The sequence below is a fragment of the Bacillus cereus group sp. BfR-BA-01380 genome (assembly GCF_022663535.1).
Lineage (GTDB): Bacteria > Bacillota > Bacilli > Bacillales > Bacillaceae_G > Bacillus_A > Bacillus_A cereus_BB.
Map to the genome: position 1 here is coordinate 57672 of NZ_JAKUFS010000006.1, position 115343 is coordinate 173014.

Sequence of the window (115343 nt, forward strand, 5' to 3'; positions counted from 1 at the left end):
GTAACCATTCCTAGTGTAAATAATTTTTTACTCATCTTTAAAAGTACTCCTTTCAAACATATTAATTTATCCCGCTATTTGTGGGCGGTAATACTCCCACCTCAAAATTCGGCGAAAGCAAAGAAGTTAGGTGGGAGATAAACTGCCCGTAAAAGCCCGATTGGTGAGGGCTAATAATCAGTGGGGGATGAAGAAAACCCCCACTGATTAAAGTTTCACTTTATCACCTGTCTACCTAACGAAATATTACTTTTATCTATGTATTGCAATGCAATTAGTCAATCTTGAAACTCACATTCTTCACTTCCTCTATTAAACATATTATCTTTTGCCTCCCAATAAATGATAACGATTATCATTATCGATTATATGGTTAGATTCAAATTATTTCAATAATAATTTGAAAACTTTTAACAAAAAATAGAAAATAATAGGTAGAGAGCCCTCTTCATCGAAAATTTTTTCTTTTGCACCTACTGGTTTGGGAACAATGAACCTTACAAAAGAGAGATGAGAACACGGAAGTCTCACTTTATGTTGAGTTCTTTATTCATTACACTCTAAAAAATTTATAAAAAGAATTTTTTATTGAAACTATATAAATCCGTTTTAATTTTTCGACATATAAATCGCTGCTATGCAAAATACAACATGACCTGTACTTGATAAAGGCACTGAAAAAGTGCTTACTTTTAAAAAATAAAAAGGAGTCCATTACCTGTATATAGTAGGTGATGGACTCCTTTTTCTTATGAAGTGGACTCGTACTTGCTTGCTCCCTTTGTTTTAAACCTCGCATGTAGCAGGAAAAGGCCCTGACCGCTTCTATGCACAGCCAGATGCTCTTGTCCTCCCCTAAAAAGAACGGGGTTTTTATATCGTTTTTCAACTTATATATAGTTCTATATAATTCAAACCCCGAATAGGACATCTCTATTTGGGGTCATGTCTTTTATGCTTTTTCTTCAAATAACCGTGCAACTTCAATAATAACTTGAACGGCTTTTTCCATATTATCTACAGATACATATTCAAATTTACCGTGGTAGTTTTCTCCGCCCGTAAAAATATTAGGTGTCGGTAGACCCATATACGATAACTGCGAACCGTCAGTTCCTCCGCGAATTGGTTGAATATTCGGTTCGATATCAAGATTTTTCATTGCTTCATATGCAATATCAACAATTTCTTTCACCGGTTCAATTTTTTCAAGCATATTGTAATACTGATCATTCATCTCAAGAATAATATTTTCAGTACCATACTTCTCTTGCATCTGTTTTGTAATGGCTGCTATGTTCTCTTTTCGAACATTAAAATGTTCGCGGTCAAAATCACGAATAATGTAAGTAGATTGACTTCGTTCCACATCACCATTTATAGAAATAAGGTGATAGAATCCTTCGTATCCCTCGGTATATTCCGGTGCTTCTTCTACTGGTAGTTGTCCATGGAATTCCATTGCGAGTTTACTGGCATTTACCATTTTATTTTTAGCTGTTCCAGGATGAGTACTATTCCCTTTAAAAGTGAGCTTGGCACCAGCAGCGTTAAAACTTTCATATTCTAATCCACCTAGCGGACCTCCATCCATTGTATACGCAAATGAAGCTCCAAAAGCTTCTACATCAAAATGAGATGGACCGCGGCCAATTTCTTCATCAGGTGTAAATGCTACTCTAATTTTCCCATGTTTTATTTGTGGGTTATGTAATAAATAATTCATTGCTGTCATAATTTCTGTAATGCCCGCTTTATCATCTGCACCAAGTAGTGTTGTTCCATCAGTTGTAATTAATGTATGACCTTGATAAGATGGAAGCTCTGGAAATAATTCTGGTGTTAATACAACACCTAGCTCCTTATTTAACGTAATTGCCTTCCCATCAAAATTTTCATGGATTTGCGGCTTAACATTCTTCCCTGTAAAATCTGTAGCTGTATCCAAGTGAGCTAAAAAACCAATTACAGGAACATGCTTGTCCGTATTTGCAGGAAGCGTCGCCATCACGTAGCCATTCTCATCCATCGTTACTTCTGCTAATCCAATCGCTTTCAGCTCTTCTACTAGTTGCTTCGCAAACTCAATTTGGCCAGGCGTCGATGGTACAGTATGACTTTCTGCATCAGATTGTGTATCCACCTTAACATATCTTGTAAAGCGTTCGATAATTTCTTTTTTCATACTACCTCACTCCTTTTTATCTATCTTTATTTATTATAAGCTTTTGTTCCACGTTTTTTTATCTATTTTGATTTTATCTTTTAAATTTCGATGAACAATCAAAAAAAGCAGACCTTTGTTCCAAAACAAAGGTCTGCTTTTCTACTATTATTCGCCTAAATCCACGTTATGGTACACTTGCTGAACATCTTCTAAATCTTCTAATGCATCAATCATTTTTTCAAATTTCACTTGTGCATCTTCTGGAAGTGTTACTTCGCTTTGTGCAAGCATTGTTAGTTCTGCAACTGTAAATTCAGTTATACCAACATTTTTAAATGCCTCTTGCACTGCATGGAATTGATCCGGTTCCGCATAAACGATAACTACTTCCTCTTCTTCCAAGATGTCACGCACGTCTACATCTGCTTCCATTAAGATTTCAAGAGCTTCATCTGCTGTTTTACCTTCAAGACCAATAACAGCAGTTGCATCAAACATATACGCTACTGATCCGTTTACACCCATGTTACCAGCATTTTTGCTAAATGCTGCACGTACATCTGCTGCAGTACGGTTCACGTTATTTGTTAATGTATCTACGATTACCATTGATCCATTTGGTCCGAAGCCTTCATAACGAAGTTCGTCATAGCTTTCTTCTGAACCGCCTTTTGCTTTTTCAATCGCACGGTCAATGATTGTTTTTGGTACGCTGTACGTTTTTGCACGTTCAAGTACAACTCTTAAAGTCTGGTTAGATTCTGGATCTGGTTCCCCTTGTTTTGCTGCTACATAAATTTCTCGTCCAAACTTTGCATAGACACGACTCGTATTTGCATCTTTTGATGCTTTTTTGTCTTTAATATTATTCCACTTACGTCCCATTCTTGTTCCACTCTCTTTCAACTTTGACTCTACATAAAAATAGTAATATAAAATATGCTGTTTCTTCAACAGTTTTTCATTATATTTCATATTGTTAACAAAAAAGACAAATTGAAGATGTCACATTTATTCACTACATTGTATTATACCTTATTACAAGTTTAATAATCAAAGAAAGATAGGACAATATTAAAATTATTATGACATATTCTCGTATAGTAAACTTTACTATGAAATAGTTTACAAACTGCATTCTTTCAAAATAATAATATATACAAACTATCAATTCTAGATGAAATAACATGCAATGATACAAAAAATTCTTCTTTTCAACCTATTCCTTTACATTTATTTTCTGAAATATTCTCTTTGCTCAAATGGCTATGTTTTTTTGAATAAACGAAGTAAACAACCGCTCCAATCACTAACCAAATTCCAAAATACAACCACGTTGTTAAAGGCAGGTTAACCATTAAGAATAAACAACATACAATTGAAATAATCGGTACAAGCGGTACAAGTGGTACCATAAATCCACGCTGCAAGTCTGGGTGCCTTTTACGAAGAATGATAACAGATACCCCAACCATCGCAAACGTTAAGAGCGCTCCAATATTCGCTAGATTCGATAATTCTTTTAAATCAATAAACCCAGCAATTAAAGCACTACCTATTCCAGTTAACCAAGTTGAAAACGACGGCGCTTCTGTTTTTTTATTGATTTTCGCGAAAGCTTCTGGTAATAAACCATCACGACTCATCGCAAAGAATACGCGTGTTGTTGCATAAATATAAGCGAAGATTACCGCCATAATTCCAATTACAGCTCCGAATGCAATTACACCTGCCACTTTATCTTGTCCTACAACTTCTAATACATAAGCCATTGCTTCTGGTACATTTAATTCTTTATAAGATACCATTCCAGTCATTACAAGGCACACCGCGACATAAATAATTGTACAAATTACTAATGATGCAATTATACCGATTGGTAGATCGCGCTGCGGATTTTTTACTTCTTCTGCTGAAGTTGCTAACGCATCAAATCCTAAAAAAGCAAAGAATACAGCGGATCCCCCTGCAAAAATACCGCTTAAACCATACGGTGCAAATGGAATCCAGTTTGCTGGTTTTACATAAAACACACCAACAGCAATAAATAATACAACAATACAAATTTTAATTAACACCATTGCATTATTCACACGTTTACTTTCTTTCGTCCCACGGGATAATAACCATGTTAGTACAAGTGTAATCATTACTGCTGGCAAATTCACAATACCGCCCTGTGATGGGATTGTTAACAATGCTTTCGGTATCTCTACTCCAAATCCACTTATTAAGTTGTGAAAATACCCTGTCCATCCACCAGCTACTGCTGCTGTTGTTACGACGTATACGGATAATAATGTCCATCCCATTAAATGTGCTACAAACTCTCCAATTGTTGCATATGAATATGTGTATACACTACCTGATACTGGAAGTGTAGAAGCAACTTCAGCATAGCATAAAGCGGCAAATCCACAAACAATTGCTGCAATCATAAATGAAAAAATCACTGCAGGCCCAGCATCTCTTGCCGCAACTAATCCAGTGAGCACAAGAACTCCTGTACCAATTATCGCACCAATACCTAACATTGTTAGATCAAACGCTCCCAATGTTTTCGTTAAAGTTTTACTTTTACTTTCCCTTAACAACTGGGTAACAGATTTCTTTTTAAATAAATTAACTATAATACTTACCCCCTTTTATTAAGAAAAGCTAAGAGAATTTCTCTTAGCTCTTCTTGTGTTATATAATAAACCTATCTCTCGGTTTCATTTTTATTTAACAATTTCCAAATTATTACTTTACTTCATTCGCAAAGAAATGCTCACATACGCTAGAGATACGAGTTAAATCAACATTTCCGCCAGAAATAATCGCTACTACTTTTTTCCCTTTAATATAGGAATCAACTTTACCTGCAAGAAGAGCAGCTGTCGCTAATGCTCCTGCGCCTTCTACAACAGCTTTTCCGCGTTGTAATAAATCTTTCATTGCTACTTCTAACTCATCTTCTGATACAGTTACAATATCATCTACTAATTCTTCTACGATTTCAAAAGTTAAGTTTCCTGGAATTTTTACTGCGCAACCATCAGCAATAGTTGGTGCTTCATAATGCTCTACAATTTCACCTTTGTCATACGAAGCTTTCATTCCATGAACATTATCAGCTTGAACACCGATTATATTAATTGAAGGATTAAAAGTTTTAAGTGCTACCGCGATTCCAGAAATAATTCCGCCGCCGCCAATAGGTACAATTACAGTATCAACATCCCACATATCATCAAGAATGTCGAGGCCAATTGTTCCCTGACCTGCCATAACTTGTACATCATCATATGGATGTAAATATGTTTCTCCAGTTTCTTTTATAATTTCTTCACATTTTGCTTTTGCATCATCAAACGTATCGCCATATAAAATGACTTCTGAGCCGTATCCTCTCGTTGCTTCAACTTTCGCTTTTGGAGCAGAAGTTGGCATTACAATTTTACTTTTAATACCAAGTAAATGTGAAGATAATGCAACACCTTGGGCATGGTTACCAGCCGAACAAGCAATAACTCCACGAGCTTTTTCTTCATCTGTTAAAGTAGAAATTTTATTGAATGCCCCGCGAAATTTAAATGATCCTGTTAATTGCATATTTTCTAATTTTAAATATATTTCCCCGCCTGTTTTACTTGTTAAATAAAAGGATTTAACAAGCGGTGTTTTACGAGCGTTTCTATCAAGAATTTGTTTGGCATTTTTAATATCATCAATATTTAGTGGCAAAGTTTTAGTAATCATATTATAACACTTCTTTCAATTGTTTATAATCTAACCCTAACGTTGTTCCTAGATTTTCATAAGTGATGGTTCCTTTATAAATATTGATACCATGTACTAATGAAGGTTTGTTTTGAATCGTCGCTTCTAAACCATCGTTAGCAATTGCTAATAAATAATCGATATTTCCATTCGCTAATGCCATAGTAGAAGTACGTGGAGTTGCCCCTGGCATATTTGGTACAGCATAATGAATGACACCGTGCTTAATAAATACAGGATCATTATGTGTTGTATAGTGATCAATTGTTTCAATCGTTCCACCTTGATCGATTGAAATATCAACAACAACACTGCCCGGCTTCATGGACTGAATCATGTACTCTTTCACAATTTTTGGTGGTCTAGCACCCGGAATTAAAATTGTTGAAACAAATAAATCTGCAGTTTTAATAGCTTTTTCTAAGTTTTCAGTAGTAGATTCGATAACTTCAACTTGATCATTTGCGTATTTTTCTTTTAAATAAGCAATTTGTTTTTGATTTAACTCTAAAATCGTTACGTGGCAACCGATTCCAACAGCCATATCACAAGCATTAATTGCAGCGTTACCTCCGCCTAAAATTACAACATTACCAGCTGGAATACCTTCTATTCCTGATAATAAAATACCTTCTCCTTCATGTTGTTTTTCTAAATAATAAGCTCCCATAAACACTGCACGACGCCCAGCAATTGCACTCATCGGTTTTAATAATGTTAAAACTCCATTTTCACTAATTGTTTCTCCAGCAATAGCTGTTGTTCCCGCTTTTCTCATCGCTTCAACACACTCTTTTGAAGCTGCTAAATGTAAAAATCCCCAAACAATTAAATCCTTCTTAAAATATTTATATTCTTCTACTAAAGGTTCTTTTACCTTTACTAGCATATCAACATCCCAGGCTTGCTCTTGCGTAACTAAAGTAGCACCTGCATTTGTATACTCTTCATTTGTATAACCTGATCCTAGACCAGCATCTTTTTCTATTAAGACTTCATGTCCAGTCTCAACTAATTTTCGAGCATTTTCTGGTGTCATCCCAACACGTGCTTCACCTTTTTTAATTTCTTTCACTACGCCAATTTTCATGCTGCCACATCCTTTTACTTTTAAAATGTAATATACACTATTACATTATTTTTATACGACCCAAATAAATTCGCGGAATATGTCAAACATTCTTACATTTCCTTGTTTGTCTGGATCGTTGTTCACACCTACAAGATACACTTAGAAAAATGATGAGTCAACAATCTGTGAAATAGTTCACAAAATGTTTTTTTTTATTTTAAAATAAATTTTTTCTTAACAAGAAGGATTGAAACCGCTTTTTAACTATGATAGACTTTGTCACGAATAACATCTCTTATGAATTCAAATGAAATGCAATTTTATTTTTTTATTTACATTTGTGAACATTTTCACATTGAACAACATAGAAATACCATTATAAGGATTGTATATATTTCTATAAAATTGTGAATTATATCACAAATGAGATTTAATTTTTAATGCACTAATTAATAAAATGAAGGGATATACTATGAAAGCTGAAGCAAAAATGAATTCATCAGAGGTTGTATGTATTTTTTCAAACAGGAGTGATTATTATGTCCCAAGCACAACTTAAAAAAGAAATTGGCTTCTTTGCAGCATTAACAACAGTTATTGGTACCGTTATTGGTGCAGGTGTATTCTTTAAGCCTACTGCACTATACGGCGTAACTGGATCAGCAAGTTTAGGATTACTTGCATGGGTAATTGGAGGAATCTTAACTGTTTGCTCAGGTTTAACCGCAGCTGAACTTTCAGCAGCTATTCCTGAAACAGGTGGAATGATGGCATATTTAAAGCGTACTTATGGAAACTTAACTGCTTTCCTACTAGGGTGGGCACAAACTGTTATTTACTTCCCTGCCAATATTGCAGCGCTTGCAATTATTTTCGGAACACAAGCAGTTAGTTTATTTGGATTAAATGCGAATGAACATAAATTGATGATTATTGGAGTTGCTGTTATTACCGCAGCATTCGTAACCTTTATGAACTCCTTAGGGGCGAAAGCAGCTGGTGGAATTCAAATGGCATCGACTATTTGTAAATTAGTTCCTTTAGCATTACTTATTATTTTTGGATTATTGCATAAAGGCGACGTAACTCTACAACTGTTTCCAGTAGAAGCAGGACCAGGTAAATCCTTTATCTCTGCACTTGGATCTGGTTTACTTGCAACAATGTTTGCTTATGATGGATGGATTCATGTAGGAAATATCGCTGGAGAAATGAAAAATCCTAAAAAAGACTTACCTAGAGCAATTGTAATTGGATTGTCTACTGTTATGGTTGTATACTTACTCATTAATGTTGCTTTCCTTATGGTTATGTCTGCATCAGCACTTGCAGGAACTGATACACCTGCATCTCAAGTAGCGACAATTTTATTTGGAGCAATGGGAGGAAAATTAGTTACAATCGGTATTTTAATTTCCGTATTTGGAACAATCAATGGATACATTATGACAGGAATGCGTATCCCTTATGCAATGGCATTAGAAAATAAACTACCGTTTAGTAAATGGTTTGCAACATTATCTAAAAATGGCCACGTTCCTTATAATTCTGGAATCTTTATGTTATGCGTTTCGGTTATCATGATGGTTATCGGTGGATTCAACACATTAACAGATATGTTAGTGTTTGTTATCTGGATATTCTATACAATGACTTTCGTAGCAGTATTCATTTTACGTAAAAGAGAACCAGATCTTGTACGTCCTTACAAAGTACCACTTTATCCTATTATACCGTTAATTTCCATTGTAGGTGGATCATTTATCGTTATTAATACTCTTTTCACACAAACACTGCTTGCACTATGCGGTATCGGCTTAACAGCTTTAGGTCTTCCGATTTACTATGCAATGCGAAACAAGCATGTAGAGCCTGATAAAGATACAGTTCAATAAAAATTTGTTAGACGTGTATAAAATCCTTATGCGAAATAGATAATGGATTTTATACACGTTTATTTTTTATAACCTCTAATGATATCCGTAAACTAAAAAATGCAATTCAAATACCACTTTGTACATCTTTGTTTCCTTTAGAAGGTGTTTTTTCCCCCTCATTTCTCAATGTTTTTTTTACTGCAACTGTCATTACAATCATCGCCATACTTACAAACAGTGTAGGAAGATATACCTTTATACTAAATACTTCAAATATGACACCATATATGACCTGACCCATAGGTGCCATGCATTGTGCAACCGCCATAATAATCGCCATAACTTTCCCTAAATTTTCATTTGGTGTTTTCTTTTGCACGGCGGTAATGACAAAAATAGAGATTATAGTCATCGCCATTGCAATAAGAATTGCACATAAGATAAAGAGTATAAATGACGGATAGGATCCTAGCCCAAGCATAAGGGGCGTGATTGATAAAGCCATCGGTACAATCAATAAGGCAATTACGAGAAACCATTGATACAGTTTTTTCATTTGCATCTTTTTTGAAAAGAAACCGATGGACAATGCCCCTAAAATTGTAGCAAATTCTATGAGTCCCATTCCAATGCCATACATTGTGTCACTACTTTGCATGACTACCCGTAAAATGATGGGAGCACCAACAACAAACAACGGTGTGAGAATTAAGTTGAGGAAAGCTGCAAGGATTATGCATTTCAAAATAAAAGGCTGCTTAACCACATAGATAAATCCAACTTTTAAGTCTTTTACAATTGTCGATATGATATGTCCATCCTGTTCCCTTTTAACGAACGGGATGTTAATAAAAATCGCTAATACTGCGGCTAATAAAAAGGCGATACAACTCATCACAACAAGCACTTTTAACCCTACAATACCATACAACACTCCGCCTAAAACGGGAGCTGCTACGCTGGATAGTGCTTGAACACCGTTCACAATACCATTTGCCTGCTCCAGTTTATTTTCCGCAACTAACAAAGGAACACTTGCCATAACAGCTGGTGAATACATAGCGCTAATCATCGCTAGCAAAACCATGACAACACCGATAAGTATCACGGAAGTATTACTAGCTGCTAAAAACAAAATAAAACAAAATACAATGGCACTGCTTGCAAAATCAAAAATCACCATTAAGTTGCGGCGGTTGAGTCTGTCAGCTATAGCCCCGCCAAGAGGTGATAACAAAAGTGGTACATTTGATACGGCATACAAAGTTGCATATATGTCTGCCCGTCCTGTTATGTCCAACACGTAAAGAGATAAGGCAAAACGTAAAAGAGAAGAACCTAATATTGATACAATCTGCCCAATTACCATTAAGTTAAATGCTTTAGGAAAAGGTTTTATAATGCTATTATTTTGCATAATATATACACCTTTCATCAAGGGATTAGACCGACTGCCGGTCTGTATTTTTGTATAAAATACTATATTTTTTAATTCTCAGACATATAAATCACTGCTATGCAGAACACAACGTACCCGTTACTTACTTTCTTCCTTTGTTTTAAACCTCGCATGTGGCAGGAAAAGGCCCTGACCGCTTCTATGTACGGCCAGATGCTCTCGTCTCCCCCCAAAAAAGAAAGCGATTTTTATGCCGTTAATCTTATTCGTCATTTTCAGGCTGTCTCATTAAAATATCTAAAATGTAATCAAAGCTGCCTTTTTTAGCTCCAAGAGTAATCTCCATCATGTTCATAAACGCCTTTGCTCTTTGCATCGCTTCATGAGGCTGCCACTGAAACAATCCTTCATCGAATATTACTTGTGCAGAAGCAAGCAAAAATTCTATTGTTTCTTGTGGATAATCTGTCACAAAAACATGTTCATTAATTCCTTGCTTAATCACCTCCGTCAAAACAGGTGTAAGATGTAAAATAGACTGAACTAAGCTTCTCTGATGCATTTCAGCATTACTTGGCTGATGAAATTGTTCAATCATTTTTTCTTTGCTTCCCCCAGCTTTTGGTGCTTGCGCCATTAAAATTTGAAATAATTTATCAAGCACAGGGATGTTAGGATTTGAGGCAATCTTTTTTGCTGCCGCTACATCTGCATTTACAATCCGCATAATAATTGCATCCATTACTTCCTCTTTTGATTTGAAATAATGATAAAACGTTCCTTTTGCGATACCGATTTCCTGCAGAATATCATTTACGGTCGCTTTCATATATCCTTTAGAAGCAAACAGTTTTTCTGCAGTATCTAAAATTTCATTTCTGCGCTCTTCATATTCTTTTACGATTCTCATCCATAAACTCCTTCCAATTAGACCGACTACCGGTCTAATAAAATTATATGTTTAATCTATAAAAAATGCAAATTTTTTACATCGATATTTGTTTTACATAAAAAGCACATGATTCAAAAACCAAAAATTCTTTATAAAATAACCTTCTACCTACACCAAAAAGATTTGGGATATATTTTCTATGCTCTAAATAAGAATATGAAACAGCTCCATTGTTAATCTATAAAATGAGAGTTACCTTCGTAAATTTGGACAGACTGGTTCCATTGATATAATCCATGTCACTAACTTATGTAAAATTTATAACTACCGACTAAAATATTTAAAAGGGGAAATTCGTGGTTAAATTATAGCCTTTTTTTCATTTTTGAACTAAGTATACTGAACATGGAGATGATTTGACATACACTCTAAAAAGAACAAGAGATAACACCTTCAAGATGAAAGCTAGATAAGAGAATTTAAATTCCGAAAAATTTTTTTGAAATTGTAGAGTTGGAAATACATATAAAAAGGAGATGGCTTATGATGGGAGATTTACAGAAATGGATTGAAGTTGATGCATATATTACTAATCAGTTATTATCTGCAGATGAAACTCTTAAGAATGTATTAGAAGCAAATTCTAAGGCAGGATTACCTGCAATAGATGTTGCTCCGAATCAAGCAAAATTTCTTCACTTACTAGCTCTAATACAAGGAGCTAAAAGAATATTAGAAATTGGAACATTAGGAGGATATAGTACGATTTGGCTAGCACGGGCGTTACCAGCAGATGGTCATTTAATTACTCTTGAATTAGATGACCATCATGCTGAGGTTGCAAAATCAAATATAGCAAGTGCGGGGCTATCTGATTTAGTAGAAGTAAGAATTGGACCTGCTCTCGAAACATTGCCGAAGTTAAATGATGAAGGAGTTGGTCCATTTGATTTCATTTTTATTGATGCAGATAAACAAAACAATTCGGAATATGTAAAATGGGCGCTCAAATTATCGCGAAAAGGTACAGTGATTATAGGAGACAATGTTGTTCGCAAAGGAGAAGTAGTGAACGCTTCTAGTACTGACCCCAATGTCCGAGGAACACGAAATTTCTTTGACGTACTTGCATCTGAGTCGAAGCTTACTTCAACTGCAATACAAACGGTTGGAAGTAAAGGATATGATGGCTTTGCAATAGGGGTGGTTTTGCAATAATAACAAATATTTTTTTAAGGATGGATGAAAAAGGAGCATACTAAATTGCTCCTTTTTATTGTAGAAATTGTGCTAAAAGAAGCTTTATACCTCGCTGTTGGTATTTGTGAAGATGGATCAGAAGAAGTACTCGCGTATGCGATTGCGATTTCCTACTCAAGTGTTCTGTAAAAACTTAGCCAATTCTTTTAGTTTTAAAATTTATTTATCTTATTTCACTAGTTTATTTTATGATGATTTGTTTAGGAATCTTCACAGTTATCTTTCTTGGTTATCATAATATGTTTTATCTGCGTATTTTTTATCATTTCCTTTTAGATAGGATAAAATTATTTTTGGATTTTTAAGTAAAGCCCAGTCTCCATATTTATCAAATCTTCTGGTTGAAGTTATCATTCCATTTTTAATTGTACCGAATTTCTTATTATTTTGCTTTCCCCATTCTTTTAACCGTTTAGCGAAATCTGCATCTTCTGCCATAAGCATGTTTTCATTAAATCCGTTGATTGCCATAAAGTCTTTTCTATAGCACCAAAAAATCCCTACAGATATAGCTCCATACTTAAAAAGTAAGGGGATCATTATTAACATTGCGGAAACGAATATTCCTAAAGATATTCTTTCAAACTTCCCAGTTACCCCACCACCAATGTATTTACCTGAAGCTAAATATTTATCTACATTAGACAACATAGACTCTGTCATTTGGGTATCAGCGTCTATAGTAATGATTATTTCTCCACTAGCTATTTTGGCCCCTGCATTTCGGATTTTGGATAAGTTTTTATCGTTATTTTTTAATGTAATACAGTTATAAGACTTTACTATTTCCTCTGTTTTATCTGTGCAACGATTTAAAACAACTATGACTTCAGTTTGATCTTTATATGCCTCGGATGCTTTTGCAATTGAATCCAAACATTTTCTAATGTACTTTTCTTCATTGTGTGCAGGGATTATAATAGAAAACTTCACATCTTTTTTAAAATCGACTCCTGAAGATTCGTTTGTTTTAGTCATAATATTCCCCCTTTTTCATAAAGCAAAAAATTGCTATATATAACATATATTAACATTTGTGAGGTTGTATTATAATTAAAAGTAAACTATTATTCAAAAGTTTACTTTCGTTTTTATAAAAAATAAACAAGAACTTGTAGGAATACTACAGGTTCTTGTTTATATAAAGGACAAAAATATCTATTCCCTTTCTAGCCAAGCAATAGGAATTTCTTTTTCACCAGTTACTTCAAACTGAATTTCTCCATTTACTTCAAAGACACTTTCAATAATTGGTATTGTAATCATTTTATTTTCCCTTATTTTTCGCTTTCGTACTAGTTCTAAGTCGATAATATTCATGATGAAATCCCCTTTTGTATATGTAAAACAGAGAAAAAAGCACCCAAATGAGTACTTTTTCAACTTGAATCACCATTTTACTTTTTGAGCTGTTGCTCTATGTGTATTCTACCATATTTATCTATAACATTTGTTGATAAAGTTATTTCATTCCAATTTATTATGATTCACAAATGGACGTATCAGGGACATAGTTTTTGAGATGAATTTTTGGAAAGCATTCCGACAAAAAACGTTTCTAATCTTAGAAACGTTTTACTTGTTAGGTATTCTATATTTCAGTTAAAAAGAATTTTTAAAAATCAGTACGTCTATAAATTCTCACCGTTAAGAAGTAAGAACCGATAAATATAAGTATGGTAACGATTGAAGCAAGTATAATTAGTTGATTAGTAGTAAATTGTGTAGTGATGCTATGAATAAGGCTGATAATATTTAAATACCCCTCAATCATTTTCCAAAAAGCAACAGCTATAATGAAAATAAAGCTGATTGCAGCTAACAAATATTTATTGGTAAAGCGATAGCAAAATGGTAAATAGATAGATGTAAACAACATGACAGTAAGAACACTAACCACAATTGTCCGTGGAGTTTCAATTTCAACTCCATAAGTCGGGAATGCAACTTGAATTACTGCTTGAATCAATAATGAGAATAGAACTACTAGAAGTGTACACAACACCGTACCGACATATTTTGACATAATAATTGTCTTTCTACTATAAGGCAGGCTATTAATAAATTTGTGACTATTATTCTTTTCGTCGTAATAATGTAGATTTATCATATAAGAACCAGCCACCAAAACGACTGTGAACCCAAATCTTCCAAACGTCCCAATAAAAAAGCATATGCCAAGTAGATAGAGTAACATCATTAATTTTTGCAATCGAAAATCCTTTAATATTAAATTATACATATTGAACATTCCCCTTTTTTGTATAGTACATAATATCTTCTAATGTCGCTTCTTCAATTAATGCATCATTCCCTAATTGCGTACGTGAACGGCTGGCATTACTTGTGAGTGCTTCAAATCCCACGTTTGTTTCACGAATTCCGATTAATTGTTCTCTGATTTTCGGCGTAAGCAAGACTGTATCCCCTTTTACAATTGCATATTCTTCAGAAATACTATGTATATCTTTTTCAAACACAATCTCTCCATTATGAATAAATACAATATAATCAGCAATACGATCTAAATCAGTTGTAATATGTGTGGAGAAAAAAATTGTTTTATCTTGATCGACCATTAAATCATAAAGGATGTCTAAAAGTTCTCTTCGAAATACAGGATCGAGTCCAGATGTTGGTTCATCCATAATAATAAATTCAGCATGGTGTGAAAGTGCAAACGCTAGGGAAGTCTTCATTTTCATCCCTGTAGACATCTTTTTCATTTCTATGTTAGTCGGTAACTCAAAGTGCTGTATGTAGAATTTGAACTGATTTTCATCCCATTTTTTATAGGCTGGAGCAATGAACTTTTTCAGCTGATGAATTGTCATATCTTCATAAAAGATATTGTTATCGTATACGAATCCAATACGCTCTTTAATAGAAACTTGATCCTTTTGATGATCTTTACCAAAAACTTTGATATCCCCACTATCCTTGCTAATAAGGTCCATAATAAGTTTAATTGTCGTACTTTTTCCTGCGCCATTTGCGCCAATAAATCCCGTTACAAACCCCTTTTTGATATTAAACGATACATTTTTCAAAGAAAATCCTTTGTATGCTTTTGAAATATTTTTCAGTTCTACAATATTTCCCATCCCTACTCCTCCTCATAGATACGATTAATAATCTGTATTAATTCATCCCTTAATAAATGATTAGCCTTACTTTCTCGAACGACTACACTAAACTTTTCGCGTATTGGATCACTTGATTCATCCACTCGTTGTTTTTTGTTTTGTTTTGCAACAAATGAGCCTTTCCCTACTATCGAGTAGATGTAACCTGCTTTTTCAAGTTCTTCGTATGCTCTTTTTGAAGTAATAACACTTATCTTCAAATCTCTCGCAAGTATTCGCATGGAAGGTAATGCATCATCTTCTTTCAATGTCCCATTTGATACTTGTAATATAATTTGGTCAATGATTTGCTGATAAATGGGTAACTTAGAACTATTAGATAGTAAGATTTTCATGTTTTAACTCCTTATTAGCTTATATACACATTATATACAATATACACAATATATACACTTGAATTTTTTAAAATTTTTTATATTAGGGGTATCATCCCATGCCCATCAAGCTAAGAAATTCTTTGTTCCCCAAAACGAAAAAAATGAGCTAAGTTCTCATAACTCACCGTAGAGATATCAATTTTTCGTTTTGGGGTTATTTCAAAATCTTGACTTGATGTATATATGGTACCGCCAGCATTTCGGAAAAAAACCACGCTAAGCAAATTTCGACAGAAAAAGAGCCGATTTTACCCTATCAAGAGTAAAATTGGCTCTTTTATTAATACACGTATTCCACCTAGAAATTTTATCTGTTCTGTCCCCTAATATTTCAATAATTTTGTTGTACTTCTATTCATATAATATCTTTTATTGTAAATCTTCGAACTCCAACAAAAGTAAATATAATAACAAATAAGCAACTTAAGACATAAAAACTACTAAACTGAAAGAAAGTCTGCAAGCCTTCTAGATGAATAGGGTCCATTGCTAATCCTGGTTGCGCAAATGGCCATATATACCCGATATTTAAGTAATGAAATATCATTCCTATACATGTAAAACCAAAACTCATTCCAACTGGAACAGCAAAACTTTTTATAGAAGATGAGAGAAATAATTGTAGCGCAGCAATTGAAAATGTACCAATCCATCCATTGAATGACCAATTTAATAATGAAATCCAAGGAATAGGACTTGTAATACCTAGTAGCTTACCAATTAAGATATAAGCAATTAAAAAAAATACTTGTGTCAATAAAGTTAACATAAAGATTACTAATAACTTTGCCATGTACACATATCGAAATGGAATTGGTAAAGAGATGATTTTTTTCCAATTTCCCTCGCTATGTTCAAAGCGGCATACAAATGCACAATAAATACTTACTACAACAGGAAATAAAAATAATCCATAAATTAATCCAACTTGTGTCCAAGCTTTCTCCCACTCATTTGTTGAGACTTTCATTAAGACATCGTAGTTTACTTGAAAATTTATGAGTCCAAGCGCAATACAAATAAGCGGAATGAATGTCATTACAATCCATATTTTTGAACGTTTTAATTTTAATAATTCGCATCGAAATGAGCTTAATAACATATCTGCATCCTCCTAATGAATATCTTTTTGCGAAAAATGAGCAGTGCTAAGAATGATAAATAATAAACTAACACCTAAACTTAACAAAAGATTCATCATGACTCCTTGGTTTTGGAAAAACACTATTTTCCCATTGGAAAATGCCCAAGAAATTGGATTTGTCAGAGATGAATAGCTCCAAATTATCCATGTATTCCAAGGAACCATCTGCCCGAAATACCCAAGAAATGAGCCGATTACACCTGCCGTTAAAGCAAATACTTGATTTTTCACTACCAATGATATCCAAAGTTGCAAAATAACCATTGGAATACATCCTATAATGGTAAAACAACCGTATTTCAGTAATAATATCACCGGAATTCCACTTTCAAAATTAAAAATTTTTCCTATTAATATAATTACAGAAATAGTAATTATCCCTGCGTATACAAGAAAAAAGATACTAAAGATTATTTTGGTTATATATACTAGCTGCCTAGATGTGGGAATTGCACACAATAACTTCCAGGTGTTCCCCTTATTTTCAAAATCAATTATTCGAGATGTAATTGTCGCAATCATTATAGGTAAAAATAATGCATTTATCATACTTACTCTTGAGAGAAGCGACTCCCAATTTAGAAATTCCTTTTTTTCTTGTGACACAATAGCAAATAACCAAAGTAATGCTAAAGACTGTATCAAAAATACTACTAAAAATAATTTCTTTCTTTTTAATTTCAATAATTCACTTCTTAAGGCAGCAATCATTATAAAACACCGCCTTTTTCTGTTAAGCTTAGAAATATTTCTTCCAATGTATGCTTCTCTTCTTCAATTCGATACACTGATAAATGCTGCTGTACTAATAAATGATTTATGTGAGAAATAAGGTGATCTTCTTGTTGATGCGTAACTAGACAATTACCTTCAATTCTAAGATGAATTTGATGCTGTTCTAAAATTTGATGAGCCTTTACTACATCATTTACGCGTATTTTCATTGATGCCTGGCTTTTTTTGCGTAACACTTCAATTTTATCTTGAAAAATAAGCTGTCCACTATTAATAATGCCCACTTGCGTTGCAATTTGATCCATCTCATTTAACAAATGACTAGAAATAACAACTGTCATATCATATTGCTTTGGCAGTTGTTTGATGAGTTCACGAATTTCTTGAATCCCAGCAGGGTCTAATCCGTTTGTGGGTTCATCTAAAATTAACAATCTTGGATTTCCAAGTAGTGCCATTGCTATGCCAAGGCGTTGCTTCATTCCAAGTGAGTATTGTTTAACTAGTTTATCTTTTTGTTTCTCTAATCGAACAATACGCAATACCTCATCAATATTCTTTTTTGGTACTTGTAGCATTTGTCGAATTACTTCTAGGTTTTCATGACCTGTTAAATGTCCATAATAAGATGGCGATTCAACAAGAGAGCCAACCTCTCTTAAAATATCTATTCGATTTGTTTTTAAATCTCGATTGAATACCTTAATATTACCTGTCGTCGGTTTTATTAATCCCAGTAACATTCTAATTGTCGTCGTTTTTCCAGCTCCATTTGGGCCTAGAAATCCATAAATTTCACCTTTACCAACTTGCATTTGTAATTGATTCACACTATTTACAGCTCCATATGTCTTTGTCAAATCTTCTGTTTCAACAATATATGTTCCCATTATTGGCACCTCTTTTTCTTGATTAAGCTATCATTTATTATGAAAGTTCTTGCTTAATCTTGAATTGAGCTGACCTTAAGTTTAGCTTAATTTTCTAACGGAAGCTGAAATGTAATTTTAGTACCGTTTCCTTTTGTGCTTTCTACTGCGATTTCTCCACCGTGAGCTACGATGATTTCCTTTACAATTGCCATTCCTAAACCTGAACCACTTTTTGGATCTGTATTTGTACCACGAAAGTATCGATCAAAAATATGTGGTAAATCACTTTTATTTATTCCGTCACCATTGTCCTCAATCGTAACTATGGTGTATCCGGATGTTTGTTTTATACGAACTTGTACTAATGTTTTAACATCAGTATGAATGAGCGCATTATTCAATAAGTTTACTGTGGCACGTTGAATTAATCCCTGATCTGCTTTTATAATTAGTTCTTCCTGAGGGCATTCAAATTCAATTAATCGATTCTCATAATGAGGCATATTCATAAATTCAATAATTGTTTCTCGAGTGAGATTCACAATATCTACTATAGTTTTATGGATAGGTAACAACGCATTCTTCAATTGATATGTAAGTTTTAAATCATCAATCAATTTTTCAATATAAATTGATTTATTTTGAATTACTTCTGCATATTGATACATTTCTTGTGCAGTAATTTTATACTCCCGATTCCCTATAACTTCACTATAGCCTTTAATAGAAGAAAGCGGTGTCTTTAAATCATGAGAGATGTTTATAATCCATTCTGCTCGCATCGTATCTAATCTTTTTCTTTGAACGTTAATATCCTTTAGTTGATGTGATAACTGATTCAGATTTGTATACACCTCTGCATATATTCCCTTTTCTTCCGGTATTTGTTTATATTGTCCTTGTTTTAATTTATTAATATGTTCAATTATCATGACAACAGGTTTTGACATATACCTTGCCACAATGTAAGCAAATAATAAAATACAAACCACTGTTACTCCTATTAACATTAAAATCCCATATGGATAGAAGCTAGATAAATTATTGAAGTTCAAATAGACAGATTTTCGCAATGCTTGGTTTGACGGGAAAGCGACAATGTAACTTTCTACTTGTGTACTTTTATCTAACTTACCCACAAACGTTGTATAACCCCCAATATCGTACTTATAGCGTAAAATCAAATCACTAGGAGTATAGTGAGTTGGTGTATTTTTAGGCTTATACATTTGAAATACTTCATCACTATTATGATTTAATACTTGTAACCATGCTCCATGTTCTTGTAAAAATTTTTTCCCTTTATTTGTTATAGAAACACTCCCATTTTCTACTGTGATTTCTTTTTGAAAGGCTAATACTGAGCCCTCTGGATCGTCCATTCCCTCACGGTTATAAGTAAATACTAAATAACTAAAGGCAAAAAATTGAACGATTAGGATAAACATAATTAATCCTATTAATGAGGTAATATATAGTCTCGTGACCTTCCACTTCATCTTGCATCACCTTTTGTGTTAAGTTTATATCCGAGTCCCCTTACTGTTACAAGGTAATGAGGTTTGGAAGGATTATCCTCTATTTTTTCTCTTAAATGTCTCATATGTACCATCATAATATTGTCATTACCCAAATATGTTTCGCCCCAGACAGCTTCATATAAGCGGGCCTTACTAAAAATTTGATTTGGGTGTTTTATTAAAAATAGTAATATATTAAATTCTTTTGCTGTTAAAAATAGTAATGTATTACCCTTTAACACTGTTCCTTGTGCCTCATCTATCATAATGTCTCCAAACTGATACATAATACGAGCCTTTTCTTGATATTGATTGCGCCGAAAAAATGCTTTCATCTTATATGCTACTTCTTTCGGACTAAAAGGCTTTGTAATGTAATCATCACCACCTATACTTAATCCAAGTATTTTATCTAAATCTTCATTTTTCGCCGATAAGAAAAATATTGGAACGAATGTAAACTGTCGAATTTGCTGACAAACATTATATCCATCTAAATCTGGAAGCATAATATCTAATATGATAAGATCTGGCTGTAATTGCTTACACATGCGTATTCCTTCTTCTCCTGTTGTATACGTATAAATATGTTGAAACCCCTCTTTCATTAAAACTGCTTCCAATAAATTTAAAATCTCCTTTTCATCATCTACTATAAGAATTTTTTTCGTATAAACATCTGGAATATTATGTATCATCTATTGCACCTCAATATCTTTCTATATAATTTAAAATTAAATAGTGAACAGTATTACCTTAATTATTAATGTATCATTTTCATTCTACAGTAGAATAGCAATTTGAAAGTTTTCCCACTTATTTTAGGGAGAGATTATTATTTTTTCGATATGGGTACGTTTATTTTTTAACTTTAAGTATATGTTTAATTTTCCTTTTATGAAAATTAATATTGGAGTATTTTACACTGTCTAAGTTAAAAAAATAATTTATTAGTATTTTTAATAATTTTAAGTATTGGATTTGAGTCAATACTTAAAATTAACAGGCGCTGCTCATTTACAATTGGATTATATAAAATAAATACAAATCATCAATTTATTGACAGAAAAATGGATATTTAATATAATAATTTTAATATTATGTTTACTTAATTTAAAGAGGTGTTATATGTTTAAAAATAAAAAAATGATCCGATTGGGTTTATGGTTATTTGTTTCTTTATCTGTAATTCAGTTTACTATTGGTTATATACAAGGATATTATAAAGCTTCTACAGGTAAAGAATTATTAATTTCAGAAACATGGAAAACAGTATTATTAGATGTTCCCGAAGGAGTACTAGTTATTTTAGGTGCAATTGCTTTATATCAATTTACAAAAAAAACACCAGAAAAAAAGGCCGCTGTATAGAGGCCTTTTTTTGATTGCTATTTACACTTTAAATTATGTTAATTAAATTCTGATACTGCACACTTTTTGATATCCATGAGATTCACCCTTTCCGAAAAGCGAACGAAAGAAAACGCAAGTTACATACTAGCGGTAATTCTATTGATTAACTTATAAGTAACATTAATTGTTCATTTCTTTTTTCCCGCTCTTCTTTAGATGCTAGGTCGTACTTTTTTAAAAGGTGAAATAGTTCATTTAATATTTGCTGTGAATGCTTTCTCTTTAAAAATTCATGTAAGTCTTTAACCAAACATTCGGATAAAAAGCATTGTTGAGTTTCAAGTTTATTGATTACATCTTCAGAAGAATGATCTACATTACACATTCCCATTAAAATTCCTCCTTATATTTCTGTTTTCATTTTATCTTCCTAAGAAACAATTGTCGATTCCATTCATAAGAGACGAAGAGTTATTTTAGCTAACTAGAAGATTTGCATAAAAAAATTTCTTTCTATTTTTATGCCAGCCTTTTCGTTTTCTGATAAAGTGACACTTCCATCAGTGGGGTTTTCTTCATCTCCCACCTAACTTCTTTGCTTCTCTCTAAATTTTGAGGTGGGATCTTACTGCCCGCGAATAGCGGGATAAATTACCCTTTGTAGATAAGATCTTGAGCTAAAGATGTAAACATCTCTCCAACAAGCGAATCTTCGTCATATACGGACGAACCTTCATTTTCTTCAGGCTTTGCAAAAGGTATTTGTGCGATCACTTCTGTTTGCAGTTGTTCTGCTAACATTTCACCGCCACCTTTCCCAAAGAGATAGTTCCTTGAACCATCTTGTTCCTCATAATATGCCATATTCTCAACGATACCTAAAATATCGTGTTTTGTATGCTTTGCCATCACCCCTACTCTGGAAGCAACAAACGAAGCCACATTATGAGGAGTAGTAACTATAATTTCCTTCGCATGAGGAATCATCGCAGCCACATCAATCGCAACATCTCCTGTACCAGGAGGTAAATCAAGAAGAAGATAATCTAATTCTCCCCAGTGAGTGTTGGCAAGGAAATTTTGAATCCATTTGTTGAGCATTGGTCCTCGCCACATAACTGGGTTATTACCCTCTATAAAAAATCCCATAGACATAATTTTAACACCGTGACTAACGACCGGAATCGCTGTCTGATCTATCATTGTTGGCTTTTGATTAGCTTCCATCATAGCTGGGATACTGAATCCATATATATCTGCATCTAAAATCCCAACCTTTTCCCCCATACGGGCTAAAGCAGTAGCAAGGTTAATTGTCACAGTTGATTTTCCGACTCCTCCTTTTCCGCTTGTCACAGTGATAAAACGTACAGCTGAATCAGGACGGAGCATACTAGGCATACCGGTTTCTGTTCTAGCATTTTTCTTTAAAGTTTCTATTAATACCGCTCGTTCTTCCGATGTCATAGAACCGAATGTTAAAGATACATTAGAAGCTCCAATGTTTCGGAGAGAGTCTTCAATATCTTGTTGAATTTTTGCCTTTAAAGGACAACCTTGAATCGTTAAAATGACTTCAATGTGAACCTGTGTACCATCCATTTGAATATTTCTTACCATGTTTAATTCTACGATACTTTTGTGCAATTCTGGATCTTGAACATGGTTTAGAGCATTCATAATTTGTTCATGAGTAAGCATAAAACTCAGTCCTTTCCGGCTTCTTAATTTGTATACAAAAAACACCATGAGTACTGAAACCTCATACAATAGGCTTTAGTACTCATAGTGGAATAGATTACTAGCAATACTTACTAATATACCAATCCAACCATTTTGGCTCTTCCCTCTTCGTTCCAGTGCGAGAAATCGCTCATAGTTATCCTCCTTAATGTGTGAAAGATGCTGTATTCGAGATGAAAATAGAATAGAAAGAATTACCCTCCGCTTACAGGTGGGATAAACGCAACAGTATCTCCTGCTTTTACAATATCTTCGTCGATTGCGAATTCTTCGTTAATAGCTATCATAACTTTATCCAACGATTGTAAATGATAATTATCTTTCAGCCATTCTTTTAATTGATGAACATTAATCTCTTGTTTTTCTATTATTACTAATTGATCTGAGCCGACTTCTTCTCGCAAATTTGCGAACAGTAAAATTGTAATCATCTTCTCATTCTTCCTTCTTTGGTTTTCCTTCTGGATACGGAGTATTTTCAAGCTGATCTCCAATCCACATCGTTCCATCTTCCCAAAATTCTTTTTTCCAAATTGGGACGATTTGCTTAATGCGTTCAATTGCGTATTCATTCGCTTCATAGGCTACTTTACGATGCGGCGACGATACTGCAATTACAACTGCAATATCCATTATTTCTAGTCGTCCCACCCGGTGTGTAATTGCTATTTTTGCATCCGGCCACTTTTTCTTAATTTCTTCACCAATTTGAGTAAGCATTTTTACTGCCATCGGTTTATATGCTTCATACTCTAAATGCAAAGTTCGTTTTCCTTTTGTCAATTCTCTTATTGTTCCAATAAAGATTGTAATGGCACCTACTTCTCTTCTTGCTACCTTATTCGTTACTTCTTCGACTAATATTGGAGTATCTACGATTTCAAATAGTACTTGTCTCATCAGAACCCCTCACTTTATAAGATGGAATAATATCGCTCCAAGGCCATTCACTTCCTTGATTATCTTCTAATAAGAGAATATCTACAAACATCCCTTTTTTATATCCTCTTGTACCGCCTGGGAGTACGATCAAAGCGTCTGATTCTGCTAATGAAGAAACCGCACTAGACTTATCAAATCCTGATGGATAGACAATTAATTGTCCCTTGTTATATATGAGCTTTGCTCGTACAAATCTCGTAAATGGATTAGGTTTTAAAAAATTTTCTCCCAGTAATGCTTTTTCTCTTTTTAAATGTGGCTTTTCACTCAACATATAGGTACGAATGCTAGGTCTTACGAATAACTCAAAACCTACATAACAAGCAGAGGGATTACCTGATAATCCAAATAATAATTTTTTATTTAATTGTGCTACGGTCGTCACGCTGCCCGGCCGCATTGCAACTTTGTTAAAAAGAACCGATGCCCCTAGCTTTTCGTAGATAGCTGGCAAATAATCATAATCCCCTACCGAAACACCACCGGTTGTAATTAACATATCCACTTGACTTAACGCTTCTTTTACGGCTGCGTGGCACGTCTCAAAATCGTCACTAAACTTCCCAAAGTATTTCACTCTTCCCCCCGCTCTTCGAATTTGGGATAAGATCATGTACGTATTACTATTTCGAATTTTCCCGGGTTTTAGCGATTCATTTACATCAAGAAGCTCACTTCCAGTCGCTAATACTCCAATCATAGGTTTTTTTGCAACTGGCACTTCGCTGTAACCAAATGTAGCAAGGAGAGCTGAAATACCTGGATTAATGTAAACTCCTCTCTTCGCAAGAATCGTCCCTTTACGTGTATCTTCACCTTGAAAGGAAATATTTTCTCCTTTTTTGAATGAGCGTTTCACTTCCATATAGATTTTACCGACATCCTTATATTGACGGATCAGTTCCAACATCACAACCGCGTTACATCCTTCCGGAATTTGTGCCCCCGTCATGATTCGAACTGCTTGAAATGGCCCTACCTCTTGAGGAAATATGGAACCTGCCCCAATTTCGCCGATTACTTCGAATATAGTTGGATTCTCATAACTTGCCCAGGCAATATCTTCTGCCCTAATAGCAAATCCATCATAGGGTGAACGATCGAAAGAGGGAATATCATGATCAGCTACTAAATCCTCGGCTAATATACGTCCGTAAGCTAATTCAAGTGGTACCAGTTCTTTTAAACCATGTTTGGCAAATTCCATTACTTTATGGACGGCCTCTCCAACTGCAATCGGTATTCGTTTTTTAATCATTTTCCTCACTCCTTCTGTTACCCTAATAAACGATAGTATATTTTTTTCGCTTTTTGAATTTCATTTGTCCCGTGAATAAATACACGACCATCCTGAAACATGACCAAACGATAATCATCTAGTTGGCAACATAGCAAATACGGGTTTCGATCTACTTTCCCATGTTTTTTTAGTTGTTTTTCTAAATGGTCAAAATTGTAACGACTATTATGCGGCGGTCTAATTTGAACCGTATTTCTCCCACATAAAACAGCTGTCTTTGTTTGATTTTCATAAGATAAATAAGGATAAGTTCTATGCGTTCCGCACGAAGGACAATTGTCCGTTTTAATCTTTTCTAGTTTGATAGAATGGTGTTGATTACTCCATATATCAAACATTAAAAAAGTGTTTCTAATTGCTGAAAAATCTTCTACTAGAATTTTGAATGCTTCCACCACTTGATACGCTGCCACCATTTGGATAGCTGGACTAATGATTCCAACCGTGTCACATGTCACTCCTGTAACCGGAACACTTTTAAGTACACAATGTAAGCACGGTGTTTTCCTTGGAATAATGGTATAGCTCATGCCATATCCCCCCACACAAGAACCATAAATCCAGGGAGTATCATATTTTTGTGATAGATCATTTATTACAAATCGAATATCAAAATTATCTGTTGCGTCAATGATAATATCGACATCGTCTAACAAAACTTCCATATTCTCTATTCTTGCATCCATCACGAAAGCATCAATCTGTACCTCTGAATTGATTTGTTTTAAACGATTCTGAGCAGCAATTGCTTTTGGCAATTTTTCCATTGCATCTTGTTCAACGTAAAGTTGTTGTCGCTGTAAATTACTCCATTCTACGTAATCACGATCAATGATCGTTAACTTTCCAATACCTGCACGAACCAACAATTCTGCGCTTACACTTCCTAATGCACCTGCCCCCACAATCAACACATGCTTATTTCTAATCTTCTCTTGTCCTTTACTCCCAATAGGAGTGAACAACTGTTGACGTGAATACCGCTCTATCATTAGATAGCCTCCCTTTCTTTTAAATAATTCTTGTTCTAAAACATCCCATTCATTAAAAAATCTGCTTCATATGAGGTTATTTTTTTTTAACTCTTTCTCTATATGACTTTGTTTCTGATAACAAGAAAAGTAAGCAAATCCAACAAATCCAGCTCCACCAATTACATTTCCTGTAAAAACAGGAACAAAATTCTCTGCAAGATCTATCCATGAAAGGTGACCCGAAAAAATAACTGCTGAGATTACAAACATATTTGCTACCACTTGCTGAAATCCAATTACTACAAATGCCATAATAGGAATCCAAATTCCGATAATTTTCCCAACAAAATCGTTAGTTCCATGAGCCAACCAAATCGCAAGACAAACAAGCCAGTTACAACCGATTGCTGAAATTAATGTTTTCCCAAACGATTCATGTAATTTCTCTTGGGCTATTGCTACTGTTTTATTTAAATATGTCCCCTCCGTCAACCCGCCAAGGTGACCGAAAAAATAAGCTACGAAAAGTGCACCAACAAAATTAGTTAACGTGATCCAAACCCAATTATTTAACACACTTTTCAATGAGATTTTCCGTGCATACAGGGCCATGGACACTGACATCATGTTTCCCGTAATTAATTCTCCTCCTGCCAGGACAACAAGCATAAGCCCTATAGGAAAAACTGCTCCTCCCAAAAAATTTACTAGACTTCCCCATTGCTCCGGTAAATTACCAAGAACTCGAATATTAAGCAAAAACCCTAACGAAATGAATGCTCCTCCTAAAAAACCAAGAATAAGCATGGCAGATAGCGATTGCCTTACCTTTTGAACACCGGCTTCAATCACAAGCTCAGCGATTTTTTCCGGTTTATAAAATGCCATAACCAATTCCTCCATTTTTCCAATTAAAAAAGCAGCTTCAAAAAACCCTTAACATCGTAAGGATTTTTGAATGCTGCTTAATCTCCCTGCATTTCTCTTACAAAGATATCAATCATCACTTTTACTATAAAATAGAAAATCTGCAAAACTTGCAAACTTTCCACTTCGCGCTATTTGCTGTAACAAAAAGAAGCTACGAACAGCCTTCCTTCATAATGTTTTGAATGTCATCCTAACATATTCTTTATTTCTCAACCACCAATATGCGACATTTCAATTTTTGGCAATGTTTTTTTATTTGTATTGCTTAGCCGTTCATCTGAATAGCGATCTGAACGATTATTCCAAATATCACGAATAACATCGGTAATCTCCTCATCGGTATACCCAGAACGAAGTAATTCTCTAAGATCATTTCCTTTAGAAGCAAACAAACAAGTATATAATTTTCCTTCTGCGGAAATACGAGCTCTTGTACATGATGAACAAAAAGAATCTGTTACAGATGAAATAATTCCTATTTCCTCATCACTACCAATATAACGATAGCGAGCGGCAACTTCGCCAGGATAGTTTGCTTCCATTCGTTCCAGCGGCATAACTTTATGAATCGTCTCTAATATCTCTTGTTTAGAGATTACTTCATCTAATTCCCAGCCGTTAAAATTCCCGACATCCATATATTCAATAAATCGAAGAATATGCGTATTCTCTTTAAAGTATTGCGCCATCTGAATGATGTCCTGTTCATTTTTTCCTTTTTGGACAACCATGTTCATTTTAATTTTCATCCCGACTTCCGCTGCAGCCTGTATTCCTCCAAGAACCGTTTTCACTTTACTTCTATTCCCATTTAAATAAGCAAAACGCTCTTCTTCTAAAGAATCCAAACTAACTGTCACACGTGATAAACCCGCCTTATACAAATCAGGAGCAAATTTCTTAAGTAAAGATCCATTTGTAGTCAAACCGATATCCTCTACTCCATCAATTTTGTTAAGTCGCTCGATTAATTCAGGAAGATTTTTCCGAAGTAAAGGCTCTCCCCCAGTAATACGCAACTTTCTTACACCTAAAGAAACGAAAATACGCGCTACTCTTTCAATTTCATCAAAAGATAAAATTTTATCATTAGACAAAAAAGAATAATCTGGACCAAATATTTCTTCCGGCATACAATATCGACAGCGAAAATTACAGCGATCGGTAACGGAAATACGTAAATCCTTTAAAGGACGGTGCAATTTGTCTAATGTGACAGATTTCATGTTTATTGCCTCGCTTTTACATCTTTTATAATTCCGTACAAGTTTTATTCTCTAGCCAGTTTGCATTTATCCCGCTATTCGCGGGCAGTAAGACCCCCACCTCAAAATTCGGCGAAAGCATTGTCCAGCTCTAGCGGCTAGAATCTCCGGTCGTTTCGCCCCCTCGGACGAGGCAAAAAACGCCTCTCTGTCAGGTGCGTGGGCGTCCTGCGATTCTGAGCGAGCCGCTTCCGCCTTTCTTAAGAAGTTAGGTGGGAGATAAACTGCCCGTAAAAGCCCGATTGGTGAGGGCTGATAATCAGTGGGGGATGAAGAAACCCCCCACTGATTATAGTTTCACTTTATTTCATATTTACAATCCGCTCTGGATGAGTATATACATTTAAAGATTGATTACGAATAAAACCTATCGTAGTAATTCCTAACTGTTCTGCTAGCTCTAGTGCTAACTCAGTTGGAGCGGATTTTGACAATATTACTTCACAGCCAATTTTCGCAACTTTTAACAAGATTTCAGAAGATATCCGGCCACTAAAAACAATAATTTTATCACCAATAGAAATATTATTTTTTAAGCAATGGCCGTAAATTTTATCTAAAGCATTATGTCTTCCTATATCCATTCGGCTTAAAACAAGCCCATTCACATCGCATAAAGCTGCATTATGAACCCCGCCTGTATGCTGAAAAGTAGCCGCAGATTGCTGCATATCATTCATTAACCGAAAACAATCCTGAGCAGAGATCTTTACGCGAATATCATTCATCTTCTTCGCAGTCAGCGCATCGTTTACGAAAACAAATCCTTGTCTACTCATTCCACAGCATGAAGTAATATAACGCTTATTTTGGATGTTAAGATAATAAGGATTGATTTTTGTCGTTGTTACATGTACATATCCTTCTTTATCCTGTACCCATATTTCATCGATGTCTTCATACTTTCGGATAATACCTTCAGATGCTAAAAAGCCTATTACCATATCTTCAATATACTCTGGAGTACTAACCATTGTAACAAATTCCTGTCCGTTAATTTTAACCGTAACTGGAAACTCTGTTACAATGCTATCCTCTATATGCTTAAATTCCCTTTGCTCATACCGGAAAATTTCCCGTTCCACCTGTATCGATTTCACGATCAATATCCTTCTCTCACATTATATTTTTATCAAAGACAAATACTGAAACTGCAATATCTTCGTCCACTTTCATATCTGAAAACAGATGAACTAATTTCGCTCCAACAAGTTCCTCCAAATGCTCACAAGAATTGACAGCATAAACTTCCTGAATCATTTTCGTTCTAGCCATATGAACCATTTCTGCGCCATCCAAAGTTCCCGAAATGAACTTCTCAGTAGGTGTCAAATTTCCATAAAGTGTGGCAATAGCCATATTTTCAGCAAATACAGTATGAATTCGTTCCGGTCCTTTTCCGAACAAATCTTTTCGAAGCTTTCGTATCATATCATTAAACTCATGTACCATTTTTGACATACTTGCATTCCTCCTCGATTAATCAATAATAGATTTCAGATACTACTTCATTATAAATATTTTAACAAAATGACCTTTTCGTCTGAATTATTCACTCAATTAATTAGAAGAAAAGGGTCATCTTTTGGAATTATTTCAAGCGTATATAAAGTGAAACTTCCATCAGTGGGGGTTTTTTTCATCCCCCACTGATGGTTAGTTGAACCAATCGGGCTTTTACGGGCAGTTATCCCCCACCTATCTTCTTCGATTCTCTCTCAATCTTGAGGTGGGGGGTCTTACTGCCCGTTAATGCGGGATAAAACTTATGAAATAATATTATTGTTGCTTGCCTACTCGTCTTTTAACCCCTTACCCATACCTTTTAGGAAGTGAAGGCCGAATCCAATAGCACGATTAATATCTGGATCCTTAAGCACTTTCATAAGGTCCAGTATTCCTACTTTTTTATTACTTTGCAGATGCTGGTTTCCTTCATCCATACCCGTTAATACACTACTTACAAGTTTTTTAGTAAGTTCCGGATCAAGTTCTGTTAAAGCTCCTGCAGCGCCCATCATATTATTAATTAAATTTGTAACTGGTTCACGAGTGACTTGTCCTAGAACAATTTTTGCGATTGGTTCTTTCGCTTGAAGCATCGAATTTGCGGCTTCTAGCATTCCAATGTCATTCAATTCACCTACAATATTAAACATTTGATTTAAAGCTTCTTCATGATCCGCTAGAAGTGTTTTTAAATCTTCTAGCTTTTGTTGTTTTTGTTCTCCCTCAGTTAGCTCCTGCTTTTGGATCGCTCTAATAGGTGCTGCCATATTCTTTTCTCCTCCCTAGTTATCCGTTAAGTGCACATATCCTGGACGAGCCCACTTGCGATTTACCTCAATCCCATTTTGAGGGTGACGCTTTTTGTTACGTGGATTCGTTTTTGGCATCGGATTTTCACCTTCTACTTGTAACACTTCCATACGAACTTTCGTTTGTTTGTATGCAGGTGTATCGGTACGTTGATCGACCGCAGGACCCGTTAGGAAATTAATCGCGGATTCTTTATCTGTCGAGTTCATCGGTAGATAAAGCTCATTTGCTTTTACACGATCCGTTACAAGTGCAAGTAATTTAAGTGCCCCAAAAGGAGAAACAAGGCGCACTAACGAACCAGTTTTAACTCCACGTTCTTGTGCAAGTTCTGGAGAAACTTCAACGAAAACACTAGGCACTTTCGCTTGAATACCATTTGATTTATTTGTCATGTTACCTTCATGAAAATGTTCAAGCATACGACCATTATTAATGTGAAGATCGTATTCCTCTGGGAATTCAGCAGGACGTACCCAATCAGCAATGGCGAAACGAGCTTTTTTGTCCGGAAAGTTAAATCCATCTAGGAAAAGGAGCGGCGTATTCGTTCCTTCAAAACTTCCCCAATGGAAACTGTTCCAGCCTTCAAGCACTTCATAGTTTGCTTTTGCGAAAAGTGGAGATAAACTTGCCATTTCAGCAAAGATTTCACTTGGATGGCTATAGTTCCAGTTTGCGCCTAATTTATTTGCAATCGCTTGTACAATCCACCAGTCTGGTTTCGCATCTTCCAGTGTAGGAAGTACTTGATATAATCTTTGTACACGACGCTCTGTATTTGTAAAAGTTCCTTCTTTTTCAAGAGATGGCGTTGCAGGTAACACTACATCTGCATATTGAGCAGTTTTAGAAAGGAAAACATCCTGAACGACAAAGAAATCAAGGCTTGATAGAACTTCATGTACATGATTTGCGTTAGAGTCTACAAGAGCCATATCTTCTCCGACTAGATACATGGCTTTCATTTTCCCTTTTTCAATTGCGTGAAGCATTTGAATGTTGTTAAGACCTGGTTTGTTATCAATCTTCACCCCGTAAGCTATTTCAAACTTTGCACGGGCTACATCATCGGTAATGTGCTGATATCCCGGAAGCCATCCTGGGAGAGTTCCCATATCACAAGCACCTTGTACGTTGTTATGACCACGAAGCGGATATGCACCAGCACCTGGGCGACGATAATTTCCTGTTGCAAGAAGTAAGTTTGAAATTGCAGCGGAAGTATCTGAACCACCCGTATTTTGCGTTACCCCCATTCCCCAAAGAATACAAGTACCGTCTGCATCACAAATCATTTCGGCCATTTGAATGAGCACTTCTTTTGAAATGCCTGTAATCTTTTCTGCATATTCAAGCGTATATTCTGCAAGACTACCTTTGAAATCTTCAAAGAAGTTTACATTCTCGTCGATAAATTGTTGATCATGCCAGCCTTGATCAATCATATATTTGGTAACAGCCATTAACCATACTTGGTCTGTTCCTTGCTTTGGACTTATAAAGATATCTGAACGCTCTGCCATTTCGGTTTTACGAAGATCTGCAACAATTAGTTTTTGACCGTGAAGTTTATGCGTCCGTTTCACACGAGTAGCTAATACCGGGTGGCCTTCTGTTGGATTACAACCAACGATAATAACAAGACCTGATTGTGCAATATCTTTAATTGTTCCTGCATCTCCGCCCATACCAATTGTGCGGAACAATCCATCTGTTGCTGGCGATTGACAATAACGAGAGCAATTATCAATGTTGTTCGTTTCGAATACTTGTCGAGCTAATTTTTGAATCACATAGTTGTCTTCATTCGTAATTTTAGAAGAAGAAATAAAACCTACAGAACCGTTACCGTACTCTTGTTTAATAGCGCCTAATTTATTGGCAACTAAATCAAGTGCTTCTTCCCAAGTTGATTCAACAAATGTTCCATTTTTACGAATTAAAGGCTTAGTGAGCCGCTCTTCAGAATTTACGAAATCCCAACCAAATTTTCCTTTAACGCAAGTAGAAATTGCATTAACTGGTGCCTCAGAAGTTGGTTGGACTTTCAAAATTTCACGTCCCTTCGTCCACACTTCAAATGAGCACCCTACACCACAGAACGTACATACCGTTTTCGTCTTCTTCGTACGAGTTTCGCGCATCGCAGCTTCTACTTCTGACACAGCGAAAATACCGCTGTATCCAGGTTCAACTTCTTTTATAAGATCAACCATAGGCTCAAGAATGTCCGGCTTCAGCCCAGTCATAAATCCAGCTTCTCCAAGCATCGATTTCTCCATCAAAGCATTACAAGGACAAATGGTTACACATTGACCGCAGCTTACACATGAAGAATCGTTAATAGCCGCTCCGTCGTCCCAAATAACACGAGGACGCTCTGCCTCCCAATCAATAGATAACGTTTCATTTACTTGCAAGTTCTGACAAACCTCTACACATTGACCACACGCAATACATTGATTAGGGTCATAACGATAAAATGGATGAGACATATCAACTTCACTTACATCTACTTTTGGCGTGTAAGGATATTTTTGATGCTCAATCTCCATTAACTCTGCCGTATTATGCAATTTACAGTTCCCATTATTGTTATCACAGACCGTACAGTAAAGTAAATGATTTTCCAATAAGCGGTCCATCGCCTCGGTTTGCGCTGCCTTTGCACGAATAGAAGACAATTCAACATTCATACCACTCGTCGCTACTGCTGAGCAGGATCGCACAAGTTTTCCATCGACTTCTACAATACAAGTATCACATGTTTGGATAGAATCCACTTCAGGCACGTGACAGATTTGTGGATGCTCAATCCCATTTTGATTAATGATGCCCAATATAGTTGAACCAGGCTCAGCTGTATACCTTTTCCCGTCAATTGTAATATGAACCATGCTGTCGTTCATGGTCTTTCCCCCTTTTTGAGAATAAAAAAACTCCACCACGAAAATATACGCACCGAATTAATAGGTACGCTATCATCATGGTGGAGTAGTTTATTAGCACATCTTGCTAAAATACCAATCCATTTATTCATAAATAAAATGATAGATTCATAACAGGTCATATCACGATTCCATCTTTAACACTATAATTATAGCGTTTAATTCAATAATACACAATATAAAAATCATAAAAAAGAAAAGGAGCAAGTTTTACAAAAGTAACAGATATCGCAGGAACAATGACACCAAGGTTACAACCTGCTTGGGCAGGTGGGTTTGCAGATGAAGCTGTCGAGACAGGAGTTGCCTCTACTGTAGCCTCATCAGGTCATTGAGGACATTTTACTTGGGTGGACTTGGTACTTATCTACTGTTTGCAAGACGCCACCTTTAACAATTACATTACTAATAATGCTATCTTGTATGTTTTCTATGTTCATAAATCGGGTTTCATTTTGTATATTTGAACTTTAAAATGATTAGACTTTCAATATCACTTATCTTTCATTAATGTGTTTCGCTAAATATCCAACGATTCATCCACTTCCTCGGCTGTGCGAACACAATATAACAAAAACAGTCCATATGCGAGGATTAACATTAACAAGATCATATGCTCACTCCTTATCACTTACTATCTTTTAGTCGACTCATATATTGTTAGTTTAGCTATTATGCTTCAATGTATACATTGATTTCCCTTACATCCACCTTACATTGTTGTAAGGCGCTCTTCCCTTAACAACAAATAAGACGCTTTTGCCTCTTACTTTCTTTAAAAAAGAAAAAACGATTCATCCCCCACCTTTACTTCGTTTAGAAGAAGGGGTCTTCTCGGTTAAAATGATAAAATAACTGGTCAATGGCACAAAATTATATAATAAAATACCGCAGCTAATAAACTACGGTATTCCAAAAAGCCATTTAATTTTATCACTTAATCTACCTATAAATTCAAAGTGATATTAGCCAAGAAAATATATACATTATTACATAATAACGGCCCTTTTTCTTTTATAATAGGCAAATCATTATTTTCCTTCTGGCAACTGAATTGGATCAAATTTTTCATAAGAAGTAACCTTTACATCTACACTACCTTGAAATGCTTCTTTATCCGCACTCGCCTTTATATCTACTTTAAAAGCCTCCACTTTATAATCTTTTGTAAAAATATATTGGACATTTAGAAAGTCTACATTTATCCCTTCGGACAGTTCTTTTAAGTTTCCGTTCCTGTCAATTTTCTGTAAAGTATCTGCTGCTTCTTTTCCTTTTAAACGGAATATAAGCTTATACTTCTCTCCATCTTTCTCCACTTTCATTTTATTTTCCGGCAGATTCGGTCGTAATAAATCATTCAATATAGCTTCAACCACCTTAAAATCCTCTGCGTTAAATTGGTCGGCAGGAATCGTAATAAGCTCCCCTGTATTGGGATTTTTCACCTGATTAACAATCTTTCCATCTACCTCATATGATATAACAATCGTCCCTGAGACATTCATTTCACTTCGGGATCTCTTTGTTTTCGGCTCCATCTGTATTTTCAATTTCATATCTTCTGACTTATTGTTCCCCTTCGTAACCAAGCCATATGTCATTGTGACATATTCTTCTTTTTTAAACTCCTCAGCTGCTTTGTTAAAAATATCCTTTACTACTAGCTCTTTTTCTTTTTGTACTGCCGCTGCTTTCGTTTCACTCGTTTTTTCACTGTTACACCCCGTTGTTAAACCTACCATAAGTGCTAAACTAGATACTGCAATCATTCTTTTCATAAAGCTTCCTCCCCATTATCCCTTTAGAAACAATTACCATTCCAAAACAAGCTACTTTTGATACAGTCGACTTTGTATGGTATCTGGCAACAAGAACACAAACTTGCTCGTAACTAATCCCTCTGTGTTTAGACTTTCCACCACATTTGCGAGGTTTACGATCAAAAATGCCACGTTTACCTTCCCCACTCGTTTCTATCATGTATTGTTCCTATCTATACTAATCTAATATTTCATATAATCTAGAATAGAAGTACTTATAAAAATTGTCAAACTTTCCCTCTCCAGTCTCTTCATTAATTGGATCCAACTTACAACTGGACACTCATTATTTCGAAATATTGACGTATCGATACAGTATGCCAACTCACCTAATTCTTCTATCATTACATATTCTTTTGATAGATTGTCATCTTGACGTGATTTCTCCGTAAATTTTCCACAAGGAGGAATATTTGTTTCTTTTGCTCCTACACCATAAATTTCAATTCCAAGTACAATTCCTTCTCCTAATTGTTCTAAAGTGAATTCATCTCTATGATTTGCACCATGATATCCAATCCCTAACGTAAAATATACTGTTGTATTTGGATCCATCTCTCATTCCCTCTTTTCCATATGATAACTATTTTGTTTAAATTACTTTCTAATAACCGTCCATCTCTTCAAATCAATACACTCTTGAGCTTCTTCAAGTATTTCTACTTTCATATAGATTTGGATTAGTAATATACTGTTTGTGTATCTATAAAGTTGTTTAAGGCGTATCGCCAGCATTTTGGAAAATAACCACGCTAAGAGTTTTTGAGTCGTTTTAATTCTATTTTAAATTATGTTGCATTCAAAAGTGGCTTATCTTTAGTAAACACGATAAACTATATTCTCTTGTCGTAATATTTTAGAGCAAAATACTCTACTATATTCCGTGACATTATAAATAAAGCTATAATAAGGAAAATATTAATAAAAACTTTTAAAAATAAAAATCTATAAAGCATGTGTTGCTTTAGTTAAAGGAGAATTAACTTCCTTTTTTTGGGCTGTGGCATTAACTGGTGCAGCTTTAGGTTTTCTAAAACATAACTTTTTTCCAGCACGTATAATTATGGGAGATGCAGGATCAACATTGATTGGTTTTCTATTAGGATCTATATCTTTGATTGGCACAATGAAATCAGCTACCGTATTCTCTATATTTATACCTGTATTTGCTTTGGGAGTTCCTATTATTGATGGATTACGTGTAATAATACAGCGTACGTTAAAAGGACAAGCCCCTTATAATCCGGATAAAACTCATGGACATCATAAGTTACTTCAAGCAGGTTTTTCCCAATCTCATGCAGTCATGGTTTTGTATTTAATAGGAACTTGTTGTTCTTTAATTTCTATTGTAATTCTATTATTGGATGTATAGATGAATTATTTATCCCGCTATTCGTGGGCAGTAATACTCCCTAAAATGAAAAAATACGCTATTCTTTCTGTAAAATTATAGGAAAGGATGGCGTTTTTATTTTGAAATGTTTAAGTAGGTGATACACGGTAAGCATCACCCTCCCTTCTTCAACTAAACGGCAGGTTAGTATATTTTATCATTTAACCAAAGTGATAGATGATAAAACAAACAGCAGTAATAAAGAAGTGCCATTCCAAATGTGGACTGGCACTTTGTAAGATACAAAATTCATTGTTTAATTTCGGCTGAGGAATTTGATTCATCTATTTTGTGTTTACTTTTAGTCTTGCAGTTGTTCCCATTCTTCCAGGAATTGTTCTAGTTGCATTTGTTTTGTTTCCTTGTTCGTTGTAATCTCACTAGCACGTTCGTAGTCAGCATACACTTCTGGTAAGCAAAGCTCGGCTTCTAATGCATTAATACTTTCCTCAAGTTCAGCAATTCCTCAATTTTATGTAAACGCTGACGCTCTAGTTTTTTCGTCCTTTTTCCTCAAGGTAGTTTAATTTCTCTTGTGCAACCTGCTTATGAATGGGTTCATCCACTTCTGTAGATTCAAGTTTAGCGTGTTCTAACATTTCATTTTTCTTTTCCTTTGAAGGTAAGATGTATCGTTCTCCCTTTTCATATAGGGCGAGTAATTTTGGTAAAAAAGATACTTTTGATGCAAATCGATAAACCAATAATGCTGAAGCGATTCCTATTAAGGCACCTACTGCCACATCGACAGGATAATGAACCCCTACCCAAATACGAGAGATGCCTACACATGTTGCAAGCACGGGCCATAGCCACCATTCTTTTTTACGAACAAGCCAAAATGAAAAGCAAATTGAGAAAAATAAAATCGTATGGTCACTTGGGAATGAATTATCTATCTCATGATTAATAAGCTTATTGACATCAGGAAGTACTGCAAATGGCTGATAATGCGAATGAAAGTGCCCCACTATTTTCCCAATCACTTCAGCAAGAACGAAAGCAGGCATGGCATGAATAACCATCATTCTATTTTTATCAGATCGAGTAAACCAATAAAAAACAATAATTAGCGCTAACAAATACACTGTATATTCCGCCACAAATGCCATAGTTGGATTTAAGAACGGATACTGTTTACCTAAATCATTGATTGTTCGAAAAGCATCAATGTTTAATTGCGAAAAAGACATTTTTTAAAATCCTCCAAACTTCACTGAATCTCTAATTGTTAAAGTAAATAATTGCTGCTATTAATCCGATGACAGGTGTCACAAAATATTTGTTCCTAGCATATTCACCTATATACATCATCATTTTTCATGATAAGCACATTATCCTAATCCGTTATATTTATTAGATCTACCCTTAACTATCTAAATACCTTACACTTACTTATGGTTCATGAATATCCACTCCTTTTTTAATTGTATGGTTGGTTTCAGTTTACATGGAACGGTATGTTGAAAACATCGAATTGTCTAACAGTTAACTTACATTTTTGTAAGTTAAGAAGGAAGCGTGATTTAGCTTCCTTTCTCTATGAATGGGATGAATCAAACATGTACGTTCCCGTTCACGAATGTACATGTAACATGAGGACGATTCCTACCATATTAAATATATTTTTAGGGTTTTATAAAGAAATATATATGGTTCTGGTGCAAAAAGTTCAACACACTTGCAAGTGATCTCTAAATCTTGAACATACTGATACTATTATTCTAAAAAAGGGACGTGATCAGTATGGAAAACCAACATTTATTCAAATGAAAACATTATCAGCCTGACATTATTTTGCTAACTGTAAGAGAAAAAAGAAGCAACCTCTACTATGATTGACGTTGTATGAGCTTAACTTGATAGCAATGGAGTAACGCCACATCGCTATCAAGCTAAGAAATTGGGTATTCCCGCAAATGAAAGAATGAGCTAAATTGTTATAAATAATTGTGGAAAAATAAAATTTTCGTTTTGGGGGTAATTCAAAATATTAGCTTGATGGCTATGGAGCCCCTCCATATTTCTACATTCAATGAACGCTCTTCTTTCAAACCTTTCATTAGAAATGACAAATAATACTCTACACGTTACCACAAAACATTGAACCTATAAATTATGGATAATTAACAAAAAGCATGACATAAAATTGTCATGCTTTTTGCCTATTAAAAAATTCTTTTCGTACATTATTATTTTTTCAGTATATTAACGTAAAAACTCATTAATTCAGTGGTATTTTTCATTTTTCATTCTTTATACTAACTTTAAACAGTACAAACAATTTTCATTACCCAGTAGCGAACTTTTTTCTCTTTGGACAACGGTTTACATCACTCGCTTAAACATCTTCTCCAATTCATAAGTCGAATGATGCACAATAATCGGTCTACCGTGCGGACAAGTATATGGGTTTGTTGTTGTTCGCAGTTCTTCTAATAAGGCAAAGATTTGATCGTTCGTTAAATATTGATTTGCTTTAATCGATGCTTTGCAGCTCATCATAATGGCTGCTTCTTCGCGCAGTTTTTTAATATCGACTTTTTTCAATTTCAATACTTGCTGCATCATTTCATCGATAATTTCCATCTCTTGTCCTTTTGGGAACCATGTTGGATGTGAGCGGACAATAAACGATTGGTGGCCGAATTGCTCTAGAAAAATTCCTACTTTTTTCAGTTCTTCTAGTTGTTCTTCGATGCGCAAAAATTCATTAAGCGATAGATCAATTCGGTACGGAACGAGTAATTCTTGTACCTCCGGCGTTACTTGTCCTACTTTATCACGGAAATATTCATAGTTAATGCGCTCCTGAGCTGCATGCTGGTCAATCATATATAATCCTTTATCATTTTGAGCGAAAATATATGTTCCGTGCATTTGCCCAATTGGATACAACGGCGGTAAATCGTTTCCGTTCATTTCGATTTCTTGCACTTCTTCAAGTTCTTCTAATTCAAAATCTTCCTCATGGTCTTCCCAAGCATTCTCCCCTGAAAGTGGTTCTTCTACAATTGGTTTAGATGGTTGCCAATTGTTTTCTTCTTTTACAAGAGACTCTGGCGGCTGCCATTCTTGTTTTGGTGGATTCCAAAGCGGTGGTTGTGACTTTGGTTTTTCTTCTTGCTCATCCATTCCACTTGGTAAAACGATAGTTGGCAACTCTTTCGGCTTTGCGTGCTCAAACTGAAATTGTTCTTGAACACTTTCATCTTTTTCTTTCTTCTTTGTTGCAGAGCCGGCATCAGGAATGAGTTGAATCTTTTTAAATGCATCTTGTAATGCTTTTTCAATAAGCTGCAATAATTCCTGTTCTTTACTGAAGCGAACCTCTAGTTTTGCTGGATGAACGTTCACATCAACAAGCATCGGGTCCATTTCAATAGATAAGAAGCCAATTGGATAACGGCCAACAGGTAACAACGTATGATAGCCTTGTTGCACCGCCTTCATTAAGACATAATTTCGAACGTAACGACCATTTACAATCGTTGACATATAGTTACGAGATGCACGTGTTACTTCTGGCAACGTCACATACCCACGAATCGTAAAGTCTAGCGATTCTGCTTCAATTAGAATTAATTTTTTCGCAACTTGAATGCCGTAAATTGCCGCAAGGACTTGTCTTACATCACCATTTCCTGATGTATGAAGCAATTTCTTCTCATTGTGAAACAAACGCAATGAGACTTCCGGATGTGACAATGCAATGCGGTATACAATGTCAGTAATATTCCCGAGCTCTGTATGAATTGTTTTCATATATTTTAAGCGTGCTGGTGTATTAAAAAACAGATTTTGAACCGTAATGTCCGTCCCTTTACGGCTCGCTGTTTTTTCTTGTTTTAAAATCTCGCCGCCTTTAATCACAAGGTGGGTTCCTGGTGCATCCCCTGTACTTGTGATTAAGTCTAATTCACTAACAGATGCGATACTCGGTAATGCTTCGCCGCGAAAGCCAAGCGTTCGAATACGAAACAAATCATTTTCATCTTTAATTTTACTTGTTGCATGTCGTTCAAAGGCAACGATACAATCTTCTTCCGCAATGCCATCTCCATTATCAATGATGCGAATTTTCGATAATCCAGCTTCTTCTAAGTGGATTTCAATAGATGTACTATTCGCATCGATGGAATTTTCGACAAGTTCTTTTACAACCGAGGCAGGGCGCTCCACCACTTCCCCAGCCGCAATTAAGTTAGAAAGCTGATCATCGAGTTTGCGAATTTTCCCCATCTACTGACTCATCCTTTCTTTAACTTTTTCTGTAAACGGTACAGTTCATTTAACGCTTCTAACGGTGTCATATCAAGTAAATCGATTTTTTTAATTTGCGTTAATACTGCTGTTTCTTTTGAATCAAGCACAGGTTTGTCTTCTTTGTTTACTGGTTGTTCCGCTGCAAAGAAGGATAGCTGTGATTCTTCTTCCACTTCTTCTTGCGGCAATGCATCTTGTTCTTCTTTTACGACTACAGGTTCTTGCACTATTTCTTCTGAAACTTTCATTTCCGTTCGTTTCGGAATGATTACTTCCTCTTGTCCTTCAAGCTGCGCTAATACTTCTTTAGCACGAGCAATTAAGCTATCTGGTAGCTCTGCAAGCTGAGCTACGTGAATACCGTAACTCTTATCTGCTGCTCCTTCTTGAATTTTATGCAAGAAGACCACTTTTCCGTTTTCTTCAATTGCGGAAACATGTACATTTTTTAGCTGACCTAAACTTTCTTCTAGAACTGTTAATTCATGATAATGGGTTGAAAATAATGTTTTCGCACCAATTTGATCATGAATATGCTCGATAATTGCTTGCGCTAATGCCATACCGTCATACGTAGATGTACCACGGCCAATTTCATCAAATAAAATTAAACTTCTTTCCGTTGCATTCGCAATTGCATTTTTCGCTTCTAACATTTCGACCATAAACGTACTTTGACCTGATATTAAATCATCTGCTGCCCCAATTCTCGTAAAGATTTGGTCAAACACAGGGAGTACAGCCTCTGCTGCTGGTACAAAACAACCGATTTGCGACATAACGGTAATCAATGCTAATTGACGCATATACGTACTTTTACCGGACATATTTGGACCAGTAATCAAAAAGACATCCATAGTTTCAGGCATGATACAGTCATTTGGAACATACAATTTGCCGTTTAATACTTTTTCAACGACCGGATGACGGCCATCTTTAATAAAAATTTCTCGTTTACTCGTTAATGTTGGTTTTACAAATTGTTCTTCCTCACTTACAGTTGCAAAACTTTGAAGAACATCTAGTTCACTAATAATTTTTGCTAATTGCTGCAATTTCGGAATAAATACTTTCACTTCTTCGCGAAGAGCTGTGAATAAATCATATTCTAACTGAACGATTTTTTCTTCTGCTTCTAAAATTAACGTTTCTTTTTCTTTTAATTCATCTGTAATAAAACGTTCTGCATTCGCAAGCGTTTGTTTCCGCTCATAACGTCCTTCTGGAAGTGCAGATAGATTTGCTTTTGTAACTTCAATATAGTAGCCAAAAATACGGTTATAACCAATCTTTAATGACTTAATTCCAGTTATATCGCGCTCACGTTTTTCAAGCTCGGCAATCCACGTTTTCCCGTTTTTGCTTACATAACGATACTGATCTAACTTCTCACTGTAACCATCTTTCATAATGTCACCATCTTTTATCGAAAGCGGCGGGTTTTCTTGGATACTTCTCTCTAGTAATGCCGCTAGACTTTCACACGGATCAGCGCCTTGAATTAACGTTGTAGCATAAGCATTATCTAAAAGACTAACAGCTTCTAGAATCGCTGGTACTTGCAGTAAGGAACGCTTTAATTGCAGTAAATCGCGCGCATTGACACTACCATATGAAACTTTTCCTGCTAATCGCTCTAAGTCGTATACTTCTTTTAGTTTTTCTTTTAAATCTTCACGGAAGAAATAATCGTTCACAAACGTTTCAACCATTTCTAAACGTTCTTCAATTTTTTCTTTTTGGATGAGCGGACGTTCCATCCACTGCTTTAACATCCGTCCTCCCATCGCTGTTTTCGTTTTATCAAGCAGCCATAATAACGAACCTGTTTTTTCTTTTGTTCGAATGGTTTCCGTTAACTCCAAATTACGTTTAGAGTGAACGTCAATCTTCATAAATTGATTTGTATAATAAATTTCAACAGGTTGCAGGTGATCTAGGGAACGTTTTTGTGTTCGTAAGACATAGTTAAATAAACGCCCAACTGCTGCAAGGAGTTTTGTTTGCGTCACATTTTGAACGAGGCGCATAAGACTCTCTGGAATTCTGGTTTCTTCCTCATATGAAACTGTCATTTTTAATGTCGCTAACAGCTTGTCTAGTTCTTCCTCAGAGAATGTGGAAGATACGACAATTTCTTTCGCGCCTGTTGCGTATACTTCTAGCAATACATCTTCAAGTGTTCCGGTTAACAATGTTACTGTATTTTGACCTGTCGTTAAGTCATTGCAAGCTAATGCATAGGAACCATCTTCAAAATGTACTAGTGCTGCGAGAAAATTATTTTCCTTTTCATCTATTGTACGGCCTTCCATCATCGTTCCTGGTGTAATTAATTGAACAACTTCACGGCGCACAACACCTTTTGCTGTTTTTGGATCTTCAACCTGTTCACAAATTGCTACTTTGTATCCTTTTTCAATTAATTGTTCAATGTAATTTTTTGCAGCGTGATATGGTACGCCACACATTGGAATTCGATCGCTTCCGCCCCCATCACGACTCGTCAATGTAATTTCAAGTTCATGTGCTGCTTTTACAGCATCCTCAAAGAACATTTCATAAAAATCGCCTAATCGAAAAAATAAAAAGGCATCCTGATAATCTGCCTTGATCTTTAAATATTGCTGCATCATCGGCGTGTACTGTGCCATTTTGCTCCTCCATACATCTTTCTTTTTCACTTTAAAAATATATTATAACACAATTATACACGAATGATTTTGATCCATCATCTGAAACATATACAAAAAGCTAGGAAGAGGGTCTCCCTAGCTTCAACTTACTCTTCTTCAGCTTCAACTTCTACAATAAAGTTCGGATCAAGTTCTTCAAACTCATCATCATCCACTTCAAATTGCCCATCATCCAATTCAAATTGCTCATCACCTTCTTGACAACCTTCTGGATTCACACTTACACAAATCTTTGTTTCCCCAATAACCTCTATGACAAATTCACGTTCTACTGTAACCACTATTTTATTTCTATTTGGTGAAGTCACTGCTTCTAAACAATTTGGATGTTGAACGACACGTGCAATAATTTCGAAATCTTCCCCAGAAAAATTCTTATCACGATAGCCAATTTTCACGTCATCTGTGTAATTTACACGCTCTGTTACCACTTCAGTTTTCGTATTTTCATCATGCGAATACCATATATTAATATCATAGTATCCTTCGATTTCTACAAACTTTCCATTCTTTATTGCTTCATATGCATGGTTAATAACCCAGCAACCCAGAATACTAGTCGGTGGATGGTTCGGCTCAACAGTGTGAGTTGTTTTCATATACTTACGCCCTTTTCCCACAACTGCTTTCGTAATAATCTCTCTAAATTCAGACATACGAAACCCTCCTCAATGAATGTTCATTTCATTATATGCGGGACAAATGCGGAATGTGTTATTCTTTTTTGAAAAAACCATGCACCTTTCATTTTGTAATAGAAAAGCTCTGATTTTCAGAAGTCGAAAACAATTATTGAAACTTCAAGAAGTGCGGGATAGAATATCATCTATTAGAAACGAATTGAACTACCCCCACCTACCGTTGCACTTCTTGCACGCTTGAGGTGGGGGTCTTCTCGCCAGATAGGATAAAAAAAAGATGTCGAACTCGACATCTTTTAGCAACCACACGTGCCTTTTTTATTTGCTACTTCAGCACCTGTCTCTCCTTTTAACACATCACCGCCAGTTGAAATTAAAATTTCATCTGTGACCGTGTTTGAAATTGTACTTGCGACAAGCTGCAATAAATCATTTACATATGTTTGAGAAGATTTGAACTGTTGTACAACTGGAATTTCATCCAGTTTATCTTGCAGCACATCAATTTCAGATTCTACTTTTTTTAACGCTTCCCATTTCCCATAATGTTGTAAATTCACTGCTTGTTTTTGCAAAGCCTTAATTTCATCAATCGTACATCTTACATTTTCATTTTTATGAATTTGCGCTTCTGCACGTTTAAAGAAATCCACTTCTTCTGTTTCAGAAATCATTTTTGCTAATTCTTTCGCCTGTTCTACAATTTCATCTTTTGTAAAGATTTTCATCTCTTATTTCACCTCGATTGGCTCCTCAACCAATTCCCCGTTTAGAGACCAAGTTTTCGCTTCTGTTATTTTCACTTTTACAAGCTGACCGATTACAGATTTTTGAGCTATGAAGTTTACAAGTTTATTAGCACGTGTATAACCTGCAAGTACATCAGGATTATTTTTACTTTCTCCATCAACAAGCACTTCAACGATTTGTCCTTCATACGCCTTATTCTTCTTCGCAGAAAATTCATTTACTAACGCATTTAAGCGTTGCAAACGCTCTTTTTTCACTTCCATTGGTACATTATCTTGCATTTTTGCAGCTGGTGTACCTTCACGTGGTGAATAAATAAATGTATATGCACTATCAAAGCCTACTTCACGATATAACGACATCGTTTCTTCAAATTGTTCTTCTGTTTCATTTGGGAAACCAACGATAATATCAGTCGTTAGTACTACATTTGGAATTGCTTCTTTCATTTTACGTACAAGTTCTAAATAGTGCTCACGTGAGTATTTACGTGCCATAATTTTCAGCATATCTGTACTTCCAGATTGCACCGGTAAGTGAATGTGTTCAACTAAATTGCCGCCTTTTGCAAGCACTTCAATTAAACGATCATCAAAGTCGCGCGGATGGCTTGTAGTAAAACGAATACGTGCTACGTCAATCTTACGAAGTTCATCCATAAGATCCCCTAAACCATATTTCAGATCTTCAAGGTCTTTTCCATACGCGTTTACGTTTTGACCAAGTAGCGTAATTTCTTTATAACCATTTGCAGCTAAATGACGAACTTCTTTAATAATATCTTCAGGACGTCGACTACGCTCTTTACCACGTGTATACGGTACGATGCAGTACGTACAGAATTTGTCACATCCGTACATAATGTTTACCCACGCTTTAATATCTCCGCGACGTACTTTCGGAAGGTTCTCAATTACATCACCTTCTTTTGACCATACTTCAACAACTGTCGCTTTCGAGAACATAGCATCTTTTAAAATGTATGGAAGGCGGTGAATATTATGGGTACCAAATACCATATCTACCTGCTGGTATGTTTTCATAATTTTGTTTACGACAGATTCCTCTTGTGACATACAACCACATACACCAATTAAAAGATCAGGATTTCTTTGTTTTAAGGATTTTAAATGACCAAGTTCCCCGAATACTTTATTTTCAGCATTTTCACGAATGGCACATGTATTTAATAGAACCACATCTGCATCTTCTGTAGAGAATGTTGGTTCGTATCCAAGAGTTGTAAAAATACCAGCCATTACTTCTGTATCATGCTCATTCATTTGACATCCATACGTACGGATATAAAACTTTCTTCCAGCACCAAAATTACGAAACTCTTCTGGTAAGCCAAAGTCACGTTCAATTTTAACTTCTTCTTTCCCACGTTTTTTCGCATCTTTTAAAGACGGTGGCTGATATACACTTTCAAAATATTTACTGTAATCTTTTTCTGCTTTTTTAGTAGTTGAAGTTGCTTGTTGACCTGCTAATCGTTGCTCTTCGTTCATGATTAATCTCCTTTCAACCTTACATATACAAAGTTTTAACTGTTAGTTGTTGTTTAAGTTGTTCTTATAAAAAAGCATATCGCTTCATTCCTATACACATTATTATAGTATAAAGCGTTCAGTCAAATTAAACAATAGAGATAGCTTGGATTCATGAACGATTTCACTTGATACTAAGGGGATAAGAGGAGCTCATATAATATGACTCTTATTTATTATTTTATCATTCTGAATTTTCTTAGTAAACAAAATGCATTTTATTATGAAAAGACTTAATCATAATTTTATATCAGAAAAGGCTACCGAATTTTCGATAGCCTTTCATCAATTACATGAACTCTGCTACAAGCTCATCAAACATTTTTTGGTCCATTTGCAGATCAGCATGAACTAATGGTTTTTCACTATAACCTTTTACAAGCTCTTGGTAAGAAGGTTGTTCCTTATTTTGATAAATTAAACCTGTTACTAGACCTTTGTTTTCCATTAATGTTTGCATAGCAAGCATACGATTAGATGGATCATATCCTTCTACTTCGCTAAGTCTTGTTAAGTTCTCTTTGAACCAATCGTACGTGTTTACCTTGTTATATGTTACACATGGACTAAATACGTTGATGAGAGAGAACCCTTTATGTTGAATACCAGCCTCAATTAGCTGTGTTAATTCTTTTAAATCACTAGAGAAACTTTGTGCTACGAACGTTGCTCCAGCAGTTAATGCCATTTCCATTACAGATAACGCTGGCTCAATCGATCCTTGCGGCGTACTTTTCGTTTTAAAGCCTGCTTCACTACGTGGTGAAGTTTGGCCTTTCGTTAAACCGTAAATTTGGTTATCCATAACGATGTACGTAATATCAATATTACGACGAATAGAATGAATTGTATGTCCCATCCCGATCGCAAAGCCGTCACCGTCACCACCAGATGCGATAACTGTTAAATCACGATTTGCCATTTTTACACCTTGTGCAATTGGAAGGGCACGTCCATGAATACTATGAACACCGTAAGAGTTAATATAACCAGAGATACGACCTGAGCAACCGATACCAGAAATAACCGCTAATTCATCAGGATTCAAACCTACATTTGCAGCAGCACGCTGAATTGCTGCTTGTACTGAGAAGTCACCGCAACCTGGACACCAGTTTGGTTTTACACTATTACGAAAGTCCTTAAATGTTGCCATTTAAAACAACCCCTTTTTTGCATTCGTTGTAAATTTCTTTTGGCAAGAATGGGTTTCCGTCATATTTCAGCAGACTAGAAATTTTCTCCCCATAGCCAAGATTCATCTTCATAATATTAGCAAGCTGTCCAGTTGCATTGTTTTCTACAACGACAACACGTTTTGCATCCTTCACAAGCGGCAGCATTTCAGCTGTTGGGAACGGATGAACTAAACGAACATGAGCATGATTTACTTTTAATCCGTCTTGCTCTAAGCGTTCCATCGCTTCTTCAATTGCACCACGAGTTGAGTTAAAGCCTACTAATAATACATCAGCGTCATCATATTTTGCATTTTTGTATACAGGGGTATTAAACTTAATATTCTCCATTTTGCGGAAACGTTTGTCCATTTGTGCACTGCGGTTAAGTGCTGACTCAGATGGTTTACCTGTTTCATCGTGCTCTACACCTGTTACATGGTGAATACCATTTTTCATACCAGGTACAACACGTGGTGAAATACCATCTTCTGTTACTTCATAACGTTTGAAGTATGCTTTATTTTCACGCTCTGGTAACTCAGCATGTAAATCCAGTTTACCGCGGCGAATTTCAACTTTTTCTAATTGAAGCGGTTCTACTGTTTGTTTTCCTAAAGAAAGTTGTAAATCTGTTAAGAAGATAACAGGAACTTGATATTCTTCAGATAAGTTAAATGCTTCGGCAATATCATAAAATGCCTCTTCAGCAGTACTTGGTGCCATAACAATTTTCGGAATCTCACCATGCGTTCCGTAAATCATTGCCATTAAATCAGATTGTTCTTGTTTTGTTGGTAACCCCGTACTTGGTCCACCACGTTGTGTATCAACGATTACAAGAGGTGTTTCTGTAATTCCAGATAATCCAATTGCTTCCATCATGAGAGATAAACCAGGACCTGCTGAAGCCGTTAATGTACGTACACCAGCATAGTTTGCACCGATCGCCATCGTACAAGCAGCGATTTCATCCTCAGTTTGAATAACCGTTCCTCCTACTTTCGGAAGCTTCTTAATTAAGTATTCCATAATCTCAGAAGCAGGTGTAATTGGATAAGCAGACATAAAACGAGCACCGCCAGCTACCGCACCAAATGCGATTGCATCATTCCCAATCATAAACATACGTTTTTTTCCATCTGCTTTTTCAAGTTGCATCATATTTACTTTTTGGCCGAGCAATTCTTTCATATATTGAGAGCCGCGTTGAATTGCTTCCATGTTCTTCTGAACAACTTGCTCTCCTTTACGACCGAAAATTTCATCTACAACTTCTAAATACACTTTTTCATCTAGTCCTAATACCGCACTAGATGCTCCAACCGCAACCATGTTTTTCATTAAAGATGTACCAAGCTCAGAAGCAATATCCGTAAATGGAATTGCATATAAAGTTACATCTGTTCCCTCTGGAATGCTCGGATTGAACTTTGCATCTGCAACAACAATTCCACCAGGACGTAGTTCGTGGAAGTTAAAATCAATTGTTTCTTGATCAAATGCGATTAAAATATCTAAATCATCTGATATCGCGCGTACTTCTGTTGTACTTACGCGAATTTTATTGTTTGTATGACCACCTTTAATTCGTGATGAGAAATGGCGATAACCATATAAATAATAACCTAGTCGGTTTAATGCAATACAGAAGATTTCTCCTGTACTTTCAATTCCTTCACCTTGTTGGCCTCCAACTTTCCATGAAAGTTGACTAATCATTTCCTACACCCCTTTAACTGCATACATTGTAGTGTATTTTTTTACAGTACTAGTTTAGCACTTTTTAGAACAAGAAACTACAATGGACACAAATTATACCTCTTCTGATTTCAACGAATGCTTTGCATAATCTTAATTCGTTTACAATTCTAGCTCTACCACAGTAAAAATGCAACAATTTGATACAATTTTATTACTTATTTTTTCAAATTTCATAATTTTCTAATTTATCATTCCTCTTTTATAACAATACCTTAGAATGGAATATGGTGTATAAAATTACGATATATGAAATTATTGACTTGCTCTTCTTTATATCGCTTTAACAGTTCATTTATGACATATTCATAATGCTCATACCTTTCCACATGTACGACTGTTTCCGTGATTCCATCAAAATCTGATCCGAATCCAACATTCCTCTCACCGCCAAGCATACATACATGCTCTAGGTGCCTTAATATATCATCTATACAAACAGACTTGTTTGCAGCTAAAAACATTGGGACGAATGTTATCCCAATCATTCCGTCTTTTTGAATTAATGCTCTTATTTGTTCATTCGTTACATTTCTGGGATGCGCACATAACTCATAGCTATTTGAATGCGACGCAATAGGATAATCAGCAAGTTCCATCACATCCCAAAACCCTTTCTCGGACAGATGAGAAACATCTGTCCATATCTTGTAACGATTTAAATCTTCCACTACTTTTTCTCCAAACAGTGTTAAACCGCCACCTCGAGATTCTAACGCTCCATCAGCAACTAAATTCGCGTAGTTCCAGGTAAGTCCAACAGAGCGAACACCAAGATTATACAACGTTTGTAGCTTCATTAATTCTTTCCCAATTGCATCGCACCCTTCTAAAGTTAAAAGGGCTCCTATATCATTTTTTCCTAATTGTTGAATATCCTCTCTTGTCCGAATCCATTTTATATTCGGCAGTGCCAAAATTTGTTCATGAAATATATTCGCCATCTCTAATGCAACTGCAAATCGCTGCCCATATGGAATTTCTTCTGGTACATAAATTGCAAAACATTGAATACTACCACCCTTTTGTTTTAACTGATCGTATGTAATATGTAAAAAAGAATCATTTTGAAAAGTTCGCTTTCCTTTCCCGAGCCATAACTGCCACAATACATCACAATGCGCATCAAAAATTTTCATTGTTCTTCATCCTTTCTTCTTAAAATATCCTTATTTACTATTGTATTGTTACAGTGGAAGCGAAGATCTTCTTGCAGAAGATGATAATTCCATCAGCGGTAAAATTCATCTCTCCTCTGAATCTTAAATTGAGGGATAAAAATGACCTGTTTGCAAATGCAAACAGGTCATCCAATTTAACGAGGCTCTACAATTAATTTAATTGCTGTACGTTCTTCACCATCAATCATAATATCTGTGAAAGCTGGGATACATATCAAATCCACACCACTCGGCGCCACAAATCCTCTCGCAATTGCTACTGCCTTTACGGCTTGATTCAATGCACCTGCACCAATTGCTTGCATTTCTGCTGAGCCACGCTCACGAATGACTCCAGCAAGTGCACCAGCTACAGAGTTAGGTACCGAAGTTGCTTTAACTTTTAATATTTCCATTGCTCGTTTCCTCCTCGTTTCTTTAAAAAATATTAGCGATTGAATTCACTTTTAACTTATATTCACGAGCAATGATTCATATTCCTGCTAAAAATTCGTAATTTTTCTAAAAAATTAAAATATATTTTCTTTTCTAATTTTTTTGTGTTTTATTCAAAAAATGGTTGATCATCATTAATTAAAATACGATCAATTTTTTTAGCTTTTCCTGTATTAGGATCTACATCAATTAGCACGGCACTTAACTGCGTTCTTCCATTCGTTACTTCAAATCGTACTGGAAGGTTTGTTAAAAATTTCTTCAGCACTGCTTCACGATCCATTCCTAAAATTCCATCATATGGACCTGTCATACCAACATCTGTAATATAAGCTGTTCCATCTGGTAAAATACGGTTATCTGCTGTTGGAACGTGCGTGTGCGTTCCAACAACTGCTGTAGCACGTCCATCTACATACCATCCAAGCGCTTGCTTTTCACTCGTTGTTTCCGCATGAAAGTCAATAAAAATAATGTTCGTACGTTTTTTTGCGATTTTAATCAATTCGTCCACTTTTCGGAATGGACAATCAATTGGCGGAAGGAATGTGCGGCCTTGTAAATTAATGATCGCTACTTCTTTACCATTACAGTTCACAAAAATAAGTCCTTTTCCTGGCGTTCCTTCTGGGAAATTTGCTGGTCTTGCAAGATACTTTGCATCATCAATAAATTCAAAAATTTCACGGTTATCCCACGCATGGTTTCCAAGTGTAACTGCTTGTGCACCGCATTCTAAAAAGTTTCGATAAATTTTCTCTGTAATTCCACGTCCACCTGCAGCATTTTCTCCATTAATAATCGTAACTGTAGGTGTATATTTTTTCTTTAACGCAGGCACGTAATCTTGAATCATCTTTCTTCCTGGCGAGCCTACTACATCCCCAACAAATAAAATTCTCATTGTTTTTACCCTTTCCATCTATACATTCTTCGCAGTTTATTCTCATAAACTACAACCTTCACTTATAAAAAATACGGATTTTCTCACATTTTCCGATTTCGTGAATCATTTCCGATTCTACAAGCTTTTCTATATTGTGTCCATTCTCAGCACAAAAAAATAAAGTGGTGCAACACCACCACTTTATTTTGCATATTCAACTGCACGAGTTTCACGAATAACGGTAACTTTAATATGTCCCGGATAATCCAGTTCATTTTCAATGCGTTTTCGAATATCACGTGCTAAACGATGAGCCTCTAAGTCATCAATTGTATCTGGTTTCACTAAGATACGAACTTCACGTCCAGCTTGGATTGCATAAGATTTCTCAACACCTTCATAAGACTCAGAAATCTCTTCAAGCTTTTCAAGACGACGAATGTAATTTTCAAGTGTCTCACTTCGCGCTCCAGGTCTTGCTGCTGACAGCGCATCTGCTGCTGCCACAAGAACTGCGATAATTGAAGTCGGTTCTGTATCTCCATGGTGAGATGCAATACTATTGATAACAACTGGATGCTCTTTATATTTTGTCGCAAGCTCGACACCAATCTCAACGTGGCTACCTTCAACCTCATGGTCAATTGCCTTTCCGATGTCATGCAATAAACCAGCACGACGAGCCAGTTTTTCGTCTTCACCAAGTTCAGCTGCCATTAGACCAGCTAAGTAAGCAACCTCCATAGAGTGTTTTAAGACGTTTTGACCGTAGCTTGTTCTAAATTTCAAACGACCTAAAATCTTAATTAAGTCTGGGTGTAAGCCATGTACACCTACTTCAAAAGTCGTTTGTTCTCCAACTTCACGAATATACTCATCCACTTCTCGTCTTGATTTTTCAACCATTTCTTCAATACGAGCCGGGTGAATACGTCCATCTTGTACAAGTTTATCCAAAGCAATACGAGCAGTTTCACGACGAATCGGGTCAAAACCTGATAGAATTACCGCTTCTGGCGTATCATCAATAATTAAATCAATACCCGTTAATGTTTCTAGCGTACGAATATTACGTCCTTCACGTCCGATAATACGACCCTTCATTTCGTCATTTGGAAGATTTACAACTGAAACCGTTGTTTCGGCAACGTGATCAGCAGCACATCTTTGCATAGCTAAAGATAAGATCTCTTTCGCTTTCTTATCCGCTTCTTCTTTTGCACGTACTTCAGTTTCTTTTACCATAACAGCGATTTCATGCGAAATTTCATTTTCTACTTTTTCTAAGATAATAGCTCTTGCTTGCTCACGTGTTAGGTTAGAAATACGCTCTAATTCATCTTGCTGTTTTTGTACTAACTCTCCCACTTTGCTTTCCAAATCTTCAATCTGCTGTTGTCTTGCTACAAGAGAGTCCTCTTTCTTTTCTAATAACTGCTGACTTTTCTCAAGCGATTCATCTTTTCGATCAAGGTTCTCTTCTTTTTGCATTAAACGATTTTCTTGTTTTTGTAACTCGCTTCTTCGGTCACGAATTTCTAATTCCGCTTCTGTACGAAGTGTATGAATTTCATCCTTTGCTTCTAATAGCGCTTCTTTTTTCAGTGCTTCTGCTTGACGATTTGCATCTTCTACAATGCGCTTCGCTTCATTGGTCGCACCGTTAATCTTCGCTTCTGCAATGGACTTTCGAACAAAAAACCCAACAACTGCACTGACGATGGCCAGCAAAATGGAGATGAGTATCCAAAATTCATTACTCATTATTTCACCTCCTCTTGCTATGAATGAAAAAAGACTGCATGGATGTACATTGTTTGCACCTGCAACGTACAGCGATGACCGTCGTCCCGCCTTTTCAAGGGACTTTCTTCATTTCACAATTAAACTAGACATATGCTTATTTCGGAAAGTATACGTCCTCTCCGAATGTTACTTCTCTTCTTGAGAAGAGTGTGTCGTATATAATATAAGAAAAAATATACATTATCATTGTATCTACCGCTATTTTCATTGTCAAGCATTGTCTACCTTTACTTTCTTTACCTACAATCAAGTGAAACTTCCATTAGTGAGGTTTCTTTATCTCCTCCACCGATTATTATATATATACAAGTTAAAAAAACGACATAAAAACCCTTTCTTTTTACCACGCATAGAAACGGTCAGGGCCTTTTCCTACCACATGCAATGTTTAAAACAAATGGAGAAAGCAAGTAGCAATCATGTTGTATTTTGCATAACAGCGACTTATAAAGAAAAGCGGAAGCGGCTCGCTCAGAACAAGAGGGGGATGGAGCTTCTGACATAGAGGCGCTTTTTGCCTCGGTGGAAGACGCGAAGCCACCGACTGTTCTAGCCGCTGGAGCTGGATCAAAAAGAAAAGCGGAGACGACTGTTTAGGAGGCAGAGCTAGACAAAGATATCGAAAAATTAAAATAGATTTATATAGTTGAACCAACCAGATCCATTTAAAATAGGATACTACTTTTCATAATTAGTGAGATAAAAAATAAAAGACACGAAACCGTGTCTTTTAATCATCAAGAAGAGTCTTATCTTCTCCGCTTCCAAGTGCTCCATCTTCACCAATACCATGATGTTCACGAATAAAGAATGCTATTTCATCTGTAATTTCTGGATTTTCTTTTAAAAATTGCTTCGCATTTTCACGCCCTTGTCCTAAGCGTTCCTCATTATAAGAATACCAAGCTCCGCTCTTTTGAACGATATCAAGTTCAGATGCCATATCTAAAATTTCGCCTTCTCTTGAAATTCCTTCTCCGTACATAATATCAACTTCTGCAACGCGGAAAGGAGGCGCTACTTTATTTTTTACTACTTTCACTTTTGTTTTATTACCAACAATATCGTTACCTTGCTTTAATTGCTCAGCACGACGTACTTCAAGACGCACTGTTGAATAGAATTTTAATGCACGTCCACCTGGAGTTGTTTCTGGCATAATTCTATAGATTTTCCATCTCTATAGCGCGGACTATCTCTTCATCTCTTTACAGAGAGCCTTGCACTTCCAGCAGGAGCCTATCTTCTGCCGTACCCTACTCAGTTAACTTTAAAAGCCCTTTTCGGTAGTCTCTACACCTTCTTCATATGAGTCTGAAGCTTGGCACGGTATTACCCTATTATTTGGAGGGCTTCACCGTTAGCAGCTATATAGCTACACCCTTAGGCAATAAGGTTCACAAGGTTTTTTGAACATGCTATCACTAGCAAGGGAAACCCATAGTAAACTCCTTAATCTATAAAGATTAAGCAACCATTTGTTGATTTCCAAACATTACCCCAACTTTTTCACGAATTTGGTTAATGAAAATTGCGATTGTTTTTGACTTGTTAATCGCACCAGATAATTTACGAAGAGCTTGTGACATTAAACGCGCTTGTAAGCCGACATGAGAGTCACCCATTTCTCCTTCAATCTCTGCTTTTGGAACAAGTGCCGCTACAGAGTCAATAACGATAATATCAATTGCACCGCTTCGTACTAATGCTTCCGCAATTTCTAGTCCCTGTTCTCCTGTATCTGGTTGAGATAATAATAATTCATCAATGTTAACACCTAGTTTTTGTGCATATACAGGATCCATTGCATGTTCTGCATCAATAAATGCCGCTTGTCCGCCTTGACGCTGTACCTCTGCAATCGCATGTAAGGAAACTGTTGTTTTACCTGAACTTTCAGGTCCATAAATTTCAATAATACGGCCTCGTGGATAGCCACCAACTCCAAGGGCAACATCAAGTGCCAATGAACCACTTGGTACAGTAGAAATCCTACGTTCCGCTTGCTCTCCTAGTTTCATAATAGAGCCTTTACCGAATTGTTTTTCTATTTGTTTTAACGCCATATCTAATGCCGCTTGACGATCACTCATTCAAAAATTCCTCCTTAACTTAAATGCTAATTTTATTATACATATTTTCTTCCCATTATGCCAACAAAAATCGAACGTTTATTCGTTTTTTTATTTCCAGTAGATGAAAACCTCTATTTTTCTATAGAAAATAACAGAAGCTAGAAGAGATTTATATCTCTTCTAGCTTCTTATACAGATGATAAAACCCATATTTTACAGTTCGTTCACGAATTTGCTGACGACTTCCACTTAATGTAAGGGGAATAACTACCGTCGGCTGTTCATCTATTGCTAAGCCGATAAACACTGTTCCTGGCTCTTTTCCTTCAGACATATCCGGCCCTGCTACTCCAGTAAAACTAATTCCGATATTGGCTTGCATCAGTTTTTTCACATTTTCAGCAAGATAACGGGCACAAGTTTCACTAACAGCTCCATCTGTTTGTAAAGTCTTTTCCGGAACATGTAAAACATGTTGTTTTACATCATTGCTATAACAAATTACGCCGCCTGTAAACAGAGAAGACACACCGGCAACCTCAGTAATACGATCACCAAATAAGCCACCTGTTAAACTTTCAGCACATGCAATCTTCAAACATTTTTGTTTGAGCAAAGCAATTGCTTTTTTATGAAGAAGATCTTGATTATATCCATAAAAAAATTGCCCTACTCTTTGTAAAATCAATTCTTCTACATGATTTATTAAAGATTCAGCTTCTTTTGCATCATGATGCTTTGCTGTCAAGCGAAGCGTTACTTCTCCTTCAGAAGCAAGGGGAGCAATGGTCGGATTCGTTTGAGCATCTATTAAATCTTGAATCGTTGCCTCTAATTGCGATTCTCCAATTCCAAAAAATCGAAGAGTGCGAGAATATAGATTCTCACCAGATGTAAAAGGAAGAAGCCAATTCTCTACATAACTTGTATACATTGGATTCATTTCTTTAGGTGGTCCTGGAAGTAAAATATACACCTTGTTATCTTTACATAATCCCATACCCGGAGCCATACCATGATCATTTGCAAACACAGTCGCCCCCCTTAAAACAAGAGCTTGTTTTTTATTATTTTCTGTAAACTCTCTTCCCGTTCTTTTATAATAATCAGCAATGGAATCGAGTGCTACTTCATCATATACAAGCTCTTCCTGCAAGGAAGAAGCAATTGTTTCTTTCGTTAAATCGTCTTTTGTCGGTCCTAAACCACCTGTAAAAATCAATATATCTGCACGTTTTTGAGCGATTTCAATTGCCTGGCGTAAGCGATTATTGTTATCCCCAACGACAGTGTGATAATATACATCGATTCCGATAGATGCCAGCTTTTCTGATAAAAATTTGGCATTCGTATTCGCAATTTGCCCAAGCAATAGCTCTGTACCAACCGCGATAATCTCTGCATTCATCTTCCATTCCCCCATAAGCCGTTATTTCGAATCCACAAAAACTCCTCTATTTTTCCAGAAATAATCCCATCCTGAAATAATCGTGAAAATAAGTGCAACCCATATTGAAATATCTGCAATTGGAATATGAATTAAATTAAATGGCACATCGTGAAGTAAGTAGGCAGAAATCGCAATAACTTGCATCCACATTTTAATTTTCCCAGGCATCTTCGCAGCAGCCACTTCCCCTGTACCAGCTAATACAAGACGCAAGCCTGTAACAGCAAATTCTCGGCTAATAATAACAACCGCCATCCAAGTCGCTACATAATGTAAATCTACAAGCGTAATTAATGCCGCAGATACCAATAATTTATCAGCCAAAGGATCTAAAAATTTCCCTAGATTCGTTACAAGATTATGTTTTCTTGCATAATGGCCATCAATCCAATCTGTCGCAGAAGCAATGATAAAAACAAGAGCTCCAGCTAAGTGCTGAATTGGTAATTCTACATCTCCAATTGTGCATACTCCCCAATCAAACGGAGCGAGCATAATAATTAAAAATATAGGAATTAAGCAAATTCTTGATACAGTAATTTTATTTGGTAAATTCACAGCTATTCCTCCATCATGTCAAAAAACGGTTTATGCATTGAAAAAAGTCATCGGAACGATGACTATTATTGTGCAGGTTGTTCTCCTAAGTTTTTAATCACTAAAATTTGATGACGCATTTCTTCTGCATTTTGTGGAAATTCAACAGGTTGACCGTTAATTTTAATTTCAACATTTGGCGCACTACCAATGTTTAAACGCACAACATGTTCTGGCGATAAATCTTGTTGTTGTGTTTGATCCTTATTTAAAGTACCTGTATAAAATTCTTTACCATCTTCGTTTTTAATATCTACATAGCTTGTACCTTTTGCAGTTATTTCTACTTTCAATTCTTTATTATGACGAAGTTCCAATGTAGATTCTTTCCCGTTCTTTTCAACAACTTTAATCTCTTGTTGAGCTGGATTTTGTTGTTGCCCAGCTTGTTGAGGTACTTCTTGTTTTTTCTCTTCTTTTTTCTCTTCTTTCTTTTCTTTCTTTTGATCAAGAGGAGAATTTTCCGCTTTTTCTACTTCTGTTTGTGCATTTTTCGCTTGTTTTACTTGACCATCGTCATTTTTACCTAATATAAATTGAAATACAAACCAAATTGCAACACCTACCGCAATAACAAGCAATGTAATTAAAATTTTAGGCATATGATCTGCAATTGATGCTGACGCTGCTCTTTGCACAGTTTCCTGCGCTTTTTGTCCCGTTGCAATTTGCGGAACACTCTGAGAAACCGACTGTGGTATCTCGTGCCTATATTCTTCTACTATTGCCTCTCCATTTAACCCAACTGCTTCTGCATATTGCTTTATAAAGGCACGCGCGTAAAAATCCCCAGGCAATATACCAAAGTTTCCTTCTTCAATACTAATCAAATAACGTTTTTGAATTTTTGTAATTTCCTGTAGCTGATCGATGGAAAGACCTTTCAATTCTCGTGCTTCTTTCAGCTTTTGTCCTAATTCTGTCAATGCTAACACCTCAATATTTCTTTAAAAGTCGAACATAGAAAAATTATTTTGATTTCCTTGTTCAATTTCATCTACTAGACTGTATTGAATTTCTTCATCGTAATCATTTCGCAATTCAATAATGTAATCAAAATCATCAAGTGTATATTCTGACTGACTCACAAATACATCTGGATGCTCTACAACCTTTGTTGCTGGCAATCTCATAATTTCGCGAACAAGCTGCCAGTGTCGTTCATTTGCGCGCTTCGTTGAAACGATTCCATCTAAAATAAAGATATTATCATCATTATATTCATCTTCAATTAATTGACTGCGTACCGTCTGTTTAATAAGAGTAGACGACACAAAAAGCCAACGTTTGTTTGCACACACACTTGCAGCAACGATAGACTCTGTTTTTCCAACGCGCGGCATCCCGCGAATCCCAATTAATTTATGGCCTTCTTTTTTCATAAGTTCTGCCATAAAATCAACAAGCAAACCTAATTCATCACGAACGAAACGAAATGTTTTCTTATCATCCGCATCCCGTTGTATATATCTTCCATGCCGAACTGCTAATCGATCACGAAGCTTCGGTGGACGATATTTCGTTACAGTTATATTATCCATCGTATTTAGAATTGATTCAAGTCTAGAAATTTGTTCTTGATTATCGCACATTAATAAAAGTCCGCGCCTAGCATTGTCTACCCCATTAATTGTTACAATGTTAATACCAAGCATTCCGATTAACGAAGAAACATCACCAAGCAAGCCAGGTCGGTTTTTATGTATTTCATACTCAAAATACCATTCAATCATTTGATGACACTCCCCTTGCTTACTTTACACCTACGTACTATATTATATGATTTTCCCTTAATAGGAAAGTGAAATGTATAATCGAAATCTCGATTTCATGTAGAGGTTCTCAAAATCGACAAAAAAGAGAGGATTATTCCTCTCTTTTCACTACTTATGGTTAACCATTTTCACCATTAAGTTTGCAATTGTATGTTGCTCCTGTTCATCTGCAACCTTCCAAAGCTCCACCAATAATTTTTCTTGGTCATTGCGTGCTTCTACTTCATTTGCTAAATAATCCCCAACGCGATAAGCCATATCAGAAATTGCACCGCCGTCTAAGCCTTTTCCTTGCGCCTGCTCTAAACGCTCTCCTAAAAAGCCTTTCCATTGTTCAAAGTTATCTAATACTGACATTGTTTAGCACCTCACTATAAAGTAATGGAGTCATGTTTACTATTTGCCATTATGTCCTTTTTTATGTACGAGAACAAAAAGCAAAATACCATACTCCTTACTTTAAGCAATTAACAATGCCAGCCCCCATTAACCCCAATGATTTGACCTGTTATATAAGATGCTTGAGAAGAAACTACAAATGCAACTGTATTGGCCACTTCCTCTGGCAACCCTAATCGACCAAGCGGAATTTCTTCTGCAATTTCTTGCTTTTCTTCATTCGAAAATATATGCAGCATCTCTGTTTCAATTGCGCCTGGAGCAATTGCATTTACTCGTACACCGCTTAATGAAACTTCTTTTGCCAATGCTTTTACATATGAATTTTGCGCCCCTTTTACCATAGAATACAACACTTCACAGGAGGCACCTATTTGTCCCCAAATGGAAGAGATAACGACGATATTCCCACTTCGATTTCGAATCATTGAGGGAAGTGCAAATGAAACAAGTTTATATACATTTTTCACTTGCAGCTCCACCATCTCATTTAATTGTTCATCTGTAACATCTGTTGTTAACCCAAAGATACTTTTTCCAGCTGCATATACAACCGTATCAATTGGATGATGAATTTGCGACCATAATTGCGAAGCACCATCTATTTCTGATAAGTTAGCCTGAACGGGAATAATATCTTTCAGTTCTTGTTCTAATTGCTGAACTCTCTTTTCACCTTGGTTATAATGAACATACACCGCGTAGCCATCTTTTACTAATCGTCTTACAATGGCAGAACCGATTCCCCCACTTCCCCCGGTAACTAATGCAAACTTCTTCATCTTTTTCCTCTCTCTACTACATTATTTCTTTGGAAGTACCTGGCAAATACTTACTCGTTCTTCTTTTAAAAAGCTCTTCGAAGCTGTTTGTAAATCTTCAATTGATAAACTTTCCAACACAGATAATGCGTCGAACAAACTAGAACCATTAAATGCATATCTTGTGAATTGATTTGCAATATATTCTGGTGAATTTAGCGAACGTAAAAAACCACCTATTTTCTTCTTTTTCACACGCTCTAACGTTTCCTCACATAACTCATCATAATTTGTTTGTAATAAAATATCAGTTACTCGCTTTGCTAGTTTATCCGGTTGCTTCGTATCTCCGCCAATCATCGCAAAACCGAAACTGTTTTCTTCTGTATAATCATACGAAAACGTATCATCAATTAACCCTTCATTATACAATGTTTCATAATGGGTAGAACCTTTTCCAAATAAATAATCTAACAGAAGCGTTAAAGTAATTTCTTGTTTCAATAAGTCGCTTCCTTCTTGCTTCAAGTCATTCGTTTTCACACCAACTAGACATTTCGGCGTTTGTACCGGCATTGTAATGACCATTTTTTTCTCATTCACTTGTTCTGGTTCTTCATCAAAAGACCGTGCAATTTCAGATTGAGCAGTATAATTCTTCTTCGCTTGATTTTCACGCACTAAATCCATCGTCTTCTCTGGATCAATAGAACCAACAACAAATAATAACATGTTACTTGGGTGATAAAATGTATGATAGCATTCATACAGCAAATCTTTCGTAATTTCGCTAATCGAATCAATTGTTCCAGCGATGTCAATCTTTACAGGATGTTTCCTATATAAACTATCAATTAACCCAAAGTATAAGCGCCAATCTGCATTATCTTGATACATTTGAATTTCTTGCCCAATAATTCCTTTCTCTTTCTCAACTGTTTGTTCCGAAAAGTATGGATCTTGCACGAAATCTAACAATGTTTCTAGATTCGTGTCAACGTTTGATGTACAAGAAAATAAATATGCAGTTCTTGTAAACGATGTAAAGGCGTTTGAAGAAGCTCCTTGCTTACTAAATAATTGAAACGCATCGTGATCCTCTTTTTCAAACAATTTATGTTCTAAAAAGTGCGCAATTCCATCTGGTACACGAAGCATCTCGTCTTTCTCAAGCGGCACAAACGTATTATCAATAGAACCATACTTTGTCGTAAATGTTGCATACGTTTTATTAAACCCTTGCTTTGGGAGAATATATACTTCTAGGCCATTGGACAGTTTTTCGTAATACAGCGTTTCTTTTAATTGTTCATACACAATTTTTTCCATCTTAAACACCCTCCGTCCCATGTAAGAAGTAAATTGTATCTAGCTGAATATTATTTGCTACTTTAACGATTTCATCTTTCGTCACTCGTTCAAGCTCTGTTAGCCATCCTTCTACAGGGCGGTCATAATTTGCAATTACCCCATGATACAGAAGTTCTACAAGGCCGCGCGGCGTATCCATTGTCTCTAAAATTTGATTTTTAATTACACTCTTTGTTTGTACGATTTCCTCATCAGTAAAATCGCCATTTTGCATCGCGATCATTTGTTCTTTAATAATCGTAACAGCTTTTTCATAATTTTTTCCCTCAATTCCAGACATTACGAACAGAAGTCCTTTATGACTTTCATAACGAGAGGCAGCATAATATGCCAAGCTGTTTTTCTCACGTACATTCACAAATAATTTCGAATGCGAGAAACCACCAAACAAGCCATTAAATAACTGCAAGGCAAAATAGTCTTCGTCGCGATACGTAATATATGTGCGGTATCCAATATTTAATTTACTTTGTTTTAGTTCCTGTTTTTCTACAACCTCTTGCTCTTCTTCATTTTTCTTATGAAGCAATACATTTCTTTCTTTCGGTTCACGTTTAGAAACAGAAAAGTATCGTTTCACAAGATCAAGAGCTCCTTCTTCAATATCACCTATAATGTATAAATCCATTTCATCTTCATCTAGTACTTTTTTATAACATTGATACAACGTTTCGTTTGTAATCTTAGAAACACGCTCTTTTTGACCATTTGCACTTAAGCGATACGGTTCTACTTTACACATTTCTTCGATGAGGCGTTCATTTGCATAGCGCATTTTATCATCAAACGTAGATTCAATACGCTGCACGAGTGCACGTTTTTCACTTTCTACCACCGTTTGTAAGAAACCCTTTCCTTCTATTGCTGGTCTTAGTAAAATATCAGCAAGCATAGCAAGCGCTTTTTCAAAGAGCGGCGGCGCTTCTTGTAAATAGGTTTCATTGGCAATGTCTATATAAATAGAAATAATATGATCCTCACCTTTTTTACTTACATCAACAGCTAATGACGAACCATATAACTCCTCTAAATATTGACGAATCTGAATGACGGACGGGTGTGTTTCTGTAGCACTTTGTAATACATAAGGAAGCAAAGCCCGTTCTGTTACTGTTTCTTCACATAACGGTGACTTTAACCGTAATACAAATGTATTCGTTTTATATTTTTCTGTTGGAATCATATGTAAACGTAATCCACCTAATTCATGTGTTTCTTGTTTTATAAGATCCATTCGTAAACCTCCTCTAAAAAGGAATTTTCTTCTTCAATATACAGTTTTCACAAAAGAAAATGCAAATTTTCTCATGTATTAACGTTATCCCGCTATTTGTGGGCAGTAATACTCCCACCTCAAAATTCGGTGAAAGCATTGTCCAGTTCCAGTGGCTAGAATGTTCGGTGGGAGATAAACTGCCCGTAAAAGCCCGATTGGTGAGGGCTGATAATCAGTGGGGGATGAAGAAAACCCCCACTGATTAAAGTTTCACTTTATTGTATGTAAAAAAACTCGCACTAATGTGCGAGCTTTTTAGCTTTTAGCGTTTTCCTTTTTCATATGGCGTTCCAAGCGCTTTCGGTGCTTCAGAACGCCCAACAAAACCGACAAGTGCAAAAATTGTTAATACATATGGTAATATCGTTAAAAAGATACTTGGAATTTGATTTAAAACAGGAATTGTACCACCTGTAACGCCAAGTGACTGTGCAAATCCAAAAAATAACGCTGCACCTAGAGCTCCAATTGGATGCCATTTCCCAAAAATCATTGCTGCTAACGCTAAAAATCCTTGTCCTGTAATTGTAGCGCCTGAAAAGTTATTTGAGATAGATGTTGAAAATACAGCACCACCGACACCTGCAAACATACCTGATAGACAAACTGCAATATAGCGCATTTTATAAACATTAATACCCATTGTATCAGCTGCCATCGGATGTTCCCCAACAGCACGTAATCGTAAACCAAATGGTGTTTTATAAATCACATACCAAACTACAAATGCTAAAATGATTGCAATATAAGAGGTTAATGGTACATCAGAAAAAAATATTTTCCCAATAACAGGAATATCAGAAAGGCCAGGAATATCAATTTTTTCAATACGATATTGGATAAAATCAGTTTGACCTTTTCCAAAAATCTTTTTAATCGCAAACACTGTTAATCCTAACGATAAAAAGTTAATCGCTACTCCGCTGACAACTTGATCAGCACGGAATGTAATTGATGCAACCGCATGAAGAAGTGCAAATAACCCCCCGCCAATCGCCGCAAAAACAAGCGCAATCCACGGCGTCATTGCTCCCCATGTATCCCCCATTAATAGAGTTGTAACAATACCAATAAACGCACCAAACAACATTAAACCTTCTAATGCAATATTAACAACACCAGAACGTTCACTAAATACACCTCCAAGTGCTGTAAAAATAAGCGGTGCTGCCGTATATAACGTACCTGTGACAAGAATGGCTACAATATCTAGGAAACTCATTTATTTCCCCTCCTTGCTAAAACGAGAAAATGCCCATCGTAAAATGTAGCTACATGCTACAAAGAAAATAATACATGCAATAATAACATTAATGAGTTCAGACGGAACGTTCGCTTCAAAGTTCATTTGCGGTGCAGCACTTTTCAATCCACCAAATAAAAGTGCTGATAACAAAATACCAAATGCATTATTTGCACCAAGAAGAGCCACGGCAATACCATCAAATCCTATTCCTGTAAAAGAAGACATCGCTGTCATACTTTGGAATGTTCCAAGCCCCTCCATTGCACCTCCAATTCCAGCAAATGCACCAGCAATTGTCATTGATAATACAACATTACGTGACACTTTCATTCCGGCATATTTAGAAGCGTGCTGATTAAATCCAACTGATTTGAGCTCGTAACCTAATGTTGTACGATCTAATAAAAACCACATTATAAGTGCTACAACAATCGCTACAACGATCCCCCAGTGCAGACGAGAACCATCTGTTAAAGATGCTAACCAAGAAGAAGCTAAAGACGCACTCGCTTTTATATCATACGATTTTTCATTTGCTTCATGTAAAAAATTCCTTATGATGTAATACGTTACATAAAGCGCAATATAGTTCATCATAATTGTGACAATAACTTCATTTACTTTAAACTTTCCTTTTAAATATCCAGGAATAAATCCCCACAGTCCACCAACAAGTGCTGCAAATAATATCGATAACGGAACATGGAGGAAAGCCGGTAAAGAAACAGCATAACCGAACCAAACCGCAGCAAGCCATCCCACTAACAATTGTCCTTCTACCCCGATATTAAACAAACCTGTACGGAAGGCAAACGCTACTGATAAACCAGCAAGAACAAGTGGAATCATCGTACGGAGTGTTTCACCTATTGCACGTGGGTTTCCGACCATGCCATCCCATAATGCGGCATAGCCGACGATTGGATCGTATCCGCTCGTAATCATTACAATGGCTCCAACAAGCAAACCAAAAATAACGGATAATACAGGTACTAAAATATTAATTGTTCGCTCCGTTAAAAATTTTTTAGCCATTTGTGTTCACCTTCTCTTTCTTCTTTCCCCCAGCCATTAACAGACCTAACTGTTGTTCATTTGTTTCTTTTGGATTTACAATATCAACAATTTTCCCTTCATAAATCACAGCGACGCGGTCGCTTACATTTAAAATTTCATCAAGCTCTAACGAAAGCAACAGCACTGCCTTTCCTTTATCACGCTGTTCAATTAACTTTTTATGAATAAATTCAATTGCCCCAACATCTAAACCACGTGTTGGCTGTGCAGCAATTAATAAATCCGGATCACGATCTACTTCACGAGCAATAATTGCCTTTTGCTGATTTCCTCCAGATAATGCTCGTGCTGGCGTATTCTCACTCGGTGTACGAACATCGAACTGCCCAATTAATGATTTTGCTTTTTCGTGAATCTTTGTAAAATTTAAAATGCCTTTTTTAGAATATGGATTTTTATAGTACGTTTGCAGCACCATGTTATCTCCGATAGAAAAATCAAGAACAAGCCCATGCTTATGACGATCTTCAGGAATGTGTCCAATACCTTCCTCTGTAATACGTCTAACTGGCCAATTTGTTACGTCCTTCTCTCTTAACGTAATAGAGCCTGACTCAACTTTTCGTAAACCAGTAATCGCTTCTATTAATTCACTTTGTCCATTTCCATCGATTCCTGCAATACCAACAATTTCTCCTGCACGAACAGTTAAGTCAAGTCCTTTTACGGAAGGTAAATGACGTGCATCGTGCACAACAAGATTGGAAATTTTAAGTACATTTTCACATGGTTTGGCATCTGACTTTTCTGTTTTAAAATTCACTTGACGTCCGACCATTAATTCTGCAAGCTTGTTTTCATCTGTATTTGCAACGTCTACCGTTCCAATTCCCTTTCCTTTACGAATAATTGTACAACGATCACATACTTCCATAATTTCTTTCAACTTATGTGTGATAAGAATAATAGATTTCCCTTCTTGCACAAGCTTTTTCATAATATGAATAAGTTCTTGAATCTCCTGCGGCGTTAATACAGCTGTCGGTTCGTCAAAAATTAAAATTTCTGCTCCGCGATAGAGCGTTTTCAAAATTTCCACACGCTGCTGCATTCCAACAGAAATATCCTCTATTTTCGCATATGGATCTACCGACAATCCGTATTGCTCAGATAATGCTTTAATTTCTTTAGCAGCTTCGTCTATAGCAATTTTCCCGCTTTTCTTCGGTTCATTTCCGAGAATAATATTTTCTGTAACTGTAAAATTATGTACTAGCATAAAGTGCTGATGTACCATACCAATTCCAAAACCATTTGCTACATTTGGATTTGTAATATTTACAGGCTTCCCCTTAATTTTAATTTCACCTTGCTCTGGTTGATACAAGCCAAACAAAACATTCATAAGTGTGGATTTCCCAGCACCATTCTCTCCAAGCAAAGCATGAATTTCTCCCTGTTTCACTTGCAGCGTAATATTATCATTCGCCACAATTCCTGGGAATACTTTTGTAATATTATTCATCTCAATTACGTATTCCATATTAATCCTCCTAACAGGATAAAGTTCTTTATATATGCAAAGGTTAGTTCCGAGAACTAACCTTTGCTATTGATCTACCATTATTTTTTAAGAGAAGCCTCATATGTTTTGTACTCATCTGGAGTAGAAGGTACTTTAATTTCACCACTTACAATTTTCTTTTTCAATTCTTCTACTTTTGTTAAAATTTCTGGATTTACTTTTTTCACGTTGTCAGTTGTTTTTGCAATTCCAACACCTTCATCTTGTAAACCAAATGCTTCTGTTTTACCGCCTTCAAGTTTACCGTCTTTTGCTTTTTGTGAAACTTTTTCTACCGCAACATCAACACGTTTTACCATTGAAGTTAATGTTACATTTTCTGGCATACCTTCTTGGTTTTGGTCACGGTCAACACCGATTACCCAGACATTTTCACCTTTTTTCTTACGGTTTTTCGCTTCTGTAAATACACCGTTACCAGTAGCACCAGATGCATGATAAATTACGTCAACACCTTTACCGTACATAGCTGCAGCTAATACAGAACCTTTTTCCGGCTTATCAAATGCTTCAGCGTATTGAGATTCAACTTCAATTTTCGGATTGATAGCTTTCGCGCCAGCCATGAAACCAGATTCAAACTTTTGGATTAGAGGACTTTTAATTCCCCCAATAAATCCTACTTTATTTGATTTTGTTGTCATTGCTGCAACTGCACCCACTAGGAAAGAACCTTCATGGTCTTTAAATGTAATACTCGTTACATTTGGTTTATCAACTACTGCATCAACAATTGCAAATTGTTTTTTCGGATTTTTTACTGCTGTTTCTTGGATAGCCTCTTGCATTTTATAACCGATTCCAAATGTTAAATTGTAGTTCGTGTCTACAAATTTTGCTAAGTTTGGAATATAGTCTGCATCCTTAGTCGATTCAAGATAGCGATATCCTTCTTTTTCTTTTAGGTTGTTATCTTTACCAAACTTTTTTAACCCTTCCCAAGCAGATTGGTTAAATGATTTATCATCTACACCACCAAGGTCTGTAACCATACCAACTTTAAAGTTTTTACTGTCTTTTCCCTCTTTTTTCTCACTTGACTTATCAGTGTTTCCACAAGCTCCTAAAATTGTGCTTGCTGCTAACGTTAATGATAATAAAATTCCAGCTTTTTTCTTCATAGTAAAATCCCCTTCCAAAATATGTATCTCGTTACTTATACAACCATGTCCCCGTTTTCTCGCTGTCACCTCCCTAAAATGGGTACAATTTACATACGTTTTCTTAACACATGGAAGCTAAATTTGTCTGCTCGAAAATAATTAATAGAATATAAAATCGGTTCATCATTTTGATCATAGTGCATTTGCTTTAACACAAGTAATGCTGTTTCTGGTCCACATTCTAAAATTGGTGATATTTTAGAGTGATAACCGAGTGGTTCAATATGAGCAACAGCGTATGTAATGCGTTTATGTGTATTTCTATGAATGACCGTAAGTAATGATTCCTCTTTGTATTCTGACAAATCAGGAAGAACTTCTTTCGGTAACTTATCAACGCAATAAACAACAGGTTCCCCATCTGCTGTACGAACGCGTTCAATCATAAGTGTTTCAAAACCATCTTCACTATTAAATTTTTCTTTTTCTTCTTCCGTTAAATTCCCTACTGCTGATGATAGAAATACTGTGCCTGGCTTTTTGCCTGCACTAGTAATCATATCTGTAATACTAGATAATTGTTCAATTCCTGAAGAAAACAAAGGCTTTGCATTTACAAACGTCCCTACACCATGTCGCCTAATGATAACGCTTTCTTCCTCTAAAATTCGAAGTGCTTCTCGCAAGGTTGCTCTACTAACTCCTAATTCTTTTGCTAGATCAAATTCGGACGGTAGCTTTTGCTTCTCTTTATATACCCCGCTTTTAATCTTTTCTTTAATGTGGTCAATTACTCGTAAATACAAATGTCGACTATCTGACTTTACTGACATAAGACTCCCCTCGCACTCCACTTATTCGACCTCTGATGTAAGACCTCTTTCCTGTTTTTTCCACAATTAATATATCATGAATTCCCTTAAATAAAAATAAGAAAGTTGCGATTTGTCGAATAAGTGCTAATAATTTCGTTAAATGAAATTTTCTTTCTTTAACCTATAAAAAAAACTTTGCACCTTACATTTCTCATATGATGAAAAAGTTAGGAACAAAGTTGCTATACACCTTGTATTGACACTTTTTCCTCATAGTCTAGCAAATTTATGGTTGCTAGGTAGAAACTTATGGACCTTATTACCAAGATTATATGAGGTTTATTTTGATTTCGAAGTAATCGTACCACTTGATATGATTACTGTCAATACAATCCAAGAAAAAAATCGAACGTTGAAATAAAAAAAAACACAACCATTCGTATTCTCAATAAAACGCGCCAATGGTAAGCGCTCTCATTTTTTGTCCAATAAAGAAACCGACTAGAATCACTTCCAATCGGCTTTCTTATCCCGCTATTCGCGGGCAGTAATACTCCCACCTCAAAATCAGCGAAAGCAAAGAAGTTAGACGGGAGGTAAACTGCCCGTAAAAGCCCGATTGGTGAGGACTGATAATCAGCGGGGGATGAAAAAACCCCCACTAATTAAAGTTTCACTTTATCACGAACTTTTCTCTTGAATATCTTTTATCAGCACTTCACGAGGCTTGCTTCCTTCATATGGACCAACAACACCATTCATTTCCATTGCATCAATTAACCTGGCTGCGCGCGTATATCCAATACGAAACCTACGCTGCAACATAGAGACTGATGCGGTTTGCATATCTACAACGAGCTGCACTGCTTCATCATATAAATTATCCGCTACCTCTTGCATCGTTTCTGGTACATCTTGCGGAATCATATCCTCTTGATATTGTGCTTTTTGCTGCGCAACAACATATTCTACTACTTTCTCTACTTCATCATCTGATAAAAATGCACCTTGTACACGTACTGGCTTAGAAGCACCAATCGGTACGAACAACATATCACCGCGTCCTAATAATTTCTCCGCTCCCCCTGTATCGAGAATTGTTCTTGAATCAGTTTGAGAAGAAACTGCAAAAGCTATTCGCGATGGAATATTCGCTTTAATAACACCGGTAATAACATCTACAGATGGACGCTGCGTTGCAATAATTAAATGAATACCAGCTGCACGTGCCATTTGTGCCAGACGCATAATCGCATCCTCTACATCAGAAGAAGCAACCATCATTAAATCTGCCAGCTCGTCCACGATAACAACAATATAAGGCAGTTCTGGTTGCTTCGCTTCAGAGTGTTCGTTATGTTGTTTAATGTGTTCGTTATATCCTTCAATATTACGTGTTCCACTATGGGCAAACAACTCATAACGCCGTTCCATTTCGTTGACAACCTTTTTTAGTGCCTGTGACGCTTTCTTCGGGTCTGTCACAACAGGCGTTAATAAATGTGGAACACCGTTGTATACATTTAATTCTACCATTTTAGGGTCAATCATCATGAGTTTCACTTCATGCGGTTTAGCGCGCATTAAAATACTTGTAATAATCCCGTTAATACATACACTCTTTCCACTACCAGTTGCCCCTGCTACGAGTAAATGGGGCATTTTATTTAGACGGGCCAATACAGCTTCACCTGTAATATCGCGCCCAAGTCCAATTAATAACTTTTCTTCTGGATGATTATTTGCTTTCGAATCTAATACTTCTCTTAACGTAACCACTGCAACTTCTGAATTTGGCACTTCAATACCAACAGCTGATTTCCCTGGGATTGGTGCTTCAATTCGAATATCTTTCGCCGCTAAAGCTAGTGCTAAATCATCACTTAAACTAACAATTTTACTAACTTTAACCCCCATATCAGGATACACTTCATATTTTGTAACTGCTGGTCCTCTATGAACCTTCGTTACTTTCGCTTTCACACCGAAGCTTTGGAATGTTCGTTCCAACTTACGAGCATTTTCATAAATTGTTTCATTCTCATTTGTCACTTGCTTATTGTTCGGAAACTTTAATAGCTCTAAAGACGGCAACTTATAATCTTTATTTTCAATATCAGAGAAATGCATTGGCGGCGCTGTCGTCTCTCCGGCAAGTGATTCAACAATTTTTTCACCTTTTTTCCGCTTTTGCTTTTCTTCTTGCATAGGCAAAGCTTCTTCTTGAATCGCTTCAGGAATAAGGGATTCTTCACTTATTGGATCCGGCGTTGTATAGTTTTCAGTAAAATTCGATATAATCGGCGGCGCTATATCAACCTCTTCTGTACATTCTACTAATTCTGGTGCCTCTGACACATGACGCTCACTCCGTGTACGAGCAGTCTTTTTCTTTTCAGTTTTTCCAGCAGCCCGTCTCGTTTGCCATTCTTTATAATCACCTTGCATCACTTGAAATTGTCGTCTAAGTATTCTTCCTATCGGCGCAAGAACTTCTCCTATATGTTTATTTGTAATACATAATACACCAAGTAAAATGAGAATCATTCCAATTATGTATGCGCCAACCTCATCAAATAAAAAGTAGCATGTCGCAAACATAATAGCTCCAAACATTCCTCCGCCTAGATGTACCGTGTCGACTCCTTTTTTCATTTCATGAAAAAACAAATCTTTTGTCGTTACAATAACAGATGAACTTTGCACTGCCCCATCTTTTGTTAAAAGGTTGACTAATGTAATGTGACTAAACATCAGTATAGCTAATATGATTAAATATAGACCAATCAATCGTTTGTTTAATAAATTTGGCCACTCTCGTTTTATAACAAATGCTATAGAAAGAGCAATAACCCCAAGCACTCCAAGTATGTACCATTCTCCAAGAAAAAAGCGAAAAAATAGCACGAATGCTTTTCCGACAACACCTAGTTGCATAATTGTAATGATGGAGAGCGCAAAAAGAGTCAAACCGACGATTTCGTAGTACAAAGTTGGCTTTATGGTACGTCTTGCTTTTGTTTTCACCCCTATTTGCTTTTGTTTTGCCATTTCTTCACCTCAAATTCTCATTCAAAAATATAACTTTCGCAGAACAAGTGCCATTTCCATCTCACTATTTTACCCACGGATTATTAAAAATCAAAGAAAGTGAAACTTCCATACATGCTGAATTTTCATCCGACTCAAACAAGATTTTATAGGATAAATTGAAGAAAGCAGCCTACACACGGCTGCTTCACCCTCTTGTTTTTTATATTATACCATAGCTCATAAACAAAATCCTGCTTTTACAAAAAGGATATTTTCTGCCCAGGTTCATACTGTAGAAAATGTTGAGGATCTGTACTTAACACACGTATAACAGAATAATTATCTTCATTCCCCATTTCCACAACCATATCAATACCATCTACATGTATAATTTTCTGCTTCGCAAATTCTGTATGATCTATCGGATACACGAGTTGTTCTGGCATAATCGTATATAAAATCATTGCAACAACGCCCCGCCTTGTTCAGTTGCTGTTTTTGCATCAATTAATTCATTTAATTTTTTAATCGCTTGGCCAATTCCTCCAACATCATCCATTAAACCATATTTCACCGCATCCACGCCTACAACATTTGTACCAATATCTCGTGTTAAATTCCCTTTTGCAAACATTAGCTCCTTAAAACGATCTTCTGTTACTTTGGAATGCTTTGTTACAAAACGAATGACACGCTCTTGCATCTTATCTAAATACTCAAATGTTTGCGGAACACCTATTACAAGACCTGTAAGACGAATAGGGTGAATTGTCATTGTTGCTGTTTCTGCAATGAATGAATAATCTGTTGATACCGCAATTGGCACACCAATGGAATGACCTCCGCCAAGAACAATTGATACAGTTGGTTTCGAAAGCGAAGCAATCATTTCAGAAATCGCAAGCCCAGCTTCTACATCCCCTCCAACTGTATTTAACAAAATTAACAACCCTTCGATTTTAGGGTTTTGTTCAATTGCTACAATTTGCGGAATAACATGCTCATATTTCGTTGTTTTGTTTTGCGGTGGCAATTGCACATGCCCTTCAATTTGCCCTACAATTGTTAAACAATGAATACGCGATTCATTTAATTGTGGGACATTCGTTTGTCCAAGTTGCTGAATTTTCTCTAGCACAGAAGCTTCTTTCGTTTCTTCTTTTGTATCGGCCTCTTTTTCTTCATTTTTCATTTCATCACGCTCTACCATATCGTATCCCCTTTCTGACGTATACAACTATTATTTGTTAAGTTATAAATTTCATTCGAAAGAGGATAAAGTGAAACTTTAATCAGTGGGGGTTTTCTTCATTCCCCACTGATTATTAGCCCTCACCAATCGGGCTTTTACGGGCAGTTTATCTCCCGCCTAACTTCTTTGCTTCCGCTGAATTTTGAGGCGGGAGTATTACTGCCCACGAATAGCGGGATAAAAGAAAAAGCCACCTATAAATAGGCAGCCACTTCTTATACTTCCATAATAATTGGTAAAATCATCGGTTTTCGCTTCGTTTTTTCAAATAAAAATTGTCCAAGTAACTCACGAATATTTTGTTTTAACGTGGACCATTCAATAGAATATTCTTTAATAGATTGTTCTACAATTGTACGTACAATATCAGTTGATTTTTCGATTAACGCTTCAGATTCACGAACATAAACAAAGCCTCGCGAAATTATTTCTGGTCCAGAAATAATTTTTTTCTCATCTTTTCCAAGCGTCACAACAACGACTAAAATACCATCTTGTGATAACATCTTTCGATCACGCAACACGATATTCCCAACATCACCTACGCCTAATCCATCAATCAATACATTTCCAGCTGGAACTTTACCTGCTGGTTTCGCTTCACCATCTGTAAAGGAGATTACCTCACCTTTTTCCGTGATAAAAATACGACCTGAGTGAATACCAACATCTTGAGCTAAACGAGCATGCGCTTTTTGCATACGAAATTCACCATGTACAGGCAAGAAGTATTTCGGTTTCATTAAATTCAACATTAATTTTAGTTCTTCTTGACTACCATGTCCGGAAACGTGTACTTTCTTTTCTCCATAATATACTACATCCGCACCTGCTCTAAATAGTAAATCAATTGTTCTTGAAACAGATGTTTCATTCCCTGGAATTGGGGATGCTGCAATAATGACTGTATCACCTTTACGAATTGAAATTTGTTTATGCGCTTGTCTTGCCATTCTAGAAAGAGCAGCCATTGGCTCACCTTGGCTGCCAGTCGTTAAAATTGTCACCTTTTTCTCAGGATAATTATCAACATCCTGTAGCGAAATTAACATACCATCTGGAATATTTAAATACCCTAGATTATATGCAATATCAACAACCTTTACCATACTTCTTCCAACTACCGCTACCTTACGCCCAGTTTCATATGCTGCATCAAAAACTTGCTGAATACGATGAACATTAGAAGCAAATGAAGCTACAATAATGCGGCCATCTGAATTATAAAATACTTTAGAAATCTCTACCCCAACTTCTCTTTCAGATCCTGTATAGCCAGGGCGCTCTGCATTTGTACTATCAGATAGTAAGCAAAGTACACCTTCATTTCCGATTTGTGCCATTTTCCCAATATCTGCACCATTATTTCCGATAGGAGTTTGATCAAATTTAAAATCACCAGTATATACAATTGCACCTTGTGAAGTATGGAAGCAAACACCCACTGCATCTGGAATACTATGTGTTGTTTTAAAGAAAGAAACCGTTGTTGTATCAAACTCTACAGTAGAATTAGAATCAATCGTTTTTAAATCAACGCGGCCTAACATGCCCGCTTCTCCTAATTTTTCTTTCACAAGACCGTTTGTTAATTTCGTTCCATAAACTGGAATATCCAATTTTCTTAACACATAAACAATCCCACCAATATGGTCTTCATGACCATGTGTTAAAAATAGCCCTTTTACTCGCTCTTTATTTTCCACTAAATATGTGATATCAGGAATAACAATATCTATCCCAAACATCTCTTCTTCCGGAAACATAAGTCCTGCATCTACAATAAAAATTTCAGAATCAATTTCCACGCAGTACATATTCTTTCCAATTTCGCCCACTCCGCCGAGAGCGAATACTTTTACAGTATCTATCTCTTTCTTCTTCATGTTGTTTCCTGGTTTAAAACTATTGTAAAAACTGATCCCACTAACATTGTAGAGAAACCAGGGGAAACTCCACCATCATTTTTCAACATCTAAAACGAAGGTCTTATCACGTTTTTTGTTTTTAAACCAGGTTCCACCTCTCTTTCATTATATAAATCAAATATTTTATGTAATTTCATATAAAATCCGATAATCCGTAAAGTTTTTCCATTTTTGCTAAGCATACCCGTACTAAGCTACTTAGCCATATTATAACTGATATAAGAAATAGAACACAAGTTAAATTATAAGAAAGAAAAGAGAAGAATATATATAAGATAATAAACTGGGTTTATTTTACTACTACATGTAAGAAGAAAAGTGAAACATCAGCAGGGGGATTTTCTTCATCCCCCACCTATATATACAAGTTAAAAAAACGACATAAAACCACTTTCCTTTTAGGTGGGAAGAGAGCATCTGGCCGTGCATAGAAGCGATCAGGGCCTTTTCCTGCCACATGCGAGGTTTAAAACAAAAGGAGCAAACGAGTACCGGTCATGTTGTATTCTGCATAGCAGCAACTTACAAAGAAAAGCGGAAGCGGCTCGCTCAGAACAAGAGGGGGATGGAGCTTCTGACATAGAGGCGCTTTTTACCTCGGTGGAAGACGCGAAGCCACCGACTGTTCTAGCCGCTGGAGCTGGATCATAAAGAAAAGCGGAGACGACTGTTTAGGCATGAGGGTCTAGGAGGCAGAGCTAGACAAAGATGCCGGAAAATTAAAATGGATTTATATAGATTCTTCACTTCTCTCCCAATCTTGATGTGTGGGGCTTACTGCCTGCGAATAGCGGGATAAAATACAAAAAGTGACTTAGCACATATCACTAAGCCACTTTCTTATTAGCGAGGAATAGATTGTATAACTTCAAGTAATTGCGTTCTTTCTGCTTCAGTTAATGGTAGAAGAGGTAAACGAACAGATCCAACATCTAACCCTACGATTTGCAGTGCCGTTTTAACAGGAGTTGGACTTGGTGCCATAAACAATGCATTTGTCACCCTTACTAACAATTGATGAAGTGTTTGCGCTGTTTTCATATCACCAGTTTGAAATGCAACAATCATGTCTTGCATTTCGTTACCAATAATATGAGAAGCAACAGATACAATACCTTTTGCTCCAATTGCCATCGCTGGCAATGTTAACCCATCATCTCCACTGTATACAGCAAAATCATCATCTGTTTTTTCTATGATTTCTGTCATTGTTAATACATCGCCGCCTGCATCCTTGATTGCAACAATGTTTGGAATTTGTGATAAACGAACAACTGTATCAACAGAAATTTGTACGATAGATCGACCCGGAACGTTATATAACATAATCGGCAGTTTTGTACTTTCAGCAATTGTTTTAAAGTGCTGATACATACCTTCCTGGCTTGGTTTATTATAATACGGTGCAACTAACATAATAGCATCTACGCCTACTTCTTCCGCTTTTTTCGTAAGCTCCACAGAAGCATGTGTATTATTGCTACCAGTTCCAGCGATTACAGGCACCCTTTTATCGACAACAGATACAACATGACGATATAGCGCTACCTTTTCTTCAGATGTTAACGTAGGAGATTCACCTGTTGTTCCTCCTACAACGATTGATGTTGTACCATTATCAATCAAATAGTTTACCAATTTTGTTGTCTTTGCAAAATCGATGTTCCCATTTTTATCAAACGGTGTGACCATCGCAGTTGCAATTGTCCCAAAATCTCTCATGGTCTCACTCCTTATCATTCCAGTTACTTTTCTTTTGAAAGCTCAAATGAACAATGAAGAGCATTTACAGCATCTACTAGTTCTTCTTCTTTCACAAGTACCCATATTGTCGTATGGCTATCTGCAGACTGTAATATTTGAACACCTTTTTCAGCTAACGCTGTCACAATTTTCGCAGTCACGCCCGGAACACCTGCGATACCAGCCCCAACAATAGATACTTTTGCACAGTGCTCAGTTACAATTGGATCATATCCAAGGTTATGAAGTACTTCAACAGCCCGGCCCGTAACATCATCACTAACTGTGTATGCTACACCTGTAGGAGAAATGTTGATCAAATCTACGCTAATCTTTTCATTTGCCATTTCTTTGAATACTTCTGTTTGTAGGTCGTATGCTCCGTCCTTAGCCAACACTTTAATTTGCGTTACACTTGAAGAATGAGCAATACCAGTTACAGGACGCTCTTGTACGTCGCGTGCACCATCATACGCTGCAATCAAAGTTCCTTCGCTATCAGAATATGTCGAACGCACACGTAATGGTACTTTTGCATGCATCGCAATTTCAACTGCACGCGGATGAACAACTTTTGCACCTTGATATGCCATATTACAAATTTCATTATATGTTACATTTTCAAGGTGACGCGCATCTTTTACAATACGTGGATCAGCAGTCATCACACCTTCTACATCTGTAAAAATATCAACGTATTCAGCATGAAGTGCAACACCTAACGCTGACGCTGATGTATCACTACCTCCGCGTCCAAGTGTTGTCGTATCGCCTTCTATCGTTTGGCCTTGGAAACCTGTTACAACGATTACATCTACTTCTTCTAACTCTTTTAATATACGGTCACAATTCATTTCAATAATCTTAGCGTTTGTAAAATCATCATTTGTGATAAAACCAGCTTGTGCACCATTGAATGCTGCTGCTTTAATTTCATTTTCATTTAACATATTTGAAAACACAATTGCCGAAATTAACTCACCACAAGATAACAATAAATCTTGTTCACGTTTTGAAATGAACGACTGTTTTTCATTTACAAGACTTAATAATGTATCCGTTGCATAAGGCTCACCTTTACGGCCCATTGCAGATACAACAACTACAATTTTATAGCCTTCTTTTAATGATTTTTTGATGTGATGAAGAGCATGTTCTCGACCATTTTCATCACGTACAGATGTACCACCAAATTTTTGGACAATAATTTTCATTTTCGCACCTTCTTTTAGCCGTTTACACTAATTGTAATTTCACTAATCGTTCTGCAATTTGAACAGAGTTCCATGCAGCACCTTTTAATAAGTTATCAGATACGACCCAAAGATGGAATCCTTTATCATTGTTTAAATCTTTACGGATACGCCCAACGAATACTTCGTTTTTACCAACTGCAGTTGATGGCATTGGGTATACTTGTTCTGCTGGGTTGTCTTGCAGTACAATTCCTTCTGCATCCGCTAGCAGATTACGCACATCTTCTACTGTTACACCTTCTTTTTCCACTTCAATGTAAACAGATTCAGAGTGACCAGATACAACTGGTAAGCGTACGCATGTAGCGGCTACTTCAAGATCTGGCATATGCATAATTTTCTTCGTTTCATTAATCATTTTCATTTCTTCAAATGTAAAGCCATTATCTTCAAACTTATCAATTTGCGGAATCGCATTGAATGCAATTTGATAATGTTTTTCATCACCTTTTACTGGTAAAACATTTGCTTTTACTTCTTCACCATTTAAAATGGCTTGTGATTGTTCGTGAAGCTCTTCAATTGCAGCGGCTCCTGCTCCTGATACAGCTTGATATGTGGAAACGATTACTCGTTTTAAACCAAAGTGCTGACGAACTGGTTCAAGAGCAACTACCATTTGAATTGTAGAGCAGTTTGGATTTGCAATAATTCCATTATGCTCTAATAAATCTTTTTCGTTTACTTCTGGTACAACAAGCGGAACATTTTCCGTCATGCGAAACGCACTCGTATTATCGACAACGATTGCACCGCGTTTTGCTGCTTCTGGTGCTAATTGTTTTGATACAGATCCACCCGCACTGAAGAGTGCAATATCCACTCCTTCAAAACTTTCAGGAGTAGCCTCTTGTACCGTTACTTCTTCTCCTTTAAATAAAAGCGTTTTACCTGCAGAACGTTTAGATGAAAGTAACGTTAACTTTCCAATTGGGAAATTACGTTTCTCTAAAGTATTTAACATTTGTTCACCAACTGCGCCGGTTGCTCCAACTACAGCGACATGAAAAGATTTTTTCTTTTCCATCACTATGCCCCTTTCTAGGTACCAATCCTTCTATACTTAGAATAAAAAGGAGTAACAAATACTCCTTCTCATTCTTAATAGAATTAATTTTATCATATTCTGCGATAAGAATGATGGTTTCATGAAAAAAATTGTCTGTTTTTTGCTTGTTAATTCATATACCTGAATTTTTCTACAACTACAGGTTGCAATTGTTTTCCTTCCATTGATTCTACAATTGTATCTTGTAGTAATTCCATACGCGCTACCATAGAGTTCGGCTTATTATGCGGTGCATCTTGCCCAAACGGCACAAAATAAATATTTTTTGTAGCCATAAGGCGCATCATATTCACACCATTTAATCCAAGAGCATCGTTCGTTGAAACTGCTAATACAACAGGTTTACCATTTCGTAGTGTAGCTTTGGCAGCCATTAATACGGGTGAATCTGTCATTGCATTCGCAAATTTGCTCATCGTATTTCCAGTTAACGGCGCTATAACCATACAATCCAATGGAATTTTAGGCCCAAGCGGTTCTGCCCTCACAATAGAATCAATTACTTTATGACCTGTAATGGCTTCTATCTTCTCAATCCACTCTGCACCTTCACCAAATCTTGTGTTTGTCGTTTGTAAGGTATACGATACGACAGGGAGTACTTCCGCTCCATCCGCAATAAGTTTTTCTAAGTGCGGCATGACTTCTGCATACGTACAATGTGAGCCTGTTAATCCAAAACCAATTCGTTTACCTTTTACACTCATTTTTTATTCTCCTTTCTTACGTCTACATCTGCAATTAATAAATTAGAAAGGACATTTGCAAGAATTTGTCCTGCTGTTTTTGGTGCCACAATCCCTGGAAGTCCAGGAGCTAACAAGGCTTTAATCCCTCGCTTTTCTGCATAGCGGAAGTCTGTCCCTCCCGGTTTAGAGGCTAAATCAATAATTAATGTATGGGCAGGCATTTTTGAAATTGCACTTGCCGTTACAACAAGATGGGGAATTGTATTGATAACAATGTCAACATCTGGTACTTCTCGCTCTATATCTCGCATTTGAAATGGCGTAAATGTCATCTCTGTAATACGAGCAATATGCTCAGAACGACGAGCACCTACTTTCACTTTCGCTCCTAGTGACTGAAACGCTCTTGCTACACTCATTCCAGTTCGCCCAAAACCTAATACCATTACTGTAGATCCATGAATTGTATAATCGGTATGTTGAATAACCATCATAATGGTCCCTTCAACAGTTGGAATTGAATTATAAATTGCTACATCATCACGATCAAACAATTTGACAAGTTTTCGATTCGTTGAAGAAGCAATTGTATCTAAGTAAGTGTTACTAATACCTGAATATATCGTAAAATGTGCTGGTGTATTTTCGATTTGTTCTTTTGTAATCCTAACTTTCGCATTAGAAAAAATTGTATCAATCTGTCCGTTTGCATCTGTTCCAGCTACCGGTAAAATGATAGCGTCTAAAGAAGTAAAATCGAGATTTTGCATACTCTCTTTTGCTGATCCTGTAAATCCATGATCAAGTTGATCAAAGCCTACTAATGAGAGTCTTGCATCAAGCTCAACTAGCTTACGAATGACTTCAAGCTGCCTGGCATCTCCTCCTATGACAGCAATATGAATATCAGTCAACATTCTTTTCTTCACCTTCTTTTTCTCTCATTATAAGAAAAGTGCCTACTTTTTCGTTTTCCTCCACATCATATGTAATATACGAGTTTAAGGTGATTGAAAACAACAAAGTAACGATGATTTACATCTATGGATTCCCACAATAAAAAAGATGACCGTAACGGTCATCTTTTAATTAGAATCTGAATAATTAGCAAGATCAAAAATAATCATATCTTGCCCCACTTTTTTAATTCTACTCCACTCCACGCGCACTTCTTGTTGTCCTCGTTTAAATCCTCCCCATTTTCCAACTGGAATAATGAGCGCTTGAATCTTACCATCTTTTTCATCAATCTCTAGGTCGGCATGCCCTAGTACTCCCATTCTTTCCGCACGCTGTAAATCAACAATTTCTTTCCCGCTTAGCTCACTTAATCGCATTCCATCCTCTCCTTACATAACACTCTAATGAAAAGATTGCTTTATATTAAGTACCTATTCTAAACTTCAAAAAAAATACCCATATATAAGTAAAAAAATGATATAAAAACTTCTTTTCTTTTCAAGAGAGCGAGCGCAGATCATATTGTATGCTGCATAGTAGCAACTTTTATGCTAAAACAATTAAATGAATAGATATGCAAATACAAATTAAAAAACCGTTTCTGCTTAATAAGAAACGGTTTTTTTACTTGTTTATTTTTGACTTATCCCTTTTGGAAGTTCTCCGTTTGGACTAATCAGCGCTGCAGAAAACTCATCTGTGAACATGTTGCGAATCAATGTATCTACATCTGCTTTTGTAACACTGTTTACACTTTCAATGATTTCATCTAAAGAACGATGTTTTTTTAGAAGTAATTCATTTTTACCATTGCGGCTCATCCGACTATTTGTACTTTCTAAACTTAACATAAGATTTCCTTTTAGTTGCTCTTTACTGTTAAGTAATTCTTTTTCTGTGATACCTGTATTTTTTAATGTATCAAGTGTTTGTTGAATTGTTTCGTACAACATATCGAGTTGCTGACTGCCCGTTCCTCCGTAAATTGTTAACATACCTGTATCTTCATAAGAAGAATGATAGGAAAATACAGAATAGGCTAACCCGCGTTGCTCACGTACTTCTTGGAACAAACGACTACTCATACTGCCACCTAGAATATTATTTAATACAGTCAGATTATAAATACTTTTATCGCCCATCTGTAATCCTTTAAATCCTAAACATAAATGAGCTTGTTCTGTTTCTTTTTTGCGCGCTACTTTATTTGGATGAAAACTAGGGTTATGTACTTGTTCGCGATTTGTCGTTCCTTCATAATTCCCAAAATATTGTTCGACGATTTGAACAAAGGATTCATCGATGTTACCAGCAATGGAAACAACGACATTTTCTGGCGTATAATGATTTTTCATATATTCACGAAGCGTATCACCTGTAAACGTTTCAAGCGTTTGTTCTGTTCCTAAAATAGGATATGCCAGCGGGTGCTTCTCATACGTTGCTTTCGTTAACATATCATGGACAATATCATCTGGTGTATCTTCATACATTTTAATTTCTTCAAACACAACATTTTTTTCTTTTTTCAATTCTTCTTCAACAAACGTTGAATGAAAGAACATGTCCGCTAAAATATCAAGTGCGTATTTCGCATGCTCATCTAACACTTTCGCATAGTAACATGTATATTCCTTTGATGTAAATGCATTTACTTGGCCGCCAATACTGTCGAAGGACTCTGCAATTTCTCTAGCACTACGTGTTTTCGTTCCCTTAAAAAACATGTGTTCTAAAAAATGCGAAATTCCATTATTCTTTTCATTCTCATTTCGCGATCCCGCATGAATCCATACTCCAATTGCAACAGAACGTACTGTTGGAATATGCTCCATTACGATTCTTACTCCATTTTTACATGTATATTTTTTTATCAAAAGCCTTCCTCCTATTGACAAATTCTCTGTAAAAAGATTCTATTATATAATCATAACAAGTTTAAGGGCGAATGTCATGCAAATGTGTTTAATCAATACGCTTTTCGTCTACTAAAGCAGATACGTTCCCTACAGTATACCCTTTCTCTTTTAGCTTTAAAATCAATGTATCAAGCGATTCTGCTGAAGAAGAAGTTGGATGCATTAAAATAATGGCACCGGGATGTACTTTACTTAACACTCTCTGTAGTAATACGTGCGGTTCTGGATGCTTCCAATCAATTGTATCCACTGTCCACATAATTGTCCCCATATGCAATTTTGCAGCAGTATGAACAACATCGTCACGAAAACTACCACTTGGAGGTGCAAACCAACGCACTTTTTGATTTGTTGCTGCTTCAATAACTTGATTCGTTTTTTGTAATTGTTCATGAATTGCAGATACCGACAAAGTTTTCATATCAGGATGCGTATACGAGTGATTTCCCACTTCCTGGTCAGCATCTGCGATCATTTTTGCAAAACGTAAATTTTCTTTAACCCATCTTCCCTCTAGAAAAAAAGTTGCTTTAACATTATGCTTTTGCAGTACTTCTAACATTCGTGAAAGATATTCATTCCCCCAAGCAACATTAATGGTAAGTGCAATCATTTTTTTGCTCGGATTCCCTCTATAAATAGGTGCAGGTGATAGGTCTCCTAAATGTACTTTTGGCGATACTTCTCGATATACCAATTGTTTCTCATCAAAACGCCCCTGCTTCTTCATGTTCTCATAAGAAGCTCGTATATCCACCTCTTTCCCATTATACCCTGGCGTCGCTTTCCACACTTTATCAATACATGCATTTTGCGCTGGAATCGCATACACTTTTGCGTTTTCTTCAATTTCCTCATACAAACGGTCTTTTGCATACGATATATTTGAAACATGCATAGCGGAGAACCATAATATAACTATAAGTAAAGTAATGCGAATTTTCATAAAGCAACCTCCAATAAAGTAAAACTCCCATCAGTCAAGGACTTTTCATCCACCGACTAATAGTTAGTCTAATTTCCCTTCTATTCTTTTGATGTACACCTCGTTAAACTAAAATAATCAACAGTTTCTTTCCTTATCATTGTTAATTTAAACGTTCTCATTAAAACTATACTCTGTTATATACAAAAAAACCTTGAGATATATCCCAAGGTTTTTTACATAATAAAAAAGCTAAGGGAATCCCTTAGCTTTTGCTTATTCTTGCTCTTGTTTTTGTTCTTGCTCTTGTTTTGCAGCTTCTTTTTCCTGCTCTTCTTTAAGCAATACTTTTCGAGATAAGTTTACACGACCTTGTTTATCGATTTCGATAACTTTCACTGAAATCTCATCACCGATTTTCACAACATCTTCTACTTTCCCTACACGTTCAAGTGCTAGTTCAGAAATATGAACAAGACCGTCTTTACCACTGAATAATTCGACGAAAGCACCAAATTTTTCAATTCGTTTTACTTTTCCTAAGTAAATTTCACCTACTTGCACTTCACGAACGATATCTTCGATAATTTTCTTCGCTTTTTCATTCATTTCTTGATCAATAGATGAAATAAAGACTGTACCATCTTGTTCAATATCAATTTTCACGCCTGTTTCTTCAATAATCTTGTTAATTTGCTTTCCACTTGGCCCAATAACATCACGGATTTTGTCCGGATTGATTGTCATTGTAACAATCTTAGGAGCATATCGGGATAACTCTTTACGAGGCTCAGCAATAACAGATAACATATGATCTAAGATGTGCATACGTCCAATTTTGGCTTGTTGCAATGCCTCTTCTAAAATTTCACGAGATAAACCTTCAATTTTGATATCCATTTGAAGTGCTGTTACACCTTTAGCTGTACCAGCTACTTTAAAGTCCATATCACCTAAGTGATCTTCCATACCTTGAATATCTGTTAAAATTGTATAGTGTTCACCAGACTTCACAAGTCCCATTGCAATACCAGCAACCGGTGCTTTAAGAGGAACACCTGCATCCATCATCGCTAAAGTGCTACCACAAATACTTGCTTGAGAAGTAGAACCATTTGATTCTAATACTTCTGATACAAGACGAACTGTATATGGGAAATCTTTTTCAGATGGGATAACAGGTTCAAGAGCACGTTCACCTAACGCACCGTGACCAATTTCACGACGACCTGGGCCACGCATTGGTCTTGTTTCCCCAACACTAAAGGACGGGAAGTTATAATGATGCATAAATCGTTTGGATTCTTCTACACCAAGACCATCTAAAATTTGCACATCACCTAATGCTCCTAATGTACAAATACTTAATGCTTGTGTTTGTCCACGTGTAAACAAACCAGAACCATGCGTACGAGATAAAATCCCTACTTCTGATGCTAAAGGACGAATTTCATCACCTTTACGTCCATCTGGGCGGATTTTTTCAACTGTAATAAGACGACGTACTTCTTCTTTTACAATTTTATATAAAATCTCATTTACTTGTCCTAATGTTTCAGCATCAGCTTCTTGCGTCTCATAATGCTGGATAACACGCTTTTTCACTGCATTAATTGCATCTTCACGCGCATGTTTTTCATGCACTTGAATTGCTGCATGCATATCTTGCTCTGCCATTTCACGTACAGCTTGATCAAGCTCAGCGTTCACTTCATATAATTGAACTTCCGTTTTTTCTTTTCCAACTGCTTGTACAATCTCTTCTTGGAATGCAATCAAACGTTTAATTTCTTCATGACCAAACATAATCGCTTCTAACATCGTTTCTTCAGGCACTTGGTCTGCACCAGCTTCTACCATGTTAATCGCATCTTTTGTTCCAGCAACAACAAGGTGAATATCACTCTTCTCTTGTTGTTCAACTGTTGGATTAATAATAAATTCGCCGTCAATACGCCCAACTGTCGCACCAGCAATCGGACCTTCAAATGGAATATCCGAAATCGATAATGCTAATGAAGAACCAAGCATAGCTGCCATTTCTGAAGAACAATCTTGATCTACACTCATAACAATGCTGACAACTTGTACTTCATTACGGAAACCATCAGCAAAAAGAGGACGAATTGGACGATCGATTAAACGGCTCGCTAAAATCGCTTTCTCACTTGGACGACCTTCACGTTTAATAAAGCCACCTGGAATTTTCCCTACTGCATATAAACGTTCTTCATAGTTTACTGTTAGTGGGAAGAAATCTACATTTTTTGCTTCTTTTGATGCAGTTGCTGTAGATAGAACCGCTGTGTCGCCATATCTTACTAAAACTGCCCCGTTTGCTTGTTTTGCAAGCTGACCTGTTTCAATTGTTAGCTGACGACCAGCCAAATCTATCGAGAAGACTTGCTTTTCCTGACTCATTTAAGTACCCCTCTCAATTTAAAATATTCAATTCTTCTATGTAAATGGATAATATATCACAATATTCTTCCTCTAGTATTACCGAAAATACAATAAGCTATAAAGAGTAGAAGATATATTTTTACCTAACAAAAAAGCGGGAATATTCCCGCTTTTTTGACTATCGACGTAATCCAAGCTTTGTGATTAGTTCACGGTAGCGAGTGATGTCGTTGTTACGAAGGTAAGTAAGTAAATTACGACGTTTACCAACCATCTTTAAAAGACCGCGACGTGAATGATGATCTTTCTTGTGAGTACGTAAGTGCTCATTTAGAGTGTTAATTTGCTCTGTTAGGACAGCAACTTGAACCTCTGGAGAACCAGTATCAGTCTCATGAGTTCTAAATTGTGCTATGATTTCATTTTTACGCTCTTGTGTTAAAGCCATCCTATTTCACCTCCTAATTAATATATCCCCAGTTACCTAGCAAACGTCGGTGAGTCGTAATGCCAAGCAATGGTTATTGTAAAGTACATAAGATAGAATACTACTTTTCATTAGAAAAAGCAAGTATATTATTTGCACGGCTAAAATAATCTTCTGCCGTTCTTTTATCTTTTGCAATTTGTGCAACTAACTCATCAATTCCGTTAAACTTTTTTTCTTCACGAATTCGTATGTGCCACTCTACAACAACAGACTCATCATATATATCACGCTGAAATTCAAAAAGATGCACTTCAATAGAAAGCTGTTTTTCATTTTCCGTAAAAGTAGGTTTATATCCGATATTACATACACCTTCATGCCACTCATCATTTACTTTCATTCGAACGGCGTATACACCAACAGGCGGTAAAAGATATTCATCATTTAGAGCAACATTCGCTGTCGGAAAACCAATTTGGCGTCCGCGCTTATCTCCATGAACAACTGTTCCTTCAAGAGTATATGGTCTACCTAAAATAAATGGTATTTGTTCCATTTCTCCATTGCGAATATGTTTTCGCAATAATGTGGAACTTACTTTTTCCTCTTGAAATTCAACTTTTTCGATCACGGTCTGTGTAAACTCCCCTCTTGCATGAAATGGTAAAGTCTCCATCGTCCCTTTTCCTAAACGTCCATATGAATAGTCAAAACCTGCTACTACATGCTTTACATTTAGCCCGATGATATAATCATCTACAAATTGTTGTGGCAGTAATCCAGCAAATGATTCATCGAATTTCACCACATATAACATATCAATCCCTAAATCCGCAATTACTTTTTCTTTAATAGATAACGGTGTAATATACTCCACATGCGCTTCTTTTTTTCCTAACACAACAGATGGGTGTGGATGAAACGTTATGACAGCACTTTTATATCCTCTTTCATCCGCTATTTTTTTTGCTGTTCGAATCACACGTTGATGCCCTAAATGAATGCCATCAAAAAATCCTAATGCCATTACAGTAGGTGGTAATTCTATTTTATTTTGGTCATGTGGATGAGTTAAATGAATGAGTTTCACGTTTGAATTCACCTTTTTCTGTAATAATCCTTCCAATTATTCATTATAGCTGTAGTTCTTGATTATTCACAAGTACTTTCATCGGTTTCAACATCCCTGGATGTTTTGGATGATGCTCATAAATCGCTAAACAGCGTTTATTTTCATCAAAGACTGTAATAAATGGCGCTTTCAATTGCTCTTTATTCGGTAAGAACATACCATTCTTTACTTTTTCCGCTTGTTCTTCATTAACAATCATTTTTGGGAATTTATGTAATGATTCATCAATGGAAATAAAGATAGATTCCACTGTTCCATTGTGCACGTTTTGCTCAATTTCTTCAAATGATATGCAATCTTCTAATTTAAACTCTCCTGATGCTGTTCTCACAAGGTCGGACATATGCGCCGGAAATCCAAGTTTTTCCCCAATCATAACAGCTAATGTTCTTACGTATGTTCCTTTACTACAAGTCACACGAAAACGGAAGGAAATTGTCTCTCCTTCAAATAATTCACGATTATCAAGTAGAATGAACTCATGAATCGTAATTGTACGAACTGGACGCTCTACTTCTATTCCCGCCCTTGCATATTCATATAATTTCTTTCCATTCACTTTTACAGCAGAGTACATTGGCGGTACTTGTTCAAGTGTTCCTGTTAATTCACCTAATACTGATTCTACTTCTTGACGTGTTATAACACGATTTACATCTTGTTTTTCAACAACTTCACCTGAAGCATCTTCTGTATTGGTTGAAAACCCTAGCGTAACTTCACCTTCGTACGTTTTTGTTTCACTCGTTAAAAATTGTGCAATTTTCGTAGCACGTCCTACACAAATTGGTAATACACCTGTCACATCCGGATCTAAAGTCCCTGTATGCCCTATACGTTTCTCTCTTAATATTTTTCTTAATTTAAATACACAATCATGTGATGTCATCCCTTTTGGTTTATGTAATAGCACTACACCTTCCATATATTCACCTCATCGTTATACTTATTGTATGTCAAAATTACTTCAGATTGAAAAAATGGATAGACAAATGTCTATCCATTATTCTTCACGTTTACCGTCTTTATTAATTTCATGTAAAAGTGTATCAATTCGATGACCGTATCCAATCGATTCATCAAATTCAAAGGAGATTTCAGGTGTTTTACGAAGACGAATACGTTGTCCAATTTCGGAACGAATAAAGCCTTTTGCCTTCGCTAAACCTTTTAATGTATTTTCTTTCTGTTCTTCGTCTCCTAAAACAGAAATGTATACTTTAGCAATCTGTAAATCCCCACTTACTTGCACATCTGTTACCGTCACAAAACCGATACGTGGATCTTTAATTTTGCGACTGATAATTTCGCCTAATTCTTTCTTCATTTGCTCGCCCACGCGATTTGCACGTAGCTTCATAACTAATCACCTCATTCAATACCATTCCAATTGTGTTATCGTACGTTCAATTTCAGGAAATGAATCAATATAGGCAAGTACACGATTCATTTCTTTTTCGCAGATAACACGATTTGAGGATACGGAAACAATCGCAATTTCTGTACGTTGCCATACATCTTGATGCCCAACTTCTGAAACAGATACATTGTAACGCTGTTTCACACGAGTTAAAACACGCTGTAAAATTGCTCGTTTCTCTTTTAAAGAATGCACATCATAGACTATACATTCGAATGAGAGTGAAGCGATAATCATCGCTTCACTTCTTCCATAATGTACGCCTCAATGATGTCCCCTTCTTTAAGATCATTATATCTTTCAATTGTAATACCACACTCATAGTTTTGGGCAACTTCTTTTACGTCATCTTTGAAACGTTTTAACGTATCAAGTTGGCCTTCGAAAATAACTACGCCATCACGAATGATACGTACGCCGCTATCACGTGTGATTTTACCATCAGTTACATAACAGCCTGCAATTGTTCCAACTTTCGTTACTTTGAATGTTTGACGAACTTCTGCTTGACCGATTACTTTTTCTACGAATTCAGGATCTAGCATACCTTGCATTGCTGCTTCGATCTCTTCAATTACTTTATAAATAATGCGGTGTAAACGAATATCAACGTTTTCTAATTCAGCTGTACGCTTCGCATTGACATCAGGACGTACGTTAAATCCGATTACAATTGCATTAGATGCAGAAGCTAAAATAATATCAGATTCTGTAATTGCACCTACGCCAGTATGGATGATTTTTACTTTTACGCCTTCAACATCAATTTTACGAAGTGATGCTGCCATTGCTTCCACAGAACCTTGTACGTCTGCTTTCACAATCAAGTTAATTTCTTTTACATCGCCTTCTTGAATTTGTTGGAATAAATCTTCAAGGCTTAATTTAGATTTTTCACCGCGCTGTGCAAGCAATGCTTGTTGTGCACGTTCTTCACCGATTTGACGCGCTTTCTTCTCATCGGCAAATGCCATGAAGCGATCTCCTGCTTGTGGTACTTCATTTAAACCTGTAATCTCAACAGGAGTAGATGGACCAGCAACTTTTACACGACGACCAATATCGTTTACCATCGCACGAACACGGCCGAATGATGTACCAACAACGATTGGGTCTCCTACTCGAAGTGTACCGTTTTGAACAAGTAATGTCGCAATTGTTCCTTTACCTTTATCAAGCTGTGCTTCGATTACTGTACCAGTTGCATAGCGATTTGGATTTGCCTTATATTCTTCTACTTCACTTACAAGAAGAATCATTTCTAACAAGTTGTCAATTCCTTCACCTTTAATAGCTGAGATTGGTACGAAGATTGTATCGCCGCCCCAAGCTTCTGGAACTAATTCGTACTCAGTTAACTCTTGCATTACGCGGTCTGGATTTGCTGATGGTTTATCCATTTTATTCACAGCAACGATAATTGGTACTCCAGCTGCTTTCGCGTGGTTAATCGCTTCAACTGTTTGTGGCATAACACCGTCATCAGCTGCCACAACTAGAATTGTAATATCCGTAACTTGCGCACCGCGTGCACGCATTGTTGTAAACGCTGCGTGACCTGGTGTATCTAGGAACGTAATTTTTTTGTCGTTTACTTCAACTTGGTATGCACCAATATGCTGCGTAATTCCGCCCGCTTCACCAGCAGTTACTTTTGAATTACGAATAGAGTCAAGTAATGTTGTTTTACCATGGTCAACGTGTCCCATAATTGTAACGACAGCCGGACGTTCTTTTAAGTTTTCTTCATCGTCTTGCTCGTCCATAAACGTCTCGAATTCTGTTTCACTAACAATTACTTCTTCTTCTACTTCAATACCGTAATCATTAGCAATAAGCTCAATTGTATCTTTATCTAAATCTTGGTTAATTGTTGCCATGATTCCAAGCATAAAGAGCTTTTTAATAATTTCAGATGGCTCTTTGCTTAATTTTTTCGCAAGTTCGCCTACTGTAAGCGTACCAGAGAAAGTGATTTTGTCTGGTGTTTCTACCACTTGCATTTGTTGTCTTCCAGCAAAGTTTTCTTGACGCTTGTCTTGATTCCCTTTGCCTTTTTTCTTATTCTTATTGCTGTTCTTTTTGCTGCGAACAACTTTTTCTTCTACTTCAAACTCATCTGCAACAGAAGTTTTCTCTGCTCCATCATTATACTGATTATCTAATTTGTTTACTACTTCATCATCTAACATCGCCATATGATTCGAAACCTCAATATTCATTTCTTTTAGTTTTGTAATAATATCCTTACTTGAGATATTGTGCTTTTTTGCATATTCGTGTACTCGAATTTTACTCATACCTTCACCCCCGGTAAGTTGTATCGAGCATGCTAAGTAGCTTCTTAGCAAAGCCGTCATCTAACACCGCTACAACGACTCGTTCTTCTCTCCCAATCGCATGCCCTAACTCTTGTCGATTTTCGACCTTTCTCATTGGTACGTTGTAGAACGTTGTTTTGTCCGTAATACGCTTTGTTGTATTTGCTGACGCATCTTCAGAAAGCAATACGAGCTTTGCTTTTCCACCTCGAACTTCTTTTAAAACAAGCTCTTCACCCGATATAATCTTTCGGGCCCGATTAGCCAGCCCTAAAAACGATTTCCAATTGGACACTTACTTCGACTCCTTCTCAACAAGCTCAATTAGCTCTTCATAAAGAGAGTCATCAATTTTCGCTTTTAGGTGATGTTCCAAAACATTTTTCTTTTTCGCCTGAGAAATGCATTCTTTATCTTTTGACAAGTATGCACCGCGTCCTGATTGTTTGCCTGTCAAATCAATCGACACGACTCCCTCTTTGGAACGAACAATGCGAATGAGCTCGCGTTTTGATTTCATCTCTTGTGTTACCACACATTTTCGTAACGGAACTTTTCGATTGCTCACGTTCATCACCTCTATTCGATTTCATCTTCAGCATAATCGAATGCGATCATCATATCTTCTTCTGTTAAAAGTCCCAGTTGTTTCGCATCAGACTCGCTTTTAATATCAATTTTCCAATTCGTTAATTTCGCCGCAAGTCGTGCGTTTTGACCACGCTTACCGATTGCTAAGGAAAGTTGATGATCTGGAACAACTACAGTAGTTGCTTTTTCTTCTTCGTTTACAAGCACTTTTACGACTTGTGATGGGCTTAATGCATTTGCTACATATTCCACTGGATCATTTGACCAGCGAACAATATCAATCTTTTCACCCTTTAGCTCATCTACGATACGTTGTACACGTTGTCCTTTCGGTCCTACACAAGAACCTACTGGATCTACATCTACATTTTCAGAGTACACAGAGATTTTTGAGCGATCTCCAGCTTCACGTGCTACAGAACGAATTTCTACAGTTCCATCATAAATTTCCGGCACTTCAATTTCAAATAAACGTTTTAAAAGGCCTGGATGCGTACGTGACACATAAATTTGCGGTCCTTTTGTTGTTTTCTCTACTTTTGTAATGAAAACACGGATGCGATCATGCGGTTTGTACTGTTCGTTTGGCATTTGCTCACTTACTGGTAAAAGTGCTTCTACTTTCCCTAAACTTACATAAATAAAGCGAGCATCTTGGCGTTGTACAATACCGACCATAATGTCTTCTTCACGGTCGCTGAACTCAGAATAAATCACGCCACGTTCTGCTTCACGTACACGCTGCGTCACAACTTGTTTTGCTGTTTGTGCTGCAATACGCCCGAAATCTTTTGGCGTTACCTCAATCTCTAATACGTCGCCCTCTTGGTAGTTTGGGTTAATTTGTCTTGCTTTTTCAACAGAAATTTCAAGACGTGGGTCAAAGACATTTTCGACTACATCCTTACGCGCTAATACTTGAATAGTCCCAACTTCAGGATTGAAGCTAACGCGAACATTTTGCGCCTGGTTGAAATTTCGTTTATAAGCAGAAATTAAAGCTGCTTCAATAGCATCAATAATAATATCTTTGCTAATACCTTTTTCTTGTTCTAATACGAGCAAAGCATCTAACAACTCAGTGCTCATGAAGATCCCCCTTCTTACTAAAACGTAACTGCAAGTCGCGCATTGGCAACTTTATCCATCGGAATTTGGATTTCTTTTTTACGTGTTTTGATTGTTAATAGTAATGTAATCGTTGTTCCATCATATGCAAGCAGCTTCCCTTCAAACATTTTCTCACCATTGATTGGCTCGTATGTTTTAATTGCAACTTGTTTGTCTACTGCTTGCTGGAAATCTTTTTCTTTCTTTAATGGACGCTCCGCTCCTGGAGAGGATACATCTAAAAAGTAAAGATGAGGAATTGGATCCTCTTTATCTAAAGCTTCACTTAATCGCTCACTTACCGCACCACATTCTTCAATATCTACTCCTGTATCAGAGTCAATGGATACGCGTAAAAACCAATCTTTTCCTTCTTTCACATACTCTACATCTACAAGCTCAAGTCCAAGCTCTTCGACAATTGGCTGCGCAAGTGCTTCAACAACTTCTGTAACTTTCTTATCCATAAACAGCCTCCTTTCTGCCGCCATGTAACAGTTGAAAGATTTCATCCTGCGTACTTTTAACCAATGCAGTTTGTATATTCTTTCTCGTTAGCTAACAAAAGCCCCTGCTCATAAGCAGGGAATATCTGTCTTAGTATTACCAAATTTAAGAAGTAAAACTTGTAACAAAATATGTATATACGACAGAAACGTCTACGAAAATTTCAGACGCAGAAACGTAGATAGTAAAACGAAAGAGTGGGTTTCCCCACTCTTTTTTTCACAAAATATACATGACATGGTTATCTCGCTATCTAGTATAGCATAGTAACCATAGTTTTGCAAAGACTTTTCCTACCTATTAGAATAATGATAGCTGGTTTTGATCTGGTAGTTCTCCTAAACAACCTTGACTATCTAAATACTCAATAATTGTTTTGGAAATCTTACTGCGCTGTTGTAAATCCTCTTTCGATAAAAACTCGCCATTTTTACGTGCTGCTACAATATTTAATGCAGCATTTGTACCAAGACCAGGTATTGCATTAAACGGCGGAATCAATGTATCCCCATCAATAATAAAGTCAGTTGCACTAGAGCGATATAAATCAACTTTTTGGAATAAATAACCACGTTCACACATTTCAAGTGTCATCTCTAATACTGTTAGTAAACTTTTCTCTTTTGGCGATGCATCTAATCCTTTTTGCGTAATTTCATCAATTTTAGCACGGATAGATGCTGAACCTTTTACCATCGCATCTAGATCAAAATCATCTGCACGAACAGTAAAATATGCTGCGTAGAATAAGAGTGCAAAATGCACTTTAAAATACGCAATACGCACAGCCATGAGTACATACGCTGCCGCATGGGCCTTCGGGAACATGTACTTAATCTTTTTACATGATTCAATATACCATCCCGGTACATTATTGTTGCGCATTTCCTCTTCCCACTCTGGAGGCACACCTTTCCCTTTACGCACAGATTCCATAATTTTAAACGCTAAAGATGGTTCTAAACCTTGGTAAATTAAATACACCATAATGTCATCACGACAACCGATTACTTCACTCAATGTACATGTACCATCATAAATGAGTTCATTTGCGTTTCCAAGCCATACATCTGTACCGTGAGATAGTCCAGAAATTTGGACAAGCTCTGAGAATGTCGTCGGCTTCGTTTCTTCTAACATTTGGCGAACGAATTTCGTACCAAATTCCGGGATACCAAGTGTACCTGTTTTACAGTTAATTTGTTCCTCTGTTACGCCAAGTGATTCTGTACCTGAGAAAATTTTCATTACTTCTGGATCATCAGTTGGAATGGTCTTTGGATCCACTCCACTTAAATCTTGAAGCATGCGAATCACTGTCGGATCATCGTGTCCAAGTATATCAAGTTTTAATAAGTTATCATGAATAGAATGGAAATCAAAATGTGTAGTTCTCCATTCTGCCTCTAAAGAATCTGCTGGATATTGAATAGGTGTAAAATCAAAGACATCCATGTAATCCGGCACTACGATAATACCACCTGGATGTTGTCCTGTCGTTCTCTTAACACCAGTACACCCTGCTACAAGGCGATCTACTTCTGCTCCTCGTATCGTTAAATTATGATCGGAAGCATAGCCTTTCACATAACCATACGCGGTTTTTTCGGCAACGGTACCTATCGTTCCAGCACGATATACATTATCTTCACCAAACAGTACTTTCGTATAGTTATGGGCACGAGGTTGGTATTCTCCTGAGAAGTTCAAATCAATATCCGGAACCTTATCTCCTTTAAAGCCAAGGAACGTTTCGAACGGAATATCATGACCGTCTTTTTTATATGCAGTTCCACAGTTTGGACAATCTTTATTAGGTAAATCAAATCCAGAACCGACCGAACCATCATTAAAGAACTGCGATTGCTTACAATTTGGACAAACATAATGCGGCGGCAATGGGTTTACCTCCGTAATTTCCATCATTGTCGCAACAAATGATGAACCAACTGAACCACGTGAACCCACAAGATAGCCATCAATAAGTGATTTCTTTACAAGTTTATGCGAAATCAAATAAATAACAGCAAATCCATGTCCAATAATACTTTTCAATTCTTTTTCCAAACGGGCTTCTACAATTTCTGGAAGTTCATCTCCATAAATACTTCGAGCCATTTTATAACTCATATCCCGCGTTTCATCATCTGCACCTTCGATTTTTGGAGTGTAAAGGTCATCTTTTACAGGCTTTACTTCACCAATCATCGATGCAACTTTTTGTGTATTTGTTACAACAACTTCTTTTGCTTTCTCTTCGCCTAAGAAGGAGAAGCATTCTAACATTTCATCTGTTGTTCGGAAATACACAGGCGGCAATGAATGGCGATTTAATGGATTCGCTCCGCCTTGCGAACTGACTAAAATTTTCCGGTACATTGCATCTTCTGGATTTATATAATGAACATTTCCGGTTGCAACAACAGGCTTATCTAACGTTTCACCTAACTTTACTAAGTTAGAAATAATTGTTTTTAATTGGCCTTCATCACGAACGAGCTCAAGCTCTACCAAATGTCGTAACACTACTGGAGGCATGACCTCAATGTAATCATAAAACTGCGCAATTTCCTCTACTTCTTCTGGTGCCTTTTGCATCATTGCTTCAAATACTTCACCTTTATCGCAGGCTGTACCGACTAAAATACCTTCGCGATACTTCTTTAATAAAGAACGCGGAATACGCGGTACACGATAGAAGTATTGAAGATGCGCGTAAGAAACAAGTTTATATAAATTTTTCAGTCCCTCATCTGACGTTGCAAGAAGTGTCACATGACTTGGACGTCCACGTTTATACGCATCTCCTTGTCCCATACTGTCATTTAACTGATCGTGATATTCAAATCCTTTTTCAATTACATTTTTCAGCATTTTCACAAGCAAATACCCTGTTGCTTCTGTATCATAAATCGCACGGTGATGTTGTGTTAATTCAATATCAAGCTTTTTACATAACGTATTTAAACGATGGTTTTTCATCTCTGGAAATAAGAACCGGGCCAACTCTAACGTATCAATAACTGGGTTTTTCGTTTTTTCTAATCCGCTTTTCTTAAATCCAACGTTTAAAAATCCCATATCAAAGCTTGCATTATGAGCTACAAGTGTATGATTACCAATCCACTGTTCAAACTTTTTAAATACCTCTTCTACCTCTGGGGCATCCGTTAGCATATCATCTGTAATACCTGTTAATTCAATGATTGTTGCTGATAATGGTTGATGTGGATTTGCAAAGGATTCAAAACGATCAATAATCTCTCCGTCCTTTATTTTCACTGCAGCAAGCTCAATAACTGTATCATATACAGCTGATAATCCTGTTGTCTCAACATCAAATACAACATATGTTTCGTCTGCAAGTAATCGATGTTCCTCATTATAAGCAATTGGCACACCGTCATTCACAAGGTTTGCTTCTACACCAAAAATCACTTTAATTCCAGCTTTTTTTCCAGCAGAATACGCTTCAGGGAAAGCTTGTGCAACAGCATGATCTGTCACAGCTATCGCTTCATGTCCCCATTTTGCCGCTTGACTCACAAGTGTAGATACGGAAGTTACAGCATCCATTTGGCTCATCGGTGTATGCATATGAAGCTCTACCCTTTTTTCTCCTTCATTTGCTTTATCTTTCCGAGACGGGCCTGTTATTTCATTAATATCGTTTGCAATCATAACCAAGTCTCGAACGAACGTGTCATTTTGAACCGATCCACGCGCTTTTACCCACATTCCTTTTTTCAATGATTGTAAGAGCGGAATATCCTCTTTATCGCGTGAAAACATTTTAATCATAATGGAATCGGTATAATCAGTTATCTTTAATGTCAATAACGTACGCCCGCTACGAAGTTCTTTTGTTTCCACATGGAAGACATAACCTTGAACAGTTTTTCTTCTTTCTTCATCTTGAATTTCACGAAGTGGTGTAATCTCCTCATCAGGCTTAATGAGATAACCGAGTACAATCGGCCCCTCGTGTACAATATCACTTTCTTCAGCTTGTTTCTTGGCCATTTCTTCCATGGCTTGTATAACACGCTGGCGATCCTCTTGCTGTGTTTGTTCACGAAACTTTTGAACTTCCTCTTCATTTTGTTTTATATTTGTTTCTAGCTGAAAACGAGGAAATCCAAAAACTTCATATTGGTCTCCGACTGACTTCGCAAGATTTTTCTTTAGCGCAGTAGATTCTAAATCATTATTCACATCAAGTAACAACTTCACTCCGTTTACATGCGGAAGTTGCTTTTTTAAATACGCAAACATAGGCGAGAAAGTAATTCGCTCTGTACAGAGCGGCCAATACGCCTTAACCTCTTCTTCCGTAAATTGCTTATTCTCTGTTTCTAGTGAAAATGACGTTTTTGCAATATGAGAAAATGACTGCTTAAGCTGTGTTTCAAGCAATTCATATAATTGTGTTGGTAAAATACGTGGTACTTGTAAATCAAAATGCCAACTCTTATTTGCTTTATCAACAACTAACCTTTGAATGCCACCACCTTGTAAATATTGATTGATAAGGTCTTCAGGCATTTTTAACTGTTGGAGCAAAATTTGAAATCGCTCTTGTTGTTCGTTTGTTAATGACATAAGCAACCTCCTTCCACCTGCTATTATAAATTGAAACGTTCCACAAAGAAAGAGAAGGTACCTCACCTGGAGGTACCTCTTCTTATTTTAAAATATTTGCAATGTATGTGTGAAGTTCTTCGACTTTTACTTCTGCAGATTCATTTGTTGCACGTACTTTTACTTCAACAATACCTTCATCAGCTTTTTTACCAACTGTAACTCGAACTGGAAGACCGAATAAATCTGCATCAGCAAATTTTACACCAGCACGCTCTGCGCGGTCATCTAATAACACTTCATATCCTTGTTCTTGTAATGAATTATAGATATTTTCGCCCACTTCACGCTGTGCATCAGATTTCATATTTACTGGAATTACGTGTACATGGAATGGCGCAACTGCTTTTGGCCAAACCAAACCATTCTCATCATTAAATTGCTCAGCAATAGCCGCAACCGTACGAGATACACCAATTCCGTAGCAGCCCATAATAATCGGCTGTGTTTTACCATTTTCATCTAAGAACGTTGCATTCATTGATTCACTATAGCGAGTACCAAGTTTAAATACATGTCCAACCTCAATACCACGAGCAAAACGAATTGTTCCCTCGCCGTCTGGAGAAAGGTCTCCTTCTTGGATGAAACGTAAATCTGTATATTGGCTTACTTTAAAGTCACGTCCTGGATTTACATTTACGTAATGGAAACCTTCTTCATTTGCTCCGCAACATCCATTTACGATAGCTTCAACCGCATGGTCAGCAATGACTTCTACTTCTGCTGTGCCAATTGGACCTAAAGAACCGACTTCACAGTTTAACAACTCTTTTACATCTTCATGCGATGCAAGTTCAACAACAGAAGCACCGTATAAGTTTTTCAACTTAACATCGTTTACTTCATGATCTCCGCGAACAAGTACAACGATAAACTTCTCGTCTACTTTAAAGACCATAGACTTAATACAATTTGTTGCTTCAATATTTAAGAACGCACATACTTCTTCAATTGCTTTTTGATCTGGCGTTGCTACTTTTTCAAGCGCTTTTTCTACTTCATCACTCTTTTCATAAGAAGCAATAACTGGTGCCATCTCAATATTTGCAGCATAGTCAGATGTATCAGAATATGCAATTGTATCTTCTCCTACATCTGATAATACCATAAATTCATGTGTATCTTTTCCGCCCATCGCTCCAGAGTCAGCGATAACAGCACGGAAATTTAAACCGCAACGTGTGAAAATATTAGAGTACGCTTGGAACAAGCGGTTATATACTTCATCTAAACTCTCTTGCGTTGCATGGAAAGAATATGCATCTTTCATTAAAAATTCTCTTCCACGTAACAAACCAAAACGAGGTCTTTGCTCATCACGGAATTTTGTTTGAATTTGATAAAGTGTCAAAGGTAATTTCTTATATGACTTAATTTCGTCACGTACAAGATCTGTAATCACCTCTTCATGCGTTGCTCCTAAAGCAAACTCACGATTATTACGATCATTCATACGCATTAATTCTGAACCATATGAATACCAGCGGCCAGATTCTTGCCATAATTCAGCTGCTTGAAGAGCTGGCATTAATAATTCTACAGCACCAGCTTTCTCCATTTCTTCACGAACAATTCGTTCCACTTTATGCAACACTTTCAGGCCAAGCGGTAAAAAACTATATATGCCTGAAGCATTTTGACGCATAAATCCTGCGCGCAATAGAAGCTGATGACTTTTAATTTCTGCATCAGCTGGCACTTCACGCAGTGTAGGACTAAATACCATACTTTGTTTCATTCTATAGCACCTCTTTTATAAGAAAAACTTTCGTATATCATTCCATGTTACAACTAACATAAGTAACATTAATAAGGCAAAACCAATAAAGTGAACCATTCCTTCTTTTTGACGGTCAATCGGCTTCCCGCGGAGCGCTTCAATTAAGAAAAAGAAAAGTCGCCCTCCGTCAAGTGCAGGAACAGGTAATAAGTTAAACAAACCAAGATTTATACTTAAAACAGCCGCTAAGCTAAGAACACGAATCGTACCATATTCTACAACTTTGTCTGTTAAATTATAAATCCCTACTGGACCAGATAAATCGTTAATAGAAAAATGTCCTGTAACTAGCTGAATAAGCGAGCCAAATATGAGCTTTGTCCATCTGCATGTTTCTTCAAACCCTGATTTGATAGAACCTAAGACTGATTTTTCAACAGGTGATTGTACACCGAGTTTACCAACTGTAACGTTGCCCTCTTTTTCAGTAGCAGGAGTAACTTGAATTGTCATTTTTTTGCTATCACGCGTTATATCCATCGTAATTTCTTTTCCAGGATTTTCACGGACAATATTTGTGATATCTTTCCAACTGTTTGTTGGTTGCTGATTAATAGATGTAATCTTATCACCTTCATGTAATCCGACTTTCTCGGCAATGCTATTTGGCATTACTTTTCCAATCATCGACTTATCAACAGGAATACCTTGAATAAGCCCGATTACAATGAAAATTACAAAAGCAAGCACAAAGTTCATTGCAGGACCAGCAAAAATGGCAAGTGCTCGTTGTCCTAATGTCTTTGAACCAAATTGTCGGTTAAACGGAGCAATTTGTGTCTCCTCTCCTGCTGAAACGCAATGCGCTTTCTCATGTACTCGAAATGTTTGTAACTCTTCTTCATATTCTTCATATCCAGATATAATCAGCTTATGTTCCAAGTCAGCTTGTTCTACTTCAATGACACGAACATTTGGATATTTTTCACGATTATCCAAAACAATTTTCGTAACTTCTTCTTTTTCATTTAAAACAAGACCCACTTTTGTACCAGGTTTTAGTTCAACTGTTTCTGGATCTTCTCCAGCCATTCGTACATACCCGCCAAGCGGAAGTAAACGAATTGTATAAACTGTTTCATTTTTTTCAAACGAATACAATTTCGGACCAAAACCGATGGCAAATTCACGACACAAAATGCCAGCACGTTTGGCAAAGTACAAATGTCCAAGTTCATGGAAAAATACAAGTGCACCGAAAATTAAAATAAAGGCAATCGCTGTATTCAATTCTCATAACCACCTTCGCTAAATTTGTTCCATCACAAACCGTCTTGTGGCAGCATCAATTTCCTGAATTTCTTCTAAGCTTGGACGCGCAATGACATTGTGATGGTGCATTGCTTTTTCAATGAGTTCTTCTACTGTTAAGAAACTGATTTTCTTTTGCAGAAAAGCTTCTACAGCATATTCATTAGCTGCATTCATCACAGTTGGCATACTTCCTCCCATTTTCCCAGCTTCATATGCAAATTGAAGACAGCGGAAACGTTCCATATCCATTGTTTGAAAATGTAATGTCCCAATTTCCCATAAATTCAGCTGTTTAGCGTTTGGAAGTGAGAAGCGATCAGGGTAAGTAAGTGCATATTGAATTGGAACACGCATATCTGGTGTACCAAGCTGCGCCATTACACTGCGATCTTCAAACTCAACCATAGAGTGAATGATACTTTCTTTATGTAATACAACATCGATTTGCTCATAAGGGATATTAAAAAGCCAATGCGCTTCAATAACCTCTAATCCCTTATTCATCATTGTAGCAGAATCAATAGTAATTTTCGAACCCATAGACCAGTTTGGATGACGAAGTGCATCTTCCACTGTTACATGTTTAAGCTCATCCCTCGTTTTATCTCGGAAACTTCCACCTGATGCCGTTAAAATTAATCTAGAAATACGCTTCTCGTTTTCCCCGTTCAAACATTGAAAAATAGCAGAGTGTTCACTATCTACCGGAAGCAAAGGTACGTTATGTTTCTTTGCAGCTTCCATAACTAAATGCCCTGCTGTTACTAATGTTTCCTTATTTGCAATTGCAATCGTTTTTTTTGCTTCAATTGCTCGCAATGTCGGTAATAATCCGACACTCCCCACAACGGCGTTTACAACTATTTCTGCATCTGGATGAAGTGCAACTGCAAGCAGTCCTTCCTCCCCATATACAATTTTCGTATTTCCACAAACCGTCTGTAATTTCAAAGCATCTTCTCTTTCTTGTACAGAAACAATCTCAGGAGAAAATTCTTGAATCATCTGCTGAGCAAACTCAATATTTCTTCCAACAGAAAAAGCAACGAGACGGAATTGGTCTTGGTGCGTGCGCAATACATCTAATGTTTGCGTTCCAATTGAGCCGCTTGCACCTAATAAACTAATGGTTTTCATTACTTCTACTCCTCGTCCATTCATTAAATGAAATGTAAGAAATGTAATAGCGGTAATACAAATAGCCAACTATCAGTGCGATCGAGTATACCGCCATGTCCTGGCAAAATTGTCCCCGAATCTTTCACACCGTAATGACGCTTAAACGCTGACTCTACTAAGTCTCCAATTTGTCCAAATACAGAAATTGCAATCGTTACTCCAATTAGCCCAACGATATTTTCCTCGACTGGAAAAAATATATTGTACACAACAGCTACTACAATACCGCATACAATACCGCCAAGAGATCCTTCAATCGTTTTATTTGGACTAATTTCAGGCCATAGTTTTCTTTTTCCCATCGCTTTTCCGATGAAATACGCTCCTGAATCCGTTGCCCAAATTACAAACAACGCATAAAATACGTACTGAATTCCTGCAATACGCGTTTCATTTAAATAAAAGAAACCCATCGCAACATACGTTGTTGCCATTAATAAAAATGCAGCATTGTCAAAAGTAAATGTATTCTTAGAAAGGACCGTATATGATAAAAGTAATAAGACAATTACAAATGTAATTTCTCCTTTTGATAAACCTATTGTTTCAAATACGTCCGGTACATTACTTGGAACTAAACTAACCCATAACAATAATGCTGCCAAAATTGCTGGTACAGAAATAATCGTTAGTTTATTCATTCGAATTAATTCATATAATCCAACAGAAGCTAATGCATACACTAAAATTGTAAAAGGCACGCCACCGTAAAATACGATGGGGATGAATAGTGCGGCAGCAATCACTCCAGTAATTATTCTCTGTTTCACTACCAAACCCTCTCTTTCTACACGCCTCCAAATCTGCGACCTCTATTTTGGAAGTCAGTAATTGACTGTAATAAATGTTCCTCCGTAAAATCTGGCCAATATACATCGGTAAAACAAAATTCTGTATAAGCAATTTGCCATAACATAAAATTACTTATACGAAGTTCACCACTTGTTCGGATTAGTAAATCAGGATCAGGCAATGTTCTTGTCATTAAGTACGAAGAAATCGTTTCTTCTGTTATGTCTTCAGAACGAAGTTTCCCTTCCTCACTATCCTTCACCATATTTTGTACAGCAGACACAATTTCATCACGACTTCCATAGTTTAACGCAAAATTTAAAATTAACCCCGTGTTTTCTTTTGTATCTTCAACTGCTTTTTCCATCGCTCTTCTCGTATAATCCGGAAGCCGATCCTTTTGTCCTATCACACGTACTTGTACATTTTCTTCAACAAGCTCCGGTAAAAATGTACCTAGAAACTCTTCAGGAAGTTTCATTAAATAATCCACTTCCACTTTTGGTCTTTTCCAGTTCTCTGTAGAGAAGGCATAAAGAGTCAATACTTTAACACCAAGCTTACTAGCAAACTTCGTAATTTTCTTTACGACTTGCATCCCTTCATGATGACCTGCAATACGAGGCATTGCTCTTCTTTTCGCCCATCTTCCATTACCATCCATAATGATTGCAATATGCGCTGGAATTTCTCCTTTTTTTGCTTCTTCTACGAGATGATCAAACGACGCAATCTTATTGCCTTTAAAAAAAGGAAGTTTTCTAAACATCATTCAAACCCTCCAACGAGCAGACATATGCCTAAAAGTGTAAAAAGACCCCCTTAAGAAGAGGGTCATATTTGCGAAAGTTTCGCGATTACACTTCCATAATTTCTTTTTCTTTGTTTTTTGTAACTTCGTCAACTTTTACGATATACTTATCTGTTTCTTTTTGGATATCTTCTGTATATCCTCTTAAGTCATCTTCTGTAATATCGCCGTTTTTCTCAAGTTTCTTTAAATCATCATTTGCATCGCGGCGAACGTTACGAACAGCTACTTTTGCATCTTCAGAATATTTCTTTACAACTTTAACAAGTTCACGACGACGTTCCTCTGTTAACGCAGGAAATGCGATACGAATAACAGTACCATCATTTGAAGGATTCAATCCTAAATCAGCTTTTAAAATCGCCTTCTCAATATCACCGATAGATGTCTTATCATACGGTTGAATAACTAGCAAACGTGCTTCTGGCACTGTGATATTTGCTAATTGTACAACTGGCGTTGGTGCACCGTAGTAATCTACTTGTACTTTATCTAATACAGCAGCACTCGCACGACCTGCACGAACTGTTGAAAGTTCACGAGAATATGCCGCAACTGCTTTTTCCATTTTTTCTTTTGCATTATTCATTACTTGTTGTGCCATTTTATTTCCCCCTTACAATTGTTCCAATATTTTCGCCGAGAACGGCACGCTTAATATTTCCTTCTTCCATAATTGAGAATACAATTAGTGGAATATCATTGTCCATACATAAAGAAGAAGCTGTAGAATCCATTACACCTAAACCTTCTTTTAAGACATCTAAATATGTAAGTGTCTCATATTTTGTCGCTGTTTCATCAACAGTTGGATCTGCACTATATACGCCATCTACATTATTTTTTGCCATTAAAATAACATCAGCCTCAATCTCAGCTGCGCGTAATGCCGCTGTTGTATCAGTAGAGAAGTAAGGGTTACCTGTACCTGCTGCAAAAATCACAACACGTTTCTTCTCTAAATGACGATTCGCTTTACGACGAATGTAAGGCTCTGCTACTTGGCGCATTTCAATAGAAGTTTGCACACGTGTTTGAACTCCTAAATTTTCCAAGCTATCTTGAAGAGCTAAAGAATTCATTACTGTTGCTAACATACCCATGTAGTCGGCTGTTGCACGGTCCATTCCCATCTCGCTCCCGATTTTCCCACGCCAAATGTTACCGCCACCAACAACGACTGCAATTTCTACATCAAGCTCAGCTATTTCTTTTACTTGCTGTGCAACAGATTTAATAACAGACGGGTTAATTCCAAACCCTTTATCTCCAGCTAAAGCTTCCCCACTTAGCTTTAATACAACACGATTATATTTCGGCTTACTCATAATGAACCTCCAGTACTTGCATCTTTATTTTAAAAAAGGGAACACAATGTGTCCCCCAATCTTTATTAGTTGTTACCTTTTACTTGGTTCATTACTTCTTCAGCAAAGTTGTCTTCGCGTTTTTCGATTCCTTCACCAACAGCATAGCGAACGAATCCTTTTAATGTTCCGCCTTTAGACTCAATGAACTGACGAACTTTCATATCAGGGTTTTTAACGAATGCTTGGTCAAGTAAGCAAATCTCTTCGAAGAATTTGCCAAGACGACCTTCAACCATTTTCGCAACGATTTTTTCTGGCTTGCCTTCGTTTAAAGCTTGTTGTGTTAATACTTGACGCTCATGCTCAACTTCTTCAGCTGTTACAGCATCGCGGTCGATGTATTTAGGATTAACTGCTGCAATGTGCATTGCTACATCTTTAGCAGCCGCTTCATCTGTAGAACCTTCAAGAACTGTTAATACACCAATGCGTCCACCCATGTGTAGGTAAGCACCGAATGCATCTGCATCAGTTTTTGATACGATTTCGAAACGACGAAGTGTAAGTTTTTCACCAATTTTAGCGATTGCTTCGTTGATGTGCTCTTCTACTGTTTTGCCGTTTGCAATTGTTTGAGCCATAGCTTCTTCAATGTTAGCAGGTTTTTTAGCTAATAAGTGAGCAGCTAATTCTTTAATTAATGCTTGGAAACCTTCGTTTTTCGCAACGAAATCAGTTTCAGAGTTTAATTCTAAGATTAAAGCGTCGTTACCGTTTGCTTCGATGTAAGTTAAACCTTCAGCAGCAATGCGGTCTGCTTTTTTCGCAGCTTTCGCAATACCTTTCTCACGTAGGAAGTCAATTGCTTTCTCCATGTCACCGTTAGTTTCTGTTAGCGCTTTTTTGCAATCCATCATACCTGCGCCAGTTTTTTCGCGAAGTTCTTTTACCATTTGTGCAGTAATTGCCATACTTTTCATCCTCCTAAAATATGTATATACCTTAAAAAAGGTGATAAAAGGCCTACCCCCTTATCACCTTTCTAAATTTGTTACGCAGTAACAGTTTCTTCACCTTGTTTTGCTTCAAGGATCGCGTCTGCCATTTTAGATGTAAGAAGTTTTACAGCACGAATTGCATCATCGTTTGCTGGGATTACATGATCGATTTCATCTGGATCACAGTTTGTATCAACGATACCGATGATTGGAATGTTTAATTTGCGTGCTTCAGCAACTGCGATACGCTCTTTACGAGGGTCTACTACGAATAATGCATCTGGAAGACCTTTCATATCTTTAATGCCGCCTAAGAATTTTTCAAGACGCTCTAGTTCTTTCTTAAGTTGTACAACTTCTTTCTTAGGAAGTACTTCGAAAGTGCCATCTTCTTGCATTCTTTCGATGTCTTTAAGGCGTTTAATACGCTTTTGAATTGTTTGGAAGTTTGTTAACGTACCACCTAACCAACGTTGGTTAACGAAGTACATACCAGCGCGAGTTGCTTCTTCTTTAATAGCATCTTGTGCTTGTTTTTTTGTACCTACGAATAATACGTTACCGCCGTTAGCAGCGATGTCTCTCATTACGTTGAATGCTTCTTCAACTTTTTTCACAGTTTTTTGTAAGTCGATGATGTAGATACCGTTACGCTCTGTGAAAATGTAACGTTTCATTTTTGGGTTCCAACGACGAGTTTGATGTCCGAAGTGAACACCAGCTTCAAGCAATTGCTTCATAGAAATTACTGACATAATTTAGTTCCTCCTAAATGGTTTTTGATATCCTCCGTTCACTTCATCTTTAAGCGAAACTACAAGCGTAGCACCAACACTTAAATCAATGAACGTGTGTACTTTGTACTGACACCACTGACAACTATATCACAACAAAATATCACAATCAAGTCGAAAATACATGCATTGAGAAACTTTCTTTTTCGTTTCTCAATTTTTATTACTAAATGATGTACGCACTCTTTATCTATAAATCCATTTTAATTTTCCGACATCTTTGTCTAGCTCCAGCGGCTATGCAGAATACAACATGACCTGTACTTGCTTGCTCCCTTTGTTTTAAATCTCGCATGTGGCAGGAAATGGCCCTGACCGCTTCTACGCACGGCCAGATGCTCTCGTCCTCCCCTAAAAGAAAAGGGGGGGGTATGTCGTTTTTTAACTTATATACAGTATTACCATTTCTCATTATTTTTAAGCTGTTTTAATGATAGAGTGACACTTCCAATAGCAAACTCTTATAACAACAAAAAAGAACTCTTCTGCATGATGCAGAAGAGTTCTTCATTTATGAAAATTAGTTTGTTTTTAATTTTGCAAGTTCATGTAAAAACTTGTCATTTAATACTTTGATGTATGTTCCTTTCATACCTAAAGAACGAGATTCAATTACACCAGCACTTTCTAATTTACGAAGTGCGTTTACAATTACAGAACGTGTAATACCTACACGATCAGCAATTTTACTTGCAACAAGTAAACCTTCTGTTCCATTTAACTCTTCGAAAATATGTTCAATTGCTTCTAGTTCACTGTATGATAATGAGCTAATCGCCATTTGTACAACCGCTTTACTACGTGCTTCTTCTTCAATTTCTTCCGCTTTTTCACGTAGAATTTCCATACCTACTACAGTAGCACTATATTCAGCAAGAATTAAATCATCATCTAAAAATTCTTGACCAAGACGCGCCAATACTAATGTACCTAGACGCTCACCACCACCAACAATTGGTACAATTGTTGTTAAACCTTGACCAAATAACTCTCTGTTTTCTACAGGGAACGCTGTATACTCACTGCTTACTTCTAAGTTTGGAGATGTTTCAGTTACATTGAATAAGTTCTTTGTATATTCTTCTGGGAACTGACGCTCAGCAAGCATTTGTTTCATGCGCTCGTTTTCGATTTGTTGGTGGATTGCATATCCTAATAATTTTCCGCGACGACTTACAACAAACACGTTTGCCTCAATTACTTCACACATTGTGTCAGCCATTTCTCTAAAGTTTACTGGTTTTCCTGCTGCGCTCTGTAATAACGCATTTAACTTTCTTGTTTTTGCTAATAATTCCATTTCTAAATTTCCTCCTACACATTATTCACATACTTTTAATCATTTGAAAACTAGGGCGAGTCACCTGATGATACTATTACAAAATAAACTGGCTCACATCTTTATTTTTAGCAATCGTCGCTAATTTTTCCTCTACATACTGAGGTGTTATCGTTACCTTTTCTAACGTAATTTCAGATGCTTCAAACGATAAATCTTCAAGAAGTTTTTCCATAACGGTATGAAGCCTTCTTGCTCCAATATTATCTGTATCTTGATTGACTTGATAAGCAATCTCGGCAATCTTACGAATAGCTTCGTCAGAAAATTCAATTTCTATACCTTCAGTTTCCAATAATGCTATATATTGTTTTACTAAAGCATTATCTGGCTCTACAAGAATTTTCACAAAATCGTCCGCTGACAATTTTGTCAACTCTACGCGAATTGGGAATCTTCCTTGCAGTTCTGGAATTAAATCTGACGGCTTTGACATATGAAAAGCGCCCGCTGCAACGAATAAAACATAATCCGTTCTGATCGGTCCATATTTTGTCACAACAGTCGATCCTTCCACAATCGGTAAGATGTCTCGTTGCACACCTTCACGTGATACATCAACGCTATTCGATTGTTTACCAGCAATTTTGTCAATCTCATCAATAAAAATAATCCCAAGCTGTTCAGCACGATAAACTGCTTCTTGTGTAACTTCATCCATATCAATTAAGCGCTGTGCCTCTTCATTTGTCAAGACTTTTCTTGCCTCTTTTACAGAAAGTTTACGTTTTTTTGTTTTTTTCGGCATAAAACTTCCAAGCGCATCTTGAAAATTCATGCCCATCTGTTCCATTCCTGTACCTTGGAGCATATCGAACATAGAGGATTGCTGTTCTGTCACTTCAATTGTAATCAGTTCATCTTCGAGTAAACCAGCAGCAAGCTGCTTTTCTACCTCTTTTCGTTTTTGTTCAACATCTCTCTCATCTTGCTGTTCCGATGTTGGAGTTGTGTTTTGATTTTGATATCCACCAAATAACATTTCTAACGGATTTTTAAATCCTGATTCTTTTTGTTTATGCGGTACTAAAATTTCAACAATTCGTTGATTGGCTTGTTCTTCCGCTTTGTCTGTAACATGAATCATTTTTTCTTCTTTTACAATTCGAACAGAAGTTTCCACAAGATCACGAACCATAGATTCAACATCTCGACCAACATAGCCTACTTCTGTAAATTTTGTTGCCTCTACTTTAATGAAAGGAGCGCCCACAAGCTTTGCAATTCGCCTTGCTACTTCTGTTTTCCCAACGCCAGTCGGTCCAATCATTAAAATGTTTTTTGGTGCAATTTCATCGCGAAGTCCTTCTGCCAATTTACTGCGGCGATAACGATTTCTAAGCGCCACTGCAACTGCTTTTTTCGCATCTTTTTGACCAATAATATATTGATCTAACTTTTCTACAATTTGTCGCGGAGTAAAATGTAAATGCATATAAAATGCCTCCCTTACAGTTCTACAGTTCTACAGTTCTTCCACAATAATATTTTCGTTTGTATATACACAAATATTGCTAGCAATTTCTAAGCTCGCCTTTGCAATTTCTCTCGCTGTAAAATGGGAACCTGCATGTTGTTTTAAAGCGCGTCCTGCTGCAAGTGCATAATGCCCACCAGAACCAATTGCTAAAATGCCATCGTCTGGTTCAATTACTTCACCCGTTCCCGAAACAAGCAACAGCGTATTTTTATCCATAACAATTAACATTGCCTCTAATTGGCGAAGCATCTTATCTCCCCGCCACTGCTTCGCCATTTCTACCGCAGCTCGCTGTAAATTACCATTGTATTCTTCAAGCTTTCCTTCGAACATCTCAAATAGTGTAAAGGCATCTGCCACAGATCCTGCAAAACCAGCTAACACTTTACCATGAAATAACTTTCGAACTTTACGAGCTGTATGCTTCATAACAACAGCATTTCCAAGCGTAACTTGCCCGTCACCAGCCATTGCACATTCTCCATTATGGTGAATCCCAAATATCGTTGTAGCATGGAAGTTTCCCATAGAAAAAACTCCTTTATTTATTTTTATCCTAAAGCTAACAAGCAATTAGACTCCAACCTCAAAATTCTGACAAATCGAAAAACAAGAGATTAACTTCCCGTTAGAGCCCGATTGGTTCAACTAACTATTAGTAAGGGAGAAAAAACTCCCTCCATGAATAGAAGTTTCACTTTATCGCTTTTAAAAACAATTTATGCGCGAGGATGGTGCATCATGTAAACGGAGCGTAATCTTTCTTTTGAGACGTGCGTATAAATTTGTGTCGCCGATAAATTCTCATGTCCTAATAATTCTTGTATAGCCCTTAAATCCGCCCCTTCATTTAACATATGAGTTGCAAATGTATGTCTTAACATATGCGGACTTATATGCATTGTAAGAGATGTTTTTTTTATTAGTTCATTTAAAATATATCGAACACCTCGATCAGTTAACGGTTTGCCTTTCGCATTTAAAAATACCGCTTGCGAGTGTTCTAGCGATTTTTTCTCTAATTGTTTTCTCCCATTTTCTATGTAAGTTAGTAAAGCATCTTGTGCATAACTTCCAAAGAGAACATAGCGTTGTTTCTTTCCTTTTCCCGTTACCAAAATCGTACCTGTTGAAAAATCAATATCCGTAAGCTGAAGAGTTACGAATTCGCTTACACGAATCCCCGTCGCATACATAAGCTCCAATAAAGCTTGATCTCGTTGCCCTAGTGGTTTAGAAGTATCCGAAACTTCAAATAACTTTTCTAACTCTTCATCATACAAAAATTTTGGAATTGACCATTCTTTTTTTGGGAGTGATGCAAGTGCAAATGGATTATCTTCCCGATATCCTTCACGCATCAAGAAGCGGTACAAACTTCGTAAACTCGAGATTTTTCGCGCTACAGACTTCCTTGCTAACTTTTTATTATGCAAAGTTGTTAAATATAAACGAACATCAACGTACGTAACATCCTCAAAAGTCAAAATACCTTCTTGCCTCATAAATTGTACAAAATGTTCTAAATCATTTTGATAACTTGCAATTGTATATTTTGAATAATTTCTTTCAATTTGTAAATATCCGACGAATAATTGTAACATTTTATTCACATTTTCATTCATACTCTTCACCTCAATAAAGGCTACTAAATCGTATCACAACTTAGTAGCCTTTGCAAGAAACTTGACTAAATATTTACAAAATTTTGAATTGTTTCTAATGCGCGATTTGCATATGCTTCATTACGCTCTTGCTTCTTTTTAATTTTCTTTTCTAACGGTGCAAATAGCCCGAAATTCGCATTCATCGGTTGGAAGTTTTTCGCATTCGTCGTTGTAATGTAATTCGCCATACTCCCCATTGCTGTTACTGCTGGTAACACAACCGGTTCTTCACCTTTCACAAGACGAGCTGCATTTATGCCTGCTAATAAGCCCGAAGCTGCTGATTCTACATATCCCTCTACTCCAGTCATCTGTCCTGCAAAGAATAAATCATTACGATTTTTATATTGGTACGTTGGACGAAGTAATTTCGGTGAATTAATAAATGTATTACGATGCATCACACCGTAACGTACGATTTCTGCATTTTCTAGTCCAGGAATCAATTGCAACACTTCTTTTTGTGGTCCCCACTTTAAGTGTGTTTGGAAACCAACAATATTGTATAATGTTCCTGCTGCATCATCTTGACGTAATTGAACAACAGCATACGGTGTTTTCCCTGTTTTCGGGTCTTCTAACCCAACAGGTTTCATCGGTCCAAATACTAATGTTTGTCTCCCGCGACTTGCCATGACTTCTACCGGCATACACCCTTCAAAGAAAACTTCCTTCTCGAATTCTTTTAATGGCACTGTTTCTGCAGCAATTAACGCATCATAAAAACGGTTAAATTCTTCCTCTGTCATTGGACAGTTTAAATATGCCGCTTCCCCTTTATCATAACGGGATTTTAAGTATACTTTCTCCATATCAATGCTATCTTTTTCCACAATCGGCGCTGCTGCATCATAGAAATAAAAATAATCCTCACCTGTTAGCTCTTTCAGTTGCGCTGCTAGACCTGATGAAGTAAGAGGCCCTGTTGCAATCACAGTAGGTCCTTCTGGAATTTCTGTAATTTCTTCATTCACTACCGTCACGTTCGGATGATTTTTCACATATTCCGTTACCTTAGTTGCAAATTCATGACGGTCAACAGCTAACGCACCGCCTGCTGGCACAGAACATTCGTCTGCTGCACGAATAATAACAGAATCCATACGGCGCATCTCTTCTTTAATTACACCAACCGCGTTTGTTAATGTATTTGCACGAAGTGAGTTACTGCATACAAGCTCAGCAAATTTATCCGTATGATGAGCTGGTGTTTGTTTTACTGGTCGCATTTCATATAACCTTACTTGAACCCCGCGCTTTGCGATTTGATAAGCTGCTTCACTTCCCGCAAGACCTGCGCCAATTACGTTTACTACTTGTGTTGTCATATGTCTCACCTTTCTTTTTTCATTTCCCGAAAAAAATGTGAGCTGGTAGGCTCACATTTGTTGTTCTTCTTCATAATCACAAGAAATACACTGTACCTGAACGCCTTTTTTCAACTTCTTCTCAACAAGCATACCTTCACACTTTGGACATTTCCGACCAATTGGTTTATCCCAAGAAACGAAGTCACACTCCGGATATGTACCGCAGCCGTAAAAAAGACGTTTCTTTTTGTTGCTTCGTCGTTCGATAATTTGTCCTTCATTACATTTTGGACATGTAACACCGATTTCTTTTACAATCGGTTTCGTATTTCGGCAATCCGGAAAATTAGAACAAGCCATGAACTTTCCGAATTTCCCCATTTTGAAGACCATTGGATTACCACACAGTTCACAGTCTTCCCCAGCAGGTTCATCTTTAATTTCTACTTCGCGCATTTCTTTCTCAGCTTTCTCTAAACGCGGTTCAAACTCTTTGTAGAAATCATCGACAATTTGTACCCAATTTGCTTTTCCCTCTTCCACTTCATCAAGATTTTGCTCCATATTAGCTGTAAACTCAATGTTAATAATTTCAGGGAAAAACTCTAAAATAAGTTCGATTACAATTTCGCCAAGTTCAGTCGGAACAAATCGCTTATTGTCTAACCCTACGTACCCGCGTTTTTGAATTGTTTCTAGCGTCGGTACATATGTAGACGGTCTACCAATTCCAAGTTCCTCTAGCGTTTTTACTAACCGTGCCTCTGTATAACGCGGCGGCGGCTGTGTAAAGTGTTGTTTCGGTTCGACATCTTTTGAAAAGACCGTTTCTCCTATTTCTAGATGCGGTAACATTTTATCCTTCTCTTCTGTCCCGTCATCTTTCGATTCCACGTATACCTTCATAAATCCCGAAAATTTCACAACAGATCCATGCGCACGAAATTGAACAGAATTGTTTATCAGTGTAGCTGTAACGGTATCCATTATAGCAGATGACATTTGACTTGCAACAAATCGCTCCCAAATCAGTTTATATAAACGATATTGGTCACGGCTCAAATAACTTTTTAGTTCGTCTGGCTTACGCAAAACAGATGACGGGCGAATTGCTTCGTGCGCATCTTGTGCGTTTGCTTTTTTCGTTTCTTTCTTTTTTTGTGCTCCGATGTAGTCTGCACCAAATGCTTCTTCAATATAAGAACGTGCTTCTTGCTGTGCCGTTTCTGAAATTCTCGTCGAATCCGTTCTCATATATGTAATTAAACCAACTGTTCCTTGCTTTCCAACATCAATACCTTCATAAAGTTGCTGCGCAAGCATCATCGTTTTCTTTGCTCGCATATTTAACTTTCTCGCAGCTTCTTGTTGCAGAGAAGATGTCGTAAATGGTGATGCCGGATTACGTTTTCGCTCTTTTTTCGTTACACTTTCAACCGAAAAAGCATTTTCTTGCAT

100 protein-coding genes, 6 pseudogenes and 1 riboswitch (2 of these 107 cut by a window edge) are annotated in these 115343 nt (G+C 36.6%); of the genes and pseudogenes, 5 read left to right on the forward strand and 101 right to left on the reverse strand.

Annotation, left to right across the window (positions count from 1 at the left end; translation table 11 throughout):
* The 6 genes from MR076_RS07620 to ald form a co-directional block, all read right to left on the reverse strand.
* A protein-coding gene (locus MR076_RS07620; protein ID WP_242219328.1) for an iron-hydroxamate ABC transporter substrate-binding protein crosses the window boundary here: on the reverse strand, positions 1 to 35 show its beginning. It extends 934 nt beyond the left edge of the window; only the first 35 of its 969 coding nucleotides appear in the window; its start codon is at positions 33 to 35; its stop codon lies beyond the left edge, outside the window.
* 917 nt (positions 36 to 952) lie between these two features.
* The gene (gene pepT / locus MR076_RS07625) at positions 953 to 2185 is read right to left on the reverse strand and encodes a peptidase T (protein WP_242219330.1); all 1233 of its coding nucleotides are present in this window, start codon (positions 2183 to 2185) and stop codon (positions 953 to 955) included.
* Positions 2186 to 2332: 147 nt separating this feature from the next.
* Complete coding sequence (locus MR076_RS07630) at positions 2333 to 3052, reverse strand: YebC/PmpR family DNA-binding transcriptional regulator (RefSeq protein WP_242219331.1); 720 nt, start codon at positions 3050 to 3052, stop codon at positions 2333 to 2335.
* Positions 3053 to 3381: 329 nt separating this feature from the next.
* Complete coding sequence (locus MR076_RS07635; protein WP_242219591.1) at positions 3382 to 4797, reverse strand: amino acid permease; 1416 nt, start codon at positions 4795 to 4797, stop codon at positions 3382 to 3384.
* A gap of 112 nt (positions 4798 to 4909) precedes the next feature.
* Positions 4910 to 5908, reverse strand: coding sequence for a bifunctional threonine ammonia-lyase/L-serine ammonia-lyase TdcB (gene tdcB, locus MR076_RS07640; protein ID WP_242219333.1), 999 nt, complete (start codon positions 5906 to 5908; stop codon positions 4910 to 4912).
* 1 nt (position 5909) lies between these two features.
* The gene (gene ald / locus MR076_RS07645) at positions 5910 to 7019 is read right to left on the reverse strand and encodes an alanine dehydrogenase (RefSeq protein ID WP_242219336.1); all 1110 of its coding nucleotides are present in this window, start codon (positions 7017 to 7019) and stop codon (positions 5910 to 5912) included.
* Positions 7020 to 7540: 521 nt separating this feature from the next.
* Between ald and MR076_RS07650 the strand changes: the two genes are divergently transcribed.
* Positions 7541 to 8896, forward strand: coding sequence for an APC family permease (locus MR076_RS07650; RefSeq protein WP_242219338.1), 1356 nt, complete (start codon positions 7541 to 7543; stop codon positions 8894 to 8896).
* 106 nt (positions 8897 to 9002) lie between these two features.
* On the opposite strand, the gene MR076_RS07655 is transcribed toward MR076_RS07650, so the two are convergent.
* Entirely contained in the window at positions 9003 to 10295 is a 1293-nt protein-coding gene (locus tag MR076_RS07655; protein ID WP_242219340.1) for an MFS transporter, read from the reverse strand.
* A gap of 244 nt (positions 10296 to 10539) precedes the next feature.
* A complete protein-coding gene (locus MR076_RS07660) occupies positions 10540 to 11187 on the reverse strand; it encodes a TetR/AcrR family transcriptional regulator (protein ID WP_242219341.1) in 648 nt (215 codons plus the stop codon).
* Positions 11188 to 11712: 525 nt separating this feature from the next.
* On the opposite strand from MR076_RS07660, the gene MR076_RS07665 reads away from it, so the two are divergent.
* Both MR076_RS07665 and MR076_RS26360 read left to right on the forward strand, forming a co-directional pair.
* Positions 11713 to 12387, forward strand: coding sequence for an O-methyltransferase (locus MR076_RS07665; protein ID WP_242219343.1), 675 nt, complete (start codon positions 11713 to 11715; stop codon positions 12385 to 12387).
* Between the two features lie 45 nt (positions 12388 to 12432).
* Positions 12433 to 12558 carry a hypothetical protein gene (locus MR076_RS26360; protein ID WP_277928424.1) on the forward strand — a complete coding sequence of 42 codons (126 nt, stop codon included), beginning with the start codon at positions 12433 to 12435 and terminating at the stop codon, positions 12556 to 12558.
* Between the two features lie 87 nt (positions 12559 to 12645).
* Here MR076_RS26360 and MR076_RS07670 read toward each other — a convergent pair whose 3' ends face one another.
* From MR076_RS07670 to MR076_RS07715, 10 genes are all read right to left on the reverse strand, one after another.
* Positions 12646 to 13407: a glycosyltransferase gene (locus MR076_RS07670; RefSeq protein ID WP_242219345.1), complete on the reverse strand. Its 762-nt coding sequence runs from the start codon at positions 13405 to 13407 to the stop codon at positions 12646 to 12648.
* 180 nt (positions 13408 to 13587) lie between these two features.
* Positions 13588 to 13749, reverse strand: a complete 162-nt coding sequence (locus tag MR076_RS07675) for a hypothetical protein (RefSeq protein ID WP_242219347.1) — start codon at positions 13747 to 13749, stop codon at positions 13588 to 13590.
* A 295-nt stretch (positions 13750 to 14044) separates the two neighbouring features.
* Complete coding sequence (locus MR076_RS07680; protein ID WP_242219349.1) at positions 14045 to 14671, reverse strand: ABC-2 transporter permease; 627 nt, start codon at positions 14669 to 14671, stop codon at positions 14045 to 14047.
* A complete protein-coding gene (locus tag MR076_RS07685; protein ID WP_242219351.1) occupies positions 14664 to 15533 on the reverse strand; it encodes an ABC transporter ATP-binding protein in 870 nt (289 codons plus the stop codon). Before MR076_RS07685 ends, MR076_RS07680 begins: the two co-directional genes overlap by 8 nt.
* A gap of 2 nt (positions 15534 to 15535) precedes the next feature.
* The gene (locus MR076_RS07690; RefSeq protein ID WP_242219353.1) at positions 15536 to 15910 is read right to left on the reverse strand and encodes a GntR family transcriptional regulator; all 375 of its coding nucleotides are present in this window, start codon (positions 15908 to 15910) and stop codon (positions 15536 to 15538) included.
* A 397-nt stretch (positions 15911 to 16307) separates the two neighbouring features.
* Positions 16308 to 17054, reverse strand: coding sequence for an ABC transporter permease (locus tag MR076_RS07695; RefSeq protein WP_242219355.1), 747 nt, complete (start codon positions 17052 to 17054; stop codon positions 16308 to 16310).
* Between the two features lie 12 nt (positions 17055 to 17066).
* Positions 17067 to 17807 carry an ABC transporter permease gene (locus tag MR076_RS07700; RefSeq protein WP_242219357.1) on the reverse strand — a complete coding sequence of 247 codons (741 nt, stop codon included), beginning with the start codon at positions 17805 to 17807 and terminating at the stop codon, positions 17067 to 17069.
* On the reverse strand, positions 17807 to 18721 hold the full coding sequence (locus MR076_RS07705) for an ABC transporter ATP-binding protein (RefSeq protein ID WP_242219360.1): 915 nt from the start codon (positions 18719 to 18721) through the stop codon (positions 17807 to 17809). The genes MR076_RS07700 and MR076_RS07705 overlap by 1 nt, the downstream gene beginning before the upstream one ends.
* 86 nt (positions 18722 to 18807) lie before the next feature.
* Entirely contained in the window at positions 18808 to 20202 is a 1395-nt protein-coding gene (locus MR076_RS07710; protein WP_242219362.1) for a sensor histidine kinase, read from the reverse strand.
* Complete coding sequence (locus MR076_RS07715) at positions 20199 to 20921, reverse strand: response regulator transcription factor (RefSeq protein WP_242219365.1); 723 nt, start codon at positions 20919 to 20921, stop codon at positions 20199 to 20201. Before MR076_RS07715 ends, MR076_RS07710 begins: the two co-directional genes overlap by 4 nt.
* 430 nt (positions 20922 to 21351) lie before the next feature.
* Here MR076_RS07715 and MR076_RS07720 point away from each other — a divergent pair, with 430 nt between their 5' ends.
* Entirely contained in the window at positions 21352 to 21594 is a 243-nt protein-coding gene (locus MR076_RS07720) for a DUF3937 family protein (protein WP_242219368.1), read from the forward strand.
* 145 nt (positions 21595 to 21739) lie between these two features.
* Here the strand turns inward: MR076_RS07720 and MR076_RS07725 are convergent, their stop codons facing one another.
* The 16 genes and pseudogenes from MR076_RS07725 to MR076_RS07800 all read right to left on the reverse strand — a co-directional run bounded on the left by MR076_RS07725 (position 21740) and on the right by MR076_RS07800 (position 36378).
* Positions 21740 to 21961, reverse strand: coding sequence for a hypothetical protein (locus MR076_RS07725; RefSeq protein WP_396021681.1), 222 nt, complete (start codon positions 21959 to 21961; stop codon positions 21740 to 21742).
* Positions 21962 to 22227: 266 nt separating this feature from the next.
* Complete coding sequence (locus MR076_RS07730; protein WP_242219373.1) at positions 22228 to 23277, reverse strand: P-loop NTPase; 1050 nt, start codon at positions 23275 to 23277, stop codon at positions 22228 to 22230.
* 236 nt (positions 23278 to 23513) lie between these two features.
* The gene (gene moaD, locus MR076_RS07735; RefSeq protein WP_242219377.1) at positions 23514 to 23750 is read right to left on the reverse strand and encodes a molybdopterin converting factor subunit 1; all 237 of its coding nucleotides are present in this window, start codon (positions 23748 to 23750) and stop codon (positions 23514 to 23516) included.
* A gap of 4 nt (positions 23751 to 23754) precedes the next feature.
* Positions 23755 to 24219 (reverse strand): molybdenum cofactor biosynthesis protein MoaE, encoded by a 465-nt coding sequence (locus MR076_RS07740; protein ID WP_242219379.1) that lies wholly within the window; start codon positions 24217 to 24219, stop codon positions 23755 to 23757.
* Positions 24200 to 25516, reverse strand: coding sequence for a molybdopterin molybdotransferase MoeA (locus MR076_RS07745; protein WP_313897313.1), 1317 nt, complete (start codon positions 25514 to 25516; stop codon positions 24200 to 24202). Before MR076_RS07745 ends, MR076_RS07740 begins: the two co-directional genes overlap by 20 nt.
* Before the next feature lie 20 nt (positions 25517 to 25536).
* Positions 25537 to 26553 carry a molybdopterin-synthase adenylyltransferase MoeB gene (locus MR076_RS07750; RefSeq protein ID WP_242219384.1) on the reverse strand — a complete coding sequence of 339 codons (1017 nt, stop codon included), beginning with the start codon at positions 26551 to 26553 and terminating at the stop codon, positions 25537 to 25539.
* 66 nt (positions 26554 to 26619) lie between these two features.
* A complete protein-coding gene (locus MR076_RS07755) occupies positions 26620 to 27423 on the reverse strand; it encodes a formate channel (RefSeq protein ID WP_242219386.1) in 804 nt (267 codons plus the stop codon).
* Positions 27424 to 27674: 251 nt separating this feature from the next.
* The gene (moaA, locus tag MR076_RS07760; protein WP_242219387.1) at positions 27675 to 28691 is read right to left on the reverse strand and encodes a GTP 3',8-cyclase MoaA; all 1017 of its coding nucleotides are present in this window, start codon (positions 28689 to 28691) and stop codon (positions 27675 to 27677) included.
* Between the two features lie 341 nt (positions 28692 to 29032).
* Positions 29033 to 29830: a formate dehydrogenase accessory sulfurtransferase FdhD gene (gene fdhD, locus MR076_RS07765; RefSeq protein ID WP_242219388.1), complete on the reverse strand. Its 798-nt coding sequence runs from the start codon at positions 29828 to 29830 to the stop codon at positions 29033 to 29035.
* Between the two features lie 16 nt (positions 29831 to 29846).
* Positions 29847 to 30191, reverse strand: coding sequence for a Na-translocating system protein MpsC family protein (locus tag MR076_RS07770; RefSeq protein ID WP_242219389.1), 345 nt, complete (start codon positions 30189 to 30191; stop codon positions 29847 to 29849).
* Positions 30192 to 30523: 332 nt separating this feature from the next.
* Positions 30524 to 31006, reverse strand: coding sequence for a helical membrane plugin domain-containing protein (locus tag MR076_RS07775; RefSeq protein WP_242219390.1), 483 nt, complete (start codon positions 31004 to 31006; stop codon positions 30524 to 30526).
* 15 nt (positions 31007 to 31021) lie between these two features.
* On the reverse strand, positions 31022 to 33961 hold the full coding sequence (gene fdhF / locus MR076_RS07780; RefSeq protein WP_242219391.1) for a formate dehydrogenase subunit alpha: 2940 nt from the start codon (positions 33959 to 33961) through the stop codon (positions 31022 to 31024).
* Positions 33930 to 34122, reverse strand: a pseudogene (locus MR076_RS07785) (hypothetical protein). The gene fdhF and the pseudogene MR076_RS07785 overlap by 32 nt, the downstream one beginning before the upstream one ends.
* 909 nt (positions 34123 to 35031) lie before the next feature.
* The gene (locus tag MR076_RS07790) at positions 35032 to 35781 is read right to left on the reverse strand and encodes a hypothetical protein (protein ID WP_242219392.1); all 750 of its coding nucleotides are present in this window, start codon (positions 35779 to 35781) and stop codon (positions 35032 to 35034) included.
* Positions 35771 to 35971, reverse strand: a pseudogene (locus tag MR076_RS07795) (IS1595 family transposase); the annotation flags it as partial. The gene MR076_RS07790 and the pseudogene MR076_RS07795, both read right to left, overlap by 11 nt.
* Before the next feature lie 35 nt (positions 35972 to 36006).
* Entirely contained in the window at positions 36007 to 36378 is a 372-nt protein-coding gene (locus MR076_RS07800) for an SMI1/KNR4 family protein (protein WP_242219393.1), read from the reverse strand.
* Positions 36379 to 36766: 388 nt separating this feature from the next.
* Between MR076_RS07800 and MR076_RS07805 the strand changes: the two genes are divergently transcribed.
* Positions 36767 to 37198: an MraY family glycosyltransferase gene (locus tag MR076_RS07805; RefSeq protein ID WP_313897315.1), complete on the forward strand. Its 432-nt coding sequence runs from the start codon at positions 36767 to 36769 to the stop codon at positions 37196 to 37198.
* A 322-nt stretch (positions 37199 to 37520) separates the two neighbouring features.
* Here the strand turns inward: MR076_RS07805 and MR076_RS26535 are convergent.
* From MR076_RS26535 to topA, 67 genes and pseudogenes are all read right to left on the reverse strand, one after another.
* Positions 37521 to 37833: pseudogene (locus MR076_RS26535) on the reverse strand (ABC transporter ATP-binding protein); the annotation flags it as partial.
* Positions 37828 to 38412: pseudogene (locus MR076_RS07815) on the reverse strand (undecaprenyl-diphosphatase); the annotation flags it as partial. The pseudogenes MR076_RS26535 and MR076_RS07815, both read right to left, overlap by 6 nt.
* Positions 38413 to 39547: 1135 nt before the next feature.
* Positions 39548 to 41461 (reverse strand): DNA mismatch repair endonuclease MutL, encoded by a 1914-nt coding sequence (gene mutL, locus MR076_RS07820; RefSeq protein WP_242219396.1) that lies wholly within the window; start codon positions 41459 to 41461, stop codon positions 39548 to 39550.
* Between the two features lie 8 nt (positions 41462 to 41469).
* On the reverse strand, positions 41470 to 44139 hold the full coding sequence (gene mutS, locus MR076_RS07825; protein WP_242219397.1) for a DNA mismatch repair protein MutS: 2670 nt from the start codon (positions 44137 to 44139) through the stop codon (positions 41470 to 41472).
* Between the two features lie 128 nt (positions 44140 to 44267).
* Positions 44268 to 44837: an outer spore coat protein CotE gene (gene cotE, locus MR076_RS07830; protein WP_242219398.1), complete on the reverse strand. Its 570-nt coding sequence runs from the start codon at positions 44835 to 44837 to the stop codon at positions 44268 to 44270.
* Positions 44838 to 45118: 281 nt separating this feature from the next.
* A complete protein-coding gene (locus MR076_RS07835) occupies positions 45119 to 45550 on the reverse strand; it encodes a YlbF/YmcA family competence regulator (RefSeq protein ID WP_242219400.1) in 432 nt (143 codons plus the stop codon).
* A 3-nt stretch (positions 45551 to 45553) separates the two neighbouring features.
* Positions 45554 to 47083 (reverse strand): tRNA (N6-isopentenyl adenosine(37)-C2)-methylthiotransferase MiaB, encoded by a 1530-nt coding sequence (gene miaB, locus MR076_RS07840; protein WP_242219402.1) that lies wholly within the window; start codon positions 47081 to 47083, stop codon positions 45554 to 45556.
* A gap of 328 nt (positions 47084 to 47411) precedes the next feature.
* Positions 47412 to 48278: a 2-oxoacid:ferredoxin oxidoreductase subunit beta gene (locus tag MR076_RS07845; RefSeq protein ID WP_242219405.1), complete on the reverse strand. Its 867-nt coding sequence runs from the start codon at positions 48276 to 48278 to the stop codon at positions 47412 to 47414.
* Positions 48265 to 50022: a 2-oxoacid:acceptor oxidoreductase subunit alpha gene (locus MR076_RS07850; RefSeq protein ID WP_242219407.1), complete on the reverse strand. Its 1758-nt coding sequence runs from the start codon at positions 50020 to 50022 to the stop codon at positions 48265 to 48267. Before MR076_RS07850 ends, MR076_RS07845 begins: the two co-directional genes overlap by 14 nt.
* Before the next feature lie 254 nt (positions 50023 to 50276).
* Complete coding sequence (locus MR076_RS07855) at positions 50277 to 51200, reverse strand: dipeptidase (RefSeq protein WP_242219409.1); 924 nt, start codon at positions 51198 to 51200, stop codon at positions 50277 to 50279.
* A gap of 176 nt (positions 51201 to 51376) precedes the next feature.
* Positions 51377 to 51637 carry a stage V sporulation protein SpoVS gene (spoVS, locus tag MR076_RS07860; protein WP_020059065.1) on the reverse strand — a complete coding sequence of 87 codons (261 nt, stop codon included), beginning with the start codon at positions 51635 to 51637 and terminating at the stop codon, positions 51377 to 51379.
* Between the two features lie 149 nt (positions 51638 to 51786).
* Entirely contained in the window at positions 51787 to 52581 is a 795-nt protein-coding gene (locus tag MR076_RS07865; protein ID WP_242219411.1) for a TIGR00282 family metallophosphoesterase, read from the reverse strand.
* Between the two features lie 183 nt (positions 52582 to 52764).
* Positions 52765 to 54327, reverse strand: a complete 1563-nt coding sequence (gene rny, locus MR076_RS07870; protein ID WP_242219413.1) for a ribonuclease Y — start codon at positions 54325 to 54327, stop codon at positions 52765 to 52767.
* A 772-nt stretch (positions 54328 to 55099) separates the two neighbouring features.
* A pseudogene (locus MR076_RS07875) lies at positions 55100 to 55525 on the reverse strand (recombinase RecA family protein); the annotation flags it as partial.
* 322 nt (positions 55526 to 55847) lie between these two features.
* A pseudogene (recA, locus tag MR076_RS07880) lies at positions 55848 to 56462 on the reverse strand (recombinase RecA); the annotation flags it as partial.
* Positions 56463 to 56613: 151 nt separating this feature from the next.
* A complete protein-coding gene (locus MR076_RS07885; protein ID WP_242219415.1) occupies positions 56614 to 57852 on the reverse strand; it encodes a competence/damage-inducible protein A in 1239 nt (412 codons plus the stop codon).
* A gap of 21 nt (positions 57853 to 57873) precedes the next feature.
* The gene (pgsA, locus tag MR076_RS07890; protein WP_242219417.1) at positions 57874 to 58452 is read right to left on the reverse strand and encodes a CDP-diacylglycerol--glycerol-3-phosphate 3-phosphatidyltransferase; all 579 of its coding nucleotides are present in this window, start codon (positions 58450 to 58452) and stop codon (positions 57874 to 57876) included.
* Between the two features lie 65 nt (positions 58453 to 58517).
* The gene (locus tag MR076_RS07895; protein ID WP_242219419.1) at positions 58518 to 59417 is read right to left on the reverse strand and encodes a helix-turn-helix domain-containing protein; all 900 of its coding nucleotides are present in this window, start codon (positions 59415 to 59417) and stop codon (positions 58518 to 58520) included.
* 21 nt (positions 59418 to 59438) lie between these two features.
* The gene (locus tag MR076_RS07900; RefSeq protein WP_242219421.1) at positions 59439 to 60224 is read right to left on the reverse strand and encodes a DUF3388 domain-containing protein; all 786 of its coding nucleotides are present in this window, start codon (positions 60222 to 60224) and stop codon (positions 59439 to 59441) included.
* 150 nt (positions 60225 to 60374) lie between these two features.
* The gene (locus MR076_RS07905) at positions 60375 to 60623 is read right to left on the reverse strand and encodes a DUF3243 domain-containing protein (RefSeq protein ID WP_242219423.1); all 249 of its coding nucleotides are present in this window, start codon (positions 60621 to 60623) and stop codon (positions 60375 to 60377) included.
* Between the two features lie 110 nt (positions 60624 to 60733).
* Positions 60734 to 61447 (reverse strand): elongation factor P 5-aminopentanone reductase, encoded by a 714-nt coding sequence (gene ymfI, locus MR076_RS07910; protein ID WP_242219428.1) that lies wholly within the window; start codon positions 61445 to 61447, stop codon positions 60734 to 60736.
* A 21-nt stretch (positions 61448 to 61468) separates the two neighbouring features.
* Positions 61469 to 62755 (reverse strand): EF-P 5-aminopentanol modification-associated protein YfmH, encoded by a 1287-nt coding sequence (gene yfmH, locus MR076_RS07915; protein WP_242219431.1) that lies wholly within the window; start codon positions 62753 to 62755, stop codon positions 61469 to 61471.
* Position 62756: 1 nt separating this feature from the next.
* On the reverse strand, positions 62757 to 64031 hold the full coding sequence (yfmF, locus tag MR076_RS07920) for an EF-P 5-aminopentanol modification-associated protein YfmF (RefSeq protein ID WP_242219433.1): 1275 nt from the start codon (positions 64029 to 64031) through the stop codon (positions 62757 to 62759).
* A gap of 304 nt (positions 64032 to 64335) precedes the next feature.
* Positions 64336 to 65295: an ABC transporter permease gene (locus tag MR076_RS07925; RefSeq protein ID WP_242219435.1), complete on the reverse strand. Its 960-nt coding sequence runs from the start codon at positions 65293 to 65295 to the stop codon at positions 64336 to 64338.
* A complete protein-coding gene (locus MR076_RS07930) occupies positions 65296 to 66354 on the reverse strand; it encodes an ABC transporter permease (protein WP_242219437.1) in 1059 nt (352 codons plus the stop codon).
* Positions 66347 to 67879: an ABC transporter ATP-binding protein gene (locus MR076_RS07935; RefSeq protein ID WP_242219439.1), complete on the reverse strand. Its 1533-nt coding sequence runs from the start codon at positions 67877 to 67879 to the stop codon at positions 66347 to 66349. Before MR076_RS07935 ends, MR076_RS07930 begins: the two co-directional genes overlap by 8 nt.
* Before the next feature lie 80 nt (positions 67880 to 67959).
* Complete coding sequence (locus MR076_RS07940) at positions 67960 to 69042, reverse strand: BMP family lipoprotein (protein ID WP_242219441.1); 1083 nt, start codon at positions 69040 to 69042, stop codon at positions 67960 to 67962.
* Between the two features lie 89 nt (positions 69043 to 69131).
* Positions 69132 to 69857, reverse strand: coding sequence for a GntR family transcriptional regulator (locus MR076_RS07945; protein WP_242219444.1), 726 nt, complete (start codon positions 69855 to 69857; stop codon positions 69132 to 69134).
* A gap of 235 nt (positions 69858 to 70092) precedes the next feature.
* A riboswitch (purine riboswitch) is annotated at positions 70093 to 70195 on the reverse strand.
* A gap of 325 nt (positions 70196 to 70520) precedes the next feature.
* The gene (locus MR076_RS07950; RefSeq protein ID WP_242219445.1) at positions 70521 to 72890 is read right to left on the reverse strand and encodes a DNA translocase FtsK; all 2370 of its coding nucleotides are present in this window, start codon (positions 72888 to 72890) and stop codon (positions 70521 to 70523) included.
* A 239-nt stretch (positions 72891 to 73129) separates the two neighbouring features.
* Positions 73130 to 73336 carry a YlzJ-like family protein gene (locus MR076_RS07955; RefSeq protein WP_242219448.1) on the reverse strand — a complete coding sequence of 69 codons (207 nt, stop codon included), beginning with the start codon at positions 73334 to 73336 and terminating at the stop codon, positions 73130 to 73132.
* Positions 73333 to 74064: a ClpP family protease gene (locus tag MR076_RS07960; RefSeq protein WP_396021682.1), complete on the reverse strand. Its 732-nt coding sequence runs from the start codon at positions 74062 to 74064 to the stop codon at positions 73333 to 73335. Before MR076_RS07960 ends, MR076_RS07955 begins: the two co-directional genes overlap by 4 nt.
* Before the next feature lie 275 nt (positions 74065 to 74339).
* On the reverse strand, positions 74340 to 76010 hold the full coding sequence (locus MR076_RS07965) for a ribonuclease J (protein WP_242219453.1): 1671 nt from the start codon (positions 76008 to 76010) through the stop codon (positions 74340 to 74342).
* 885 nt (positions 76011 to 76895) lie between these two features.
* A complete protein-coding gene (gene dapA / locus MR076_RS07970; protein WP_242219455.1) occupies positions 76896 to 77774 on the reverse strand; it encodes a 4-hydroxy-tetrahydrodipicolinate synthase in 879 nt (292 codons plus the stop codon).
* A 23-nt stretch (positions 77775 to 77797) separates the two neighbouring features.
* Positions 77798 to 79009: an aspartate kinase gene (dapG, locus tag MR076_RS07975; RefSeq protein ID WP_242219457.1), complete on the reverse strand. Its 1212-nt coding sequence runs from the start codon at positions 79007 to 79009 to the stop codon at positions 77798 to 77800.
* A gap of 22 nt (positions 79010 to 79031) precedes the next feature.
* Positions 79032 to 80078, reverse strand: a complete 1047-nt coding sequence (gene asd / locus MR076_RS07980) for an aspartate-semialdehyde dehydrogenase (protein ID WP_242219458.1) — start codon at positions 80076 to 80078, stop codon at positions 79032 to 79034.
* Positions 80079 to 80227: 149 nt separating this feature from the next.
* Positions 80228 to 80827, reverse strand: a complete 600-nt coding sequence (locus MR076_RS07985; RefSeq protein ID WP_242219460.1) for a dipicolinate synthase subunit B — start codon at positions 80825 to 80827, stop codon at positions 80228 to 80230.
* Positions 80824 to 81726, reverse strand: a complete 903-nt coding sequence (dpaA, locus tag MR076_RS07990) for a dipicolinic acid synthetase subunit A (protein ID WP_242219462.1) — start codon at positions 81724 to 81726, stop codon at positions 80824 to 80826. Before dpaA ends, MR076_RS07985 begins: the two co-directional genes overlap by 4 nt.
* 168 nt (positions 81727 to 81894) lie before the next feature.
* Entirely contained in the window at positions 81895 to 82146 is a 252-nt protein-coding gene (locus tag MR076_RS07995; RefSeq protein ID WP_090912798.1) for a YlmC/YmxH family sporulation protein, read from the reverse strand.
* A 255-nt stretch (positions 82147 to 82401) separates the two neighbouring features.
* A complete protein-coding gene (locus tag MR076_RS08000; RefSeq protein ID WP_242219464.1) occupies positions 82402 to 83646 on the reverse strand; it encodes a M16 family metallopeptidase in 1245 nt (414 codons plus the stop codon).
* 88 nt (positions 83647 to 83734) lie between these two features.
* Positions 83735 to 84634, reverse strand: a complete 900-nt coding sequence (locus MR076_RS08005; protein WP_242219466.1) for a polysaccharide deacetylase family protein — start codon at positions 84632 to 84634, stop codon at positions 83735 to 83737.
* A 255-nt stretch (positions 84635 to 84889) separates the two neighbouring features.
* The gene (pnp, locus tag MR076_RS08010) at positions 84890 to 87034 is read right to left on the reverse strand and encodes a polyribonucleotide nucleotidyltransferase (RefSeq protein WP_242219468.1); all 2145 of its coding nucleotides are present in this window, start codon (positions 87032 to 87034) and stop codon (positions 84890 to 84892) included.
* 160 nt (positions 87035 to 87194) lie between these two features.
* Positions 87195 to 87464 carry a 30S ribosomal protein S15 gene (rpsO, locus tag MR076_RS08015; protein WP_020059143.1) on the reverse strand — a complete coding sequence of 90 codons (270 nt, stop codon included), beginning with the start codon at positions 87462 to 87464 and terminating at the stop codon, positions 87195 to 87197.
* A gap of 100 nt (positions 87465 to 87564) precedes the next feature.
* Positions 87565 to 88536: a bifunctional riboflavin kinase/FAD synthetase gene (ribF, locus tag MR076_RS08020; RefSeq protein WP_242219470.1), complete on the reverse strand. Its 972-nt coding sequence runs from the start codon at positions 88534 to 88536 to the stop codon at positions 87565 to 87567.
* A gap of 43 nt (positions 88537 to 88579) precedes the next feature.
* Complete coding sequence (gene truB / locus MR076_RS08025) at positions 88580 to 89503, reverse strand: tRNA pseudouridine(55) synthase TruB (protein WP_242219472.1); 924 nt, start codon at positions 89501 to 89503, stop codon at positions 88580 to 88582.
* 78 nt (positions 89504 to 89581) lie between these two features.
* A complete protein-coding gene (rbfA, locus tag MR076_RS08030) occupies positions 89582 to 89938 on the reverse strand; it encodes a 30S ribosome-binding factor RbfA (RefSeq protein WP_035428960.1) in 357 nt (118 codons plus the stop codon).
* Between the two features lie 15 nt (positions 89939 to 89953).
* On the reverse strand, positions 89954 to 90235 hold the full coding sequence (locus tag MR076_RS08035; protein ID WP_242219474.1) for a DUF503 domain-containing protein: 282 nt from the start codon (positions 90233 to 90235) through the stop codon (positions 89954 to 89956).
* Entirely contained in the window at positions 90232 to 92298 is a 2067-nt protein-coding gene (infB, locus tag MR076_RS08040) for a translation initiation factor IF-2 (RefSeq protein ID WP_242219476.1), read from the reverse strand. Before infB ends, MR076_RS08035 begins: the two co-directional genes overlap by 4 nt.
* 4 nt (positions 92299 to 92302) lie before the next feature.
* Positions 92303 to 92614: a YlxQ family RNA-binding protein gene (locus MR076_RS08045; protein WP_020059149.1), complete on the reverse strand. Its 312-nt coding sequence runs from the start codon at positions 92612 to 92614 to the stop codon at positions 92303 to 92305.
* On the reverse strand, positions 92615 to 92887 hold the full coding sequence (gene rnpM, locus MR076_RS08050; protein WP_020059150.1) for an RNase P modulator RnpM: 273 nt from the start codon (positions 92885 to 92887) through the stop codon (positions 92615 to 92617).
* Between the two features lie 11 nt (positions 92888 to 92898).
* Positions 92899 to 93999, reverse strand: a complete 1101-nt coding sequence (gene nusA / locus MR076_RS08055; RefSeq protein WP_242219478.1) for a transcription termination factor NusA — start codon at positions 93997 to 93999, stop codon at positions 92899 to 92901.
* A 17-nt stretch (positions 94000 to 94016) separates the two neighbouring features.
* Positions 94017 to 94487, reverse strand: coding sequence for a ribosome maturation factor RimP (gene rimP, locus MR076_RS08060; RefSeq protein WP_242219480.1), 471 nt, complete (start codon positions 94485 to 94487; stop codon positions 94017 to 94019).
* A gap of 340 nt (positions 94488 to 94827) precedes the next feature.
* Positions 94828 to 99129: a PolC-type DNA polymerase III gene (locus MR076_RS08065; RefSeq protein ID WP_242219482.1), complete on the reverse strand. Its 4302-nt coding sequence runs from the start codon at positions 99127 to 99129 to the stop codon at positions 94828 to 94830.
* Between the two features lie 82 nt (positions 99130 to 99211).
* Complete coding sequence (locus MR076_RS08070) at positions 99212 to 100909, reverse strand: proline--tRNA ligase (protein ID WP_242219483.1); 1698 nt, start codon at positions 100907 to 100909, stop codon at positions 99212 to 99214.
* A 15-nt stretch (positions 100910 to 100924) separates the two neighbouring features.
* Complete coding sequence (gene rseP, locus MR076_RS08075; RefSeq protein WP_242219485.1) at positions 100925 to 102181, reverse strand: RIP metalloprotease RseP; 1257 nt, start codon at positions 102179 to 102181, stop codon at positions 100925 to 100927.
* An 18-nt stretch (positions 102182 to 102199) separates the two neighbouring features.
* On the reverse strand, positions 102200 to 103342 hold the full coding sequence (dxr, locus tag MR076_RS08080) for a 1-deoxy-D-xylulose-5-phosphate reductoisomerase (protein WP_242219487.1): 1143 nt from the start codon (positions 103340 to 103342) through the stop codon (positions 102200 to 102202).
* 23 nt (positions 103343 to 103365) lie between these two features.
* Complete coding sequence (locus MR076_RS08085; RefSeq protein ID WP_242219489.1) at positions 103366 to 104154, reverse strand: phosphatidate cytidylyltransferase; 789 nt, start codon at positions 104152 to 104154, stop codon at positions 103366 to 103368.
* A gap of 17 nt (positions 104155 to 104171) precedes the next feature.
* Positions 104172 to 104948 (reverse strand): isoprenyl transferase, encoded by a 777-nt coding sequence (locus tag MR076_RS08090; RefSeq protein WP_242219490.1) that lies wholly within the window; start codon positions 104946 to 104948, stop codon positions 104172 to 104174.
* Between the two features lie 85 nt (positions 104949 to 105033).
* Positions 105034 to 105591: a ribosome recycling factor gene (gene frr / locus MR076_RS08095; RefSeq protein ID WP_035428976.1), complete on the reverse strand. Its 558-nt coding sequence runs from the start codon at positions 105589 to 105591 to the stop codon at positions 105034 to 105036.
* A gap of 1 nt (position 105592) precedes the next feature.
* A complete protein-coding gene (gene pyrH, locus MR076_RS08100; RefSeq protein WP_242219492.1) occupies positions 105593 to 106315 on the reverse strand; it encodes a UMP kinase in 723 nt (240 codons plus the stop codon).
* A gap of 65 nt (positions 106316 to 106380) precedes the next feature.
* A complete protein-coding gene (gene tsf, locus MR076_RS08105; protein WP_242219494.1) occupies positions 106381 to 107268 on the reverse strand; it encodes a translation elongation factor Ts in 888 nt (295 codons plus the stop codon).
* Between the two features lie 80 nt (positions 107269 to 107348).
* A complete protein-coding gene (gene rpsB, locus MR076_RS08110; protein WP_090912758.1) occupies positions 107349 to 108050 on the reverse strand; it encodes a 30S ribosomal protein S2 in 702 nt (233 codons plus the stop codon).
* Positions 108051 to 108609: 559 nt separating this feature from the next.
* Complete coding sequence (codY, locus tag MR076_RS08115; protein ID WP_242219496.1) at positions 108610 to 109389, reverse strand: GTP-sensing pleiotropic transcriptional regulator CodY; 780 nt, start codon at positions 109387 to 109389, stop codon at positions 108610 to 108612.
* Between the two features lie 76 nt (positions 109390 to 109465).
* Positions 109466 to 110863, reverse strand: coding sequence for an ATP-dependent protease ATPase subunit HslU (hslU, locus tag MR076_RS08120; protein ID WP_242219498.1), 1398 nt, complete (start codon positions 110861 to 110863; stop codon positions 109466 to 109468).
* A 30-nt stretch (positions 110864 to 110893) separates the two neighbouring features.
* Positions 110894 to 111436 carry an ATP-dependent protease subunit HslV gene (gene hslV, locus MR076_RS08125; protein WP_090912750.1) on the reverse strand — a complete coding sequence of 181 codons (543 nt, stop codon included), beginning with the start codon at positions 111434 to 111436 and terminating at the stop codon, positions 110894 to 110896.
* A gap of 191 nt (positions 111437 to 111627) precedes the next feature.
* A complete protein-coding gene (gene xerC / locus MR076_RS08130) occupies positions 111628 to 112533 on the reverse strand; it encodes a tyrosine recombinase XerC (RefSeq protein WP_242219501.1) in 906 nt (301 codons plus the stop codon).
* A gap of 65 nt (positions 112534 to 112598) precedes the next feature.
* Positions 112599 to 113903, reverse strand: coding sequence for an FADH(2)-oxidizing methylenetetrahydrofolate--tRNA-(uracil(54)-C(5))-methyltransferase TrmFO (gene trmFO, locus MR076_RS08135; protein ID WP_242219503.1), 1305 nt, complete (start codon positions 113901 to 113903; stop codon positions 112599 to 112601).
* Between the two features lie 51 nt (positions 113904 to 113954).
* Positions 113955 to 115343, reverse strand: partial view of a type I DNA topoisomerase gene (gene topA, locus MR076_RS08140; protein WP_242219505.1) — the 3' portion only. It continues 690 nt past the right edge of the window; the window shows 1389 of its 2079 coding nt (coding positions 691-2079); its start codon lies off the right edge, out of view; its stop codon occupies positions 113955 to 113957.

Coding starts and splice junctions, on each gene's coding strand:
- MR076_RS07985 (WP_242219460.1), bottom strand. CDS start 80,827: ATGAGTGTAAAAGGTAAACGAATTGGTTTTGGATTAACAGGCTCACAT.
- hslU (WP_242219498.1), bottom strand. CDS start 110,863: ATGCATTTACATTTTACTCCGCGACAAATTGTAGAAAAGTTAGATCAA.
- MR076_RS07995 (WP_090912798.1), bottom strand. CDS start 82,146: ATGCGATTAAGTGAGCTAAGCGGGAAAGAAATTGTTGATTTACAGCGT.
- MR076_RS07955 (WP_242219448.1), bottom strand. CDS start 73,336: ATGATTTTATATACGATTATGCCAGAACAACTCGTGTATCCGATAGAT.
- MR076_RS07930 (WP_242219437.1), bottom strand. CDS start 66,354: ATGGCTAAAAAATTTTTAACGGAGCGAACAATTAATATTTTAGTACCT.
- MR076_RS07695 (WP_242219355.1), bottom strand. CDS start 17,054: ATGTTATTAAGCTCATTTCGATGCGAATTATTAAAATTAAAACGTTCA.
- tsf (WP_242219494.1), bottom strand. CDS start 107,268: ATGGCAATTACTGCACAAATGGTAAAAGAACTTCGCGAAAAAACTGGC.
- frr (WP_035428976.1), bottom strand. CDS start 105,591: ATGGCACAACAAGTAATGAATAATGCAAAAGAAAAAATGGAAAAAGCA.
- rpsO (WP_020059143.1), bottom strand. CDS start 87,464: ATGGCTTTAACACAAGAGCGTAAAAATGAAATCATAGCACAATTTAGA.
- MR076_RS07675 (WP_242219347.1), bottom strand. CDS start 13,749: ATGAATATTATCGACTTAGAACTAGTACGAAAGCGAAAAATAAGGGAA.
- nusA (WP_242219478.1), bottom strand. CDS start 93,999: ATGAGCACTGAGTTGTTAGATGCTTTGCTCGTATTAGAACAAGAAAAA.
- MR076_RS07800 (WP_242219393.1), bottom strand. CDS start 36,378: ATGGATCCAAATACAACAGTATATTTTACGTTAGGGATTGGATATCAT.
- MR076_RS07865 (WP_242219411.1), bottom strand. CDS start 52,581: ATGAGAATTTTATTTGTTGGGGATGTAGTAGGCTCGCCAGGAAGAAAG.
- MR076_RS07850 (WP_242219407.1), bottom strand. CDS start 50,022: ATGATTAGTCAACTTTCATGGAAAGTTGGAGGCCAACAAGGTGAAGGA.
- ald (WP_242219336.1), bottom strand. CDS start 7,019: ATGAAAATTGGCGTAGTGAAAGAAATTAAAAAAGGTGAAGCACGTGTT.
- rny (WP_242219413.1), bottom strand. CDS start 54,327: ATGAGTAATGAATTTTGGATACTCATCTCCATTTTGCTGGCCATCGTC.
- MR076_RS07720 (WP_242219368.1), top strand. CDS start 21,352: ATGTTTAAAAATAAAAAAATGATCCGATTGGGTTTATGGTTATTTGTT.
- MR076_RS08065 (WP_242219482.1), bottom strand. CDS start 99,129: ATGTCATTAACAAACGAACAACAAGAGCGATTTCAAATTTTGCTCCAA.
- MR076_RS07650 (WP_242219338.1), top strand. CDS start 7,541: ATGTCCCAAGCACAACTTAAAAAAGAAATTGGCTTCTTTGCAGCATTA.
- MR076_RS07730 (WP_242219373.1), bottom strand. CDS start 23,277: ATGCTTACTCATGAACAAATTATGAATGCTCTAAACCATGTTCAAGAT.
- MR076_RS07770 (WP_242219389.1), bottom strand. CDS start 30,191: ATGTCAAAAATGGTACATGAGTTTAATGATATGATACGAAAGCTTCGA.
- MR076_RS08090 (WP_242219490.1), bottom strand. CDS start 104,948: ATGATGTTTAGAAAACTTCCTTTTTTTAAAGGCAATAAGATTGCGTCG.
- moaD (WP_242219377.1), bottom strand. CDS start 23,750: ATGATTACAATTTTACTGTTCGCAAATTTGCGAGAAGAAGTCGGCTCA.
- MR076_RS07935 (WP_242219439.1), bottom strand. CDS start 67,879: ATGGAATACGTAATTGAGATGAATAATATTACAAAAGTATTCCCAGGA.
- spoVS (WP_020059065.1), bottom strand. CDS start 51,637: ATGGAAATATTAAAAGTTAAAGCAACTTCGGTACCTAACTCTGTAGCT.
- MR076_RS07925 (WP_242219435.1), bottom strand. CDS start 65,295: ATGAGTTTCCTAGATATTGTAGCCATTCTTGTCACAGGTACGTTATAT.
- codY (WP_242219496.1), bottom strand. CDS start 109,389: ATGGAATTATTAGCAAAAACAAGAAAGTTAAATGCGTTATTACAGAGC.
- MR076_RS07885 (WP_242219415.1), bottom strand. CDS start 57,852: ATGAATGCAGAGATTATCGCGGTTGGTACAGAGCTATTGCTTGGGCAA.
- MR076_RS07705 (WP_242219360.1), bottom strand. CDS start 18,721: ATGGGAACATATATTGTTGAAACAGAAGATTTGACAAAGACATATGGA.
- mutL (WP_242219396.1), bottom strand. CDS start 41,461: ATGGGGAAAATTCGCAAACTCGATGATCAGCTTTCTAACTTAATTGCG.
- MR076_RS07660 (WP_242219341.1), bottom strand. CDS start 11,187: ATGAGAATCGTAAAAGAATATGAAGAGCGCAGAAATGAAATTTTAGAT.
- MR076_RS07940 (WP_242219441.1), bottom strand. CDS start 69,042: ATGAAGAAAAAAGCTGGAATTTTATTATCATTAACGTTAGCAGCAAGC.
- rbfA (WP_035428960.1), bottom strand. CDS start 89,938: ATGAAGCTACGTGCAAATCGCGTGGGCGAGCAAATGAAGAAAGAATTA.
- MR076_RS07670 (WP_242219345.1), bottom strand. CDS start 13,407: ATGACTAAAACAAACGAATCTTCAGGAGTCGATTTTAAAAAAGATGTG.
- MR076_RS07790 (WP_242219392.1), bottom strand. CDS start 35,781: ATGAAAAGAATGATTGCAGTATCTAGTTTAGCACTTATGGTAGGTTTA.
- cotE (WP_242219398.1), bottom strand. CDS start 44,837: ATGTCTGAATTTAGAGAGATTATTACGAAAGCAGTTGTGGGAAAAGGG.
- MR076_RS08070 (WP_242219483.1), bottom strand. CDS start 100,909: ATGAAACAAAGTATGGTATTTAGTCCTACACTGCGTGAAGTGCCAGCT.
- MR076_RS07725 (WP_396021681.1), bottom strand. CDS start 21,961: ATGTGTAATGTAGATCATTCTTCTGAAGATGTAATCAATAAACTTGAA.
- MR076_RS08005 (WP_242219466.1), bottom strand. CDS start 84,634: ATGAAAATTCGCATTACTTTACTTATAGTTATATTATGGTTCTCCGCT.
- MR076_RS07710 (WP_242219362.1), bottom strand. CDS start 20,202: ATGAAGTGGAAGGTCACGAGACTATATATTACCTCATTAATAGGATTA.
- mutS (WP_242219397.1), bottom strand. CDS start 44,139: ATGGCACAGTACACGCCGATGATGCAGCAATATTTAAAGATCAAGGCA.
- pyrH (WP_242219492.1), bottom strand. CDS start 106,315: ATGAGTAAGCCGAAATATAATCGTGTTGTATTAAAGCTAAGTGGGGAA.
- MR076_RS07665 (WP_242219343.1), top strand. CDS start 11,713: ATGATGGGAGATTTACAGAAATGGATTGAAGTTGATGCATATATTACT.
- yfmH (WP_242219431.1), bottom strand. CDS start 62,755: ATGGAAAAAATTGTGTATGAACAATTAAAAGAAACGCTGTATTACGAA.
- dapA (WP_242219455.1), bottom strand. CDS start 77,774: ATGAGAGATTTTGGGACAATTGCAACTGCGATGGTCACACCGTTTGAT.
- MR076_RS07750 (WP_242219384.1), bottom strand. CDS start 26,553: ATGATAGAGCGGTATTCACGTCAACAGTTGTTCACTCCTATTGGGAGT.
- fdhF (WP_242219391.1), bottom strand. CDS start 33,961: ATGAACGACAGCATGGTTCATATTACAATTGACGGGAAAAGGTATACA.
- MR076_RS07775 (WP_242219390.1), bottom strand. CDS start 31,006: ATGGCAGCACCTATTAGAGCGATCCAAAAGCAGGAGCTAACTGAGGGA.
- rimP (WP_242219480.1), bottom strand. CDS start 94,487: ATGGATAAGAAAGTTACAGAAGTTGTTGAAGCACTTGCGCAGCCAATT.
- MR076_RS07945 (WP_242219444.1), bottom strand. CDS start 69,857: ATGTCAGTAAAGTCAGATAGTCGACATTTGTATTTACGAGTAATTGAC.
- MR076_RS07740 (WP_242219379.1), bottom strand. CDS start 24,219: ATGAGACAAGTACTATTTGAAATCGTAGATACTCCAATATTAGTCGAA.
- MR076_RS07965 (WP_242219453.1), bottom strand. CDS start 76,010: ATGAAGAAGAAAGAGATAGATACTGTAAAAGTATTCGCTCTCGGCGGA.
- yfmF (WP_242219433.1), bottom strand. CDS start 64,031: ATGGATCTTATAAAACAAGAAACACATGAATTAGGTGGATTACGTTTA.
- MR076_RS07900 (WP_242219421.1), bottom strand. CDS start 60,224: ATGATTGAATGGTATTTTGAGTATGAAATACATAAAAACCGACCTGGC.
- MR076_RS07685 (WP_242219351.1), bottom strand. CDS start 15,533: ATGGGAAATATTGTAGAACTGAAAAATATTTCAAAAGCATACAAAGGA.
- MR076_RS07755 (WP_242219386.1), bottom strand. CDS start 27,423: ATGGCATTTTATAAACCGGAAAAAATCGCTGAGCTTGTGATTGAAGCC.
- miaB (WP_242219402.1), bottom strand. CDS start 47,083: ATGAACGAAGAGCAACGATTAGCAGGTCAACAAGCAACTTCAACTACT.
- rpsB (WP_090912758.1), bottom strand. CDS start 108,050: ATGTCAGTAATTTCTATGAAGCAATTGCTTGAAGCTGGTGTTCACTTC.
- MR076_RS07835 (WP_242219400.1), bottom strand. CDS start 45,550: ATGAAAATCTTTACAAAAGATGAAATTGTAGAACAGGCGAAAGAATTA.
- ymfI (WP_242219428.1), bottom strand. CDS start 61,447: ATGAAGAAGTTTGCATTAGTTACCGGGGGAAGTGGGGGAATCGGTTCT.
- infB (WP_242219476.1), bottom strand. CDS start 92,298: ATGAGTAAAATTCGAGTACACGAATATGCAAAAAAGCACAATATCTCA.
- MR076_RS07630 (WP_242219331.1), bottom strand. CDS start 3,052: ATGGGACGTAAGTGGAATAATATTAAAGACAAAAAAGCATCAAAAGAT.
- xerC (WP_242219501.1), bottom strand. CDS start 112,533: ATGAATGAAAATGTGAATAAAATGTTACAATTATTCGTCGGATATTTA.
- dxr (WP_242219487.1), bottom strand. CDS start 103,342: ATGAAAACCATTAGTTTATTAGGTGCAAGCGGCTCAATTGGAACGCAA.
- MR076_RS07845 (WP_242219405.1), bottom strand. CDS start 48,278: ATGGCAACATTTAAGGACTTTCGTAATAGTGTAAAACCAAACTGGTGT.
- MR076_RS07690 (WP_242219353.1), bottom strand. CDS start 15,910: ATGAAAATCTTACTATCTAATAGTTCTAAGTTACCCATTTATCAGCAA.
- MR076_RS08035 (WP_242219474.1), bottom strand. CDS start 90,235: ATGATTATCGCTTCACTCTCATTCGAATGTATAGTCTATGATGTGCAT.
- pepT (WP_242219330.1), bottom strand. CDS start 2,185: ATGAAAAAAGAAATTATCGAACGCTTTACAAGATATGTTAAGGTGGAT.
- MR076_RS07715 (WP_242219365.1), bottom strand. CDS start 20,921: ATGATACATAATATTCCAGATGTTTATACGAAAAAAATTCTTATAGTA.
- MR076_RS07680 (WP_242219349.1), bottom strand. CDS start 14,671: ATGTATAATTTAATATTAAAGGATTTTCGATTGCAAAAATTAATGATG.
- truB (WP_242219472.1), bottom strand. CDS start 89,503: ATGGAAGGTGTAGTGCTATTACATAAACCAAAAGGGATGACATCACAT.
- MR076_RS07700 (WP_242219357.1), bottom strand. CDS start 17,807: ATGATTGCTGCCTTAAGAAGTGAATTATTGAAATTAAAAAGAAAGAAA.
- dpaA (WP_242219462.1), bottom strand. CDS start 81,726: ATGTTGACTGATATTCATATTGCTGTCATAGGAGGAGATGCCAGGCAG.
- hslV (WP_090912750.1), bottom strand. CDS start 111,436: ATGGGAAACTTCCATGCTACAACGATATTTGGGATTCACCATAATGGA.
- trmFO (WP_242219503.1), bottom strand. CDS start 113,903: ATGACAACACAAGTAGTAAACGTAATTGGCGCAGGTCTTGCGGGAAGT.
- dapG (WP_242219457.1), bottom strand. CDS start 79,009: ATGAAAATTATTGTCCAAAAATTTGGTGGTACATCTGTACGTGATGAA.
- moaA (WP_242219387.1), bottom strand. CDS start 28,691: ATGAAATCTGTCACATTAGACAAATTGCACCGTCCTTTAAAGGATTTA.
- pnp (WP_242219468.1), bottom strand. CDS start 87,034: ATGAGTCAGGAAAAGCAAGTCTTCTCGATAGATTTGGCTGGTCGTCAG.
- MR076_RS07950 (WP_242219445.1), bottom strand. CDS start 72,890: ATGGCAAAACAAAAGCAAATAGGGGTGAAAACAAAAGCAAGACGTACC.
- asd (WP_242219458.1), bottom strand. CDS start 80,078: ATGGAAAAGAAAAAATCTTTTCATGTCGCTGTAGTTGGAGCAACCGGC.
- MR076_RS07905 (WP_242219423.1), bottom strand. CDS start 60,623: ATGTCAGTATTAGATAACTTTGAACAATGGAAAGGCTTTTTAGGAGAG.
- tdcB (WP_242219333.1), bottom strand. CDS start 5,908: ATGATTACTAAAACTTTGCCACTAAATATTGATGATATTAAAAATGCC.
- MR076_RS07855 (WP_242219409.1), bottom strand. CDS start 51,200: ATGAAAATTTTTGATGCGCATTGTGATGTATTGTGGCAGTTATGGCTC.
- MR076_RS07655 (WP_242219340.1), bottom strand. CDS start 10,295: ATGCAAAATAATAGCATTATAAAACCTTTTCCTAAAGCATTTAACTTA.
- MR076_RS07960 (WP_396021682.1), bottom strand. CDS start 74,064: ATGAAAAATGAAGAAAAAGAGGCCGATACAAAAGAAGAAACGAAAGAA.